The sequence below is a fragment of the uncultured Maribacter sp. genome (genome assembly GCF_947500985.1).
GTDB lineage: Bacteria > Bacteroidota > Bacteroidia > Flavobacteriales > Flavobacteriaceae > Maribacter.
Window position 1 is genome coordinate 173,015 of the sequence record NZ_CANMTX010000006.1, and the last position, 115,343, is coordinate 288,357.

Genomic DNA, 115,343 nt, shown 5'->3' on the forward strand with positions numbered 1-115,343 from the left:
GTTAATAGAGACAGTAGTACCCGATTGCAAACCGCCAACATTTGGGTATACAGCAAAAAATGTTTTACTATTATCAAAAAGTGGAGTCGACTTTAAATAGCTGAATCCCATGATGAACAGTAATATGCCACCAATAACAATAATTCCTGTTTTTAATTCTCTAGATAGTTTCAAGCAATTATATTTTTAGTACTCTCAAAATTATGAATAATATTTACACTTTATGGTGTAAAATTAGAAACCTCGTCAATAGCATCTTGAATCGGAATTCTCTCACCTAATTTATAGGCGACTATATAAGCAGTTGCATACCCTTTTTCTTGAGCTTGAGACTGCATCATTTTAGCCTCTCTATATGACCTTGTTTCACCATACATATAACGATACAAGTTCTTAAAAGGTTCTTGAGAAAGATTCGAAAGACCTTTAAAATTACTAGAACTTAAAGCTACATTTTTACTGCTTGCCATCAATTGAATTTTGAAAACAATAGAATTCGCCACTTCTTTTTCGTTAATTGCTTCTTTTACCTTTACTACAGGTACTTCTGGAACAGTTTCTTTAACCTCTTCAACTTTAGGTGTCGAAATAATTTCTTTTGGCTCATTTACTTCGGCAACTACCTCTTTGATAGGTTCGGCAACAATTTCCTTTTTTTCTTCAACCTTTTCTTCTACTACCTCCTGTACTGGTGGTGCCTTAGGCTCAGTAACTGCAGTAGCTACAGATTTCACTGTTGGTTGAACACCTTCTTTATAATGTAATATTGCCTTAGCAATTGCCTCGCCCATATCATTCTGCCCCTTAGTCGAGTTTAAATAAGCCCCTTCATCTTTATTGGTTAAGAATCCTGTTTCAACTAAAACACTTGGCATAAAAGTTTGATGTAAAACAATAAAACCCGCTTGCTTCACTTTCCTATCTGTTCTTTTTAACTTACTAGAAAAATTCTCTTGAATCATTGTCGCCAAAGCTACACTTTGATCTAAAAATTCTTCTTGCATAATAGTTAGTCCGATAACAGATTCTGGAGAATTAATGTCGTAATCGGCATATCTATTCTCGTAATTATCCTCTAAATAAATTACCGAGTTTTCTTTCTTCGCTATTTCAAAATTTTGCTTGTTGGCATGAAGACCTAATACAAAGGTACCTGCACCATGCGCATCTGAAGTGTGAGAATCGCAATGCACCGATACAAACAAGTCTGCATTTGCTTTATTTGCTACCTCTCCCCTAACGTATAAATCAATAAACGTATCGTCTTTACGAGTGTATATAACTTTAATATCTTTATTCTTAGAAAGTATTTCACCTACTTTCAAAACGATATTTAAGGCTATTTTTTTCTCTAAATAGCCATTTCCTAAATTACCAGGATCATGACCACCGTGCCCTGCATCAAGCACAACAATAAAAGGATCATCAGATTTGATTTCCTCATCAGACACCGTAAAAGACAGAAGTAATAACGCTGTCGATAATACTAAAGAAATACTAAAGAATTTTATTTTCATATGTGTTAGGGATTATATCGCCCTGATAATGGTTAAATTTATTGTAAGACGCTACATAGGGATTAAAAAATATATGTAAGTTTGACATCTTAAATAACGGCTCATTGGACCGCCAAACCTTTACAAAAATAGGATATATAGCCTTGCAATCAAACAAACATTACTTACTTTTCCTATTCCTGGTCTTTGCCAACGCTTTTTACGTTATTGGTCAAGAAGGTAAAATTACGACTCTTAATATCAAAGCAGAAAGAGATTCAATAATCGCGCCATTGTTTCCGCCAACCGCTATAAGAGACTCAATCGCCAATGATTCGTTAGTTGCCGATTCTCTTAATCAAAAACCTCCTTTACTGTTAGATAAAATAACCTACAAAGCAAAAGACTATGTAAAGTTAAGTCAAAAAGAAAATAAAATTTACCTCTATAACGAAGCAGAAATCTATTATCAAGACACCGAACTAAAAGCAGGCGTTATTATAATGGATTATATAAAAAATGAAGTTTATGCCGGCAGAATGTTAGATTCTTTGGGCAACTATACCCAACTACCCTACTTCAAACAAGGTACCAATATTGTAATACCAGATTCTATACGTTTCAACTTTGACACACAAAAAGCACTTATCTGGAATTCGAGAACAGAACAACAAGCGGCAGCAGGTGCTTTAGGTAGTGATGCTATGAAAGTTTATGCTGAAATCACCAAAAAAGAAAATGACTCGGTCTATTTTTTAAGTGAAGGTAAGCTGACCACATCTACAGATACTATAAATCCAGATTATTACATACGTGTAAGAAAAGCAAAATTTGTACCTAAAAAGAAGGTAATTGCTGGTTTTAGTAATTTATATATTGCAGATGTACCAACGCCTATTGCTATGCCTTTTGCATATTTTCCACTTTCACAAGGTAGATCCGCAGGTATTTTAATGCCCTCTTTTGGTAACGACCCAGATACTGGGTATTTTCTTCAAGACATGGGTTATTATGTACCATTAGGTGATTATGCTGATGTTACCCTCTCAGGAGATTTTTACACGAATGGTAGTTACGCTTTTAGAACAGCTTCCATTTACACCAAACGCTATAAATACCGAGGGAATGTAAATTTAAGATTTGAAAACATTGTCAATAGCCAGAAAGGATTTAGCGACTATAGTTTATCTCGTAACTATAACATTCAATTTTCTCATTCACAAGACACAAAAGCTAGTCCGAATTCTAGATTTTCAGCATCTGTAAACCTAGGTAGTAGCGATTATTACCAAAATTCGCTGCAGCAAAGCAACTTGCCAAACACACAAAACAATACCTTATCCTCTTCAATTTCATATTCTAAAACATTCCCTAATTATCCGTCTGTGAATATGAGTGTAACCGCTACGCATTCGCAACTGACGTCAGCTGCAACAGACGATGACGATGATGATGACAACATCAATATGACCTTACCTACATTTCAAGCAAGTGTTGAACGTATTTATCCATTTGTAAAAAAAGATGGCATAAAAAAGGGAATTATTGATAATATTAATTTTCAATATAGTGTCAATGCCCAAAATAGATTAACAACTAACGACGAAGATTTTTTCACCGCAAAAATGTTCGATAATGCAAGAATTGGAGCAAGCCATAGTATACCGGTTGCCACAAACTTTAAAATTGCTAAATTTTTTAGTGTAAGTGTTGGTGGTAATTATGAAGATGTTTGGTCTTTAGAAACTTACAACAGAAGTTATGACAATGAACTAGAAGAGGTCGTAATAGATACCGTAAGCGGATTTGATCGTTACAACACCTATAATTTTAGTGCAAGTATAGGTACCACACTTTATGGTACATATGTTTTTGGTGAGGACAAAAAATTTCAAGCACTTAGACATACTGTAAGACCATCATTAAGCTATGGCTATGCACCATCTTTTGAACAGTTCTATGATGAGTATCTTGGTGAGGACGGAGTTGAAGTCCAGTACAGCCGATTTACAGGTACATTGAATGGAGCACCATCTTTAGGGCAGTCAAATAGTTTAAGTTTCTCTTTAGCCAATACCTTAGAGGCAAAGGTCAGGGATAAAGATTCTACCAAAACCGAACCCAAGAAAATATCACTTTTAAGTAATTTTAATGTTTCTACGGGATATAATTTTGAATCTGATTCTCTACGTCTTAACCCATTAAGTATAAATGGAGGCACAAACATCCTAGACAATAAAATGTCGATTAACTTTTCTGCCGGACTAGACCCTTATGCAATCGACAATAACGGAACTAGAATAGATACTTGGAATATTGATAATGGCGGAAGTCTTTTTAGACTTACAAGAGCAAACGCCAATGTATCGTATTCTATTAGCAGCGAAATGTTCGGTAAAAAAGACAATAAGGATAGAGATGAAGAAGAAGAGTTAGACCCTTTTGATTATGTTGCACAAAGTGGTGGTAGAGAAGATGATTTATTCGGTCGTGCAGATGATTTCAATTCAAACCCCGTAAAGAAAGACGACAAGAATTCTGATGTAGAGAACCCCATATTTGGCACAAAAATACCTTGGAACTTTAGACTTGCCTATTCAGCCAATTATAGCAATTCGGCACGGCAAAATGAATTTAGCAGTCACTCGCTAATGTTCTCTGGAGACATAGAGCTTGCACCACGTTGGTCAGTTGGCGGATCTTCTGGTTACGATTTCAAAAACCAAGGTTTCACTTTAACCCAATTGCGATTTCAGAGAGATTTAAAGAGTTTTACAATGCGCTTTAATTGGACACCTTTCGGAACCTATAAAAGATGGTACTTCTTTATCGGTATAGATTCTTCGATACTTAAAGATCTTAAGTGGGAAAACAGAAGCCAAAACTAACAGCTAAATTTTATTCAACATGAAAAAAATCATCAATACAGTAAATGCTCCTGCACCTATAGGACCATATAACCAAGCAACTTTAAGCAATGGAACTTTATATATTTCTGGTCAAATTCCTTTAGACCCTAAAAGCGGAGAATTGATTTCTGGAGATATCAAATTAGAGACAAAACAGTCTATGGAAAATTTAAAGGCCATTTTAACCGAAGCTGAAATGACCTTTGAAAATGTTGTTAAGTCGTCTATTTTTCTTAGTGACATGAATCAATTCACTGAAGTAAACGAAGTATATGCTTCTTATTTTAATGCTGAAACTGCACCAGCAAGAGAAACAGTAGAAGTTGCAAATTTACCTAAGTTCGTAAATGTTGAAATCTCTATGATTGCCGTAAAATAAAATTTTACATGTTAGATCGGTGAAAATCGACCAAACCTTCAATCGGTCTTTGCCTAATTACACCAACAATTAAATCATTTCTAAGCAATACAGAAGTTAATTCATCTCTTAGGTAATGCGCAATACTACCTACAAAATTGATTGGCACTTTTGTAGCCAATTCAAATTGCATTACATAGTTATTTATAAATTGCTGAAAGCCTTTATCTATAACACCTTTAGCGTATGGATGTTCTTTGTTTTCGATTAAAAAACGAGCAAAGGTCGCTAAGTACGTATTTGGGTTAGGCTGTTTGTATAAGTTCTCTTTTATTACATCGGCATCCAAATCATGAGAAGCAGCAAATTTATGCGCTAAATCAGACGGCATTTTATGAAAATAGTAATCACGAATAAGTTTACGACCAAAGAAATTTCCACTACCATCATCCATAGGTATATACCCCAATGATGTTACTTTTTGAAATAACTGGTTACCATCATAATAACTACAGTTAGAACCTGTACCTAAAATACACACAATACCTTGATGACCTACTTTTGTTGTAGCAAATATGGCAGCATACGTATCTTCTTTTACATCGGCTTTTGCATTAGGAAAAAAGTCTTTAAAAATTGCTTTTAAAAACAACTTCATACGATCGGTACCACAACCCGCACCATAGAAATAAAGGTGTGAAACCTTTTCTCTATTTTTTGAAAGTTCAAAATTATTCGCTAAGCGATCCTCAATAACATCTTTTGTCAGTACCTCAGGACTTAGACCTAAAGTTTGTGTTAAAAAAAGTTGTTCGCCCTTTTCATCCAAAGCAATCCAATCTGACTTGGTTGCGCCACTATCTACTATTAAAATCATATACCGAATGTCTTTAAAAAATAAACCTGAAAATAAGGAAAAACCGCCTCATTTTCAGGATATATCTTTGTTATACTAAAATGATGGTTATAAGGTATTAACGTGCTGCATTAAGTCTACCATTTTATTGGAGAAACCAGCTTCATTATCATACCAAGAAATTAACTTAAAGAAAGTAGAGTTTAATTCGATACAAGCACCTGCATCAAAAATGCTAGTTCTAGGATCGCCAATAAAATCTTGAGAAACAACGCTCTCTTCCGTATAACCTAATACACCTTTTAACTCACCCTCTGAAGCTGCTTTAAAAGCTTTTTTAATCTCTTCCAAAGAAGTTGCTTTTTTAACTTTCACAGTTAAATCTACCACAGAAACATCAGCAGTTGGCACTCTAAAAGCCATTCCAGTAAGTTTCCCTTTCAATGCAGGTATAACTTTAGTTACTGCAACCGCAGCACCTGTAGAAGCAGGTATTATGTTTAACATTGCACTTCTACCACCTCTCCAGTCTTTTCTAGAAGGACCATCAACAGTCATTTGTGTTGCAGTAGTTGCATGAACCGTTGTCATCAATGCTTCTTCAATACCAAAGTTATCATTAACAACTTTAGCTAAAGGAGCTAAACAGTTTGTAGTACAAGATGCGTTAGAAACAATTGTATCAGTTGCTTTAACATCTTTATGGTTTACACCTACTACGAACATTGGAGCATCTTTAGAAGGTGCAGATATAACAACTTTCTTAGCACCACCATCAATATGATATTGAGCAGTTTCCAAAGTTGTAAAAATACCAGTACATTCTGCAACAGTAGCAGCACCTACTTCATCCCACTTACAATTCTTAGGATCTCTTTCTGCAGTAATACGAACAGTTTTACCGTTTACGATTAAGTGACCATCTTTTACATCAACAGTACCATCGAATTTACCGTGAACTGAATCATACTTCAATAAGTAAGCTAAGTGCTCAACATCTAATAAATCATTGATAGCTACTACATCTACATCACCACGCTTAATTGTAGTTCTGAAGACCAATCTACCTATTCTACCAAAACCGTTAATTCCTATTTTCAAATTTGACATTTTCTCTATTTTTAATTTTTAAAATTATGTAGTCATTATTTCTGAAACTCTAATAAGTTCCTTATCAATTTTTGTATGCCCTTTTATAGCCTTGTTGATAGGCGTCAATGTTAATTGGTTATCTTGAATACCTACCATTAGGTTGGTTTTACCCTCTAACAAAGCCTCTACAGCTTTTACTCCCATTCTACTTGCCAATACACGGTCGTAACATGACGGTGACCCTCCTCTTTGCATATGCCCTAAAACAGATACACGCACATCATAAATTGGTAAATGCTCTTCAACATACTCTTTAAGCTCGAATACGTTTTTACCAGATTTATCACCTTCGGCAACAATTACGATACTTGAAGATTTACCAGACTCTTTACTCCTTTTTAAAGATTCAAGTAATCTATCTAAACCTAAATTCTCTTCTGGTATTAAAATTTCTTCAGCACCTGCACCAACACCTGCGTTCAATGCAATATGTCCAACATCTCTACCCATTACTTCTACGAAGAAAAGCCTATTGTGAGAACTTGCGGTATCCCTAATTTTATCAATACATTCTACTACTGTATTTAACGCAGTATCAAAACCTAATGTAAATGTAGTTCCGAAAATATCGTTATCAATAGTACCAGGTATACCTATAACAGGAAAATTGTATTCTCTGTTAAATATCATAGCACCAGTAAAACTACCATCACCTCCAATTACCACAAATGCATCTATTCCCGCTTTCAGTAACTCCTCATGCGCGGTTTTCCTACCTTCTGGAGTTCTAAAATCATCGCACCTAGCAGATTTAAGTATAGTACCACCTTTATTAATAATATTATTTACACTACGGGCGTCCATAGGTTTAAAATCGCCCTCTATCATACCTTGATACCCTCTATAGATTCCAACACAATCTACCTTCAAGTATGCACAAGTACGAACAACTGATCTTATGGCAGCATTCATTCCCGGAGAATCACCTCCTGAAGTCAGTACTGCTATTTTTTTTATTTCTGAAGACATTGAAAAATTTAAGCCAACGAAAGTAAGAAATCTTAGTCGTAATCGGAATAAAAGTCAGTCGCATTTTAAGAAAAAATCAACGAAAAGGATTTCGTTGTAACAGATTAACAGTCAAATTCTTAAAATTTGTTATTTATTCATAAAGGGAGAAGTATTTATATGTTAATTTAATGATTTTGGCTTATCGTAAAAACGGATTAAGCTATCATTACCCATGACAGAAGATGGGCTTTCAATTTCTTTTACAGGTTCTTTCTTTTCAACTGGCTTAGTTGCCAATATTTTTTGAAAGAGTTCTTTAAAATTATTAAAATCTACTTCATAAGATATACCTGCCCCTTGAGTAGAGCCTTGTTGATCAGATAAATACGCCTGTATTTCACTTTGTCTACTAAAGAAATTAGCACTCAAGGTTCCTTCTTCATTCAACAAAACTTGTATTTCAAAATCACCAGCTACCAATGTTTCACTAGAAGCACCTACCGGAACCCCCACTTTACCATTAAATAAAATTCTATCTGAAATTTGTGTAGACACCGTAACACCTATTCTATCATCAGTTTCTATATCTGCCGATCGATCAAGTATACCTTGTTCATATGAAAGACCTAGATTAAACTTGTCATTACCTCCACTTAGAATTGAGTTTAAAATACTAGATGCACTTTGCACCAAGTTACCCGTTATCGCTTGTTGATTAATTCCGCTTTGCGAATTAACAAATGTACCTTGTGCCAATAAGAATATTGCATTCTTTTCTTCTACCGTTGGATCTTGCAAAGTATATTCTAACTCTGACTTAACAATAGAGCTCGTACCTGGAAATTCAATACCAAAATCAATATCAGGGCTCTCTAGTTCCCCTGTTAAACTAATTATAACATCTGTTGGTATTCTACGTGTAAACCCTGCATCTTCAAGTAATGGAGCTGGGTTGGCGTTTAAAGAATATACCGCTTCCATATCAAGAATAGCTTCTAAGGGCTTTTGATCCCAATTTATAGTTCCTCCGGGTTTCACCTTAAATTTTTTATCAATAATACCTCCGAATTTGTAATTAAAATCTCCTGTAACTACAACATAATCACCATACATTTCAAACTTACCATTAGTATTTATCTGTATTAAAATAATACCTACTCCGGTACCTTTTAAAGAACTTCCTGTTTTAGTATCAGTTACAATTTCAACCTCGGCATCTGGTGTTATATCTAAATTGAACTCTAACTCTAACCCTTGGTAATCTTTTAATTGACGTTGACTTTCAATTCTTTGTTTGTCCTTCTTTTCTAAAAAATTAATAAAAGAGTAATCACCTACACTAGCGACATCACTTAAAGGTATTTTTAATGAAGTACCTTTTGCCGTAGACCCGTCAACAGTTATATTCAAAGCAGTTGTTGGTCCGTAAATACGACCTGTACCATTTAAATAACCTGTACCATAGTATAATTCTCCTTCTTTAAATTCTGTATTCAGAATTAAAAATTTGTCTTTCTTGGTATCAACATTTAAATCTAAGACCCAATCCCTAAAGAAACTATGGGTAATAGTACCATCTAAATTTGCCCGTGTGCCTTTTGCTACGTCTTCTAATGCTATATTTTCAAAATCAAAAGTCTGGTCTTTAAGTAGTACTCTTGAACGTGGGGCAAATGTATAATCTACATTCAAATAAGGCACTGCTATACCTGCATTATCTAAAGTCAGCAAACCATTAAAACTCGGGTTATCTACATTACCCTCTATCTTTACCCTACCATCAATATCTCCCCGTATATTATCAATTACCCCCTCACCTAACGGGCTAAATGGCTCTAAACCAAAGTTGTTAAAATTGGCAATTAAGTTTGCTTTTGGTATCTCACCCTTATTTTCTATACTACCTACTACACTAAATTTTTCAACATTATTATCAGATAATTGAGAGTTGACCTGAAACTCAGATAAATCTTTATTCCCAATAATATTAATTGCTAAATCTCCCAAGGGTATATTGTTAATTCCGAATTTTTCTATATTCAAGTTAGATGATGGTAAATAAATACCATCTTTTTGAAGCACGTTTAAAGTACCATTAACTTCTCCTTGCAGCTTTAGGCTATCAATTACCGGTGTTATTTTATCCAAGGATACAATTTTGAACTGAAGCTGAAGATCTTTATATGTAGAATCTGCCAACTGCCCTCTCAGCCGTATTTGTTCTTTTTCTTCATTGTTCATTACAATTTCTTGAATTGTAATACTATCTAAAGCCCTATTTAAAATAACTTTATTCTTTGTATCGCCATCTTTGTTTAAAACCCATTTATTGCCTTTAAAATTGACATCAGAAGTTTTAAGACCAATAACAGATTTATTGTCTTTATTAAACGTGTGGTAAAAATTTAGGTTATAAGAATCGTCAAAATCGCTTCCTCCTTTGAATTCAGACCTAAAGAATAAAGTATCTTTTAAGGTTGTATTAATAAGGTTAAAATCTTTAAAATTATAATACGGCGTATCTAGCTCACCTACAGAAACGAATGTATTAAAGAGCGGATTCTTATTATCAATTCTAACTTCGATATTGTCTGCAGCCGTACCAAACGCCTCAATACTAGGAGATTCAAAATTTAACTTAAAATCACCTTCATCTGCAACTATATTACCTTTAATAAAAGTATTAGGATCGAAGCGAACTTCAGGAAAAAATACATCTACAATCTTATTATAAATTTTAAAATTGAAAGAAAGATTTTGACCGTCAGAAATTTGAAAAGGTCTGTAGTTTGTATAAATACTACCCAAAGAATTTTGCACAAGTTTACCTAATTCTCGTACTTTAAAATTACCCTTCATAAAACCAGTAATAATATCTGGAGAGTTTATATTAATAGTACGCTCACGATCTTCTCCAAAATTAGAGGTCACCGCAAAATCTTCAAAATAATAGGTATCGTTTACATTTTGATAGCTCGTTTGTGTAAAGTTTATATCACCTACAATGTTATCTAAGGTTGTACCCGTAATATCCATACTTACATTTCCTTTAAAAATAGAAACGCTATCATTAATGATATTCAATTTTTTTAGATCTGCATAATCAACAGAGGCTATAAAATTGAAATTATTTCTGGCTTCGGCAACGTTTGCAAGACCCTTAAAGTTAAATTTAAAATTTTCATCATTACTAATTAAAGAACCATCAAATAGTTGATCTTTAATTATACCAGAAACCCGTAAATCTTGATAGTTGTAATTATTAAATTCTATAGAATATATTTGACCTATAACCTCTGTATTCAGTTTCTCCTTAACAAAACCTTTTCCTTCTACATTAAAATCTAAAGTAGTTTTGCCCAAATTTTTATTTTCAGTAAAATCACCTAAATCAAAATCAATTAAAGAGATGAACCCCTTATAGGTCGCATTATCAATATTATTAAAATCACTTAAAACGATATCTGCATAGCTACTACCAACAGCAGTATTTAAGTTCACTTTCGCATCTACCGAAGAATTGGTAATAAAGGCATTACCACGAATAGTAAATTGCCCCAATTTACTAAAAGAGGACGGCAAAGATTTACCAATTAGATTAGGCAACAAAGCATTTAATTGGTAATAACTACTGGTAACATTTTTCATTTCAGCATTTAAACTGAATGGCTTTTGTTTACTGAATAAGTTTTTGAAATTAAAATCGCCACGTATGCCGGTGTCATCAGAAAATAAGAAAAGGTCATCTGTATTCAAGTCATTTAAAACTCCGTTTAAATTGGCATTAAAGGTTACCTCTTTTCCCTTACCAAATTCATTATACAGCAAATTAACCTCGTCAAAAGCGACTTTAGACTCCTTAAATTCTGCAACAACATTTACTTTATTTAAAAAATCTTTGAAATCTTCACGATTATAATTAAATACTAGATTACCATCTAAAGCAGAAAGAGGTGTTTTTATTTTCAAAGAATCGAAACGCATTTGCTGCTTCGTATACTTAAAATTTGTGGCTAACCTTTCTACTTTTAGTCCACGATTACTAAAGAAAGACATTTCTTGAATATCTGTAGAAACCTCTGGACCTAGAATTAAAAAATCCGCTGCACCAATATTAAGGCTATCAAAATTTAAAATAGTAGTGTTATTTAAATTTTCATCAATATACTTGAACCTACTGTTTTCAATATCTACATACGATGAAGAAAGTCTAAAAGATGGTGTACCTGGCGCCCTAGGTTTACCATCATCAAGTTTATCCACAAAAACTTCGAGATTGGTATTCGTTTCTCCGAAATATGTTTTAAGCTTAAAGTTTAACTTATCAACCGAAATATCTCCAAATTCCAAGTTGCCCTGCACCAAATTATTAATACTTAAAATAGAAGTTTTAAGCTCATTGACATAGAATAAAGTGTCTTGTTTGTAGTCTTCAATAAAGATACCTTCCAAACCTGTATTCCAAGAAATTAACGAAACTTTTAAGCGTTCAATATTGATATGTGTACCGTATTGATCGTTAATTTTTTTCGTAGCAAACTGCGCCAATAAGGTCTGTACCACTGGCAATGAAAAAATGATAGTACCCAAAACACATATCAGCAAAAGCACCAATAATGTTCGAACCAATATTTTTCTCAGTTTTTTGATAGGTCTTTATGTTTTACCTTTGTTATTCAAATTTTATTCCAAATATGTCGAAACACGATACAATTTATATACTTGCTATAGAATCTTCTTGTGATGACACTTCTGCGGCAGTTTTAATGAACGATAAAGTGCTCAGTAATGTTGTCGCCACCCAGGCTATTCATAAAGAATATGGAGGGGTTGTACCAGAACTTGCATCAAGAGCACATCAACAAAATATAGTCCCTGTTGTTCATCAAGCCATAGCCAAAGCAAATATCGATAAAAAACAATTATCAGCCATAGCATTTACACGCGGACCTGGACTAATGGGTTCTTTACTTGTAGGCACATCGTTTGCAAAATCTTTATCATTAGGTTTACAAATACCGCTTATTGAAGTTAACCACATGAAAGCCCATATTTTAGCTCATTTTATAGATGACGAAACTATGAAGGCACCATCATTTCCGTTTTTAGCTCTTACGATAAGCGGAGGTCACACCCAGATTGTTCAAGTGAACGATTTCTTTGATATGAAAATTATAGGACAAACTTTAGATGATGCCGTTGGGGAAGCATTTGATAAGAGCGCAAAAATTCTAGGACTTCCCTACCCTGGTGGACCTTTAATTGACAAATATGCAGCAACAGGTGATCCTCATAAATTTGAATTTACCATACCGAATGTAAAAGATTTGGATTTTAGTTTTAGCGGATTAAAAACGAACATACTCTATTTCATTCAGCGACAAACGAAAGAAAATCCAGATTTTATCAAAAATAACCTAGAAGATATCTGCGCATCAATACAGTATACCATTATCACCATATTGATGAAAAAACTAAAAAAAGCTGTAAAGCAAACTGGTATAAAAGAAATTGCCATTGGCGGCGGAGTATCAGCAAACTCGGGTATTCGAAAAGTTTTAACAGAAGCCCAGACAAAATACCAGTGGAAAACCTATATACCCAAATTTGAATACTGCACAGATAATGCTGCTATGATTGGTATTGTAGGATATCAGAAATATAAAGACGAGCAATTTTCTCAACAAGATGTTACGGCTAAAGCTAGATACGTTATATCATAGTCTATAAAATAAACCACATGCAATTATTTTACAATCCTGATATTAAAGACACTGACACTACTTTCATTTTCGACAGCAATGAAAGCAAGCATATCGTTAAGGTTTTAAGAAAGAAAAACGGTGATGAATTATGGATTACCAATGGCAGCGGTTACTTATTTGAGGCTAAAATAAGTAACGACAATATTAAAAAATGCGAGGTTGAGCTTATATCCTCCAAAAAAACGCATCCAAAATCTCATTGGTTACACATAGCTGTAGCCCCAACAAAAATGAATGATCGGTTTGAATGGTTTTTAGAAAAAGCTACTGAAATAGGGGTAGATGAAATAACACCTATAATTTGTAATAGATCAGAACGTAAAGTATTAAAACTTGATCGAATGCAACGCTTGCTAGAGTCTGCAATGAAGCAATCGCTGCAAACATATTTACCAAAATTAAATGAACCTATTAGTATCTCTGAGTTTTTAGAGAAACCTGTATCTGATCTTCAATTTATTGCGCATTGTGAAGACACAGAGCGCCATGAACTAAAAAGAAGAGTTGCGGCAGATAAAGATGTAACCATATTAATTGGTCCTGAAGGTGATTTTTCACCAGAAGAAATAAAAAATGCCATGCAAAAAGGCTTTGCACCAGTTGCCATGGGTAAAACAAGATTAAGAACCGAAACAGCGGCAATTGTAGCCTGCACTATCGTAGCGACGATTAACAATGGGTAATATTATATTGCTGCTTTCACTGCACCCGTAATATCAGCATTATCGTTTTCTACCAACAACATCAAAATAAGCTTTTCATCTTTCTTGACAATCTTAGGAATAGTAATAGAACCTACAACAGAATTTTCCCCAAGCTCTAAGTATTTCTCAGCCACAACTATATTTGAATTTTTCAATGTTCTATGACTATTTTCTCCTCTTTTTACTTCTGTAGTTCTTTCATTCAACAATAGAACGGCACGTATTATTTTACCTTTTGTAGCCCCTTCGATTTTGTAATTAAAATTCACTTTGTCAGCTACTCTATCCAATTGCTGAGACATCAAACGGTTAGGTGAGTCTTTTGCTGCATATTTTTTGATAGCACCTTCTACTTTAGCTCTATTTGAACCTACCAAATGTTCCTTACCATTCACTACTAATTCTGGAGTGTAATTACCTCTATAACCAAGCTTCTTATTATATTTACTTTGTTTGACGGTGAAGTTTTTATTACTAAAAGGATCTGCCCAACCTATATAATCCCAATAATCAACATGATAACTCAATGCAAAAACATTTTCAGGGTACTCATTCTTTGCTTTTTCTAACAATACATCTGCAGGCGGGCAGCTTGAGCAACCTTGAGACGTAAATAGTTCAAGAACCACTACACCATTAACTTTATTTTCTATTGTATTAAAAGAAAAAGCAGCATCAACTTTATTATCTTTACTTGATTCTGACACGTAAAAAGAAGCAAACAAAAGCCCTCCAAATAAAAAGACGCTACCAATGATTTTATTAAAAAGCATATTATTTAATTTTAGATAGTATCTTATTCGAAATAAAATGAAAAAACTTACAATATATTTTGCTTTTACTATGTTGTTCTGCGGATTTCATATGAAATCTCAAGAAATAGCTATTTTAAAATATCAAGGTGGTGGCGATTGGTATGCCAACCCAACGGCATTACCTAACTTAATTAAATACTGCAATAATAATATTGATACAACCATTGACAGCAAACCTGAAACTGTAGAAGTTAGTAGCAGCTCTATTTTTCAGTACCCATTTTTACATATGACGGGGCATGGCAATGTGGTGTTTTCAGATGAAGAAATAGAAAATTTAAGAACCTATCTTTTGTCTGGCGGCTTTTTACATATTGATGACAACTATGGTATGAAACCCTATGTTACACGAGAAATAAAAAGACTTTTCCCTAATAAGGAATTAGAAGAATTGGGATCTGAACATCCTATTTTTTCAAACAAGTATACATTCCCAAAGGGATTACCAAAAATACACGAGCATGATGGGCAGCGACCACAAGCATTTTCCATTTTACACAATAACAGAATTGTCTTGCTATTTACTTCAGAATCAGATTTAGGTGATGGCTGGGAAGACCCTACTGTACATAACGATACCGCAGAGGTTAGAGAAAAAGCACTACAAATGGGTGCAAATATCATAACCTACGTTTTTAAAAATTAATCAATGACCTCAAAAACCATCTCACAAGGCATATTAAGAGCTATAGGTGTATTAATTGGCATCGCACTTTTACTCTATTTTTTATATACGATACAATCCGTAATAGCATATTTAGCAATTGCAGCCGTCACCGCATTAATCGGCAGCCCATTAGTACGCTTTTTTAGATTGCGCCTTAAACTACCAAATATACTTGCGGTAATTATTACCATGCTCTTAATGGTTGGGTTATTGGTAGGTATTATTGCCTTATTTATTCCTTTATTATCAGAGCAAGGCAAAAATCTATCTTTACTTGACATTGATGATTTACAGACAAGTCTAAATACATTATATCATCAAATTACTAATTATTTAGGGCTTTCTTCTCATATAGTTGAAGATGTTATTGACGATGCTGGATTAGAAAAAAATATATTACAAGGTCTAGATATTGGCTTTATACCTGACTTTTTAAATTCTTTTTTAAATGTTTTAAGCACGGCCAGTATCGGCTTATTTTCTGTTCTTTTTATATCCTTTTTCTTCTTAAAGGACAGTAAATTATTCGAGCATGGTTTATTGATATTTATACCAGTAGACAAAAAGAAAGGCACAACAAATTCAATTGGCAAAATCAATGGACTATTATCAAGATACTTTGTTGGTCTTCTACTTCAAATATTCATTCTATTCGTCATTTACACCATAGTTTTACTGATAGTGGGTATTGAAAATGCTGTAGTGATAGCATTTCTTTGCGCCCTATTCAACATTATACCATATATAGGGCCCATAATTGGTGGCGTAATTATGTTGACACTGACTATGACCAGTAACTTAGGTTCTGATTTCAGTGAAGTAATATTACCAAAAACAGGATATGTATTTATCGGCTTATTAATTGGTCAACTGGTAGACAATTTTTTTTCTCAACCTTTTATATTTTCAAATAGTGTAAAATCACATCCATTAGAAATTTTCTTAGTGATTATTATTGCTGGATTATTATTTGGAACCGTAGGTATGATTGTTGCCGTACCAGGCTACACTGCAATTAAGGTTATTTTGAAGGAGTTTCTATCTGACAACCAAATTGTGAAATCTTTGACCCATAATCTCTAGGTATTCGTGAATTCTGAAATACTAGCCAACGATGTACAAGAGTTTATCAATGATAATTTAAACAATGATATTCATAAAATCCTTTTATCTAAATCTAAATTTCCAGAAGTATCATCAAGAGAACTAGTCGAACAAATAGAATCAAAACTAAAAGCAAAATCAAAATTACCTACTTGGTTTAGTACAGATAATATATACTATCCAAATAAATTAAATCTTTCGCAAACATCTTCAGAAATTACAGCTGACTATAAAACCACATTAGTTAATGGTAATATCATAATTGATTTAACTGCCGGGTTCGGTGTAGACTCACTTGCCTTTAGCAAGAAAATGAACCATGTTATTCATATTGATAAAAATGAGGATTTATCAAAAATTGCACAACATAACTTTAAACAACTAGGCGCTGTCAATATAGAATGTATAGCAGCTGATGGATTAGAGTTCATTAAAAAGATCAATAACCCTATTGATTGGATATTCATTGACCCTTCAAGAAGAGATAAGGATAACAAAAAAGTCTATTACTTATCTGACTGCGAACCAAATGTTGTTAGCAATATGGACCTTTTATTAGAAAAATCTACAAACATTCTAATAAAAACCGGACCATTATTAGACCTTAAAAGCGGATTAAAAGAACTGACACATGTAAAAGAAATTCATGTTGTGGCAGTAAATAATGATGTAAAAGAAATTCTTTGGTTAATTGAGAAAAAATACAAAAATGAACCATTGATCAAAACACTTAACTACAAAACAGAAACGGTTCAAGAATTTGAATTTCATTTGAGAGAAGAACAGATTACCGATACGCATTACTCAAAACCACTTGGGTACATCTATGAACCAAATGCAGCGATTTTAAAATCTGGAGCATTTAAAACTATAGCAAAAAAATTCAATCTTTACAAAATACATGCAAATTCACATCTTTATACTAATGATCAATTAATTGATTTTCCTGGTCGTATTTTCAAAGTAGAAAACATACATGACTATTCTAAGAAATCATTCAAAAAATTAGGTATAAAAAAAGCAAATATAACAATAAGAAATTTTCCAGATTCAGTACTAAAAATTAGAAAAAAATTAGACATTAAAGATGGAGGAGAAATCTATCTTTTTTGCACTACGGATATGGAGCAAAATTTGGTCATAATTTCCTGTCTACAGATCTTTCAAGATCATTAGAATATCAAAATTAGGCTCAAATTTTTATATTTTAACATTAGTTTAATTTTTCTTTAAACTAAAAACTACAACGTTGTAAATTACCTTTTAACGTAATTTTTATTTACATATTAAATTGAAAATGTTAAAAATTTAACGTGTTAAATTCCAAATTCAACAAGAGCTAAATTATTGATATCCTAATAATTACGCCTATTAATACAGATTATTACAATAACAATAGTAACAAATGGTATTATGAAGCTCGTAAAAAATCATTAATGAATTATCGGTAATTGAAGTAAAAGTGCTATTATTATACCGGATTTTGATTTTTTTAACATTTAACAACTGCAACTTTAAATTTTAAAAGGTCAAATTCTACACAATTAATTTAAACTAACAAACAACAATGATTATGAGTCAAAAACGTGATTACACGTTGATGAAATCCAGAAAAAGGTCTTCCTTTATTAAGTCTGGAGTTTTATCAATGCTTGTTTGCTTAGGAGCCCAACTGGCCCAAGCAAATGAAGACACAAGTACTTCAAATGAAGTTGAAGTAAAAATACTTCAATCTACTATTACAGGAACCGTTCTAGATGACTCTGGCCAACCACTACCTGGTGCTAATGTCGTAGAAAAAGGTACTACTAATGGTACACAAACAGATTTTGATGGTAACTATAGCTTAAATGTAAATGATGGTGCTACATTAGTATTTAGCTATATAGGATTTAAAAGCACAGAAATTGCCGTAAACGGCCAATCAAGTGTTAACGCAACTTTAGCTGAAGATGCTGCTGCACTTGATGAAGTTGTTGTATTAGGTTACTCAACTCAAACAAGAGGTGATATTACCGGTTCTGTAGCATCTGTAGATGTATCAGAAGCAACAAAAGCACCAGTTGTAAATGCTGCTTCTGCATTACAAGGTCGTGTAAGTGGTGTAACTGTAGTTCAAAATGCTACACCAGGTAGCCCACCAAAAATTAACATTCGTGGTTTTGGTACTAGTAACAATACCAACCCATTGTTTATTATAGATGGTCTACAAACAGATGATCCATTTGTATTAAACAGCATTAACCCTAACGACATTGATCAGATGAATGTTTTAAAAGATGGGGCCGCTGCAATTTATGGAGCTAGAGCATCTAACGGGGTAGTAATTATCACAACTAAAGGTGGTGGTTATAATATGGACAAACCAATTGTATCTGTTGATACATACACTGGGTTTTCATCAATAGCTAACACTCCTGAATTTTTAAATGCACAACAGTTAGGAGATGTATTGTTTCAAAGTTCAGCAAACGATGGAACAGCATTTGATCACCCTCAATATGGTAATGGATCATCTGCAGTTGTTCCTTCATCATTAAATGGTTATACTAGAGTAGTTTCTTATGACCCTATCGTAAGAGGTGATGCTTCTGCTTCTGTAGATCCTAATGGTACAGATTGGATAGATGCTATCACAAGAACTTCAATCATTCAAAGTGTTGCATTCTCTATTGCCAATGGTGAGGAAAACAGTAAGTATTCACTTTCTGCAAATTTCTTGAACAATCCAAGTAACCTTGTAAACACATTTTATAAAATAGGTCAAATTCGATTAAACTCTGAATTTAAACTAGGAGACAAAGTTCGTATTGGTCAACACTTTAGCACAGCCTATTCTAACGGAAACCAAGGTGGTGCCGGAGCTAGATATGAAGAAGCTGTTAGAAGTAGTCCGTTAATACCATTATATGATGATAACGGTAATTTTGCAGGTACTGGTGCTCAAGGCACAGGTAACTCAAGAAGCCCATTAGCTCAATTAAGTAGAGCAAGCGATAACTTTAATAAGACCCTGAGGGTTTTAGGAGATGTTTATGCCTCAGCTGAGATTTGGGAAGGTCTTACTTTTAAAACCAATTTCGGTGGTACAATCAATTCATTCAACACTCGTAGTTTTCAAGCGTTAGATCCTGAACATAGTGAACCATTAGGTACAAATCAACTTACCGAACTAAACCAAGATGGTTATTCATGGACTTTCACAAATACCTTAAACTATAAAAAAAGTTTTGAAAACAGTAAAATTGATGCTTTAGTAGGTATTGAGTCTGTTGAAGATGGTGTTAAAGGAAAACAAGTTAGTAGAACCGGTTTCTTATTTGAAACACCAGACTTTTACTTATTAAACAATGGTAGCGGAACTCCTAACATTGACAATGCATATGACGCAACTACAAGCTTATATTCTTTGTTTGGATCAGCGACATACTCTTATGCTGATAAATATTTTATTACTGGTACTTTACGTAATGATACATCTTCACGTTTTGCTGGAGATAATAAAAGTGACACGTTCCCTTCAATTAGTGGTGCTTGGGTAGTTAGTAAAGAAGATTTTATTTCTTCTGACTCAGCTTTAAGCTGGTTAAAACTAAAAGGATCATGGGGTCAATTAGGTAACCAATCTTTACCGGCTAGTAACCCTACAATCAATATTTCTTCACTAAATGAAAGTTTATCTAACTATGCTATTGACGGTAGCTCTATAGCAACAGGAGCGTTATTATCTGCTGTTGGTAACCCAAATTTAAAATGGGAAACCAGTGAAGCGATTAATGCAGGTATTGAACTTGGGTTTTTCAATGACAAATTGAACTTAGATTTTGAATGGTTCAACATTAAAACCAAAGATTTAATTGTTCAAGATAACAGTTTAATTAGTACAACAGCTATCGATGCAGGCGCACCTTATGTAAATGCAGGTAATGTAACGAATACTGGTTTTGATATCAACCTTCGCTATAAAGATGAAACTACATCTGGATGGAAATATGGTTTCGATGTAAACTTTTCTAAATACAAGAATGAAGTAACTGATTGGATCAGTGACTTCCAAACTGGTGATGACAGCTTCCGTGGTGGTGCTGTTTCCAGAACACAAGTTGGTCAGCCTATTTCTTCTTTCTTTGGTAGAGAAGTAATTGGTTTTACAGATGAAGGTAGATTTGAATACAGAGATGTAAACGGTGACACGGTAATTGACGATGACGACAGAACTTTTATTGGTTCTCCTCACCCAGATTTCACTTATGGATTCAACTTTAACTTAGGGTACAAAGCTTTTGACTTGTCATTGTTCTTACAAGGTTCTCAAGGAAATGACATTTACAATTACACTAAAATATTTACCGATTTCCCAACTTTCGTTGATGGTAATAGAAGTGTAAGAGTTTTGGATTCTTGGACACCAACAAATACGAATGCTACATTACCAGCATTAAGTAATTCTATTCAAAATAGTGAAACACAACCAAATTCATACTTTGTTGAAGACGGTTCTTACTTACGTTTAAAAAATGTTCAATTAGGTTATGCTTTCCCTGATAAAGTAGCTAATAAGATTGGTCTTGACTTATTACGTGTTTACGTACAAGCCACAAATTTACTTACTGTTACGGGTTACGATGGTTTTGACCCAGAGATCATTTCATCGGTTACCGGTAATAACTTAACATTAGGTGTAGATAGTCAGGTTGTACCACAATCTAGAATTCTTACACTTGGATTTAATTTAAAATTGTAAAAAAATGAAAAAGAAATTAATTTATTTATTCTCACTATTCGCTGTTATAAGCGCATGTAGTGATGATTTTACAGAGCAGCCTGCAGTTGGTGCTCTTAGTGACGCTGCAGTACAAAATGAAGATGGTGTTGAACTCCTTTTAATTGGAGCATATTCCACTCTTGATGGTATCCGTAATAACCTTTCTGGAAATGGTTTTGCCGCAAGTGGTGATAACTGGTGGTTTGACGTTGTAGCAGATGACGCACATAAGGGAAGTACAGATGGTGATCAAGCGGATCTTTTTGAAATGGAAGTTTATAACTGGACTACAGGTAACCCTTACGTTTTAGGAAAATGGTCATCAATTTTTGCTGGTGTAAACAGAGCTAATGCAGTAATTGCTTTAATAGCAACTATTGAAGATGCTGATTTAACTGGAAAATTAGCAGAAGCTCGTTTTTTAAGAGGTCATTTTAATTTTGAATTGCAAAGAATTTATGGAAATGTGCCTTACATTTCTGAAGAGAATTACGCAAATACAGAATTTAATCAACCAAATCCTGGTCCTATCTGGGATGAAATTGAAGCAGATTTACAATTCGCTATGGATAATTTACCTGCAACACAAGCACAATCAGGTAGACCAACTTCATGGGCTGCTCAAGCATATTTGGGTAAAGTTCATTTACAACAATCTGAATGGGCTGCTGCTTTTGATTTATTGGAAGATGTAATCAACAATGGTCCTTACAGTTTAAATCCTGAATTTGTAGCTAACTTCGAAAGCACAGGAGAAAATAGTTCTGAAGCAGTTTTTGCAATTCAATTTACTGCTGATGATGGTCAGTCATTTAACGGTAATATTGGCGGGGTATTAAATTTCCCTAATCCAGGACCATTCGGTTCTTGTTGTGGTTTTTACCAACCTTCTCAGGATTTGGTAAATGCTTTTCAAACAGACGATACAACTGGTCTTCCATTGCTGGATACTTTCAACCAGTCTGATGTAACTAATGATTATGGAATTGAAGATGAAGATGCATTTACACCGCACACTGGTCCTTTAGATCCAAGATTAGATTATACCGTTGGTAGAAGAGGTGTTGATTATAACCGTTATGGTACTTTCCCTGGTCACTCTTGGATTCGTGCAACATTTGCTGATATCTCAGGTCCTTATTTACCTGCTAAAAACGTTTATCAAAGTGGAGATACTGACAATCAAGGAACAGGTGCTTGGGGTCAACAACATGCAGGTATCAACTATCACATCATTCGTTTTGCAGATGTTTTATTAATGGGTGCTGAAGCTGCTGTAGAAACCAATGATTTGGCATCAGCCTTAACATGGGTAAACTTAGTACGTAACAGAGCTAAGAATATGACATATGTTCAAAATGAAGCAGGTGATGCAGATGCTGCGAACTATGTAATCGAACCTTACACAAGTTTTGCTGATCAAGCTTTCGCAAGAAAAGCTGTTCGTCATGAACGTCGTTTAGAACTAGGTATGGAAGGTCATCGTTTATTTGACCTATACAGATGGGGTAACGGAGTTGAAGTAATCAATGAGTATATTTCTAATGAAAGCCGTACCATTGCAAACTTCGGCACAAAAGCTAATGCTTTTGATGCCAAGAATGAAGTTTTACCAATTCCATTGACCGCTATAGATTTAAGTGGTGGTATTCTAGAACAGAACCCTGGTTATTAATAACTAGTTTTTAAATTCATAATAAGCGGGACATTTAATTGATGTCCCGCTTTTTTTATACTTATTTTTATTAATTAAATTAATCAATTCTGGTAATACCATAAATAAAAAATCAAAAGTATATCCAAAACTAAATTCTTTATTTTTCTAATCAATATTGATCAAAAAAGTTAAACATCAAAAAAGTAGTTTCAATTGACTCTGAATATTCAATCTAAAACACTATTTTGCTACTAGTAAAAAGGTTGCATTATGGGCATTTTATTTTGATACCAAATACCACAATGAAGTAACATTTTTAATTAAAATAAAATCAGTCTATCTATAAACTGATAATACCATCTTAAACTAACACATATGCGTATTATTTCTGCATTAACAATAATGCTTATTACTTTTAGCATTATTTCTTGTAATGAAAAAAAATCCACCCTATTTCAAGTTGTACCAAGTAACAAATCTGGAATAGATTTTAACAACAAAATTGTTGAAACCGATAGCTTCAATATTTTAACCAGTGAATACATATTTAATGGTGGTGGTGTTGCAATAGGTGATTTCAACAATGACAATATGCCTGATATTTTTTTTAGCGGAAATCAAGTAACTAACAAACTATACTTAAATCAAGGGGATTTTAAATTTATGGATGTCTCTAAAGAATCTGGAATAGAAGCTTTAAACAAATGGAATACCGGTGTTGCCCTTGCAGACATCAACAACGATGGTTTTTTAGACATTTACGTATGCTCGGCCATGTTAAATAGTGATGAAGAAAAGAAAAATATTCTATACATAAATCAAGGTTTAAATAAAAACAACATACCAACCTTTACAGATAAAGCTTCAGAATTTGGAGTAGAAGAATCTGGCAACAGCATGGGAGCTACCTTCTTTGACTACAATAAAGATGGTCTTTTAGATCTATATGTCTTGAATAATGTTGATATACATATTTTACCTTCTAATTTCAGAAAGAAAATTACAGATGGTTCTGCGCTAAGCAACGATAAATTATACAAAAACAATGGGGACGGTACTTTCAAAGATGTCACGTTAGAAGCTGGCATAACTATAGAAGGTTATGGTTTAGGGCTCTCTATTGCCGATTTAAACTACGATGGGTGGCCGGACATCTACGTAAGTAACGATTACCTCTCTAACGACATTCTTTATATCAACAATCAAGATGGTACTTTCTCCAATAAGATAAAAGAGAATATCAAACACCAAAGTAAATTCTCTATGGGTAATGATATCTCTGACTTTAATAACGATGGCTATTTAGATATTATAACCCTAGATATGCTAGGCGAAACTAACCGAAGATTAAAAACTACCCTATCTGGTCATAAGTATACCGAATATATTCTAAATGAACGTTTTGATTATGAATACCAGCACACCAGAAACATGTTACAAAAAGGTAATGGAAACAATGTACCATTTAGTGAAATAGGCTTAATGGCAGGTATAGCTAAAACAGACTGGAGCTGGTCTCCCCTATTTGCAGATATGGATAACGACGGGTATCAAGACTTACTTATTACCAACGGATTCCCAAGAGATATTACCGATTTAGATTTTGGCGATTTTAAGTTCAATGTTAGTAGATACTTAAGTCCTGCACAAATTCTAGACTCTATTCCAAAAATTAAGATTCCTAATTACGCTTTTAAAAATAATAAAAACAATCAGTTTACTGACGCTAGCGAAGATTGGGGAATAGGCATATCTTCTTTCTCCAATGGTGCTGCATTTGCTGATTTAGATAATGACGGAGATTTAGATTATATCGTAAATAACATTAACGATGAAGCCCTACTTTTTAAAAACAATATCGACCCTAAAGATGGCGAGCACAATTTTCTAAGTATTGATTTAATTGACAGCTCTTTTAAATCACTTAAAACAGGTGCAAAAATTGTTTTAAGATTCAATGACGATACTTTTCAATACCATGAACATCATACCTATAGGGGGTATATGTCTACTATTGAAGACATTGCACATTTTGGGCTTGGCAATAAAAAAGAGATTGAATCAGTTGAAATTTTATGGGCTGACGACCAATTTCAAAAATTAAGCGATATCAAAAGCAATCAAAGAATTACTCTTACATACGAAGAAGCCGTGCCCGTTAATGAAGGTGATTTAAGCTTTCCCTTTGTTTCTAAAAAAGAAAAAACAATTTTCAAGGAAGTTTCAAGTGACATAGGAGTTACATATCTTCATGAGGAAAAAGATATGATTGATTACAATATTCAACGAACCATACCTCATAAATTAACACAAAACGGTCCTACTACCGCAGTTGGTGATATCAATGGCGATGGAATAGAAGATTTTATTGTTGGTAGTTCTGCAGGTTTTTCTCCCCAATTATTTTTGCAAGATACAAACGGTAATTTTTCACAACAAGCCCTATTCGAAGATGAAGACAATATAAAATATGAAGAAGAAAGTATAGCACTATTCGATCTTGAAAATGACGGTGATCTAGATATGTATTTGGTTTCAGGCAGTAATGAATTTAACCTTGAAACCATTTATTACACAGATAGACTTTTGCTAAATGATGGCCAGGGAAATTTTACGCTTTCAATAGGAATATTACCCAAAGTTAATGCTAGTGGATCAGTAGTTACCACTTCAGATTTTAACAAAGATGGATTCATAGATCTTTTTATAGGTGGCAGAACGCCATATTCAAAATACCCCAATGCTGAAAAAAGCTTCTTATTAAAAAACGAAAACGGCATATTAAAGGATGTGACAGATACTCTTGCTCCAGAATTAAGAAACTTAGGTATGGTAACCGATGCTATTTGGGCCGACATTGATTTAGACGGTAATGACGATTTGGTAATTATAGGTGAATTCATGCCGATAACCATTTTAAAAAATAATATTACAAGTTTTACAAAATTAAATAACTCAGGAATCGAAAAACATTCTGGTTGGTGGGAAAGTATTACTAAGACCGATATAGATAATGATGGTGATGTTGATTTTATAGTTGGTAATTTAGGAATGAATAATTTTTACCAACCTTCCACAGAAAGACCTGTTACAGTAATTGCTAAAGATTTTGATAATAACGGTACTTTAGATCCTGTAATGTTTGCATACTTTAAGGAGAGTTTTGAAAATCCTATTTACAAATCATTCCCAGTAAACTTCTGGGGAGACTTGAATGGTCAAAGTCCAATATTTAGAGCAAAATTCAACACTTACAAAGCATATTCTATGGCAACTATATCTAGCCTATTTAATGATGAAGAATTAGAAGAATCAACTAAGCTAGTTGGAAACTATGATAAGAGTATAGTTCTAAAGAATAAAGGTGATGGGTCGTTTAACTACGAACCACTTCCTATAGAAGCACAAGTTGCTCCAATTAATGGAATAGCGACATTGGACTATAACAATGATGGCAATGAAGATATATTGCTAATAGGTAATGATTTTGGAAATGAAGTCTTTGTTGGAAGAAATGATGCTTTAAATGGCTTACTTTTAAAAAATGATGGAGAAGGAAACTTTAACACCGTCAATACTTCTGAAAGTGGATTTTTAGTGCCAGGTGATTCTAAAAGTATTATAAAAATTAACAGCAATAAAAAAGATCGTCCTTACTTTATTGTAACTCAAAACAGAGATTCTATTCGAGTATTTCAGAAGAATTAACTAGCATTTTTTCTACTTTAACTCCTGATTTATAAACCAATCATACAAAGCTTCTGTTTCGTAAGCTTTGATCCAAGCGCTATGACCTACATTAGGGTATCTGGTAAATATAACTTCGTACCCCATTTCTTTTAATTTAGCAACCATAGTTTCTGATTCGGAAAAAGGAATAGATTTATCTTTCTCTCCATGAAAAACCCAAATTGGCATTTCGCGATTAATCCATGAAGCATAAGGTAATGGTGCCATGCCACATACTACTGCCATAGCTGCAAAAGTATCAGGATACTGAACTGCTAATTCCCAAGCAGCACCGCCTCCTCGACTTAATCCTGTTAAATAAATTCTACGTTTATCAATTCTATTATTATCTACAATGGAGTCCAGTAATTGTTTTACCGCTCTTGTATTCCACCATTTTTTAGCATTAGGATTCTGCGGAGCTAATATTAAAAACGGAAATTTCTTACCCTGAACTATTAGTTTTGGAGGTCCATTTCTTTTCACCGTAACCAAACTATCGCCCGATTCGCCACCGCCATGTAAAAACAGTAATATCGGAAAATCTTCTTCAGGTTCATCCTCATAGTCCTCTGGATAATATAAGTAATAGGCTAGATTCTCTTTTACATTCGTTTCCATTTCCGAATCTATCAGAATAGGTTTTGCTTGCGATGCGCAACTTTGAAAAATAACCAGTAAAATAATATATAAAATTGACCTCATCTGTAAATGCAAAATTTTCTTTCAAATGTACCTTAAAAACAAGCTTTTATAAAGTTAAAGTAGTTTAAGGTTCATTCGTGTTCAAAATGTTAGACGATAAAGAACTAAAAACTTATTTAAAATTTGATAAAAAAAAGAGGATGCAATGTGCATCCTCTTTTTTAAATCTATGTTCTCTTATTTATCTATATAATGTAAAGTGACCTACATACTTAAGTTCATCACCATTGGCATTTACTACATACCAATAATCACCTGTTGGCACTTCTTTACCTTCATAGGTACCGTCCCAACCACTTACTTCATCTAATACAGCTACTACTCTACCATAACGGTCATAAATTCTAACCTCAACGCCATCAAAAAGGTCTCTATTCTTAGGTGACCAGATATCATTTAAGTTATCTCCATCGGGAGTAAAGAAATTAGGGAATTCTAACATACCTGTAAATTCAAACGGTACACTAAGCTCTAACTCACAACCTCTTGCATCTCTTACACGAACATTAACTATTCCGCTTTCATTGGTTGTAAATGTAGTTTCCTCACCAAAAGACTGTCCGTTGAAAAAGAACTCATATTCACCATATCCGCCAGCTGCAGTCGCAAGAACTTCATTTGGTCCGGTTTTATCTACTACTAGGCTTAAAGGCTCATATCCATCGATACTAAACTCTACCGTATTGGTACAGCCATTTTCATGATAAATATAAACAATGTGATCACCAGCAGGCAAATCTCCCCAAACATACTCATCATTTGCATTTGCAGTAATTGCATCTGTAGGATCAATAGGATCAAGAGCAAACATTAGCTCAGACAATAAATTATTATTCTCTAATTGAATGTTTGTTGTACTCGTTGGGAATATACCTTCACAACCATATTGTACAATTGGCTCTGCAGTAAGATCTACTCCTATTTCAATTGTAAACAACTCTGATACCGCACAAAGATTAACATCTTGAACGTAAATAACATACGACGCTCCACCTTGCAAATCTTCTATAATAGCACCTGTATAAGGAGCAAATACTGCTGTACCTGATTCATCTATTGGATCGACCATTTCAATTTTATACTCAAAATACGGAGTAGGGTTTATTGTAACATCATTGAACGGAGTACCACCGATAACATCAAAAACAACTGAACCATTATTAGCGCCAATACATAACTCAGGTGTGGTATCGATATTTATTATTTGTAATTCATCTGGCTCTTCAACAGTGATAAAATCTTTTTCAAAACAACCGTTGTCATCTTTTATTAAAATCTCATATGTACCTGCTGCAAGCTCATCAAAAGTATATGTGCCAGGATTATCAGAATCGCTAAAGAACTCATTAAAGTTAGGTGCAATTGCAAACTGAATTAAGCCTTCACCACCAGCACTAACAGAAACTGTTATAGTACCATCTTCTTCTCCATTACAAGTTACATTAGTTGGCACAGCATCGAAAATTATAGGATCTGGTCTAACTATTTCAAAAGGACCAGCAATGTCCATACAAGTATCGCCACTAGTTACAGCAATGTAATATTCTGTACCTGCAGGAAGACCTTCAAAAGTACCATTATCTTGAGGACCTCTTATTACTGTTGCAGTCACTGCTGGATTAAAGGCATCTACAGGATCCCCTTCATATAAATAAAATAAATCTGCACCTACACCACCGTTAACAAATGACTCTATTCTACCATCTAACTCAGAAGCACAAGAAATATCATCTGGTAAGTTTGGAAGTAAAGTAATACCCGTAGCATCAGTCATGGTAATTCCATTAGAACGTATTGCCGGACAAACACCTGCCCCATTCACCTTTCTAACGTCAAATTGATATGTAATCCCTTGAACACCTGTAATAGTTACAGAATTACCAGTCATAGGCACATAAGCCCCTATGGTTACTCCGTTTTCAACTCTCAAGTATTCATAGGTAAATAAAGGATCAGGATTCTCAATCGTCATTCGCATCTCTCCATCACCTCCACAACCAGGTACCCTTGTTTGTACTAAAACTGGTTGAACTGGTGGTGGTGGATCAACATAGTAAGCTTCAGTTACAAATGAACATCCAAAACTAGAAGAAACTTCTATTGCATACCAACCTGCACTAATATATCCGCCACTATCACCTATGAAAGTAGGTGTGTTCTGTAATCCACTTTCAGACACAACAGCTGTGTTATCATCACCACTTAGGTATAATAATGTGTAATTGTAACCTGCACCGGCAAAACCTCCGCTTGCACCTGCTGTAGCTGTAATGGCATCACCCGTTGTAGTGTCATAAGCTTCAAGCACCGCATTGTTACCATTAGGGCAATCTAGTGTTTGTGGCTCTCTAATACCTGCAATAATTTGAGGTACTTCTTCTAATTCTATTTCTACTGTATTTGTACATCCTTCAACATCTGTAATTTCTACTTCATAGAATCCGAAAGACAAACCTGTAAATTCATTATTATTAGAGAATGCAGCAATTTCAGTAGTATACGTAGCACCGCCATCTGCACTCATTAATAATCTATATTCATACGGAGTTGTATCCCAGCCACCAGTACCAGTAGCAATTATCTCACCTGTATCATTTGTACAACTAACATTACCTATAGATTCTGCAGTTACTTGAAGTTCCCCATTAGGAGTTCTAATATTCGTTACATTACTTGTACCTGAACAAAAAGGGGTATCAATAGAAACCACATCAACAATTAAGTTTCCACCAATCAAATTATCTACTCTAGCCTCATCTCCATTTACGTCTGGATAATCATTTGTATTAAAGGTTTGAGAAGCTAAAAGCGTAGACCTTGTTATGTCTGTTGCTTCATAAACAAATACTTCATACTCACCTGTGTAATTACCTACAGTTATGAATAACGCACCATCATCGCCTGGCACTGCACAACTAACAGGTTTTGCCTCACTAATTAAAACCGTTGGAATTTCTGGGGTATTCACTGTATGCACTGGCATTGGATATGTACAACCCACTGTATTATCTGTTACTTCGAACAAGTAATCACCAGTGTCAGGTAAGAATATATCAACATAGTTATTACCTGAAGAATTGGTTACTGGAGCTATAGTCGTAACCGATACCGTGTTTACCGTAAAATCATTGGTACCTATAACTTGTATACGTACACGTTCATCATCTCTACAGTTTAAAATATCTACATCAACAATTGTTGGAACAACATCGGTCGGCGGATTGATAGTAGGAACGTCAAATGTAGTCTGACAACCGTTACCGTCTATAGCATATACCGTAATATCTTGTGCGCTACCGTCATCGATAATTTCAAAAGTATTCCCTGGCTGATAGTTTTCAAAGCCGGTGATACTATACTGATATCCCGAACCTACAGTACCTGCATCAACAACTGTTACGGTAATAATAGTTGAGCTATATCTATTAGCGCCTGGCTCGCAAGCGAAATCTGGAGCAGTTGCAGTAATACTAAATGCATCAGGATTATTGATCGTATGTACCGCAGACAACACCTCACAATTACGTGCCGTTACTACCTGAACTTGATAATCACCTGCTGGTAAATTTGAAAAAGCACCAGTATTATTTCTATCATGTTCTAAACTAGTAGTTAGATTATTTAAAATATACGTTATCGGAGTATCTTGAGATGTAAATGGCACCAATCCATTTGCCGGACCAACTACTACCTCTATAGAGCCATCATTTTCATCTCTACAGCTAATATCAATTGCTTCTTCTGAAACGATTACTGGTTGCGCTGCTTGATTTAGAATAATGTTTGTTACCGTAGTTTCACAGAAACCAGCACCATCGTTCACAACACGATCAATTATTCGGACTTCATATGCACCAGGAGTTAATCCTGTAAATATTGGATTATTAGTTTGAGTTATTAAACCTACCGCACTAGAGTTGTAATCTGTACCTGTTAATTCATAGGTAAAATCTCCACTACCACCTGTAGTTGAAATGGTTATTTCTCCATCGGCATCATTACAAGTACTATCTGTTGAAAATCTACCTGTTGCAGATAAGAAGTCATATACCGTAGCAGTACCTTCACTAATACAACCATTAGCATCTACTACATCTACTACATAATCACCAGGACTACTTACAATATATGTATACTCCCAAAAACCACCAACTACGGTTGGTAATTGCTCATCACCACCTAAAGTAAATCTTGGTGTATTTACAGAACTAGGTACTCTTACCGTAATATCAAAGGCAGTTGAAGTAGGATCACATTGATTTACTACTGCAAATGTCGGAACTGGTAAATCTGGATCTAGAGATATAATAGTCGCAATATCAAATGATGTACAACCACTTGCATCTCTTACATATACATCATAGGTACCATCAGCTGCCGAAAACGTTGTATCCGTAGTCCAACCTGAAGGAGCTACACCACTATCCATAAAAGCAAATTCATATGGTCCACCAGAACCACCTCTACCTTGTACGGTTACTTGACCAAAAGCATTACAATTTGCAGGAACTTCTTGTAAGATATCAATATCAGGTAAATTTTGAAGTATCGTAACGGGAGCGGCATCAGTACATGTATCGGTTAAATTTTCAACCAATATCTGATAGCTACCCGGTAATTCTGCATATGTACCAGTATATGGCAATACTGATGTTGTTATCGAATTTTCAAGAATTATACTTGAGCCATCTGAATTATCTATCAATTCAATTCTTAAAGCATCACCAATTGTATAACCTATTATTTCATAAGCTATTTCCCCATTTCTATTTAAATCACATGCCCCAGGAGTTGAAGTTGCCGTAACATCTAAAGTAGAAGGTGCATCTATAGGAGGAATTTCTTGCTCATACGTACAATTTGTAACCACATCTAGAACAACAACAGTATAAGCCACCCCATATTGAATGCCGTCAGCAGTATTACTAAAAGTATGATCATTGACTGCCGGTGTATTATTCAAAGCGTAAAAACTAGGCTGATCTATTAATCTTATTTGATATGAACCAGAACCTCCACTTACGGTTACTGCATAAGTAAATGACGTATCATCACAATCTGCTGGCGCTGGTGGTGGAATTGGTGTAATTACTACTTCATTTGAAGTAATAGAAACCGTATCAATATCTGTACAACCATTTGCATCTATAGTAATTACAGTGTAATCGCCGGTTACTAAAAGTGGGTCTAAGATTTGTATTGGCAAAGAGATAGGGTCTACATCTTCCATTCTTGTAATTTCTACCCCTGTATTATCTTCGATTATAAATGTATAATTAGCAGTACCATCTGTTACGGCGTCAATATTGATACCTCCACTTACAGGACCACTACCACCACACACTGCCTGAACTTCAGAAACAGTAGTTGCTGGTGGTGCTGTATTATCCAATACGATATCAAAGGTATCCGCTATAGTTTCACAACCTCTAGCATCTCTTACCAAGTAAGAATAGGTACCAACGGTTAAGTTTGAGTATACAGTTTCTGAAGCCCATCCCGTTCCATTGAAATTAACTTCATATGGTGGGACACCGCTTGTAGCATCAGGAGTAATCGTAACAGAACCATTATTTGTTGAACTACAACTAACCGGTCTAGCAACATAAGATGCAGCCGCAATATTTTGAGGCGGATTTAAGGTAATTGAAACAGACTCTGCTACACAACCACTACTTGTAGTATTGTTATCTGTAATTCTGAAAACATAATCTCCAGGTGTATTTGTATCATAATCAAAAGTATCCGTTATTAATGGAACCGCAGCACTAAAAGTTGCTCCTCCATCAGAACTTACTTCATATTGTTTTGCACCAGCACCAGAAGTATATCCTCCGTTTACACTTACGTTAATTCTACCATCTGCTCCACCACAAGGTATTTCAGCTTCAATACTAGTATTCACTCTTAATTGAGGAGCAATAGTAATCGGTAAACTATCTGAACAGTCATTACCATCTACTACCTCAATTGTGTAATTACCAGGGGAAAGTCCCGCAAAAGTTGGAATTGGTTGTAACGTACCACCATTAATTCTATATTGATGTGTTCCAATAGCCGCAGTACCTGCAGTAGAAGTTACTGCAACCGTAGCACCAGTACCTGCAACGAAACAGAAATCTGACGACGGACCATCTAATGCTATACTAGGTGCATCGATAGGATTTAAATCGAATGAAAACGTATCTGTACAACCTTCTGCATCTTCAACAGTTAAAGTATATGTTCCCGCTGCAGAAAGGTTACTAAAGGTTCTTCCCGATTTTGGACCAATTTGTGGTCCTACTGGCTGTGTTAGGGTATATCTAAATGTACCCCAACCACCAGTTGCATCTGCTCTTACGGCTCCTAAATTTCCATTTGCACAGCTCATATCGGTAACCGTACTTGTTGCCAAATCTAAAACAGGAGCATCTTGAATATCAAAAGAAGTTGTATCAGTACAACCAGTATCAGCATCAGTAACTGTAATTGTATACGTACCTGCACCTGATAATGGTAAAACTACTTCATTAGTGCTTTGTGGTCCGCCTGTAAACAAGCCTCCGTTAATATCATACGTATAATTATTTGCAAAACCGTCAATAATAAATGTTCCTGTACCATCGGTAGCTCCATTACAAACTCTTAAATCTCCTCCTGATTTTACACGAGCACGAATAGAACTTATAACTACAGGTCTAAAACCTTCAGTATAAGAACAGCCGTTTACATCTGTAATTTGAAAAATATAAGCTTGAGATGTTAGTAAACCTGTAAACGTATCATTATTACCATTATCAAAATAAGCGGGACTAATAATTTCATATCTATTGATTGCAGCGTTGCTTGTTGGAGTCAATTGAACATCAGATGTACCAGCAGCACAACTAATATTACTTTGTGCAAAATCTAAATTTGTTGGAGGATCAACATCTAAAATTTCTATTGATGTAAGGTCTAAACGACAACCACCTGCGTCTCTAATAATAGGCGTATACGTACCAGTTGCTAAATCTGTATATGATGTAGTACCTGAAAAGTTAACACCATCAATACTAAATTCATAACCACTACCTGATCCACCAGAGAATGGACCAACAAAATCAATTTGCCCACCATCAGTACCAGAACTTGTACATGTTACATCAGCTACTTTTGTAGCCGACCCAGTTAAAGACCCTACCGTGTCTACAGTCACTGAGGGTAAAGCAAGCATACATTCGAATCCTCCCTGTTGGTATCTCACTTCAACATCAGCATAAGTACCGGCAGCTACTGAAATTTGTGGTGTATTTACCCAAGGTTCAGAAGCACTTTCTCTATAAGAGATATTATAACCTCTACCGTTATTAATTGTAAACTCTAATTTTGCACCACCATTACTACAAGTACCATCAACACCCACAACAGTTATATCTGGCGGCAATAAATCTTCAACATCAGAAGAAGCATTTATAATACAACCATTACTATCGGTAATTACGAAATCATAAGTTCCTGCAGATGATACCGTATATGTAGTTGTACCAGAATCTGTAGTCGCATCTCCAAATGAAGGTTGAACAGTGCCACCATTAACTGTAAATGTATAAGGTGCTGAACCTCCTGTTGTGTTTAAAGTAATATCTACACTAGAGATATCTGAACAACCGAAACTACTATTAACTTCAGTTGAGGCATCTAAAGCCGAAGCACCTGCCCCAATAGTTAAAGGATTACCGCTGGTATCAACATCCTGTCTTGGAGCGGTAATTCCGTTTAAAGGATCACCTGTACATTGTTGTGTCTCTACCTGAACAGTATATGTACCAAAACCTACCGCAGAAAACGTATAAGGGTTTGTTGCTATAAAAGCAGTAAACTCTTGGGCTACACCACTAGAGTTCAATAGAGTATATTTATAAGGTCCTGGTACGTTAGAGGCAGTAACAGTAATACTACCAGTATCTCCACTACATAATGCATCTGTAAAAGTAGCGGCTATTTGAATTTCCTTTTCTTCTATAACAATAGGTTCATAAGGATATTCACATGTATTAGCTGTATTTCCTAATCTCGCTAAAATATTATAGGTACCTGGTGTTAGGTTAGAAAATATAGCACCTTGCCAAGAAGTACCACCATCAATACTAAACTCATAGGCACTAGATAAATTGGTAATCTGTATTCTACCATCGACTCCACAGATATAATCTTGTTTTACATACGTTTGGGTTATAGTACTTTTCTTTACTTTAAAGTAATAGGGTTGACCATCTACCAATACTCTATATTCAGCACCTGAAGTTGCAGGAACAGAACTAGCGTCTAAATTAAATGTTTGTCCAGAACTAATTGTAGAATAACAAGATGCGGTAGTATTCGGGCATTCTGTATTTACGTTCGCTGAGCAAGAGCCACCCAATACCTGCCATGAAACTGAACTATAAGGACCACCTGTTAGACTTATAATACGATCGTCAAAATCACCACATAAATTAAAACGTGCAATTGTAAATCCGTTATCATTACAAGTCTCCGTAGCATCTGCACCCACAATCAGTGTAGTAAACATTGCTGAAGTAGCTAAGTTAGACTTACGTGCAACTTGATTTTTCTTTTCTAAAGTAGATGTGTTTTTGGTAGAAACCGAAACAGCCTTTTCGATTACATGAGCCACCTCTTCGTATAAAGTAGTTACTTTAGAGTTGGCTAAAGCCGTAGTACCAATTACTGAAATAACAATCAGAAGAAGTACATACAGCGCATACCGCTGTTGTTTTGGAAGCATAGGTTAAGATTCGTTTTTAAGAACAAAGTTGATTTGGGATCTAATTAGTTCTTTGGTGTAATTTTTATACTTATATTTTATCTTATTAAATAATCATGTATTCTCTAATATATTTCTAACGCTTGTATATGAAAAATAGTATCATCTTCAACCTTTTATTCGTTGTATCACTAAATTTTTATTGCGCGCAAAATACTGATAACAAAGCAACTACACCAAAAGAGTCTGTTTTTACAGCTGAGCTGTTCGTCGATGAGGTACAGATTCCATGGGGGTTCACCTTCTTTCCTGACAATAGTATTTTAATCACCGAAAAAGAAGGTAAATTGATTCATTTTAACAATGGAAAAAAAACGATAATCGGCAATTCACCTGAAGTATATAACAGAGGTCAAGGCGGATTATTGGATGTTGCCCTTCATCCGAAGTACAAAGAAAACAGATGGATCTACCTCACTTATTCATCAACAGACGGAAATGAAAAGGGCGGACATACCGCATTAATGAGGGCAAAATTGAAGAATAATTCTTTGACTGAGACTCAAGTGCTTTATAAGGCCGTACCGAATACTACAAAAGGACAACATTTTGGATCTCGAATTGCTTTTGATAATGACGGTTACCTATACTTTTCAATCGGTGAACGTGGGGATAGGGACATCAACCCTCAAGATATCAAAAGAGATGGTGGTAAAATTTATCGTTTACATGATGATGGGCGTATACCGAAAGACAATCCATTTATAAATGAAAAAGGCGCTAAGACTGCAATTTACAGTTACGGACACCGAAATCCGCAAGGGTTAATAAAGCATCCAATAACCGGAGAAATTTGGGATAACGAACATGGACCGAGAGGTGGCGATGAAATAAATATTATTAAAAAAGGAGCTAATTATGGATGGCCTTTAGTTACTTACGGAATCAATTATGGCGGCACTCCCATTACCGATAAAACAGAGATGAGCGGTATGGAGCAACCTATTCATTATTGGGTACCTTCAATAGCACCAAGTGGAATGGAATTTATAACCTCGGATAAGTACAAAAAATGGAAAGGAAGCATCTTGGTTGGGTCTTTAGCTTTTCAATACTTAGAACGTTTGGTCTTAGACGGAAACAAAGTAATTGCAAGAGAAAAATTAATGGATGGTTTAGGCCGGGTACGTGCCGTAAAGCAAGGTCTCGATGGTCTTATTTATGTAGCAGTTGAAGGAAAAGGAATCTATAAACTAATTCCGAAGAAGTAGAATAATAGCAAGTTCACAAAATCAAAAAAGGTCTGTAATCAAATATGTTACAGACCTTTTTTTTATTAACCTAAAATATAGAAGAGCTACTTACCCCCTACCGGCATCAATAGCCAGCTTAACAGAACCATGCTCTTTCAATAATGCTTCAGCTGCGGCGTATTCAATATTCAGTCCTTCCATGATATAGCGAGTTCCACGATCAACCAACTTATCGTTGCTTAATTGCATGTTTACCATCTTATTCCCTTTAACCCTACCTATTTTAATCATTAAAGCAGTAGATATCATATTTAATACCAGTTTTTGAGATGTACCACTTTTCATTCTAGTACTGCCGGTAAGAAATTCTGGACCTACATTTATTTCAATAGGAATATCTGCAATTCTAGCAATCGGTGCACCAGGGTTATTGGTAATTGCAGCCGTTAATATTCCATTTTTCTTAGCATCTTCCAAACCACCAATTACATATGGCGTACTACCAGAGGCAGCAATACCTACAACTACATCGTTCGAATTAATATCATGAGCTTTCAAATCTAACCAAGCCTGTTTAGTTGCATCTTCAGCATTTTCAACAGCCTTTCTAATAGCAGTATCACCACCAGCGATTAAACCAACTACACGCTCATGTGGCATACCAAAAGTTGGCGGAATTTCAGAAGCATCTAAAATTCCCAATCTACCACTGGTACCAGCACCGATGTAAAATAATCTTCCACCTTTATTAAATCTTTCGGTTAAGGCATCTACAAGTTTTGTTACTGGCGGAATCGTTTTTTCTACTGCATCGGCAATCTTCTTATCTTCCTCATTCATTTTTTGAAGAATAGTAGTAGTATCCATCAACTCTAAATTGTCGTGGTTAGACGGAGTCTCGGTAATTTTCTTGTAATCCATATAATTATAAAATTTTTATATCGTGGTTTCTAAAAGCCTTTAACAATGTATCATCAGGCTTTAATTCTGTAATCATCGTATTAATAGAATTAATATCGCACGTTTTATATCTGTGTTGAGAATTCAGTTTTTCTGAAATAGATAAAAGCACTGTTTTCTTTGAAGCTTTAATCACCGCTTTTTTGATTTGTACAATATCCCAATCGAATTCTGTTAATCCGTAGGTAGCATCAACATAACCTGTACCGATAAAGCTATAATCGAATCGTATTTCAGATATATGATGAATGGCATTTGCGCCTATAGCAATCTGTGCTTCCTTAGAAATTTGTCCTCCTATAGAAATTACGTTGATATTGGCTTTATGAGACAATTCCATAGCCACCGGTAAACTGATTGTAAAACAGGTAAGGTTTAGATTTTCAGGTATAATTCTGGCAAGTTCCATACAAGTAGTTCCCCCATCCAAAAAAATAACGGCACCATCTCGTAACATACTAACCGCCTTCAACGCAATTGCCGCTTTATCTTCTATCTTATATATATTGGTGTTTCTAGCACTATTGGTCATGTAACCCATAGAGATTGCACCACCATGAACTTTTCTCAGTTTATTTTCTGCATCAAGCTCTTTTACGTCGCGCCTTATAGTATCAATTGATACGTCTAAAGCCTCGGCTATATCTGTTATTAGTATTCTATTATGTAAGTCAACTTCGCTTAAAATGGTTTGATGACGTTCTTCTTTTAGCATGTAATAGCAACTTTATTACTTATCAATACGTCAAAGATAACGATTTTTACAATATGCCGTTTTATGACGTTAATGTGAAATAAACTTAAACATAAGATTAATTAACGGCACAATACAGCATTATTTCTTGCAAAAAACTGCATTTAATAAAAATAACGCATATATTTGCATGATTTAAAAATCCAAAAATCTACCATTACCTCATGAAAACAACCGTTAAAAGTTCTAAAATAGATATCACCCACAAGCCTATTGGTCAATTTGAAGAAACGCGATTCGAAAAAATACATAATGTCATTTTCGAAGACTCCAATGAAGCTTCAATAGTAGTAGCTCATGAAATTGCTGCTTTAATAAAAAAGAGACAAGGGCAAAAGAGAAATTGCGTTTTAGGTTTAGCAACTGGTTCTTCACCAATAAGAGTTTATGAAGAACTGGTTCGTATGCACAAAGAAGAAGGTTTGAGCTTCAAAAATGTTATCACCTTCAACTTAGATGAATACTTACCGATGGAGCCGAATAATATACAGAGTTATTTCTACTTCATGCATGAACATCTTTTTAATCATGTAGATATACCTGAAAAGAATATTCACATACCTGATGGTACGGTAAGTAATGAAGAGACCACGGCATACTGCTTAAGCTACGATCGCAAAATAAAAGAGCATGGCGGTTTAGACTTTCAATTATTGGGTATTGGTAGAACTGGGCATGTTGGTTTTAATGAGCCAGGATCACATTTTAATTCTGGAACACGGGTAATTACTTTAGATCACATCACAAGAGTAGATGCAGCACCTTCATTCTTAGGAATAGCCAATGTGCCTAGAAAAGCAATTACTATGGGGATAGCCACAGTAAGAAAAGCCAAGAGAATTGTTTTATTAGGTTGGGGTGAAAACAAAGCGGGTATCATTAAAAAAACTATTGAAGGTGATATTTCATCTCATGTACCGGCAACATATCTACAACAACATGACAACTGTACTTTTGTTTTAGATACAGGTGCAGGCAATCAATTAACAAGAAACAAAACGCCGTGGTTGGTCGATGCTTGCGAATGGACAGAAGAGCTAAAAGCAAAAGCAATGGTTTGGCTGTGCGAAAACACAAGCAAGACCATATTAAGTTTGACAGACAAAGATTATAACGATAACGGTATGGCTGATCTTTTAGCCTTAGATGATTCTTATGACCTGAATATTGAAATGTTCAATAAATTACAACATACCATTACGGGTTGGCCAGGCGGAAAGCCAAATGCTGATGATAACCACAGACCAGAACGTGCCACACCGGCTAAAAAACGAGTAATCATATTTAGTCCACACCCAGATGATGATGTTATTTCTATGGGCGGCACTTTTGACAGGTTAGTCGAGCAAGGTCATGATGTACATATTGTGTATCAAACTTCTGGAAACATTGCAGTTTCAGATACCGATGCTAGAAAATATGCAGAAATAGCCATGCAAATTAATCCGTCTGATGAGGCTGAAAATATTATAAAATCTATAGCAGAGAAAAACGAAACACGCATAGATGCTCCAGAGGTTAGAAATCTGAAAGGAAAAATAAGAAGAGGAGAATCATATGCCGCAACCAGGTATATGGGACTTGATGATAAAAACGTACACTTTTTAGATCTTCCGTTTTATGAAACAGGTACGATAAAGAAGAAAAACTTATCTGAAGAAGATATTAAGATAGTAGTAGATATTATCAAACAGATAAAACCTCATCAAATTTATGCAGCTGGCGATTTAGCTGATCCGCATGGTACACACAAGGTTTGTTTAGATGCTGTATTTGCAGCGTGCGAAGAATTAAAATCAGAATCATTTATGAAAGATTGCTGGGTATGGCTATACCGAGGTGCTTGGCATGAGTGGGATATCAATGAAATTGAAATGACAGTACCTATGAGTCCGGGGCAAGTGTTGAAAAAGCGATATGCTATTTTCTGTCACCAATCTCAAAAAGACGGAGTAATGTTTCAAGGAGATGATTCTAGAGAATTCTGGATGCGTGCAGAAGAAAGAAACCGCGATACCGCCAATAAATACAAAGCAATGGGCTTATCATCATACGCTGCTATGGAGGCCTTTGTAAGACATAAATTTAACTAACAACTAAATTGAATTAAAAGGACTATTTTTAGTTTTAAAATGGGCCTTTTTTACATTTATGACAAAACAACTAACACTAATCACCCTACTACTTTTACTTCTTAATTCTTGCGGAGTTTTTCAATCGTACGAAAAACACCCGAAGAGAGAATTCAGAGGTGTATGGATCGCTACGGTCGTCAATATCGATTGGCCAAAAAATGGCAATGATACTTCTGAGAAGCAAAAAGCTGACTATCTTAAAATTTTAGACTTTTACGAAAAAGAAAATTACAATGCAGTAATCGTACAAGTTCGTGCTGCAGGTGATGCTTTTTATGAATCTGATTTCGCACCCTATTCCCGATTTCTGACCGGTAAAGAAGGTAAGGCACCAAAGTGGAACACAGATGTTCTTGAATGGATGATTAACGAAGCTCACCAACGTGGTATGGAGTTCCACGCATGGCTGAATCCGTACAGAGCAACTTTCGATGAAAATTTCGAAGTCCTTTCTGAGAATCATGACTACTGTACTCACCCAGAGTGGATAGTGCATTATGGCAAAAAGAACTACTACAACCCTGGGCTACCAGAGGTACGCAAGCATTTTTCTAATATCATTGCAGAATTAGTTACTACATATGATATAGATGCCATTCATTTCGATGATTATTTTTATCCGTACACCATTAAAGATGAAGTTTTTAATGACTCTTTAACTTTTGAAACTTACGCACAAAAAGATCAGACTATTGATGACTGGCGACGTAGCAATATAGATTCTCTTGTAAGTCAATCTCACAAAACTATAAAATCGATTAAGCCATGGGTACAGTTCGGTATTAGTCCGTTCGGGGTTTGGAAAAACAATTCCACCGACCCAAAAGGATCAGATACTAAAGCAGGGCAAACCACTTACGAAGATTTATACGCAGACCCTTTACTTTGGATGGAAAAAGGATGGATCGATTACCTAGCTCCCCAAGTATATTGGAGTATGGATTTACCTGTAGCCTCTCATACAAAAATTGTAGACTGGTGGTCTAAAAACAATTATGGCACTAACCTATATGTAGGTAACGGTCCGTATAAAATCAGAAACAACAGCGATAAAGCTTGGGATGATATTAAAGAAATACCTAATCAATTAGAACTCGTACGAGAAACTCCACAAATAAAAGGAAACATCATGTTCAGTGCTAAATCTTTAATGAGCAATAATGATGATGTAGTTGAATATATTCATAAGAAATATTACAAGTTACCAGCTTTGAATCCTGTTTCTTCACTGGCAAAAAATCATATTTCAACATCACCTAAACTATTAGATGTTTCATTAGATGGTGATGAGGTCATTCTAGAATATGATGATTTAAGAAGCTATCGTTATGTACTTCTTTACAGGGCTGGTAGAAAGGTAAAAGAAGAATATCCTATTAAAAAATTACTATCTAAAAATTTAGTGGCAGCGAATTCTAATTCCATCCGCATATCAAAATCAGATTACCGTAAATCATTTTACAGCATCAGCTTTATTGATTTTTATAGTGCAGAAACGAAACCAACAGTTATCAACCTAAAGAATAATCTTAAAAATGATTCAAAAAGATAAGGGTGCCTGGGCATGGGTTCCGGTTTTATATTTCACACAAGGATTGCCTTATGTTTTGGTGGTTACCGTTTCGGTAATTATGTACAAAAAACTAGGTGTCAGCAATGAAGACATTGGGTTATATACCAGTTTATTGTATTTACCATGGGTATTGAAACCATTATGGAGTCCGTTTGTGGATTTAAAAAGCACGAAGCGTAAATGGTTTTTAGCCATGCAACTATTAATTGCCATTTCGTTATTGGGCGTTGGTTTGACTTTACCGACCAATATGTTTTTCATATCATCATTAGCCTGTTTTTGGATGGCGGCATTTGCATCGGCAACTAACGACATTGCCTCAGATGGATATTACATGTTGGGTTTAACCGAAAAGAAACAATCTTTCTTCGTAGGTATGCGAAGTACTTTCTATCGACTAGCAATGGTAACTGGCGAAGGATTAATCGTTGTTTTAGCAGGATTTTTAGAAAACAAATATGGTGACAATACAAAAGCTTGGAGCGTAACCATGTCGGCAGCAGCATTTTTAATGTTGATCATGACAGTTGCCAACTTCTTTGTAACTCCAAAATATGAATCTGAAAGCACGGAAGAAAAAGAAAAGCCTGCAGGGTTCTTAGAAGTATTTGCCACTTTTTTCAAAAAACCAGGTATCGGTATTGCGCTGGCGTTTATACTCACCTACCGATTAGGCGAATCCCAATTAGTAAAAATGACATCACCCTTTCTTCTTGATTCTCCCGATAAAGGCGGATTAGGATATTCCACAGAACAGCTAGGAACTATTTTCGGTACAGCAGGTGTTATTTTTCTTTCCATAGGCGGAATTTTAGGAGGTGTTTTAATTTCTAGAGATGGGTTAAAAAAATGGATGCTACCAATGGTGCTTTCATTAAACCTACCGAATATTTTATATGCGATACTGGCGGTGACAAATACCACTAATATATATGCAGTAACGGCAACGGTGATTTTTGAAAAATTTGGCTACGGATTCGGCTTTGCTGCCTTTTTAATGTACCTCATCTACATTGCAGATGGCAAGTCGAAAACTTCGCATTATGCCATAGCTACTGGTTTTATGGCGCTGGGCATGATGCTACCAGGTATGGTAAGCGGCTATATTCAACAATGGCTGGGTTATGATGGCTTCTTTGTTTGGGTAGTAATTGCTGCCTTGCCCGCACTATTCCTTTTAAAATTCATTTCTTATCCGGCAGATTTCGGCAAAAAAACAACACTTCCCAATGAATAATATGATACCTACAAAAGAAGCTATAGAAAAACTCTCTTTGATTGAAAAAGTTGGACAGTTTTTTATGCCTGCAGCTTTTATAAATGACACCGAGGAGGAAATTCAGCAATTGGAAAAACTGATTTCTGAGCACCATGTCGGCGGACTCTGCTTCTTTCACTCCAGAGCGAGTGCTGCGACCAATTTTGAAGCCAAGAAAAAAATAGTTGTCAATGAAAATAGTTTTGACACCTTAAAAAACCTCATCAAGAGATATCAAAAAGCAGCTACTTATCCCCTACTGATTTCTATTGACGCCGAATGGGGATTGGCCATGCGAATAGAAAATACTCCGCAATACCCATATGCTATAACTCTTGGCTCAAATGCTGATAACGAAGCATTAGTTTTTGAAGTTGGCAAGCAGATTGCAAAAGACTGCAAAGCAGCAGGTATTCATTGGAATCTTTCGCCTGTAGTAGATATCAATACGAACCCTAATAACCCTGTAATCGGTTATCGCTCTTTTGGCGATGACAAAAACAATGTAGTTAACATGGCAACTGCATTTGTAAAAGGTACCCAAAGTGAAGGTGTACTTACTAGCATTAAACATTTCCCAGGTCACGGAGATACCGCTACAGATTCGCATTTGGGTTTACCCGTTATTGATAAATCGAAAGAAGAACTTATTGAAAATGAATTGTATCCTTTTCAAAAATTAATAGATGAAGGTGTCGATTCTGTTATGGTAGGGCATTTATCCGTTCCCGCTTTAACTACTACTCCACAATTACCTTCAAGCATTAATAAAGACATTATAACCGGTGTACTAAGAAACGAAATGGGATTTGACGGTGTAGTTATTTCAGATGCGCTAAATATGCACGCGGTGTCAAAACATTACCCTATTAAAGGAGAATTAGAATGGTTGGCTTTTGACGCTGGTAATGACATATTATGTTTTGCTGAACATATAGAAGAAGGTATTCAGCATATCTTAAAAAATGCTACTGAAACTCAAATTAACAAAAGCATTGAACGCATTTGGCAGCTGAAAGAAAAAGTAATTTTAAAAGAAGATTTAACGCTTGAACTGACCGATCCAAGTTCTTTAAATAGAAAAATAGCAGAAAACTCTTTGACTTTACATCATGGTACAGCTGCAGATATTGCAGCATTTAAAACTACAGATTTTTGCACGTTGACCATGAAGCGATTTGGAGCCGACCAAACGAAACAAGATATTTTAGATAATATCTTAGAAATGAAAAAGGAAGTTGAACAAGAAACAGAAATTCTACTACTCCTTACTCCCCCACAAATAAAACCAACCAACAATTTCGGATTCTTTGATGCCGAAATCGATTTTATAAATGAACTGATAGCCTCTAAAAATGTTGTTCTGTATCACTTCGGTAATCCGTATGCATTGAAATTTTTCAATACCCATAAAACAGCGGCAACTGTAATTGCATATCAGAATTTCAAGGAGTTTCAAGATGTTGCAACTGAGCATTTTTTAGACAACCTTGAAGCAAAAGGAAAATTGCCAGTTTTATTAAACTAATTCATTGTATTATAAAACATCCAAATGAAAATATATAAAATTATTGGTCTCATGTCGGGTACATCTTTAGATGGTCTTGATCTAGCTTATTGCCACATTTGGGAGAAAAATGGGGTTTGGGAATTTGATATTAAAGAAACTAAAAGTATTACGTATTCATCAGATATGCTAAATACCCTTAAAGATGCTATTAGTCTATCTGCAGAAAAACTTATAGAACTGCATAACACATACGGTACTTGGCTAGGTGAGCAAACCTCGATATTTATAAACGAGAATAAATTAGATGTAGAATACATAGCAAGTCACGGTCACACCACCCATCACCGACCAGAAATGGGTCTTACGTTTCAAGTAGGTTCAGGGCAACATTTGGCAAACGCTACAGGCATTAAAGTAATTACAGATTTCAGAACAAACGATTTGGCACTTGGCGGACAAGGTGCTCCACTAGTACCTATAGGTGACCGTATGTTTTTCAATGAATATGATTATTGTTTAAATCTTGGCGGTATCAGCAATGTGTCTTTTGAAGTAAAGGACAAGAGAATAGCATATGATATTGGTTTGGCAAATATGATTCTAAACTATATCACCAGAAAAGTTGACTTAGAATACGACGAGGATGGCAAACTAGCACGTTCTGGCAGCATTAACACTAAAATGTTAAAGCAATTAAACAATCTAAAATATTATTTATTACCACACCCGAAATCGATTGGCTATGAATGGTTTTTAGAAGAAGTTGTACCTATAGTTGAAAATACCGATGATACCATAGAAAATCTACTTTATACAAGCATTAACCATATATGCGATAAGGTAACACAACAAATCAATCTCAATTTCAAACACGACAAGCAACAATTATTGGTTACAGGTGGTGGTGCATTGAACGGCTTTTTAATGGATACCTTACAACAAAAGTTAGGTAGCACTACCAAGCTAGTTGTGCCAGAAAAAATAATCATAGAATTTAAAGAAGCATTGGTATTTGCTTTAATGGGTGTTTTAAGAGTAGAACAATTAACAAATGTACTTTCATCCGTTACCGGGGCAAAAAAAGATTCTTCGAGTGGAGTATTGTTCATACCCAATTAAACTTTTTTACCTAATTTACTCGATAATCGAGATTTAAATACAAAGCGATTTACCGCTGTAGCATATTATTTTTTACTTGAAGTTTCCCTCGATGAATTCTTAGGATATTCACTTCATAAAACCAAAAAAGACATGTCAGAAAAACAAAAGAAAGCAACCGCTTACTGGAAAGAAAATGTTAGTTACTTATTCATTTTATTAGCTATATGGTTCGTTGTTTCCTTTGGGGCAGGCATTTTATTTAAAGAAGCTTTAGATACCATTAAAATCGGAGGTTTCAAACTGGGCTTTTGGTTTGCGCAGCAAGGATCCATTTATGTATTTGTAATTCTGATTTTTGTTTATGTAAGGCTCATGAACAAATTGGATAAAAAATACGGCTACAACGAATAACAGCATAACCATCCACCACCAAAAAACCACATTATGAGTGTTCAAACCTGGACGTATATTTTAGTAGGAGCTACCTTCGCCCTTTACATAGGAATCGCGATCTATTCAAGAGCTGGATCCACAAAAGATTTTTATGTTGCCGGTGGCGGAGTTTCACCACTTGCAAACGGAATGGCAACTGCAGCCGATTGGATGTCTGCCGCCTCGTTCATTTCAATGGCAGGTATAATTTCTTTCGCTGGTTATGACGGCTCAGTATACCTAATGGGCTGGACAGGGGGTTATGTATTACTAGCATTACTTTTAGCACCTTATTTACGTAAATTCGGAAAATTCACAGTACCTGATTTTATAGGTGACAGATACTACTCAAAAACAGCACGTATTGTAGCTGTAATTTGCGCACTTATTGTATCATTTACTTATGTCGCAGGGCAAATGCGCGGTGTAGGGGTCGTTTTCTCTAGATTCCTTCAAGTAGATATCGATACAGGTGTTATCATTGGTATGATTATCGTTTTGTTTTATGCCGTTCTAGGCGGAATGAAAGGTATCACTTATACACAAGTAGCTCAGTATTGTGTGTTGATTTTTGCCTTTATGGTTCCTGCAATTTTCATTTCTATTCAAATGACCGGAAACCCGATTCCTCAATTAGGTATGGGATCAACATTAAATGATGGCTCTGGAACATTTTTACTAGATAAGTTAGACGGATTATCAACAGAACTCGGGTTCAATGAATACACCGATGGATCTAAATCAGTAACAGATATTTTTGCTATTACTTTAGCTTTGATGGTAGGTACCGCAGGATTACCTCATGTAATCGTTAGATTCTTTACCGTTAAAAAAGTAAAAGATGCGCGTAAATCTGCCGGGTTGGCACTACTACTAATTGCTATTCTATATACTACGGCACCAGCTGTTTCTGTATTTGCCAAAACCAATCTTATTAACACAGTAAGTAACGAAGAATACTCAAGCATGCCAGTTTGGTTTAAAAACTGGGAAGAAACCGGATTACTTTCTTTTGATGATAAGAATGAAGATGGCAAAATTCAATATGTAGCTGATAAAACCAAAAATGAGTTAACCATAGATAATGACATTATGGTATTGGCGAATCCTGAAATTGCAGATTTACCAGCTTGGGTAATTGCCTTAGTAGCCGCTGGTGGATTAGCTGCAGCGCTTTCAACAGCAGCAGGGTTATTGCTAGTTATTTCGGCATCGGTTTCTCATGATTTAGTGAAGAAAGTATTTAAACCAAATATTTCTGACAAAGCAGAATTATGGGTCGCTAGAGGCGCAGCAACAGTAGCTGTAGTAATTGCCGGTTATTTTGGAATAAATCCGCCTGGATTTGTAGCTGCGGTAGTAGCACTGGCATTTGGTTTGGCAGCGGCATCTTTCTTCCCAGCAATTGTTCTAGGTATATTTTATAAAAAAATGAATAAAGAAGGAGCCATTAGCGGAATGGTAGTCGGTATCATTCTTATGCTGTTCTATATGACTAAGTTTAAATTCGGCTGGTTTGGTGGTGGAACTCCTGAAGATTGGTGGTTTGGTATTTCACCAGAAGGGTTTGGTAGTATCGCTATGATTGCTAACTTTATTGTAGCAATTATTGTTTTACAATTTACCCCAGAGCCACCTGAAGATGTTCAAGAAATTGTAGAAAACATAAGAATACCCAGTGGTGCAGGTGAAGTCACAGGTCATTAATTTTAAACAAATCAACATTCAACAACAACCAAAGGATTTCAACACCCTTTGCATACTAAATTAACGCATACCATGAGTAATTACCACATTAAACATCTGGAGGAGTATTATCAAGTCTATCGAAAATCGGTCCGTAATCCTGAAGCGTTTTGGGAAGAAATTGCCGAAGAACATTTTGTTTGGCGTAAGCGCTGGGACAGTGTTCTTAGTTGGGATTTTAAAAAACCCGAAATAAAATGGTTCGAAGGTGCTAAATTAAACATTACCGAAAACTGTTTAGATCGTCATTTACCTACAAGAGGTGAAAAAACGGCTATCATATTCGAACCTAACAATCCTGATGAAGAAGCAATTCATATTACCTATAGACAATTACATGAACGTGTGTGTCGTATGGCAAATGTGTTATTGGACCATGGCGTAAAGAAAGGGGACCGTGTTTGTATTTATTTACCAATGATTCCAGAACTTTCGGTAGCCCTCTTGGCATGTGCTCGTATTGGAGCAATACACTCTGTAGTGTTCGCAGGCTTCTCTTCACATGCTGTTGCAACGCGTATTAATGATTCTGACTGTAAACTTGTAATCACATCAGATGGATCGTTTCGAGGTAATAAATCAATTGACCTAAAAGGAATCGTTGACAAAGCTTTAGAAGCGTGCCCAGGTGTTGTAAATGTTTTAGTAGTAAAACGTACAGGCTCCAAGATTCACATGGAAGAAAAGCGAGATAAATGGTTACAACCATTGCTAGATGAAGCCTATGCAGATTGTGTTGCAGAAATCATGGATGCTGAGGACCCATTGTTTATTCTATACACTTCAGGATCTACAGGTACCCCTAAAGGAATGGTACATACCACTGCGGGTTATATGGTTTATACAGCCTATACTTTTAAAAACGTATTTCAATACAAAGAACATGATGTGTATTGGTGTACGGCCGATATCGGGTGGATAACCGGTCATTCTTATATCGTTTATGGACCGTTAGCCAACGGAGCAACCACATTGATGTTTGAAGGAGTACCCTCCTATCCAGATTTTGGACGTTTTTGGGAGGTGATTGAAAAACATAAGGTAAATCAGTTTTACACCGCTCCAACAGCTATTAGAGCTTTGGCTAAAGAAAATTTAGAATATGTTGAAAAGCACGACCTATCTAGTCTAAAAGTTTTAGGTTCTGTGGGTGAACCTATTAATGAGGAAGCTTGGCATTGGTACAATAACAACGTAGGCAAAAAGAACAGCCCCATTGTTGATACTTGGTGGCAAACTGAAACTGGCGGTATAATGATTACCCCTATTCCGTATGTAACCCCTACCACTCCGACTTACGCAACCCTACCATTTATTGGTATTCAACCTGCCTTAATGGATGAGAACGCCAAAGAGATAAAAGGAAATCAAGTAGAAGGTCGCTTATGTATTAAATTCCCTTGGCCATCGATAGCAAGAACTATCTGGGGAAATCATGACCGATATAGAGACACTTATTTTTCAGCATATGAAAATATGTACTTTACGGGTGATGGTGCTTTAAGAGATGCCGTAGGATATTACAGAATAACAGGTCGTGTTGATGATGTCATCATTGTATCTGGTCATAATTTAGGTACTGCACCAATTGAAGATGCTATCAATGAACACCCAGCAGTAGCAGAATCTGCGATTGTAGGTTTCCCACATGATGTAAAAGGAAATGCACTCTACGGATATGTTATTTTAAAGGAAACAGGAGAGAGCAGAGATCGCGATAACCTAAGAAAAGAAATCAATCAACAGATTACAGAACATGTAGGCCCCATTGCAAAACTGGATAAGATTCAGTTTGTAAACGGACTTCCTAAAACACGTAGTGGTAAAATTATGCGTAGAATTCTTCGTAAAATAGCTAGTAACGACACTAGTAATTTAGGGGATACAAGTACATTATTGAACCCAGAGGTTGTTCAAGAAATTATGGATAATTCGCTTTAAATTCTATTTAATAAAACCGATATTTAAAAATTCACCAACTCTTATACATCTCGAGCTTGGTGAATGTTTATTTAATACGAGAAGTAGATAATTGAATATCTGCTGTAAACCAACTTTCTGCTCTTTGTCCCTCAATTTTTTTGACCATATTTTGATTATCAAGTTTCTTATAAGCCAGTTTCAAACCATGTAATGCCCATCCATTTTTAGGTAATCTAACCAAATCTTCTTCATAGGTAATGATCGCATCTTTATACAATTCTGCTTCAATTTGAATTGCACCTAGATAATGACGAACAGAAAAAAACCAATCTGGTGGCTCATTATAATTCAAACTATCTTCGAGATTTATAGCTTCTTTCAATAAAAAAATACTTTCTTGGTATTTGAATTCTCTAGCCAAAATTTCAGCTTTCAGAACTCGTTCAGCTATCTGAATTAAAACATCCACAGAATTGATTTCCCAAATAGAGATTTCTTTCAAACTATCATCCATTGCAATTACTTCTAATGAAAGCAATTCTTTTTTAGCATTTTCTACCTGGTTCAACCCCAAAAAAGCCATTCCTCTTGCATAATTTAAAACTGCCGAAGGATATTTCAAAGTTGGTACTTCATTTTGCATTTTCAATATCTCTCTCCATTTACCGAATTTTACATTTACATAATATGGTATTGTATAAAAATGCTGTAACGTACCCCAACCAGACTCTTTCATAAGTATTGTACTAGAATGTTTAGCTACATTTTTTGAAGCTTTTAAAGCCCATTCACTATTACCCTCTAAAGTTGCAGTAGCCGACATGAAATGATAATTATGTGGAAAATATGCAAGAGGATATGCGCCCTGAGCATTACAAGCAGCAACATAACTGCTATCTACAGATATAGCTCGCATATTTGACAATGTTCCTTTATGATAATCACCTGTTCTAATGTATACATGAGATGGCATATGAATGAGATGTCCTGCTCCAGGTACTAAATCATCATCAAAAACTTGAGCACTTTTAAGTGCAACTTCTGGAGTAGGAGAAGCTTCTAACAAATGTATATTTAGGTGGTGTGCGCCTGGATGCTTTGAATCTATTACCAAAGTTTCATTTATGACAGACATTATTTCAGTAGTCCATTCTTTGGGGCTCCCACTTTTATCCCAAAGATCCCATGGATGCATATCCATTATAGATTCTGCAAACATTGTTGCCACATCTGCATCATTTGGATAGTTTTTATAAACCTCGCGCATAGCATTTGAATATTCCAAATCTAGCTCGCTCCTCTCTTCCAATGGAAATTGCACATATCTTTTGGATAGTGCATTAATTAGAGCCTTCTCTTTCTGAGACACATCAGCGTTAGACAATACAAGTGCTTTTTGAATTGCCACATAAGCCCTGTAATAATTGTCCGGTTCCATTCCTGCGTTATAATTAGGTCCCAAGACATATGCAAACCCCCAATATGCCATCGCACAGTTTGGATCCAATTTTGTTGCATAGTAAAAAGATCTTGCCGCCTCTGCATGGTTGAATCCGTACGCCAAAACCATTCCCTGGTTTACATATTTTTGTGCTAGCCTGTTATTGGTAGTTACAGGAAATTCCATAACATCCAACCCTTCGATAAGTGGAGCGATATTATCAGATTGATACCATGTTATATCTGTTTTGATGGGGGCACAAGCTATAAAGGGTCTGTTTGAAATATCGTGTGTATTACCCTTATTCTTACAACCAGTTAATGTAACAAGAGAAATAATTAAGTATAAAAAAATGAATTTCATTTTATATGATTTTTTTTGTAAAATGTTTCCTATTTTGAGCCAGTAAGGGTTCTTAAATCTTGAATTAAACGAAGTATCTCTTCATCTTCAGTACCATTATAAATTCCTCTAATTTGCCGTTTTTTATCCACTAAAATAAAATTGGGGGTATGTATAAAATCCTGTAATCCGCCATCACCTTGTTCTACTACAGCAAAATAACTTTTACGTGCCAATGCGTAAATGTGACTTTTCTTTCCTGTTGTAATATTCCATTTTGAATCTACGGCACCTTTATCATCGGCATATTTTCGAAGTACGGGAATACTATCAATTTCTGGACTTACAGAAAGTGATAGTAACATTACTTCTTTATTTTCGATAAATTCGTTCTGAATTTTAATCATATTATTTGCCATTGCTGGGCAAATACTTGGACACCTTGTAAAAAAGAAATCAACCACATATACCTTATCCTCATAATCTTCTTGGGTTACTAGTTCACCATTTTGATTCAATAACTCAAAATCTGAAACGGTGTGGTTCGTTTCCGTATTCCTTAAACTAACATCTACCAAGTTCTCATTAAAATCTTTGGGTTGATAAATAGGTAAATCACCCTTCATTTTATTAGCACATGAATATAATAAGATTGAAATTATACCCGCAAAAAAGTATATACGCATCATAATAAAACCTTTTTACCCAAAAATTCTTTTGCTTGAAGGATTTCTTTTCTTTCGCTATTACTATTCGCCGTAGAATTCAATAGCTCCTTGTAATAAAAAATAGCTTTATCCATATCACCCAACTGTTGGGCAGAAGAAGCTGCACCAAATAACCCGTTAAATCTATTGGGTCTTCTTTTTAAATTCAGTTCATAAACATCTAAAGCTTCTTTAGGTCTTTTTGCAAGTAATAACATATCTGCCAACAACTCATCTGCTGGTAAAATCTCGCCAGGAGTTACCGGATGTTTTGCTGTTAGGCTTTCTAGTTGAGTAGCATTCTCCATTAACTCTAAAGCCAGATCAACATTCCCCCTTTTAAATTGTAACCATGCTTTAATAGTTTCTATCTGGATTTCAACCTGATTAGCTTTGTAAGGATCATTAGCGACAATCAACTCCTCTTTAAAAGAATTTAGCATAGCAAGTTCTTTTTCGGTTTCCTTGAGATTATCTGTATGTATCGTACCTAAAGCCTTTGCAAAATGAAGTAGGGATTGTTGCCATGGAAATTTTTCCCAATCCAGTTCTGGTAATTGTGGCAATGTAAGATTAGATGCCTCCTGCCAGTTTTTATTTTCTACTGCTATACGAGCCGGTATAGCTGCTGCTGTATATGCAATTTTAAAATTTGGTGGAAATATTTTCTTGAACGATTTAAGATATTCATATTGTTCATTTGCTTTTTCGTTTTCTCCTTGTTGCAAATAAGTATATACCAAATAGCCCATTGCATGCACTTCTTCGTCCCAATGTTCCCCAGGCGCTATAATTTCCGCATAACATATTGCCGATGATGCAGAATTTAAGTTGGTAGCGACACTTTCCTTCCAAAGGCCTAACCTCGTAAAAATATGAGAAGGCATATGTTGTGCATGCGCTGAATTTGGTGCAATATTCGCATACCGCCGTGCGGTGCTTAAACCAAGATCTGCCAATTCTGGATAATCGTAAGAATGAATTATATAATGGGCAATTCCTGGATGATTAGGTTCTTTAACAAATAACGCATCCAATATTTTGCCAGCCTCCCGTTGTTTGGCATAACTTTTATCTGTTGGTATCGCTGATGCCCTTAGTGCTAATGCATAAAAAATAGCCACTTCGGCATCATCCTTATACGTTGTATACATACTATACATTGCATTGGCATAATTTTCTTTCCTTAATTGGTTGTCCAAGGTATCCCAATCCTTATAAAAAGTACCAATGGCATTTAAGTAATCTTCTGCTTTTTTAGACTTAGGTAATTTTTCTGCAATATCGAGTAGTTTCATTCCTTTTTTTAATACAATAGTTTCTGGTGGCGCCCATAAACCATGATAAATACTCATAGCTACACCCCAATAAGCCATAGCACAATTGGGATCTGCATCAAGCACCTGTGCAAAAGCCTTTTCGGCTTCTCCGTATTCAAAAGAATGCAATAATGAAATGGCTAAATTAAAAGTCTTTCGCGTCTCATAACTACAGGATTCTGAAAAATTGACATCACCAAACTGCCCATTTCCACACAATTTCAAATCACCTCTTAAAAGATTTAAAGATGCTATCTCTGCATTCGACACCTGTTGTTTACAACCATAAAAAAGAAGTGCTACAAAAATCCCAAATACTATTCTTAACTCTTGCCGAAATTTCAAACAAAATTAATTTTAAACTTTAAAGAACATTTTCTAAAGTTCAAATTAATGGTATAACATTTAAAATCAAAACATTATAGTGTATTCTGTAATATAGCATGTATAAATTGCAATGGATAAATTTAAAATTGTCCTAATAAAGGAAAAGACATTTTATAATAAAAAATTGCCCATCTAAGTCTAGGTGGTAAATGCACGATTGCTAGCAAAAAGAGGTCGCGTTTTAAAGGTCATAAATAGTGCGACAGATATGAGTCCGCATACACCTAAGCCTGCAAAAAGTGCCCAGACAGAATCTTCGATAAAACTACCTACAAAAATTGATATCGGTATAGAAAGAATGGTAGAGATGAATCCGGTAATCGCAGCACCAATACCTGCAATATGACCAATAGGCTCCATTGCAATAGATCGCATATTACCCCAAATAAATCCTAAACACAAAAACTGTAGCGAAAGAAATATCAATAAGATAGTAATGCTAGGGTCCTTAGACCCAAAAAATAACACACTATATAACAAGGCTATAAAAGTAAAAGCCACTAAAGCTACAAAAGATAAATTTCGCATACCAAAACGCAATACCAAGGTTCCGTTCATTAAAGTTGAAAAACCAACCGATAGTGCCAAACCTGCAAATACATAAGGGAATGTTTCCGTCAACCCATAAAGCTCCTCAAAAACATGTTGAGCAGAACTTAAATACACCAAAAAAGAACCAGTAATAAATCCTGATATCATGGTGCATGAAACCGTTTCTTTATGTCTAATAATTTCTTTAGTTCCTCTAACAAATACGTGAAAAGAGAAAGGTACTTTGTATTCTGGATGTAATGTTTCTGCCTGTCTTTTATAAAACCAAATCCCCACTAACAAAGCAAAAAATAGCTGCAAATAAAAGATACCTTGCCAACCTGTAATACCCATTACGGCTTTACCAATTGCAGGCGCCACAACAGGAACTAAAATAAAAAAGGCAGTTACAAAAGACATAATTTTTGCCATATAATCCCCACGATACGTATCACGTATGATAGAAATACTTATAGTTCTTGGTGCTGATAAACCAATACCCTGTAACACACGCCCTACAAGCATAATTTCAAGATTTGGCGCTAACAAACAAATGATACTAGCTATCAAAAAAACAGTAAACCCTATATAAACAATTGGTTTTCTACCAAGACTATCTGAAAGCGGACCAAAGAACAACTGCCCCACCCCCAAACCTAAAAAAATCATGGTTACCAGCAATTGATTCTGTGTAGGATCAAGACTATTGATAGATATACCAATATCTGCCATTGCCGGTAAAATTGCGTCAATAGTTAACGCAACAATTGACATTAAAGAAGCCATTAACGCGACAAACTCAAAATTCGGTTTTACCTGTTCATTCTGCATCCTGCAAAAATAAGGCTTAACAATTCATGCAATGTTATTAAAAGTTGATTTTTGAGTTTATGCATTTTTGAAATTCAAATATGTACTTTTGCATTAAATTACAATGTATGCTGATTATAGGTATTGCCGGTGGAACAGGTTGTGGAAAAACCACAGTAGTAAATCAAATTATAAATGAATTACCTAATGAAGAAGTTGGGGTAATTTCACAAGATTCGTACTATAACGACCTATCTCATTTATCTCTTGAAGAGAGACGCAAAACTAACTTTGACCACCCTAGTTCTATAGATTTTGCACTACTTGAGCAGCATTTAATTGCTTTAAAAAACGGAGAATCTATCGAACAACCTGTATACTCATTTTTAGAATGTAACAGAACGGCAAAGACTATACTTACGCACCCTACAAAGGTTATTATCGTAGAAGGTATTTTAATTATGACCAATTCTGCTATTCGCAAAATGTTCGATATTAAAATATTCGTGCATGCTGACACAGATGAAAGATTGATTAGAAGATTAAAAAGAGATGTCAATGAAAGAGGTTGGGATTTAGATGAAACTATAGAAAAATACCAATCTGTAATTAAGCCAATGCATGAGCAGTTCATTGAGCCAACAAAAGAATATGCAGATATTATTATTCCGAATAATAAATATAATACTGTTGCCGTTGAAATAGTTAAGAGTATTATTAATGAAAAAATAATGCAAGAGTAATGGCATTCAAAGATTTAAAACAAAAAAAATGGTTTAAAGTCATGACTAATATGTATGTATTAGTATTGTCCGTTTTTCTTGTTTGGATGCTTTTTTTTGACACAAATTCACTTCTAATTCATTTAGAATTGAGAAAGGAAATAAAAAAACTAGAAAAAACCCAAGATTTCTTGAAAGATGAAATTGCTCGGGATAAAAAAATTATCGAAAAATTATCTGACGAAGATGAGCTTGAGCGCTTTGCTCGAGAAGAGTATTATTTGAAGAAAAAAAATGAAGAAATCTATCTTATTGAATACGAGGATAGTTTAAAAATCAAGGATAAAGAATAGTTTTTGATATCCTTTTAATAAGTTTTAGTCTTTCTACATACTACACAATAATCAGCGGCTTAACCATTTCATAATTAAAAGTTTAACGCTTTATTAAAGAAAAGTAAGTGCTTATTCACTTAGTGTTAACAAAAAGCTTTCATTAGCCCCATAAATAATTGTATTTTTACCACCTAACTTACTTTGAACATGGGCAAGATTATTGCTATAGCCAATCAAAAAGGAGGCGTAGGTAAAACTACCACCACAGTTAACTTAGCTGCCTCTCTTGGTGTAATGGAAAAAAAGGTTTTATTAATTGATGCTGACCCCCAAGCAAATGCAACTTCTGGGTTAGGTATTGATGTAGATGGTGTTGAACTAGGTTCATACCAGCTAATGGAACATACCAAAACTGCGAGAGAAACTATTATCCCTACAACCTCCCCTAATGTAGACCTTATTCCTGCACACATCGATCTAGTCGCCATTGAAATAGAATTGGTTGACAAAGAAGAGCGTGAGTACATGATGAAAAAGGCTATTACAGACCTTAAAAACGATTACGATTATATCTTAATTGATTGTGCGCCATCATTAGGGTTACTAACCTTGAATGCATTAACCGCAGCAGATTCTGTAATAATACCTATTCAATGCGAATATTTTGCTTTAGAAGGGCTAGGTAAATTATTGAATACTATAAAAAGTGTTCAAAAATTACATAATCCAGATTTAGATATCGAGGGTATGTTGTTGACCATGTACGATTCTAGGTTACGTTTATCTAACCAAGTAGTAGATGAAGTAAGAAAGCATTTCGGCGATATGGTTTTCGAAACTGTAATTCAACGTAATGTTAGATTAAGTGAAGCTCCTAGTTATGGAGAAAGTATAATCAAATATGATGCTGCCAGTAAAGGAGCAACAAATTATTTGAACATGGCTAACGAGATAGTCAAAAAAAATAAGCAGACGGTTTAAGTATGGCAAAAGCGACAAAAAAACAAGCTTTAGGTAGAGGACTTTCGGCTCTTTTAAAAGATCCGGAGAATGATATAAATACAGCATCAGATAAGAATGCAGATAAAGTTGTAGGTAATATTATCGAGCTAGATTTAGAACATATTGAAGTAAACCCATTTCAACCACGTTCTAATTTCAATGATGAATCTATAAAAGAATTAGCAGCTTCTATTAAAGAATTAGGGGTAATTCAGCCAATTACGGTTAGAAAATTAGGTTTCAACGAGTACCAACTTGTATCTGGAGAACGCAGGTATCGTGCTTCTAAACTTTTAGGCTTAGACACCATACCAGCTTATATACGAATCGCTAACGACCAAGAGTCTTTAGAGATGGCGTTGGTTGAAAATATACAACGTCAAGATTTAGACCCAATAGAAATAGCACTTTCTTACCAACGCCTTATAGACGAAATTAATCTTACTCAAGAAAGATTAAGCGAGCGCGTGGGTAAAAAACGTTCTACTATTGCCAACTATTTGCGCCTTTTAAAATTAGACCCAATCATACAAACAGGTATGCGAGATGGCTTTTTAACTATGGGTCACGGTAGAGCGTTAGTCAATATTGACAAAAAGCAGGATCAGATATCACTTTACGAAAAAATTATTTTTGACAACCTGTCTGTTAGAGAAACCGAAAGTGCCGTTAAAGCTTATCATTCGGATGATGTGCCTACTGACGATGTAGTAAAAACAGTAAAAAAAGAAGCTTCTGTTTTTGTACGAAAGGGTATTAAAGAGCTTACAGATGCCTTATCGGTAAAAGTGGATATAAAATCTACTGATAACGAAAGAGGAAAAATAACCATACCATTTAAGTCTCAAGAGGAATTTGACCGTATCAAAAAATTGATAACAGGTGCGTAGCTATCTTTCATTATTAAGTACATTATTGTTATTCATTAATTTTTCCTTTTCTCAAGAAGAGCAGGATTCTATTCCTAAAACTGAAATAGATAGCGTACAATCTAACCTTGCAAAAAATGGCATTGTTATAAAAGATTCTGTATCGCTCAAGAAAACTAAAAAAGAATTTAATCCATTAGCACCAAGTAAAGCCGCATTTTACTCCGCAGTTCTACCAGGAATGGGACAAATTTACAATAAGCGGTATTGGAAAGCCCCTATTGTCTGGGGTGCTATTGGTGGTAGTGCTTACATGTATGCATGGAACAATAATCAATATCAAAGATTTAGAACCGCTTTTATAAGAAGACAAGCCGGGTTTACGGATGACGAGTATTATGATATAAATGGTGATAATGCCGTTGGTGATGATCCCGATTTAGATACAGATGACCTTGAATCTCAACAAGAACGTTTTCAAAGTGATCGTGATCTTTGGCTGGTTGCAGCTATAGGATTATATGCTCTTAATATAGTTGACGCCAATGTTGACGCACATTTAAAACAGTTTAATATTGACGATGACCTAAGTATAGACTTTGAGCCATATCTTGATTTTAATCAAGTAACCAATAGTCCGAATTACGGAATGGCATTAATTATAAAATTTTAAGAATGAGAATCGCACTTTTCGGATACGGAAAAATGGGTCAAATGATTGAGCAAATTGCATTAAATCGTGGTCATGAAATTGTAGCCAAAATTGATAATAATACGCAAGATATTGACTTCAACTCAATGGATGTTGCTATTGATTTTAGTATGCCCGAAGCAGCTTTCGGGAATATAACAAAATGCTTAAGTAACAATATCCCTATTATATCTGGCACAACTGGTTGGTTAGATAAATATGAAGATGCAACTACCTTATGCCAAGAAAAGAAAGGTGCATTTATTTACGCCTCTAATTTTAGTTTAGGAGTGAATATTTTTTTCGAGTTAAATAATTACTTGGCAAAAATGATGCAAAATCTTCCTGAGTATAGCGTTGAATTAGAAGAAATACATCACACTCAAAAACTAGACGCCCCCAGCGGAACAGCAATTACTTTAGCTGAAGGTGTTATCGCAAACTCTAATTACAAGCAATGGAAGTTAGACAGTGCATCTAAAGAAACTTTGAAAATCACATCTAAAAGAATAGGTTCGGTACCCGGTACACATACCGTTGCCTACGATAGTATTGTTGACAGTATTGAGATTAAACATACTGCTCACAACAGAGAAGGTTTTGCCCTAGGTGCAGTAACCGCAGCAGAATGGATTATTGGTAAAACAGGTGTTTTCTCTATGCGAGATGTGTTAAACCTAGGTTAAAAACGTAACAAAAAACAATCTCAAAGACTTATGAATTATTGATGACATATTAGCATCAAAAGAATTCATCCTATTTCAATAAAAATTAAAGAATATGAACGGCACTCAATGGATTATTTTTATTCTCATTGTACAAGTAATACATTTTTTAGGTACTTGGAAACTTTACGTAAAAGCAGGAAGAAAAGCTTGGGAAGCAGCAATACCTGTTTACAACGCTATAGTTTTAATGCAAATTATCAATAGACCAAAATGGTGGGTAATATTATTATTTATCCCTATAATCAATCTATTGATGTTCCCGGTTATATGGGTAGAAACCATAAGAAGCTTTGGCAGAAACAGTAAATTAGAAACATGGATCGTTGTATTAACACTTGGTCTGTACATTTACTACGTAAACTACACACTAGATGTTAAATACGTTGAAGACCGATCTCTACACCCAACAACTGCGGCTGGAGAATGGGTAAGTTCCATTTTATTCGCAGTGGTAGCAGCAACATTAGTTCACACCTATTTTATTCAACCTTATGTGATACCAACAGGATCATTAGAGCGTACATTAAGAGTAGGAGATTTTCTTTTCGTAAGTAAGTTTCACTATGGCGCCAGAACGCCGATGACAACCGTTGCAGCACCAATGGTGCATGATACGTTACCAGGCTTAGGAATTCCTTCTTATTTAAAGAAACCACAACTACCCTATTTTAGATTACCTGGTTTCTCAAAAGTAGAGCGAAATGACATTGTAGTATTTAGCTGGCCAGCAGATACCGTTCGTGTATTTTTCAAGAAAGAAAAAGGCGTTGACAAGCCCATAGATAAAAAATCAAATTATGTTAAGCGTTGTGTTGGTGTACCTGGCGATTCGTTAGAGGTCCGCGATGGTTATGTATTTATTAATGGAAAACAATTAGAATTACCAAAAAGCGCCAAACCACAATTCGATTACGACATCTATAGCTCTAAAGGCGTATCGTCTAGAACTCTTGATAATTTAGGTATTACAGATTTTACTAGAAAATACCAATCAAATCCGCTGAACCAAGATCAAGTAAATGGATTGAGGTCTTATATAATGGGCTTTAATCAAACCGAAAACGGACAACTAGAACTTTACACAAAGGCATCTGGTATTCCTGCGAATGTGATATCTAAATATAGATTAGCATTAAAAGAAGTTACCGATCGTAAACGTACAGTACCTTTAACTGCAGACATGGTAAGTTCGTTAAGAAATGACTCAAATATAGATTCTGTAGTTCAAAAAGTTACAGCAAAAGGAAGAAGAGGCATCAACTTATTTCCTCAAAGTCCTGATTATCCTTGGAACTATAGTCAATTAGGACCTATTTACATTCCTCAAAAAGGGGCAACGGTAGAATTGAATTTAAAAGTACTTCCACTTTACAAAAAGATTATTAAGGAGTACGAAAAGAATGAAATTTCTGTATCTGGAAATCAAATTAGCATTAATGGATCGCCAGCCACTACATATACTTTCAAACAAGATTATTTTTGGATGATGGGTGACAACAGAGATCACTCTGAAGACAGTAGAGCTTGGGGTTATGTTCCAGATAATCATATTGTTGGAACACCAATTTTCATCTGGATGAGTTTTGATAATTTCACAGAAGGTATTAGCAACTGGAGACCAAGATGGGATCGTATATTCACTACAGTGAATGGGGATGGAGAACCACAATCTTATTTCAAATATTTCTTAATATTACTAGTAGCTTATTTCGTTGGAAATTGGTTCTGGAAACGTAAAAAGGATAAAAAGTGAAATTAATTCATCCCTCTTATTTTCCGAATATAGTAACGTTCAGCTATATTATGCACCACCCAATTTGCTGGGAGGTAAATGATAATTACCAAAAACAGACGTTTAGAAATAGAACATATATTTCTAATGACCGAGGCAAGCATATATTGAGCATACCAATAATTCATGCTGGTAGAGCAAATGGCAGACAAAAATATAAGGATGTTTTAATAGACAATTCTTATCCGTGGCAACGGCAACATTGGCGCACCTTAGAAACAGCCTATAGAACATCTCCATTCTTTGAGTTTTACGAAGATGATATTAGACCACTTTACCATCAAACTTATGAAAGCCTTCTTGACTTTAATTTAAAGACTATAGAGACGATATTTGAATGTCTTCAACTAGAAATGCCTACAGAAAAAACTCTTGCATATGAGACCACCCCTGAAGGTAAAATAGATCTGAGATTTTTAATAAGTGCTAAGTTTACCCCTCAATTGAATATAGAACCCTATACGCAAGTATTTGGTGATAGACATGGGTTTACTCCTAATTTAAGCATATTGGATCTCTTGTTCAACCTAGGTCCCAATAGTATACAGTATCTAAAACACGATTTCATAGCCACTAATAATGATTAGATTCATAGCACATTATGGAATACATTTTATTGTACCCATTATAATTGCTATTTATTTCTATAAAGAAAACAAGCTCTGGTCTGCGGTTATATTATTATCTGCAATTGTAATTGATGTTGATCACCTTTTGGCTACACCAATGTTTGATCCATATCGATGCAGTATAAACTTTCACCCTTTACATACCTATTGGGCAATCGGCGTATACACGCTGTTATTTGCATATAAGAAGACACGAATTATCGGCTTGGCTTTGCTTATACATATTTTAGCCGATACCGTAGACTGTTACTTTATTCGCCAGACAATTTAAAAGTTGCCATTATAGGTTCATGATCAGAAATATCGATTTTGTAATTTTTATGAGATAAGAAAGTAAAACTTGGATCTCCCAAAATCATATCTATTCTAAATGGGAATTTCCAAAACTTAATGGTTTTCCCATATCCGTGTCCCGATTCTAAGAAGCTATCCTTTAAATCTCCTTTAACATTAAAATACACTTTAGAAAATTGTGTATTATTAAAATCGCCTCCCACAATAACAGGATAGGCACTTGTTTTAATATGCTCTCTTACAATATCAGATTGTCTTTCTTGTTTATCAAAAGAATCTCTTAGCCTAACAAACAGTTTATCTGAACGTTCTCTTTTAAAGTAATTAGGTCTTATACTTAAAGATTCCAGGTGCAAATTATAAAAACGAATAGTATCCTTTTTAAATACAATATCAGCAAATACCCCACCATTAAAAGTATTAGGAAAATCTAATTCTCCATTATTAATAATCTGAAACTTTGAAAATATGGCTAGATTTTTACTTGACTCCCCATCTTTTATCTGAAACTTATTCGCTTTAAATGGGTAGCTCTTGAGCATATCACCCTTTACATAATGAGGTTCAAACTCTTGAAAATAAATAATATCAGGATTCTCACCTTCAACGAATTCTACGACTTCTGGACTAGTGATGTTTTCCCAATCCCCATGATACTTACTATGAAAACCCAATGCGTTATAAGTTAACAGAGAAATAGTATCAGAATCAGCAATAGTTTTTGACTTACCATTAAAAGCAATAAAAGAACCAAGTGTGAAGTATCCAAAAACTAAAATGGAAAGAGATAGCATCATATAAATTTTCTTGCCAAATAACCAGTATAGAAAAAACAACATGTTTATTATAACCAATGCAGGCACCGTTAAACTAATAAATGCCAAACTAGCTATAGATGTATACGGTACTATGCAAGCCAAAACCAAACAAATCGACGCAATCACATTTAAAAACAACATGAACTTTTTAAAGAAAGACATTCTTTTCATGCTTAATTTTCTTTACCAGCTTTAAACAAAAAGTCTTTTTCTGCCTTTGAAAGGCTTTCATAACCAGACTTGCTTATTTTATCTAGAATAGCATCAATCTTTTTTTGATGTGTTTTCTTATCGTAATCTACCGCAGAATTGCTGTTACTACGGGTTGCGCTTTTATTCTTATAAACTGTTTTCATTGGAGCCTTCTTCTCTGAACCTTTGAACAAATTGGCAATACTATCCATAAACCTAGAAAAGCCAGAACCAATATCATTGCCTTTCGTTAATTGACTAGCATATAAGTACCCTAAAAAGGCACCTCCTAAATGCGCTAAATGTCCGCCAGAGTTACTTATAGGTAGTTGAATTAAATCACTTAAAACCAGTACAGCACCAACCATCCAAAGCTTTACGTTGAAAAATATGATTCTAACTTCTTGATTAGGCAGATAGGTGCAAATAAATATTAAAACGGCACTAGCACCCGCTGAGGCTCCTATTAAAGAAGCATTCGTGTCAAAAAATGCAGGAAAGATATTATATCCTAAAACAAAGAATAGTCCGCCTAAAATAACTCCGAGTAAATAAACATTTAAAAATCGTTTTGCATCAAAGAGATTTAAAAATATTCTACCCACAAAATAAATCATCAACATGTTCCAAAACAAGTGTCCAATACCACCATGAAAAAATGAATAGGTAACTATAGACCAAGGTTGAAAAGCGATATCGACAATATCATTTGGCAGCTCAAACCATTGAACAATGGTATCTTTTTGTAAACCAAGTAAGAATGGTATTAAAGCATTTACAATAAAAACCACTACATTGACTGCAATGAGCTTCTCTGCAATATTTAATCTACTAAATTGATATTTTAAATCTGGTTGAGCCATAGCTTAGTTCCACCTTTTATCATTAAACTGATTTTTTTTCCAATACCACATCATTAAGAAACCAAATAAAGCTCCACCAACGTGTGCAAAATGGGCAATACCTTGACCAAACAAACTGTAACCCGTAACGCCAGAGAACAAATCCAAGCCAATTAAAACAGGAATAAAGAATTTTGCTTTTATAGGAACAGGTAGAAAAATAAGAAACAACTCGCTATTAGGATAAGACATTCCAAATGCTACCAAAATACCATAAATAGCCCCAGATGCACCAACTACTGGAGTATTAAAAGCACCTAAAAAGTTATCGATAGTTGCTTTCCCTGCAATGCTATACCACTCCGTATTATACTGCCCACTATTAATAATCTCTAGAATACTACTTTCAGAAATTCCTGAATCTATCAGAGCACTCATGCCGGCATTATAGTAGTAATAGTTAACACCTATATGAATTAAAGCTGCACCTAAACCCGCTGAGATATAGAAAAACAAAAACTTATTTCTGCCCCACATACGCTCTAAAGGTGTACCGAAAGCCCATAATGCATACATATTAAAAAGTATATGCATAAAGCCACCATGCATGAACATATGTGTTATAATCTGCCATAGTTCAAAGTGTTCATTCTTTGGGAAATATAACGAGAACCACTCGTACATTTGCTCGCCATACATTTGTGTAGCGATAAAAAACAGAACATTGATAATCAGTAAATGTTTTATAGTATCTGTAATTCTTCCCATTTATATAAATTTTCGTTCAATATCATTCTCTGTAACTGTAATGTAAACTTTTTTGTTAAACGGACTCAAAGTGGTTTCCTTACAAGCGAATAGATCATTAACCAATTTCACTTGAGACAACTCGTCTAAAGTTTCCCCTGTTTTAACCGAGAGAGTTTTTGCTAATGTTTTCGCCAACATATCACTTTGAGAAAAACTATCGCCAGGTACTTCTTGTTGGAAATCTGAAATCAATTGCTCCATTATCATTTGCACTTCGCTTTCTACTACTAAAACAGGCACACCAGAAATCTCTACTCCATCTTCAGTTATTTCTCCGAATACAAAACCGACAGTACATAAATTCTCTTTTATCTCTTTTAAGATATTTATTTCACTAGTAGAAAAAGATAAAGTCAATGGAAAAAGCAATTGTTGACTTACAGCTTCTTTTATAGTAATGTTCTTTAAGAAATTCTCGTATAGCACGCGTTGGTGCGCCCTACTTTGATTAATTACTACCATACCAGATTTTATGGTCGTAATAATATACTTTTTACGCATTTGAAAAGTAGTGGTCGTATAATCAAGTACTTCTCTTTCATCATCAAAAATACTACTAATTACAACCTCTGACTCAAATTCTAAATGGCTTGCTCCATTATCAACTGTATTCTCTAAACCCACATATAAATTCTCCCAACCGTCAACTTTTGGTTTTGAATAGCTACCACCTCCAGAATTTCCTTTAGACGGTTGCACAGTTTCAAAAGGGTTAAAAGAAGAATCTACCACCACTTGAGGTATACCCACCTGTTTATTTTTATAGGAATACGGAGTATCTAAATTTTGATCTTGCTCAAAGTCTAGCGCAGGCACAACATTAAATTGACCTAGACTATGCTTTACCGTAGATTTGAGCATTGCATACAATGTATGCTCGTCGTCAAACTTCACTTCCGTTTTCGTTGGGTGTATGTTTATATCAATAGTACCTGGATCAACCTCTAAATTCAAAAAATAACCCGGATGTGTACCCGGACGAATTAATCCTTCAAAAGCACCCAATATGGCATGATGCAAATACGGACTCTTAATAAACCTATTATTGGCAAAGAAAAATTGCTCTCCCCTACTCTTTTTAGCGAACTCAGGTTTTTGAATATACCCTGAAATTTTTACTACATGAGTTTCCTCTTCAACGGGTACAAGCTTCTCATCGGTCTTTCTACCAAAAATATGTACAATACGTTTTCTAAAATCGGTATCTGGTAACTGAAATACATCGCTACCGTTATTATAAAAGTTAAATGCTACTTGCGGATGCGCTAATGAGATCCTATGAAACTCATCTGCTATATGTCGATATTCGACTTGATCAGATTTTAAAAAATTACGTCTAGCAGGAATATTAAAAAACAGATTCTTTACTAACATTGAAGTTCCCTTGGGGGCAACAACAACTTCTTGGGTTACTATTTTACTGCCTTCAATTTTAATTTTAGTACCAATCTCGTCATCTTCAGTTTTGGTAAGCATTTCTACATGTGCAATTGCAGCAATAGATGCTAGTGCCTCTCCCCTAAAACCTTTGGTATTTAAATTGAACAAATCTTCTGCCTTTTGAATTTTAGATGTGGCATGCCGCTCAAAGCTTAAACGAGCATCTGTACCGCTCATGCCCTTACCGTTGTCAACTACTTGAATTAGTGTTTTACCACCATCTTTTATGATAAGTTGAATTTCGGTAGCACCCGCATCAATGGCATTCTCCATTAATTCTTTTACCACAGAAGATGGGCGTTGCACCACTTCACCAGCAGCTATTTGGTTTGCTACATGGTCAGGTAATAATCTAATAATATCTGCCATTATGAAGTAAAGAAAATTGTGAGGTCAAAATCGATTATGTAAAGAAAAATAAGAAGCAATACCGCAATAATAATTACCATTCTAATTTTTAAATTGCGATCTCCTTGTCTTTTGGTATCTTCTATAGCACTATTAATCTTTCTTTTTAATCCTCGAGATGTATTTAACGTACTACGAAATTGGTCGAATTTAGGTTCCATTTTAAACGGATTCCCTTTTCCTTTGCCATCATAATACCTAGGATTGTATTCAAATGACCTATTTTTTCGTAACCGCGTTATTTTGCTCAACATCCCCATAACCTCAAAGTTACTTAAAATAGAAAAATAGGGCATGTTACCAATGCCAAAATTTGTTAACATCTTACGATACTAACCTAATACACTAAACTTATAAGAAAATAGAGCTATAAAAAAGACTACTAACTACCTAAAATTGCCATTTTAATAGCAGCAATAGCGGCTTCAGTACCTTTATTACCATGCTTACCACCACTGCGATCTATGGCTTGTTGCATGTTATTATCTGTAAGAACACAAAATATAACAGGCACATTTGTAGTGATATTCAAGTCTTTAATACCTTGAGCCGTAGCATCACAAACAAAATCAAAATGTTTGGTCTCGCCTTGTATTACACTACCAATAGCAATTACGGCATCAACCTTATGGCTATTAATCATTTTTTTTGAACCAAAAGTAAGTTCAAAACTACCAGGAACGTTCCATCTTATAATATCAGATTCGTCCGCTCCACAATCAATTAATGCTTCAATTGCTCCTGAATACAAACCCTCTGTTATTTCTGAATTCCATTCAGAAACAACAATCCCAAACCGAAGTCCGTTCGCGTTTGGGATTGTTGCCTTATCGTAAATCGATAAATTTCTATTTACTGTAGCCATTACTCACCACTTTTAGCCATACCTATAAAAGCATCTATAGAATTGGCGTTTTCTGATTTTGGAAACTCGTCTTTTATTTTCTGAAAAAAGCCTAAAGCTTTATCCTTATCTCCCATTTCTAAAGCAGTAACACCTGCTTTATATAAAAATTTAGGAGCAGTATATTCGTTACCACTATGCTTTACAGCAGCTTCATAATAACCTAAAGCATCTGAAGCTTGGTCTAATTGCATAAAAGCATCACCCAAACCACCTTTTGCCAAAGCACCTAAAACAGCATCATCAGAGCTAAAATCCTCTAAATAGGTAATGGCTTCTTGGTATTTGTTCATATTCAAATATGCCATACCTGCGCTATAATTTGCAAGGTTAGCAGCTTTGGTACCATTGTATTCTTCAATAATATCTAAAAAACCATATTTACCTTCAGCGCCTTCTAATGCCAACGTAAACAATGAATCTTTTGCAGTTGTAGCAACCAATGCTTGGTCGAAATATTGTTGTGGGTAGTACATCTCATTCGCTGCACTAGCCTCTTTCGGTTTCTCTACGAATTGGTCATAAGCTAAATAGCCTAAAACACTGATAGCAATAACACCAATGACACCTAATATGATATTCTGATTTTTAGAAACCCACTCTTCTGATCTAGAAGCGCCTTCATCTAAAGAACTAAAAACCTCAGCCGTTGTGCTTTCCTGTTCGTCAAACTCTTGCTGTTCAGCTTTCGTTTCAGGTTTATATCCTCTTTTCTTATATGTTGCCATCTTTAAATTTATTGGTCGCGCAAAAATAATGGTTTTATTGAAATCGCAAAGTGTATTTATTCGTTATTTTTGGATATTTTAAGTGAGTATACATTCTTCCAAATTTAAAATCCGATTTTATTAATGCTTCTGAGACAATTATCATTGATTAATTACAAAAATTTTGAGTCAAAAGAACTGACTTTCGATGCTAAAATAAATTGTATTGTAGGTGATAACGGAATTGGAAAAACAAACATTCTTGACGCTATCTATCATTTGTCATTTGGCAAGAGTTATTTTAACCCGGTATCATCTCAAAACATTCGTCACGGATCAGATTTTTTTGTGATTGACGGTACTTTTGAAAAAGAAGGTAGAGAAGAAAAAATTGTTTGTAGTCTTAAAAAGAATAACAAGAAGATTATTAAACGTAACGGAAAAGCATATGACCGCTTTGCCGACCATATAGGTCTTCTACCCTTGGTAATAATTTCCCCAGCAGATAGAGACCTTATTATAGAAGGTAGTGATACCCGTAGAAAATTCATTGATGGTGTTATCTCTCAATCAGACAAAAGCTATTTACAAAACCTTATCAACTATAATAAGGTAGTTTCTCAGAGAAATGCACTTTTAAAGTATTTCGCAGCCAACAGAACATTTAATAAAGACACTTTAGCGGTCTATAACGAACAGATGAACACCTATGGCACCGAAATATTTAAAAAGAGAACATCATTCTTAGAAGCTTTTATTCCTATTTTTCAAGAACAATATAAATCTATCACAGGCAACACAGAAGATGTTTCCCTTTCTTACGATAGCAAATTGAAAGATTATGACCTGAGTACGCTTTTAAATAAAAATTTAGATAAAGACCGCGCGCTACAATATACCAGCGTTGGTGTTCATAAAGATGACCTTAGCTTTGAAATTAGCAATTACCCTATAAAGAAATTTGGTAGTCAGGGGCAGCAAAAATCTTTTTTGATAGCCTTAAAATTCGCTCAATTTCATTTTATGAAATCGCAAAGTGGCACTACGCCAATATTAATTTTAGATGATATTTTTGATAAGTTGGATGAGCATCGTGTATCTCATATTATAACTCTGGTAAATGATGAGAATTTCGGACAAATTTTTATTAGTGACACACATGCAGATAGAACTGAAAGTGTTGTTAAAAAAATTCATCAATCATATAAAATCTTTAAATTGTAGTGATGAAAAAATTACTTATTATTTGCTTCCTAATTCTTGCTTCATGTAGTTCTAAAGTTGATAAAAATCAATTACACCTATTAAATGGCTATTGGGAAATAAAAGAAGTTACCTTTAAATACGGAGCAAAAAAAGAGTATTCCATAAATAGTACGGTAGACTATATAAAACTAGATTCTTTAACAGGATTTCGAAAAAAAGTAGTCCCAAAATTCAATGGTACATTTGAAACGTCTAATGATGCAGAACCTTTTCATATTAGCATATCTAACGATTCTATTTTTATGAGTTACACCAATAATTCTAATACTTGGGAAGAAGTCTTGACCAAACTAACAGAGGATAGTTTCTCGGTAAAAAACAAAGAAGGACTTACCTATGAATATAACAGATTTGAACCTATAAACATAACCCCATAATGGCAAGCAGAGGCAACGATAATACTTCAATGAAAGATGCACTTTCTGCATTTATTCAGAAAAATAAATTAGAAAAAGGAATAGATAAAGTAGATGCAAGAACTGCATGGGCTAAACTTATGGGTAACGGTGTTAATAATTACACTACAGAAATTGAATTAAAATTCGGTACGCTTTACGTAGCATTAAGCTCTTCTGTATTACGCGATGAATTAAGCATGGGCAAATCGAAAATAATTCGCATGCTCAATGAAGAAATTGGAAAAGAAGTCGTAAAAAAATTAGTACTTAGATAGCCGTTAGTTGTTGGAAAATACTATATAAAAAAAGCCAGTTCTTTCGAACTGGCTTTTTTAAATTCTATAATTTGTCTTAGTAAATTTCTCTACCAGAAAAATGGAATGAACCTTCAATAGCTGCATTCTCATCACTATCAGAACCATGTACTGCATTCTCACCAATACTAGTAGCAAACATTTTACGAATAGTACCTTCAGCTGCATCTGCAGGGTTAGTAGCACCGATCAATGCTCTAAAATCTTCAACAGCATTTTCTTTTTCTAAGATAGCTGCTACAATTGTACCGCTTGTCATGAATTCAACTAATTCACCAAAGAAAGGACGCTCTCTATGTACACCATAAAATTCTTGTGCATCTCTTAAGCTCAATTGTGTATATTTCATTGCTACGATTTTAAAACCAGCAGCAGTAATTTTTTCTAAAATAGCCCCAATATGTCCGTTTTTAACAGCATCTGGTTTAATCATTGTAAACGTTCTATTCGTACTCATATCTTAATTTTTGCGCAAAAATACGTTTTTCCACATATCTCACAACTATTCGTAGACTTGTTCTAATTTCTCTAACACTATTCCGTTATCTCCAACTATTTTAAAATCAACCTTTTTGGCGTCAAAATCAAACTCTAAAATTCCGAAACTTTCTGTAAAAACAACTTCCCCTACTCTATATTTATTAGGCTCACCGGTAAATCCTCTATAAGCATGTGTTAGTCCGCTACTCGTAAAATCTATTAACGGATAGTTCATACCATTAATTTCTCTCTTTGAAAATTCAGAAATATGTCGATCACCAGATAATACAATTACTCCCGCCGCATTAGAATCTGCAATTACCTTCGCCAATTTATCAACCTCATGCGGGAAATTACCCCAAGCTTCAAATCCGTGTTCATCAGACAGGTATTGAACACTACTTACAATAATATTAAAATCAGATTTTGATGTATTCAGTTCATTTTCTAACCATGCCCACTGCACGTCACCTAACATAGTACCGTCGCCATATGCATTTGGTTTAACTCTTTTAGAGGTTTCAGTATCAGGCGTCAATTTTGTTCTAAAATAACGTGTATCAAGTATGATAAAATTAATAGAATGACCATTTACTTCATATTTCTTAGAATTATAAACCCCTTTACGTTTTCTTAGCGGACTATCATCTGGAACATTCATAAAATTCAAAAACTCTTGCTGACTGGCATCTTTGGCTTCAAATTCTACTCCGCCATCATTTAGACCATAATCATGATCATCCCAAGTACCTAAAATATCAGTGGTTTCTACTAGCTTTTTATATTTAGATTGCTCATTCTGCTTATTATACATGGCTCTTAAAGCAACCATATCATCAGTATCCGCATAAATATTATCGCCGCCCCACACCCATACATCTGGCTTGGTATTTAAAATATCATCCCACAAAAGATTGGGTAAATCAATTCTATTGCAAGAACCAAAAGCTAAAACAAAATCGCTGTTTGTAGCTTTATTATCAACTTGTTTTTTGCTCGACGAACATGACGCTAAAAGAAGCGCGCAAATAAAAAAGTATGTAATTTTCATATGAGATAGTTAAGTCTGGGTAAAATTAAGGCTTTCGCTTTAAAGCCTATATTATTAAATTGTATCTTTGCCGCCATGAATTTAGAGCACCTAAACGAGCTTAAAAAGCTACTTTCTTCACCAAAGAAAATAGCCATTATCCCACATAAGAATCCTGATGGAGATGCCATTGGATCAACATTGGCACTTTGGCATTATTTAGTTAATACCGGTCATACAGCTAGTATTGTTGCACCAAACGACTATCCGAAGTTTTTAAAATGGATGCCAGGCTCAGATAAAATTTTGAATTTTGAAAAAGAAAATTTACAATCCAAATCATGCATTAATAAGGCAGATATTATATTCACTTTAGACTTTAACCACCTTGGGCGTGTTGGTCAAATGAGCGATATACTAGAATCTGCAAAGGCAACCTTTGTAATGGTAGACCATCACCAAGAGCCATCAGATTATGCTAAAATCATGTACTCAGATGTAAAAATGAGTTCTACTTGCGAAATGGTATATGTACTGATCAATCAATTAGGTGATGAGAACAGTATTACTCCAGAAATGGCTAATTGCATATATACCGGTATTATGACAGACACCGGTTCTTTTAAATTTGCAGCTACTACAAGTAATACGCATAGAGTTATTGCCGAACTTATGGATAAAGGTGCTGAAGGAACAGAAATTCATCACCGCATTTATGACACTAATTCTCCTAGTAGATTACATTTATTAGGTTGCGCATTAAAGAATATGGTCATATTAGAAGAATATTCTACGGCATATATTACAATGAGTCAAGACGAATTAGACACCTATAACTATCAAAAAGGAGACACCGAAGGTTTTGTAAACTACGGCTTAACTTTAGATGGTATTAAATTTGCAGTCATATTCATAGAAAATAAAGAAGAAGGTATTTATAAAATATCTTTTAGATCAGTCGGAGAGTTTTCGGTAAATGATTTCGCAAGAAAACATTTTAGCGGCGGCGGACATACAAATGCTGCAGGCGGAAAAAGTGATGATAATTTAGAAGAAACCATTTCAAAATTTACTTCGCTTCTACCTTTATATAAGAATCAATTACAATCATGAGATTAGTTTCATTTCTATTTTTAGTCATATTGGTAATAGCCTGTGATGGACCTGAACCCAGAAAACCGATCCAAACAAAAAGCGGTAGTTTCTTTAAGGCGTCTATAGAGCGAAGCCGAAAACTACTTGAAGCCGAAGAAAATAAAATTCAAGAAATTATCAAGTTAGATTCTTTAAAACACTACTCGCACAGTAATTCTGGATCATGGTATCATTATTTAACAGTTAATGAAGAAGGTGACTATAAACCTAAAACAGGCGATTTAGTAGCATTCAGCTATGATATATTAACTCTGGACAACGACACAATCTACTCAAAAGAAGAAATTGGTGTTGTTACCTACAAAGTTGATAAGCAAGAGTTATTCTTAGGTCTTAGGGATGCTGTTAAAATGTTAAAGGAAAATGAGCGCGCTACATTTCTTTTTCCATCATCAATTGCCTTTGGTTACCATGGCGATGAAAATAAAATAGGAAGCAATGTGCCTATAAAATCTACAATTACAATTTTACAAATAGAAAAACAACAAGACAACACAGTAAATTAAAATGACCATTATGATTAAAAAAATGTACTTGCTTGCAGTTATAACCTTAGTTTTAGCCAGCTGCAAAACCGGCAAAAGAGCTGATTTAGGAGACGGTTTGTTTGCCGACATCAAAACATCTAAAGGCGATATTATAGTTCGTCTAGAACAAGATAAAACTCCTGTTACAGTTGCTAACTTTATTTCTTTAGCAGAAGGAACAAATACTTTTGTTAGCGAAGAATACAAAGGCAAAAAATATTATGACGGACTAACATTTCACAGAATTATGAAAGATTTCATGATTCAAGGTGGTGATCCATTAGGTCAAGGAACAGGAAACCCAGGTTATAAGTTCATGGATGAATTCAATGATTCATTAGTTCATGACAAAAAGGGTATTCTTTCAATGGCCAATTCTGGTCCAACAACTAACGGTAGCCAGTTTTTCATCACACATAAAGAGACACCTTGGTTAAATAACAAGCACACCGTTTTCGGTGAGGTTGTAGAAGGTATGGATGTTGTTGATTCTATTGCAAATATTGCAGTAGGTGCTGGCAATAAGCCGGTAGAACCAGTTTTAATGAATACTGTAGAAATCATTAGAAACGGAAAAGAAGCACGTAAGTTCGATGCTGTTCAAATTATGACAGATTATTTTGATGGTGAAGAAGATAGACTTGCTGCCATTGAAAAAGAAAAAGCTGAAAAATTAGCTGAAGTTCAAAAAATAAAAGCTGAGTTTGCTTCTACTACCGAAGCTCAAAAAGCAAAAGCTCAGACTTTACCTTCTGGTCTTAAAGTTTTAACCTTAGAAAGCGGTAGTGGTGAAAAACCAAAGGTTGGTCAGAAAGTTAATGTGATGTACGCTGGTTATTTAATGGACGGTACATTGTTCGATAGTAACTACGAAGAAATTGCTCAAAAATATGGTATGTTCGATATTAAAAGACAGCAAGGTGGTGGTTATATGCCAGTACCAATGGACTATTCTCCTGAATCTCGTTTAATTGCAGGATTTAGAGAAGGACTTTTAACAATGAAAGTTGGCGATAAAGTTCGTTTGTTCATCCCTTCTCATTTAGGATATGGACCACAAGGTGGCGGTCCAATTCCACCAGATGCAGATTTAGTATTTGATTTAGAAATTACGGGAATAACCCAATAAAAATAACAAATAAAAAAGCCCTTTAGTTTTCACTAAAGGGCTTTTTTTATACCTATAATTCTAATTAGTATTCTTCAAAACTTCTAGAAGCAAACTCCAGAATTTCTGAACAGATGAAATACTTACACGCTCATCTGGTGAGTGTGCCCCTAAAATTGTTGGTCCGAAACTTACCATATCCACATCAGGATAATTCTGTCCTAATATACCACATTCCAAACCTGCATGACAAGCAACAACCCTTGGCTCTTCTTTAAACAGATTTACATAAGCATTCTTTGCAATCGTTAAAATCTCAGAATTCGGATTCGGATTCCAACCTGGGTAAGAGCCACTAAGCTCTACATTAAAACCACTGATCTCAAAAGCAGAACGTAAAGAATTTGCTAAATCTAATTTTGCAGTATCTACTGATGACCGTGTCAAACAGCCAATAGTTATTTCTCCCTTTTCAACTTTTACAATTGCTATGTTATTTGAAGTTTCTACCAAATCATCGATAGCACCACTCATGGCATAAACTCCGTTATGAGCAGCATAAACAGCCTTAACCAATTTTTCTTGAGCACCTAAACCCATTACTTTTTTAGCAGGCTTAATTTCAGGTAATTCAATTTGTAAATTAGGCTCTTGAACACTCAACTCTGCTTTAATAGCTTCAGAAAGCTTATTTACTTTCTTTAAGAATTTATCAACGTGTTTTTCACCTACATTTATTTTACAAACACTTTCCCTAGGTATCGCATTTCTTAAACTGCCACCGTTCAAAGAACTAATACGAACATTAAAATCAAGTCCTAAATAAAGTAATCTATTCATAATCTTATTGGCATTACCCAAACCTTTATGAATATCCATACCACTATGACCACCTTTTAAACCTTTAACCGTTATCTCTATACCAGCATCACCATGGGTATCATCTTTTTCATTGTAGGTTCTAGTTGCAGTAACATCAATACCACCTGCACAACCTATATCAATTTCGTCATCTTCCTCCGTATCTAGATTCAAAAGAATTTCACCTTGCAAAACTCCTGCTTTCAATTCAAAAGCTCCAGTCATTCCAGTTTCTTCATCAATTGTAAATAAAGCTTCAAGAGCAGGATGCTGTATATCTGTACTTTCTAAAAGCGCCATAATTGCAGCTACTCCCATACCATTATCAGCCCCTAATGTTGTTCCGTTTGCCTTTACCCAATCTTCGTCGACATACATTTCTATACCTTGGGTATCAAAATCAAATACAGTATCTGCATTTTTTTGATGTACCATATCTAAATGACTCTGCAGCGTTATCATCTTTTTATCTTCCATGCCTTTTGTGGCAGGCTTTCTTATAATAACATTACCTATTTCATCAGAGAAAGTTTCTAGACCAAGAGCATTGCCAAACTCCAACATAAAGCTAATGACCCTTTCCTCTTTTTTAGAAGGTCTGGGCACCGCATTCAATCTAGAAAAATTGTTCCAAACTGAGATTGGCTCTAATTTATTTATATCCATACTATTATTTTCATGGTTAGTGCCTGCAAAAATACTGATAGAAAAAGGATTTCGCTATTTTTGAGATAATGAAGATATCTTTAAAGAATGCCATTGTAATTTCATTGATTCCCCAAATCATTATTGTAAAATGGCTAGGTACGCGGTCAAACTTAGTTGACAAATACTTTAGTAACGGATTATATCCTATAATTTCTAAATTCTTTAGACTCCTATTTGGATGGATACCCTTTTCAGTAGGTGATATCATTTACTTCGTGTTAATAGTACTTGCAATCCTTTACCTAATTAAAAACAGAAAATACATTTGGCGAAATAAACTAAAATTTTTACAGAATGTAGCCATGGTACTATCCGTCGCTTATTTCACATTTCATGTCATGTGGGGCATGAATTATTATAGAGAACCATTAGCTAAAAAATTAGAATTAGTACCAAATAAAGATTATCAAGACCTACTTGAATTTACAGAACGGTTAATTCAAAAAACGAACGAAACACAAGTAACTATCACAAATGACTCAAGTTTAGCAGTCAAAATTCCATATTCTCAAAAGGAGATTTTCAATAAAACAATTCAAGGTTACGACCATTTAAAAACGATACATCCATTTTTAGCTTACGATAGACCAAGTATAAAAACATCCTTATTTAGTACAGGCTTAACATATATGGGCTACGCCGGATATTTAAACCCATTTACGAACGAAGCTCAGGTAAATGACCTACTGCCCAACTTTAGATTCCCTTTTGTTGCCGGTCATGAAATTGGTCACCAGTTGGGGTATTCTGCAGAAAACGAAACAAACTTTATAGGTTATCTGGTTACTTCTAATAACGAAGATGAATATTTTAAATATGCAGCTTATGCCTATGGTTTAGGGTATTGCTTAAATGATATTAGACGATCGGATAAAGAAGATTTCGACAGATTAATGCTTCAACTAAACGCTGGGGTTAAAAGTAATTTTCAAGAAATGGCAATTTTCTGGAACTCTTATGAAAATCCTATGGAACCCGTATTTAAATCTATTTTTGATACGTTCTTAAAAGCTAATAACCAAAAAGAAGGGATTAAAAGTTATAGTGCTGTAGTACTCTTTTTAGTCGCTTATCACAAAGATCATCAACTTTAAAATAGGATTAGAACTTCGCGATCCTAAAGCAATATATTAGTCTTTCCATTAATATTTTAAGAAAATAATGGCTATTCTCAATTACTGCCTATTCAACTGTTAAAGAAAAGTGAAACAGACCGAATTTACTGTAGAATCCGAGTATTTTTAAAACACTAATTCAAACCAAACGTAATGAAAAAACTATTCTTTGCGCTATGCCTACTCGGGTATGGCTCATTTTTAACTGCACAAGATTATTTCCCAGAAAATGCTGGGGTAAAAGTCAACAATAACAACTACACGGCTTTTACAAATGCAAAAATCTTCGTAACCCCTACACAAGTAATTGAAAAGGGAACATTATTAATTCAACACGGCAAAGTCGTAAGTGCTTCAAACTCTGTTAGCATTCCAAAAAATGCTGTTGTAATTGATGTAGAAGGCAAATCTATTTATCCTTCCTTCATTGACGTGTATTCCAAATTTGGCGTAGAACAGGCAAAGAAAAAACCAGGTAGAGGCAGATCTACCCAATATGAACCATCAAGAGAAGGGTATTACTGGAACGATCATATAATGCCAGAAAACAAAGCAATTGAAAAATTCACTTATGATGACAAGGAAGCCAAAATACTTCGTGAAGCTGGTTTCGGTGTCGTTAACTCTCACATTCAAGATGGTATTGCCAGAGGTACTGGTGTTCTTATTGCTTTAAACGGAAACGGAACTAATGCGAATAGAATTTTAGATGACCGTTCTGCGCAATATTTTTCTTTAAGCAGAAGTATTGCCAAAGGGCAATCTTACCCAGGTTCATTAATGGGAACATTGGCGCTGTTGAGACAAATGTATAGTGATGCCGACTGGTACGGTAAAGGCAATGCCTCTACTACAGATTTATCATTAGAAGCATTGAACAATAATAAGAACTTAGTTCAAATTTTCGAAGCTAAAGATAAGTCTCATGATTTACGTGCCGATAAAATTGGAGATGCTAACGGAATACAGTACACCATACTAGGTGGTGGTAATGAGTTTGAACGTATTGAAGAAATAAAGGCTACGAATGCCAAATACATTCTACCGCTAAATTTTCCAGATGTGTATGATGTTTCTAATCCGTATGCTGTTGGTTATGTTTCTTTACAAGATATGCGTTATTGGAACCAGGCTCCATCAAATCCTAAAGTTTTGGCTGATAACGGAATTCAATTCTCTCTTACTACACATGACCTAAAATCAGCTGCAAACTTCAAAGAAAAGCTAATGAAAGCCATTGAATACGGTCTTTCATCTACAAAGGCTTTAGAAGCATTGACTACAGTACCTGCTCAGATTTTGGGAAAATCAAATAAAATTGGTTCTTTAAAAACAGGAACTCTTGCCAACTTCTTAATCACATCAGGTGATGTTTTTGATAAATCTACCACACTTTACGAAAACTGGGTTCAGGGTACAAAAAGTGTTGTTAATTCAATGGACTCAAAAGATATTCGTGGAGATTACAACTTAACCGTTCAAAGAAAATCTTATGATGTTTCTATAACTGGAGAAATCTCTAAACCTAAAATTGAGGTAAAACAAGACACTTCAAAATTGTCTTCTAAAATTGCCTATAAAGACAATTGGGTAACTATTTCATTTGCTACAGATAAAGGTGAAAAAACATATAGAATGATTGGTGCTATAACCACAGCATCAGACAATTTATCAGGTCGTTTGGTTTTACCAGATGGTACTGAATCTCAATTCACGGCAACTAAATCTAAATCTTTCACAGAAAAAGAAGCAGAGAAAAGCAAAACCGCAGAAGCGATAAAAGTAATGCCAGTAACTTTCCCTAATGTAGGATATGGATTCGCATCAAAACCAAAAGCACAAAACACATTGTTCAAAAATGCTACGGTATGGACAAGTGAAGATGCTGGTGTTTTAGAAAATACCGATGTTCTAATTAAGAATGGAAAAATTGTTAAAATAGGAAATGACTTAAGCGCTGGTGGCGCAACAGTAATCGATGCTACTGGTAAACACTTAACAGCCGGTATTATTGACGAACATAGTCATATTGCAGCTTTAGCAGTTAACGAAGCTGGTCAAAATAGCTCCGCAGAGGTAAAAATGGAAGACGTTGTTGACCCAGAACACATGGGTATTTATAGATCTCTTGCAGGTGGGGTAACTTCATTACAATTACTGCACGGTTCCGCAAACCCAATCGGTGGTCGATCTGCCATATTGAAATTAAAATGGGGCGAAGAAGCAGACGGACTAATTTATGATAACTCGCCAAAGTTTATCAAATTCGCCCTTGGTGAAAATGTAAAACAAAGTAACTGGGGAAGCGTCTCTCGTTTTCCACAAACACGTATGGGTGTTGAACAGATGTACATGAACTATTTCCAAAGAGCTAAAGAATATGACACCAAAAAGAAAAATGGTGAGTCATATAGATATGATGAAGAAATGGAAGTTTTGGCAGAAATTATAAACGGAGAACGTTTTATTTCTTGTCACTCTTATGTTCAGAGCGAGATAAATATGATGATGAAAGTTGCCGAGCATTTCGGATTCAGAATTAATACGTTCACTCATATCTTAGAAGGTTATAAAGTAGCCGATAAAATGGCAGAACATGGGGCTGGTGCTGGCACCTTCAGTGACTGGTGGGCATACAAGTTTGAAGTAAACGATGCTATACCTTTCAATGCTGCAATAATGCAAAAACAAGGTGTTGTTACAGCTATTAATAGTGATGACCGTGAAATGATCAGAAGGTTAAACCAAGAAGCTGCCAAAACTATTAAGTATGGTGGCATGACAGAATTAGAAGCTTGGAAAATGGTAACTATCAACCCTGCGAAATTATTACACTTAGATGATCGTGTAGGTAGTATTAAAGAAGGCAAAGATGCCGATTTGGTATTATGGTCAGGTAGTCCGTTATCAATTTATTCTAAAGCCGAAAAAACCATGATTGAAGGTGTTACTTATTTTGATTTAGAAACCGACAAGAAGAACCGCGAAACTATTAAGAAGGAAAGAAACGAGTTGGTCACTATGATGCTTAAAGAAAAAAGTGGCGGTAAAAAGACGCAAGGTCCAAAACAAAGTGTAAAAAGAGATTTTACTTGCGAAAGCCTTTAATTCACCAAGCTATAGTTCAAAAAATAAAAAACATACAAATGAAAAAATTTATAACCTTAATCATAGCCTTAGGTCTGGTCATACCAACTATGGCACAACAAACGCCCGGTTCTAAACAAACCGAAGCCATTACCATTGAAGGCGCTACTGCCCACTTGGGAAACGGTGAAGTAATTGAAAGTTCTTTGATTATGTTCGAAGACGGAAAAATAACTTTCGTAGGCGATTCTAAAATGAAAATTGCCAGAAAAGGAAAAGTAATCGATGCTACAGGCAAACACGTCTACCCAGGCTTCATTGCACCTGCCAAAACACTAGGTTTAGTAGAAATAGACGCGGTTAGAGCATCTAAAGATGAAGATGAAATAGGAGATTTCATATCGCATGTTAGAAGCTTGATTGCCTATAACGCTGAATCTAAAGTAGTAGAGAGCATGCGCCCAAACGGAGTTTTGATTGGACAAATTGCTCCATCTGGAGGTCGTATTTCAGGTACATCAAGTATTGTACAATTTGACGCCTGGAATTGGGAAGATGCCGCTATAAAAGTAGATGACGGAATTCATTTAAACTGGCCAACTACCTTTAAGCAAGGTCGCTGGTGGGCTGGTGAAGACCCAGGATATCACCCAAACAAAGATTATGCTAAACAAGCGGAAGAAGTCGTTACATTTTTCAAAAATGCTGAAGCTTATGGTCAATCAACTCCGAAAGAAGTAAATCCTGCCTATGCTGCCATGCAAGGTGTATTTGATGGTAGTCAAAAACTATATGTTCATGCAGATGATGAAAAGCAAATCATAGATGCAATCAACACTTTAAAGTCTAATGGCGCCAAAGAAGTCGTATTAATTGGTGGTTATCATGCCTATAAAATTCCTGAGTTTTTAAAGAGCAATAACATTCCTGTTTTGGTTCAGTACACACACAACCTACCTGTATTTGATGATGATGATTATGATCTACCTTATAAATTACCTAAGTTGTTAGTAGATGCGGGTTTATTAGTAGGAATTCAAAATTCAGATGCGGTGAACTTTCAAACTAGAAACTTACCTTTCTATGCGGGTCAAGCAGCACAACAAGGTTTGAACAAAGAAGTAGCCGTTCAATTATTAACAGGTAATACTGCCAAGATTTTAGGCATAGATGATCTTTACGGAACATTAGAGAATGGCAAAAGTGCCACACTTTTCATATCGGAAGGTGATGCTTTAGAAATGGCCGGAAATCAATTAACACATGTTTTTATTGATGGTAGAACAGTTTCATTAGAAACACACCAAACTGAGCTTTGGAAACGCTATATGGGCAAGTACGAAGGAGAATAGTGATTTTAATAAGTTGATATATCAAAAGAGGCTGTCTACAATTGTAGACAGCCTCTTTTGATTTAAAATAAATTAGCTATTTTTTTTAGCAAGCATATATCCTAGATATCCCATAGGCATATAAGCTACTATAATATCTAAGGCAGTAAACCACATTGGTCCGCCGAGCATTGCAATATTTGCTGTTCCACCAATTAAGAAAAACAAACCAACAAGTAATGCCATAGTCATTTTTCTTGTAGCTGCGATTTTCGTTGCTATAACTGCACCCACCAACGTTCCTAAGGCATGGGCAAGAAACGGAAAAATAAAATGTTTAGGTTCAAATAAGTGCATAGAAGCCTTTAGCCCTTCCATAGTTGTAATATCCCCGCCTTCTGGTGGCGGAATAATAGAACCACTGACCATAATAATTCCCATATTAACAATGCTACCAACAACAATTCCGGCTACGACTGCCAAAATATTCTTTAGAACAGGATTCATATATAAAAATTTAATTGGTTACTATCTGGTCTTTACAAAAGGTACTACCTCACCTACTACATATATCTCATCTCTTGGTTCTAAATTAATAAACCCGTCAGCTTTTGCCAAACTGGTTAAATCTCCTGAACCATTTTCAACAACAGGTGTTGCACAAAATATACCGTCTTTTGATTCTGTATTAACTTGAATAAATCGGGTTAGCGGCTGTGTTAGTTTAATTGCCGCACTTAGCTTAATATACGAATTTTCTAATGGAAGCCCCCAAGAGGTCTGTAACCATGGTAAAAAATAGAGGTGATAATTGGCAAATGTAGAAACTGGGTTTCCTGGAAAAGAAAAAATAACCGTTTTCAATTTTGGGTGAATACCGAACCAAAATGGTTTTCCTGGTCTTTGTAACACTCTATGAAACACTTTTTGAACTCCCAAAGACTCCATTACCTCAGGAATAAAATCGAACTTACCTTTAGACACTCCACCACTTAGTAAAAGCACATCGTTTTCAGTTAAAGCTTTCTTCAACTCCTTTTTTATTATCTCTTTCTCATCTAATAAATGAAGAGAACTGGCTTCAATTTTAGAATTCAATAATGCCGCTTCAATAGTCAACATATTAGATTTTCTAATTTGATATGGCTTGGGAATGTCCTTTACCTCTACCAATTCATTACCTGTAGCAATAGTGCAAATTTTAGGATTACCCATAACCTTTACTGTAGCTTTCCCGACCGTAGCCATTATTCCGATTTCCGCTGGAGTAATTTTTTTTCCTTTTGATAAAAGAAGAGCACCCGCTTTTTCATCGCTACCTTGATAATGTATATTCTGACCTTTTTTGACCTTCTCGTTAATTGTAACCTTGCTATCTACAATAGTGATGTGTTCATACATAACAACAGTATCGCAATTCGTTGGTACTACAGCACCCGTCATCACTTCCAAACAATTACTTTTATCTTTTAAAACTTGTTGAACTTCACCAGCGGCAGCTACTCCTTCAACTACAAAAGACTGACCATTATTTACAAAATCTGAGAACTGAATTGCTATACCATCTTTGGTTGCACGATCAAACGGAGGAAAATCTCTATCGGCATAAATATCTTCTGCCAATACTCTATTCAAGCTACCCATAAGTGAAACAGCCTCAACACCTAAGTCTAGAGGATGGTCTAATACTTTTTGAAATGCTTCTTTAAATGTTATCATAGAGTTAAAGATAAAACGATTATAATATTTACTCTTGAAGATTTACTGCAATATTAATTTGAGCTTTTAAAACAAGTCAAGCCCATTGACCAATAATACTCTAACACCCACTACAAATACAAGTAATGCTGTTACTCTTTTTATGCCATTTGCCGATAGTTTTTTGAGACTGATACGAATACCTAACTGTCCGCCAAGTAAAACTGCTATAACCAAGCAAATGGTTTCTCGCCATGGCAGTGATAGCGAATCACTAGTAATCAATCCGAATAAACCGGATATCGAATTAACCAAAATAAAGAAACTTGCTAAGGCTGCTATTTTTATGGCTTTGTTCCATCGTAAATGATTTAGAACCGGAGCTAAAAATATACCTCCACCGATGCCTACTAATCCTGATAGGAATCCAATTCCTGCTCCTAACGCATAACTTAAATAGTTAGGGTAATCTTCCACTTCCTTTTTTGATTTGTTAATCTCAAAAGTCTGAACAGCCAAGAACAGGGCGGAAAGAATAAGTGAGCATCCTAAAATTATAAAAAAGACGCTTTCTTTTAATCGGAATGTTGCACCTATATATGCTAACGCAATACTCGCCAAAACAAAAGGAAGAAAATCTTTTAGTCTTGCATGACCATTTTTAAAATACAGATACGTGCTACCTGAAACTACCACCAAATTACAAACCAATGCAATAGAGCGGATGGCAAAAAAACTAGTTAAAAAAAGTGTCAATATAGCCAAATAACTAGAGCCACCGCCAAAACCTACAGAAGAATACAAGGTGGCTATGATAAAAAACCCGATGCATAAAAACACCAATTGCTCAATAGGTATCAACATAATTTTTTATCTGGTTCATACCACCGGTAACATTGACAAAATCTTTACCTGGGAATAATTCTTGTAACTGAACAATCGCCTTTTTACTTCGTACACCAGACTGACAAATAACATAAACGGTAGTTTCTAGATCAACCTCAGCTACTCTATCTGTTAATTCACCTAAAGGAATATGTTTGGCTTCTTTTAAATGTTGTCTTTGAAATTCTTTTACCGTGCGCACATCAATTAGTTCAACAGTCTGTTCAACTAGAATAGTACTAAATTCCTCAGCTTCTACTGATTTTAATGGAAGTTCACAATCAAACTCATAACTAGTTGCGAGTGTTTTAATTTCGTTGTTACCTGGTTGTAACTTAAACTTCATTCGTTGTGTTCGTTGAGTAAGCGTATCAAAAAGCAATAGAACACCTGATAACACATCTCCTATTTCTGCAAGTAATTTTACTGCTTCTAAAGCTTGTAAATTACCAACAATACCAGGCAAAATACCCAACACGCCATTTTCGTTACAATTAGGCACCGCATCTGCTGCAGGCATAGTCGGGAACAAACAACGATATGTTGGTCCGCCTTTATAATTAAAAACACTTACCTGACCTTCAAAAGAATGTAACGCACCATAAACAAAAGGTTTATTTGCAATTACACAGGCATCATTAATTAAATATCTAGCGGGGAAATTATCGGTAGCATCAATAACGATATCATAATTTATAATAATATCAAGTGCGTTAGCGACCGATAAAAAAGTTTGATACGTATGTATTTGTGTACTAGAATTCTGTGCAGCCAATTGATTTTTAGCAGCAATCACTTTCGGAATGCCCACCATATCTTCGGTAAACAAAACCTGACGATGAAGGTTAGATAATGAAACTACATCAGCATCAACAATACCTAAAGTACCCACGCCCATGGCATTTAAATAGGTTAGAACCGGAACTCCTAGTCCGCCAGCACCAACCACAAGCACTTTTGCCTGACTTAATTTCTGTTGACCTTCAGTTCCAAATCCGTCTAAAGTAATTTGTCTTTGGTAACGATTTTGGTTCATGGTGCTATTTTAAGTAGCGCTTCTTCATATTCTGCTTTTGAATTGGCGTTTAGCAATACTTCTTTCTGTTTTGGAAAAACCAAATTGACATCTGCATTAATTAAGAATTTTCTTGGGCAAGATCCGTTACCTGCTTTCAAGTATTCAACAGATTGTTTTAAAGCTTCTGGTTCCCAAATAGCGCAAAGCGGCTCTGGTAAAGGATCATCAGCATCGGCATAGGCACTTGCTAACTTATCTGAGTTTCTTGCAGCAATTAATTCTTGAAGTGCCTTTTTATCCATTAACGGTAAATCGCACGCCAAAACTAACCAAGCAGCTTCTGGATATGCTTTATGAGCTGACAATAGTCCGTTGTAAGGACCACGAAACTCATCGTTATCTAGTATAGTTTTAAATGAATTTGAAATATCTTTCTCTTGATCTTTACGGATACTCAGAAATGTTTGATTACAGACTTCATTTAATAAATGGTATAAATGTTCACGTTGCGGAAGGTTATGATATTTAATCAAACCCTTATCCTCTCCCATTCTAGTGCTTTTACCACCTGAAAGCACCAATCCGTATAACTTAGCGTTGGAAATCATTCTTCCCTCCTGTTTTTTGTTCTAATTGAATAGCACCAATCACTATATCTTGTGAAAGTGCCTTACACATATCGTAAATAGTTAGTGCTGCAATTGAAACTCCTGTTAAGGCTTCCATTTCAACACCTGTTTTTTCATTGCATTTAACAGTACAAGTAATCTGAAATGAATCTAATGTCGGTTCAATTTCAACATTGATTTTAGACAGATTTATTTGATGGCACAAGGGTATCAACTCCGCCGTTTTCTTTACACCTTGTATACCTGCAATAACCGCCGTTTGCACTATACTTCCTTTTTTACCAACAAAATCTTGATCAGATAGCGATTTAAATACTTCTGATGGAAATTTTATAGTTCCACTAGCAATTGCGGTACGTACTGAAGCTGTTTTTTGAGAAACGTCTACCATAGTAGCATTCCCAGATTCATCTATATGCGATAATTTCTTCTGCATTATCCTCCTATTGAAGTCATTGAATTACTAAATACATCTTTATATTTTTCTTGTGCTTCAAAACCTGTTTTAGCACGATTGCCTACAGCCTTTAAAATTTCTTTTTTAATATTTTCTTCCACATCATCAGCTCTCATTATATCTCTTAGATTCTCACTTGCTTTAGCATACAAACATGTAATAACATCACCTGTTGCGGAAATTCTTAATCTATTACAACTTCCACAGAAAGTTCTACTGAAAGAAGGAATTACTCCGAAAGTCCCTTTGAAACCAGGAATTTTATAATTAATGGAAGTCGATGTTTTTGGAGATTCTAATTTGTAATAATCTGGATGCTCACTTCGAATATGTTCAAGAATAGTCTTAAAATCCCATTTTATGGTTTGAAATTCTTTTGACCCACCATTAAAAGGCATTTCTTCCAAATAACGAACCGATACATTGTAGTGCTTTGTCAGTTCTAACATTGGCAGAATATCATCGGTATTCTGACCTTCCAAAGCAATGAAATTAATACGAACATTAAACCCTTCGGTTATTAAACGAATCATATTATTATACACCACATCATAATGATCCCGACGCGTAATACGTTCAAAAGTCTCACGATTAATGGCATCCATACTCACATTAATATTGTTAATGCCCAATTCTTTCAACTCATCTATATGCGGACCAATCAAAGTTGCATTCGTAGTCACAGAAATATCGTTTAATCCGTCTAATTTTGACAAGCTACGTAATAGCACCATTAAGTCTTTACGAACAAAAGGTTCGCCACCGGTAATACGTATTTTGTCTATACCTTGAGAAACCACAATCTCACTTAATTTCACCAGTTCATCTATGGTAAACAATTTGTCATTTTTAGCAAAATTGATTCCTTCCTCTGGCATGCAATAATTACAACGCAGATTGCAACGATCTGTAACCGCTAATCTCAAGTAATTTATTGCTCTATTATGGTTGTCTACTAACATACTTTAAGTACAAATTCAAAAAAAAAACAAGCTCAAGTTCAAACTCAAAAAACAAATACAAATTAAAGTTCAAATATCAAGTTCAAATTCTCTAACTTCTCTTCTCTATTTGCTATTTTCTTTACTCTTTTATCTCTTTTCTATATTCTATTCTCTCTCTTCTAACTTCTCTTTTCCAAAAAATCAAGGATGGGCGGAAACCCAAATCGTCTTATTCTTGAACTTCTCTTTTTTCCAAATAGGAACTGTTTCTTTTAAAGTATCTATTAAAAACCTGCATGCTTCAAAACAATCATCTCTATGAGCAGATGATGCACCTACAATCACAACGGGTTCTTCAACACCTTTTTCACCAACCGCATGTCTCATGACCACTTTATTCAATGACCATTTTTGCATTGCGGCATCGGCAATCTTCTCCATTTCCTTTAACGCCATTGCCTTATACGTTTCAAACTCTAGAGCAACTACTTCTTCATTGTTCGTAAACTCACGTACAGCACCTACAAAAACACAGATTCCGCCACTATTGGCATCGCTTAATTCAGCATACACCTTAGCAGTATCAATTTCATCAACTATCTCAATTACTTTCTTCATTAGCCTCCGCTTACTGGTGGTATAATAGCAATTTCTTCATTGCCGTTCAATGGTAAATCATCATTAGCATATTCACTATTTACAGCTACTGCCAAAGAATTTAGTTTTAAAAATTCAGGATATGATTTAATAAGTTGTTTTTTTAGTTCGGCAACATTTACAGGTTTAAATTCATCAGAAAAATTGATTTCAGAACTACCTACAATATCTTTTGTAATGCCAAAAAAAAGTACATTCATATCGCTTTAAAGTTAGATAAATTCCAAGTTAGGTATAAAAAATAAGGTGCCATAAAAATGGCACCTATTTTAAAAAAAATATATGATTTTGAAAAAAGCCTTACTCCACAATTACTGCATTCTCAGGTTTTGAATAAAAATCTTTTGACTTAGCTTCTGTAGATAAAGTAGCATTTTCAAACTTTACAGTTTTAGCTGCTTCTTTAACTTCACCTTCTTCAACTTTATGCCATGTAATAGATTTTGGCAATAAAATGGCATCAACCTTTACCCAATCAGCATAATTTATCCAATTTATTTTAGTAGAAGGCTCACCACTAAAATAAGTCATTGTATAACCCAACCATCTCATTTCAAAGGTTTTTGCATCATAATGAATATAATACTCATCAGTAGAAGAAGCTCCTACTCCGCTATTATATGAAATTTTGTACCCGGGGTATGAAACTCCGTCATACACCAAAGCATCAACTTCTTCATATTTAATACCGTCATCTGACAATACAAATGGCATCGCATAGAAATAGAACATTAAATTATGATAGAATTTTGGCTTGCCTTCATAATTACCGGTGTTGTCTAAAAGCCAAACTTCTCCATTATAACCAAGCGTGTAATCTGGTGTAGAAATTTTATCGAACCTTTTTTGAAGATCAATGGTTTGAATTTCGTTAAATTTCTCATTAGGCATTTCAAAACTTAATGTTTTGTATCCTTTCCAAGCATTTAATCCGCCATGAGCTTCAAATACTTTATTTAACTCCGCAGGATATTTATCTAAATTTACTTTTGCAGCCACTTCTTCAACAGCATCGGTAATCATTTCTTTCTTAGGTGCTTCTTTACATGAAAATATAGCTAAGGCTAAAACTAAAAGGTAAAATTTACTCATCATCTCAATTGGTTATTTATTGTTTTTTGAGCTCGCTTAGTCGAGAAACTATAGAAGACTTACTAAATTGAACTATTTTTGTATTTCATGCAAGCAACAAAACACATTAGCAGCGCTCAAAACCCACTAATAAAGAAGATCTTACTCTTAAAAGAAAAATCTAGGGAGCGCAAAAAAACAGGACTTTTTATTTTAGAAGGGCTGCTTGAATTACAGCTATCAATTGGCGCGCAGTATGAGATAGAAACGGTGTTATATTGTGAAGACATTTTAGAAAATTCTGAAAGTAGCGGTATTTTAAAATCATTTCATTCATATCAACTTATTTCGGTAACCACAGAAATCTATAAGAAATTAGCCTACAGAGACACTACCGAGGGAGTAATAGCCATTGCTAAAAGCAAAGACCATCAACTTTCAACATTGAAATTCGAGACTAAAAATCCGTTGGTACTTATTGCTGAAACACCCGAGAAACCTGGTAATATTGGCGCATTATTAAGAACGGCAGATGCAGCAAATTTAGATGCTGTTTTAATTGCCAACCCAAAAACAGATTTATACAATCCGAATATCATTAGATCAAGTGTTGGTTGTGTGTTCTCTAGAAATGTAAAAATGGGCAACACTACTGAAATTATATCTTTTTTGAAGAACGAAGGATTTCAAATATTCTGTGCAGCTCTTTCAGCATCTAAAGATTATACGACAGTTGACTTTAAAGAACCTACAGCAATAGTTGTAGGCACCGAACATTCTGGTCTTAGTGATGAATGGTTAGAAAACAGTACTCAGAACATCATTATACCAATGGAAGGTCAAATAGATTCTATGAACGTATCTGTATCTGCAGCAATACTTATCTTTGAAGCGAAACGTCAACGAAAAATAAACAAGTAACATTTATACTTTTTATAGTACCGTATTCGTTTGGAACAACACTATATGGATAATACACTTGTCTTTTACTGCATACTTTTCATTCTGATTGCAGAATTCATACTTGCAACAGTTATGAATTATTTGAATGCAAAACGTTTTAAAGACCCTATTCCAGAAGATTTAAATGACGTTTACAATGCTGAAGAATATGAAAAATCACAAGCATATAAATTAACCAATTACAAGTTCGGTGTTTTTACCTCTGTTTTTTCGTTAGTATTAATCTTAGCCTTTTTATTTTTCGGCGGATTTGCTTGGGTAGATAATGTTGCTCAAAATATCAGCGAAAACATTATTGCACAAGCATTAGTTTTCTTCGGTATTATTATGATCGGAAGCGATATTCTCAACATTCCGTTTGCATACTACCAAATATTTGTAATCGAAGAAAAATTCGGATTCAACAAAACCACAAAAGCTACATTTTTAGTTGATAAGTTAAAACAATGGGCAATGACCATTATTTTTGGTGGCGCAATTCTATCGCTAGTAATATGGTTCTTTCAATGGGCAGGCACTAACTTTTGGATATATACCTGGGCATTTGTAGCGATTTTTACCTTGTTCATGAATTTATTCTACAGTAAATTAATTGTGCCATTGTTTAATAAACAAGAGCCTTTAGAAGCCGGTAGCTTAAAAGAGAAAATTGAAAATTACGCAGCTCAAGTTGGTTTCGATCTACAAAACATATTTGTCATTAATGGATCTAAACGCTCTACAAAAGCAAATGCCTATTTCTCAGGATTTGGAAAAGAGAAGCGCGTAACCCTATATGACACCCTAATCAACGATTTAGAAGAAGAAGAAATTGTCGCTGTTTTAGCCCATGAAATAGGGCATTATAAAAGAAAACACATCATATTTAATCTAGCCACATCAATAGTCCTTACAGGAGTAATGCTATTTATACTTTCAATATTCATTAACAACCCTGAAGTTTCATTGGCAATAGGTGTAGCCAGACCAAGTTTTCATGCAGCATTGATTGGATTCGGGATTTTATATAGTCCCATCTCAGAAATCACAGGCTTGCTAATGAATCATTTTTCAAGAAAATTTGAATATCAGGCAGATGACTATGCAAAGAACACTTACGCAGCCTTGCCTTTAGTGACTTCTTTAAAAAAACTGTCAAAAAACAGTCTTAGCAACTTAACTCCCCATCCTGCATATGTTTTTATGCATTATTCACATCCACCACTTATTGATCGCATACGTAATTTAAAGGCATAATTTTTGTTGCCCATCATATAAGATTATCTTATTTTTAATCTAGTATGACACAGGTAGAAATAGAAGAGGAAAATAAGCTTATAGCTCACGAGTATAAAGAATTACTACGTATTAGTTATCAAACCTTAACAGATGAGGATAAAAAACTAATACGAAGTGCTTTTGAGATAGCTGTTGATGCGCACAAAACTCAACGAAGAAAATCGGGCGAAGCCTATATTTTTCACCCTATAGCTGTAGCCAAAATTGTGGCATCAGAAATTGGTCTAGATGCTGTATCTATTGCTTCTGCCCTACTACATGATGTTGTTGAAGATACCGAATACACACTTGATGATATTGACCGCATGTTTGGTGAAACCGTGGCACGTATTGTTGACGGACTCACAAAAATATCGCATTTAAAGAAAGACATGAACATCTCTCAACAGGCAGAGAATTTCAGAAAAATGCTCTTGACTTTAAATGATGATGTAAGGGTTATTATTATCAAAATTGCCGATCGTTATCACAATATGCTCACTATGGATTCTATGCCAGAGCATAAGCAAGTGAAAATTGCTTCTGAAACCTTATACATATATGCACCTTTAGCACATAGAATAGGGCTTTACAATATTAAAACAGAATTAGAAGACTTAAGTTTAAAGTACACTGAACCTGAGGTCTATAAGTCTATTAAAGATAAAATAGAAGATAGCAAGGAAGATCAGCAAGCGTATATCGATGCCTTTTCGGACACTATTGACAATTCCCTTAAAAAAGAAGGACTCAACTATATTATAAAAGGGAGGATGAAGTCTATCTTCTCTATGCGTAAAAAAATGATTGCTCAGAATGTAACTTTTGAGGAAATCTATGACAAATTCGCCATTAGAATCATTTACAAATCCGACGCACAGAACGAAAAATTTCTTGCCTGGAAAATTTACTCCATAGTTACCGATCACTTCACTCCTAACCCGGTTAGATTAAGAGATTGGATATCCTCGCCAAAATCTACAGGTTATGAAGCCTTACACATTACCGTAATGGGACCTAAAGGCAAATGGGTAGAAGTACAGATTAGAAGTGAGCGCATGCATGAAATAGCTGAAAAAGGCTATGCAGCCCATTATAAATATAAACACGGAAATCAAAAAGAGCAGGGTATAGAAGTTTGGTTAAATAAACTTCAAGAAGCTTTAGAAAATGCCAATACCAATGCTGTTGATTTTGTAGAAGAGTTTAAACTAAACTTATACTCAAAAGAGATTTTTGTATTCACCCCAAAAGGGGAATTAAAGTCATTACCAAAAGGCGCTACTCCATTAGATTTTGCTTTTAACATACATACCGAAGTCGGTATGCGAACCAGAGGAGCCAAAGTCAACGGTAAGTTAGTTCCGCTAAACACCACATTATCAAGCGGTGACCAAGTTGAAATCGTTACCTCTGATCAAGCAAAACCAAATCAAAACTGGTTAGATTATGCTACAACAGCAAGGGCTCGAGCAAAAATCAAATCTGTTTTAAGGGAAGAGAAAAAATCTGTTGCCGAAGACGGAAAAGAGATTTTACGTCGTAAGTTAAAATCACAAAAAATTACATTGAATGAAGATTCCATCAACAAAATGGTCTCCTTCTTTAAACTTAAAACAAGTCTAGATTTATTTTATAGAATTGGTATTGGCTCTATTGACAATGCCATGATCAAAGATTTTGCTTCGTCTTACAGCAATGCGTTCATAAGTTTCTTTAAAAACAGAATCCGTAAAACACCTATACCAGAAGACATCAACAAAGATGAGATCACATCTAAGTACGATATGTTGGTTTTTGGTAAGGAAGAAGAAAAATTAGAATATAAACTTTCGCAATGTTGTAACCCAATACCTGGTGACGAAGTATTTGGTTTTGTAAGTGTATCTGAAGGAATTAAGGTTCATAAAAAGAATTGTCCTAATGCCATTTCATTACAATCTAATTATGCATACCGTATAATTAGTGCAAAATGGATAGATTCTTCGCAACAAGAATACCAAGCAGATATTGTTATGACTGGTATTGATAACCTTGGACTTGTAAGTGATATTACAGAAGTTATATCTGATATCATGCACGTAAATATGCGTAATTTAAATTTTAGCACCGATGGCGGCACCTTTAAAGGTAAGATTACAGTAGTGGTTAAAAATAAGGCAGTATTAAAAAAGCTGACCGATAATCTTATGAACATCAACGGTATTGATAAAGTTACACGTATTTAGAAAAAGGAAATTAAAATTTAACTGTACCTTTGTGTATTAATGTAGCATATATGTCTTCTGATAAAAATCAAGAAATTGTAAAAAACGTCTTCACAACCTTTTTGGAGGACAAAGGACATAGAAAAACCCCTGAACGTTACGCTATTCTTCAAGAAATTTACGAAAGTGAAGAGCATTTTGATATAGAATCACTCTATATTAAAATGAAGAATAAAAATTATCGCGTTAGTAGGGCTACCTTATACAACACTATAGAACTTCTTTTAGATTGTAAGTTGGTACGTAAGCACCAGTTCGGAAAAAATCAGGCACAATACGAAAAGTCATATTTTGACCGTCAGCATGATCATGTTATTCTTACTGATACAGGTGAAGTAATGGAATTCTGTGATCCTAGAATTCAATCTATAAAGAAAACGATAGAAGAAGTTTTTGACATTACAATAAATACACATTCCCTTTATTTTTATGGGACTAAAAATACTCCTGTAAAAGATGCAGGCAAAAAAGAAATTAAATAGAACTAACCAAGTATATAATATTTAGATGGCAGTAGATTTATTGTTAGGCCTACAATGGGGTGACGAAGGAAAAGGAAAAATTGTTGATGTATTAACTAGAGATTACGACATTATTGCGCGTTTTCAAGGTGGTCCAAATGCTGGTCATACCTTAGAATTTGACGGTATTAAACACGTACTTAGAACTATTCCTTCAGGAATTTTTCATAAAAAAGCAATGAATGTTATTGGTAACGGTGTTGTTATCGATCCAGTTGTTTTTGTAAAAGAACTAGAAGGTTTAGACCAGTTTAATATAGACTACAAGGCAAAACTTATTATTTCTAGAAAGGCACATTTAATATTACCAACACACCGTTTGTTAGACGCAGCTTCTGAAGCATCTAAAGGAAAAGCAAAAATTGGCTCTACGTTGAAAGGTATTGGTCCTACTTATATGGACAAGACCGGTAGAAACGGTATGCGTATTGGAGATTTAGAATTAGAATCTTGGAAAGAAAAATACCGTCATTTAGCAGATAAGCATGAAACAATGATTAGTTTCTACAATGTAGATGTGCAATATGATTTGGACGAAATGGAAGTAGAATTCTTTGAAGCCGTAGAGCGTTTAAAAGAATTAACTTTTATTGATAGTGAAGAGTATTTAAACCAAGCTATTAAAGCAGGTAAGACTATTTTAGCAGAAGGTGCTCAAGGATCTTTATTAGATATCGATTTTGGTACATATCCATTTGTCACATCATCTAATACAACAGCAGCAGGTGCTTGTACAGGTTTAGGTATTGCACCTAATAAAGTAAAAGAAGTATATGGTATTTTCAAAGCATATACTACACGTGTAGGTTCTGGTCCTTTCCCAACAGAATTGTTCGATGAAATTGGTGCAGAAATGGCTAAAGTAGGTCACGAATTTGGTGCAGTAACAGGTAGACCTCGTCGTTGTGGTTGGTTAGACCTTGTAGCATTAAAATATGCTTGTCAAGTAAATGGTGTTACACAATTAAATATGATGAAGGGCGATGTACTTTCTGGTTTTGATAGCCTTCAAGTATGTACTGCTTATAAATATAAAGGTGAAACTATAACTCATTTCCCTTATAATATAGAACCAGAAAATGTAACTCCTATTTACACTGAGTTCGCTTGTTGGAAAGAAGATTTAACAAAAATGACTTCAGCAGACCAACTGCCGAAAGAACTTAACGAGTATATTGACTTTCTTGAAAAAGAATTAGAAGTGCCAATTAAGATTGTTTCTGTTGGTCCAGATAGAACTCAAACAATTTCAAGATAGACATCTAACGACCAAGAGAGGTTGTTCAACTTACAGGAATGGCGATATAGGGAAATACCTTTATCGCCATTCTTTTTTTTTGTAATTTCAATATCGTGTAAAATGTAAATTTTACAACTTTCAACTACAACTCGATATATGAAAAAAACCACCTTCTCTATCCTATTTATATTTGTTGCTTTAGCCCTTTCTTGTAAAACAGAAAAAAAACAAACAACCGAAGAGCAAACTACAACTGAAGAGTCATCTAAAGGAGAATGGATTACCTTGTTCGATGGTACCACCACCAAAGGTTGGCGCGCTTATAACGGCAAAGAACTACCACCAGGATGGATTGCAAAAGATGGAGAATTACAATTCGATACTGAATTAGGAAAAGAACAAGACTACACCGGTGGGACTGATATTATATACGGTGCAGAAGAGTTTGATAATTTTGTACTATATGTTGAATGGAAGTTACCTAAAGGAGGAAACAGCGGTATCTTTTATCACTTAAAAGAAGGCTATAATAGTCCGCCAGAAGTTTCACCAGAGTATCAATTAATCGATGATAAAAATTACGCTAGCATTCACGACTTAACAGATTACAACTTAAGTTTAGGGTATACAGACAAACCAGAAGAACTGAAACCGCTTCAACAAACGGCTTCTGACTATGCCATGCATGCGGCTAATCCAGAAGGAAAAATCCTAAATCCGGTTGGAGAATGGAACACTACCAAAATCATTTTCACTACTGAGCAAGTTGAGCATTGGCTGAACGGTAAAAAAGTAGTATCATTTGTACCTTGGGATGAAGCTTGGTATGCAAAAAAGAATTCAGACAAATGGAAGAACAGTGAAGATTATGGTAAGTTTAAAACTGGCTATATAGGCTTCCAAGATCATTCTAGCCCCATCTGGTTTAGAAATATAAAAATCAAAAAACTTTAACGACCACACCAATGAACAAAAGAGACTTTATTAAAAACGCAGCTGCACTTTCTACATTTGTATTATTACCATCAGGACTTTGGTCTTGCAAAAAGGAAGAAAAGAATCTAACAAGATTACGTACTGCGCACATTGGTGTCGGTAATATGGGAGCTGAAGACTTAAAAGCGATTTCTTCGCATAGTAAAGTTGATGTAACCGTATTGTGCGATGTTGACGCAAATAACTTAGCAGAAGCAAAAAAACTGCATCCAAATGCAAAAACATACAGCGACTACAGAGTAATGCTGAAAGAAATGGGTGATGAAATTGATGCTGTTGTAGTTTCAACTCCAGATCACACACATGCTCCCGCTTCAATGATGGCAATGGAGATGGATAAACCTGTTTACTGTCAAAAACCATTGACTCATTATGTGTCTGAAGCTAGAGCAATGAATAAACTAGCGGCAGAAAAGGGGCTGGTAACCCAAATGGGAATTCAAGTACATTCCTTTTACGATTATAAATTAGCAACCTTATTAATACAATCTGGTATTATTGGAAAAGTACATACAGTACGTGCTTGGTCACCAAAAGATTGGGGTTATGACGGAACCGAACCAACAGGTTCTGACCCAATACCACAATCATTAGATTGGAATTTATGGTTAGGGACTTCAGCTGAGAGACCGTATAAAGAAGGATTCTATCACCCAGGCAATTGGAGAAAATTAGTCGATTATGGTTGTGGTACTTTAGGTGATATGGGCGTTCATATTTTTGATACTCCATATAATGCTTTAGACCTACAAGTTCCTATGACCATTAAAAATGAATGTAGAGAACCAAACGGATTTGGATTTCCTCAAAACAATGTTGTGACTTACGAGTTTCCCCAGACGGCTTATACAGCAGAAACCTTAAAATGGGTTTGGTATGATGGTCCGGGTGCACCGCACGATCATGAAGATTTAATACTTCCTGGAGCTAAGAAAGTGAAAGGTTTAGAAGAAACTGCGGAAGATACTATGGAAGACAAAATGTCTTTAGAAACAAAAACCGCAGGTGAAGGTACCTTACCTGATCAAGGTGCTATGTTCATTGGCGAAAAAGGAAGACTATTACTACCGCATTTTATGCAACTACCAAAGAAGATAGTAAATGGTGAATACGTAGATATTACTGCAGAAATAGAAGCTGTAGAAAAAGCGAATAGTATGGGTAAACCAATTCGCGATTATGATTTGGAAGGACCTAAACATTATCACCAATTCGTAGATGCTTGTTTAGGTACAGATAAGACTACCGCACCATTTTCATATGCGTCAAGGCTTACAGAAACCATATTACTTGGTGTAATTGCCGGCAGGTTCCCAAATCAGGTTTTACATTGGGACAGTGACAATGCAAAATTCGCAGAAGATGAGGCAAATGCTTATTTAGAAGGGGATTATAGAAAATTCTAAAACATATTTAAAATAGCAAAAACCACTTTCGAGTGGTTTTTTTATGCCGTATTTCACTGTATTGACAAAAACACATTTAAAAATAATAGTAATTTTTCTAATCCAATTACCCATAAACAAATAAAATAAACAATAGTACTTTTCGCATTAATCTCCCAAAAGTATCTTAAGCATGACAAGGCTCTTTTAAAATGTTCTATTTTTGGAAAAATTTTTAGGTTGAAAAAGATTTATTCAGTTTTTCTTATATTCTTTGCATGTACTCTTTTTGGTTATGCCCAACAAGATGCCGCAGAAGAAGAATCCAAACAAATTAATATTGTCTATGGTGCCAACTTCACAAAAAATGAAGCTAAATACCCCGGCGCCTCAATTTTCAGTAAAGATGACCGACAAGTACAATTTGAACACCAAGGCGCTGACCTATGGTGCGACGTTGCCATTTACTACCAGTTAGAGAATCGCTTAGAAGCCATTGGCAATGTTATACTAAAACAAGGCGATTCGGTTGAAATGACCAGTAAAAAAATCAACTATTTAGGTGATGTAAAATTAGCGAAGGCCTGGGGAAATGTTGTTTTGACAAATTCAGACATGACCTTAAGAACAGACACCTTGCGTTTAGATCGCGAAAAACAAGAAGCTTTTTATCAAGATAATGGTACCGTAATAGATTCTGCAAATACATTGACCAGTAAAATTGGCAAGTATTTCATGGAGCTTAAAAAGTATCAATTTTTAGATAGTGTTCATATAAAGAACCCTAAATACACAGTAGATTCTGAGCAATTAGACTATTATCAAACATCTAAAAATGCTTACATGTACGGTCCGTCCACCATTAATGGAGACACCTATAAGATATATTGCGAAAGAGGGTTTTATGACACCAAAGTAGAAACTGGCTACGGAATTAAAAACACGCGTATAGATTATAACAACAGAATTATTGAAGGTGATAGCGTGTACTTTAATAAGGCAAAAGAATTTGCATCTGCGACCAACAACATTACTGTAACAGATACTATCAATAACGGTATAATTAGAGCACATTACGCCGAAGTTTACAAGGCAAAAGATTCTGTTTTTGCCACGCGCAGAGCGGTTTCTATCTCGGTACAAGAAAGAGATTCACTTTACGTACATGGCGATACCTTAATGGTAACCGGTAAACCAGAAGATAGAATTCTACGAGCTTTTAGAAATGCCAAATTTTACAAAACCGATTTAAGCGGAAAATGTGATAGTATACACTCTGCACAAAAGACAGGTATTACTCAGTTAATTAAAAATCCGATTATTTGGAACGGCGCTAACCAAATGACAGGTGATAGTATTCACCTAAAATCTAATTTAGAAACTGAAAAATTAGATTCTTTAAAAGTATTGAACAATGCTTTTATTATCTCTCTAGACAGTGTTAGCATGACAGGCTACAACCAAGCCAAAGGGATTAATTTGTATGGGAAGTTTATTGAAAACGAATTAAAACTCATAGACTTAGTTCAGAATACTGAAGTAGTTTACTATATGTATAATGATGATGATGAACTTATAGGGATAGATAAAACCGTTTGCAGTAAAATTAGAATTACTATGGCGGAAAATGATATAGAAGATCTTACATTTTACACAGATCCTGATGGAGATATATTTCCGGAAAAAGATTTACCTAAAAATAGCAGAATATTAAAAGGCTTCGTTTGGCGTGGCGATGAGCGTATACTCACCAAAGATGATATTTTTGACGAAGATGATAACAACTTAGAACTTGTGGTTATTAACGGTATTGACAACCCCATTGATATTGATGCCGAAGAGCAACAAAGAAGTAAAAACGATACCGACCCAATCAACAATATTTCGGGTCAAGACAAAGCAACAGATCCTAAAAAATCTGTGAAGCCAAAAAAGATAAAATAGGTCTTTGAAATGAATAAAGACTTTCTACAATATCAAGCACAAACTTCCCCCAATCCTTTAGGTATGGAAGTATCTCACGCCAAAGGCAGTTATATTTATGATACCGATGGCAATGCGCATTTAGACTTTGTTGCAGGTGTTTCAGCTTGTACACTTGGTCATTGCCACCCAGAGATTGTTGAAGCAATTAAAAATCAGGTAGAAAAGTACATGCATGTAATGGTGTATGGCGAATATTCCCAATCACCAGCGACTACGTATACCAAATTATTGGCAGATAATTTACCTGCACCTTTAGAGGTTACCTATTTGGTGAATTCTGGAACAGAAGCTATAGAAGGTGCTTTAAAATTAGCACGTAGATATACAGGTCGTTCTGAAATTATTTCAGCTAAATCTGCCTATCATGGTAATACCATGGGTAGTTTAAGCCTTATGGATTTCGAAGAGCGTAAAAGTGTATTTAGACCCTTGTTGCCAGATATTTATCATATCGAATTCAACAACGATAAAGATTTAGAGAAAATAACCACCAAAACTGCATGTGTAATATTGGAGACAATTCAAGGTGGTGCTGGTTTTATACTTCCAAAAAATGGCTATCTAAAAAAAGTAAAAGAGCGTTGTACAGAAATGGGTGCATTACTTATACTAGATGAAATACAGCCAGGTTTCGGCAGAACAGGAAAGCTATTCGCATTTGAACATTTCAATTGCGTTCCCGATATTTTAGTTATCGGCAAGGGCATGGCATCAGGTTTACCTGTTGGTGCATTTACAGCCAGTAAAGATATTATGCATACGTTAAGTGAGAATCCGAAAATGGGTCATATTACTACGTTTGGCGGTAATCCTGTAATCGCAGCATCAAGTTTAGCAACTCTGAATGTATTATTAAACTCGAATTTGATAACTGAAACGCTAAAGAAAGAGACACTTTTTAAATCGCTATTAAAGCATTCTAAGATAAAAGAAATTAGAGGTAGAGGTTTAATGCTTGCCCTAATAATGGATACGCCAGAAACAGCTAATGAACTAGTATTGCAAGCCAAGGAAAAGAACCTAATTCTCTTCTGGTTATTATTCGAAAATAGAGCTGTAAGAATTTCTCCGCCATTAACTATTTCAGAAAAAGAAATTAAAGAAGGTTGTGCAATAATTTTAGAACTTCTTAACTCTATGTAAATCAACGTTGTTAACTAATTTGTTAATAATATCGATTCGTACAGTGGCTGAAACCCCGCACAATCACTTACTTTTAAAATATCTTGTAAAACCAAAAAGTTCCTATGGCGTTAGAATCTAACGAGAGACCGGACAAGCCAATTACAAAATTCGAATCAATGTTGAAGACAGACGATGTCTATTTCTTTGATGCTGAGGATTTTGAAGATATTGTGCACCACTACCTAAACCATGGGAAGGTTTCTTTGGCTAAAAAAGGAATTAAAATTGGTCTACAGCAACATCCAGCTTCAATAGAATTAAAATTACTTCACGTAGAAGTCATGGTTTTTGAAAACCAGATGGAAAAAGCTGAGGCACTTTTAGATGAGCTACAAAGACTAGATAATTACAACGATGAAATTTATATTCAACGTGCAAATATATTTTCGAAGCGAGATGATCACGAAGGTGCTATAGAATTACTACAAAAGGCATTAAGCTTTACCAATAATAGTTTTGACATCTATAGTCTTTTGGGTATGGAATATTTGTTCATGGACAATTTCGATAATGCCAAAGAGAGCTTTATGAAATGTGTGGAATTTGACGAACAAGATTATTCTTCGCTTTATAATGTGGTGTATTGTTTTGAGTTTCTTGAAGATTATGATGGCGCCATTATTTACTTGAATAATTATTTAGAAAAGAACCCATATTGCGAAGTAGCATGGCATCAATTGGGTAAACAATACTATTACAAAGAAATGTTTACAGAGGCCTTGGGCGCTTTTGATTTTGCTGTTATTTCAGATGACACTTTTATAGGTGCATATTTCGAAAAAGCCAAAGTACTTGAAAAATTAGGCCGACATAAAGAGGCCATCGAAAATTACGAGACTACCATTGCTATTGAAGATCCTACATCTCATGCATTTTTAAGAATAGGAAAATGTTATGAACAACTGAAGGATACCGAAATGGCCAAATACTATTTCTACCAAACGGTTCATGAAGATCCATTGTTAGACAAAGGTTGGTTAGCTATTACAAATCTATATTTTAATACTAGAGATTTTGAAAAAGCCATCTTTTACATCAATAAGGCCTTGAATATTGATGGTGAGAATCCTCAATACTGGAAAAAATGTGCACATATTAATATGGCATTAAAGAATTATGACCAAGCTGATTTTGCATTTAAACAAGCAGTAGAATTAGGTAATTATGAATTGGACACTTGGTTGAATTGGGCGGAAGTAGTTCATATAAACGGAGATGAATCATCTGCTGTAGAAATTCTATCTCAAGGAAGAGAGTTTTATCCTGAAAGTTTAAAACTTTTATATAGGTCTGTAGGTTATCTGTTGCTTGCTGAAGACCCAATTAATGCACGTATTATGTTTATGGATGCATTAAAAATTGATAAAAAGCAGAAAAAACTACATTTGTTCACTGAAAATTTTCCGGAATACGGCAAGTCTGAATGGACACAAGAAATTGTAAGAAAATACAATAAAACCTCATAGAATAGGTTCTACATTTCATGGACAATAGAAAACTAAAAGATTATACATTCATATCTCTAAAAGGTATGGCAATGGGTATTGCAGAATTAGTACCAGGCGTTTCTGGTGGCACAATAGCTTTTGTAACAGGCATCTACGAAGAATTCATTACTTCGATCAATAACGTTAACCTAACTACTTTAAAAGTTTTAAAAGAAGAAGGTTTTAAAAAGTTCTGGGAGAAATTAAATGGCAACTTCCTGTTGGCATTGGCAATTGGTATGATGATTAGTATTTTAACATTATCTAAAGCGATTGCCTGGTTATTAGAAGAGCACACTATAGTTACATGGGCATTTTTTTTCGGTTTGGTATTAGCAAGTGTCATTTTCGTAGCCAAATCGATTAAAAAGTGGAATGTGTTAGCGATTGTATTGTTCATAATAGGTACTGCAAGTGCTTTCTATATTACTACCCTACCCCCTTCCACTAGTTCTGGTAGTCTGCCTTACATTTTTTTATCAGGAGCTGTAGCCATTTGTGCAATGGTAATGCCCGGGATTTCAGGAGCATTCATTTTAGTTCTAATGGGATCATTCAAAACTGTTTTAGGGGCTTTAAATGAAAAAGATTTTGGTATTCTAATAACTTTCATTTTCGGAATAGTTTTTGGAATTCTAAGCTTTGCTCGAGTTTTAAAGTGGATGTTTACCAATTATAAAGATGCAACACTTGCTATTTTAACAGGGTTTATCTTAGGATCATTGAATAAAATATGGCCTTGGAAGAATATTATCGAGATTATTCAGATTGGTAAAAAAGAAATTATAATCGACGAAAATATCTCGCCTTTCGCTTTTCAAGGTGATAATCAATTAACTTTTGCTATTGTAGCCGCTGTAATAGGTTTTTCTCTTATTTTTATATTAGAAAAATCAGCTTTTAAGAAGTAAAGCGAAAACCTACATGAGCGAACCCCGATCCTTTACCGATAAATTTTTCTTGGTCGTAAAGGGACTTTGTATGGGTGCTGCCAATAAAGTACCAGGTGTATCTGGCGGTATTGTTGCATTTGTGGGTGGTTTTTACGAAGAATTTATTTATTCACTTCAAAAGGTAAATGGCAAAGCCTTTAAACTTCTTGTCAACGGAAGACTTAAAAGCTTCTACAGGTATATTAACGGTTCTTTTCTAACACTACTGATTTTTGGTATGCTAGTAAGCTATTTTAGCATTTCAAAAATTTTAGACTATTTTTTAGTAAAGCAAGAGCTGTATGTGTGGTCTGCATTTTTCGGTATGATCTTAGGTTCTATCTACTACATAGGTAAAGATTTCGATTATTGGAAAAAGAAAACATTTACCGCTGCCATTATAGGTTTAAGTGTTGGTGTAGCCATTAGTTTTCTTAGTCCGGCGAAAGAAAATGACAACTTACTGTTCATCTTTTTATGTGGTATGATCAGTGTATCGGGAATGACATTACCCGGACTTTCGGGTTCCTTCATATTAATACTTTTAGGTAATTATGTGTTGTTACTGGTAGACTCTGTAAACGCATTATATGATACGTTCTCAGAATTACTAGTAGGTGATTTTAGTTTTACTTCTAATACAGAAAGATTACACACCCTTAAAATCTTAGCCGTATTTACCTTAGGTTCGGCAACAGGTCTAGTTACCCTTTCGCATGTATTGACCTTCGTATTAAAACACTACAAGCATGTTACTACCGCAACCATATTGGGGTTTATAACAGGGTCGCTGGGCGTTGTTTGGCCATGGAAAAAGACAATTTTTAAAACGGGAATAGATGGTGAAGGCATTTTAGATTCTAACGGAAAACAAATAATAATGAACTACGAACGGTTTCTGCCAGATATGACCACCGTAGAAAATTGGATAGCTATTATCTGTATTATATTTGGTATTAGTATTTTGCTACTTTTAGATTGGTATGGAAAAAACAGAAAAACAGAAAGCTAATTACGGCTTAATAGGTAAAGATATTTCTTATTCATTTTCAAGAGGATATTTCAAAAAAAAATTCGAAGATATGGGCTTGGACAATTGTTCGTATCAAAACTTTGATCTGCAAGCTATTTCAGAATTTCCGACCATCTTCAAAAACACTGAAAATGTACAAGGGCTGAATATTACTATTCCGTATAAAGAAGAAGTAATGGCTTTCTTAGACGATATAGATATTGCGGCCAAAAAGATAGGTGCCGTAAATACCATAAAATTTACTAAGAATGGTTTAATTGGCTTCAATACTGATGCCTACGGATTTCAAAAATCACTGGAACCACATTTAAAAGAACACCATAGAAAAGCACTAATATTAGGTACTGGCGGAGCGTCAAAAGCTGTAGCATTTGTACTTGAAGAGCTAGGCATAGCATTTTCTTTTGTTTCAAGAAGTGGTAAAAATAATGGTTATACCTATAATGAGCTGACCGATGATATTATAGCCGAACATACCTTAATCATAAACTGCTCTCCAGTAGGCACTTTTCCTAAAATTGAAGAAAAACCTGCAATTCCGTATTCAAAAATCGGCAAAGAACATCTTCTTTTTGATCTAATATATAATCCCGAAGAAACTGCATTTTTATCTGCAGGCAAAGCTAATGAAGCTACTATTTGTAACGGACATAGAATGCTAGAGTTCCAAGCAGAAAAATCTTGGGAAATCTGGAACCGTTAACCGCCTATCCTTTAAATTATTTATTAACAAGACATTGTAAATTATAGGTTTCTACCAGATTACTCTTTTACCTTTTAACTAAAAAGACGAATCAATACTTTGCCAGTCGTAGTGTTGTCACTATCTTGTAAGCATATAATTTAGGAATATGTCTGAGGATAAAGAACAACAATTACCAGAGAATTCAATAGAGGAAAATACTGTAATAGAATCTGCTGAAAATATAGCAGAAGAAACAGTTAATACTACTGAAGAATCAACAGAATTACCAGCAGAACCTTCAACTGATGCTAAAGAAGCTAAAGAAGAAACTGATGTAATCAATGAGATTGACGATTCTAATGCTGAAGACGCAGAAGATACCGATACCGAAAAAAGACATGAAATACCTATGCCAGATTACCATGAAATGAGCATGGAAAATTTGGTAGGTGAATTACAACGCTTGGTGAAGAACGAAAAAGTTCAAGCGATAAGAAAACATGTTGACACTATTAAAGACGAATTCAATCAGAAATTTGATGAGTTTTTAGAAGAAAAGAAAGAAGAATTTATTGCTAACGGTGGTAATGAAATTGATTTCAGATATAATTCTGTAGATAAACAACAATTCAACGAAGTATACTCAGAATACAGAGACAAGCGTAACCAACATTATAAAAGTTTAGAAAAAAGTCATAAAGAAAATCTTGCCTATAGATTAGATCTTATTGAACAGCTAAAAGCCTTGGTTAATGTTGAAGAAGATATAAATACTACGTATAACAATTTCAAAGACATACAAGCTAAATGGCGCCATGCAGGGGCTATACCACGTGCAGATTATAACAATGTTTGGAAAACATACCACCACCACATAGAAATCTTTTATGATTTTTTAAATATCAATAGAGACTTAAGAGATTTAGATTTTAAGCATAACCTTGAGGAAAAAGGTAAAATAGTTGCTAGAGCCGAAGAACTTTCAAAAGAACCAGATTTAAATAGAGCCTTTAGAGAATTACAGGTTTTACACAAAATTTGGAAAGAAGATTTGGGTCCGGTTAGTAAAGATCATAGAGAAGAAATCTGGGACCGTTTTAGTGCGGCTACAAAAATCATTCATGAAAGAAGACAAGATTATTTTAAGAATCTTGATAAAATTAAAGAAGAAAATTTAGAACGTAAACATGCAATTATTGCCGAAATAAGTGCACTCAGTGAAAATGTATCTAGCAATCATGGTACGCTACAGCAACAGATAAAAAAATTAGAGGAACTTAGAGAAGCCTTTTTCAAAGCAGGTCAAGTACCACAAAAAGTAAATTCTAAAACTTGGAACAGTTTTAAGGGTGCAGTACGTGTGTTCAATCAAAATAAAAATGCCTTTTACAAGAACCTTAAAAAAGACCAACAAGAGAATTTAGACAAAAAAAGAGCTTTACTAGAAATTGCAGTTTCAATAAAGGATAGTGACGATTTTGATGCCACTACTGCAGAAATGAAGCGTATACAAGGTCAGTGGAAAAAAATTGGGCATGTTCCTAGAAAGTATTCCGACAAATTATGGAAAGATTTTAAAACTACCTGCAATCACTACTTTGACAGATTAAATGCGCTTAAAAATGATGCATTTAAAGAAGAGGAAGCTAATTTTAAACTAAAAGATGAATTCCTTAACCGTCTTAAGGCATTTGAGTTAAGCGGCGACAAAGCTAAAGATCTAGAGGCAATCGAGAAATTTTCTGAAGAATGGAAAACTTATGGAAGAGTTCCTTTCAAAAAGAAAAACATCAATCAGAAGTTCGATAAAATTATAGATGCGCTTTATCAAAAATGTGGTGTTAGCAAACAAGAATCTGAACTGTTGAAATATGGTAACAAGATTCAACAACTTAGCAATAACGACAATCAAGAACGTGCTATACAGAATGAACGTGCATTTATCAGAAAAAAGATAGATGAAAGCAACGACGAAATTAGACAGTTAGAAAATAACTTACAGTTTTTCTCTAACGCCTCTGAAACTAATCCGTTAGTACAAGATGTTATCAAAAGAGTCAACCAACACAAAGAATCATTGGCTGCTTGGAAAGCTAAATTGAAAAAATTAAACATTTTAAAAAATACACTTCTTAAAGAAGACGAAGATGTTGAAGAATCTGAAGAAACTAAAACGGAAGAATAGTTTTAGCATCACAATACAGTTTTAAAACTATATCGATTTGTTGAAAATAATTTGATGTAATTGAAAATAGGAACATATATACCAATCAGGTAATTTGCACGTTTTATACGTACAAAAATACCTACTTAAAAAAGGGTTTTAGTTATCGATTCTATATGGTTAAACCAGAAATACCAGCAAACGAACAACAACGTCTAAAAGCTTTGAAGAGCTTTAACGTTCTTGACACGTTAGAAGAAAAAGAATACGATGCCATAACCCGTATTGCAGCAGATATTTGCGATACGCCTATGGCATTAGTTTCTTTAATAGATGAAGGCAGGCAATGGTTTAAATCGCATTATGGTATAGATGCTACAGAAACTCCCCGAGATTTTGCATTTTGTGCTCACGCCATAAACACACCAGATTCTTTATTCGTTGTCAACGATGCAAATAAAGATGAACGTTTTATTGACAACCCATTAGTAACCGGAAGTCCATCAGTGCAGTTTTATGCAGGTGCCCCTTTAAACACCAAAGATGGTGAATCTATAGGTACGTTATGTGTGATAGACACCAAACCACGAAATGAATTTACCGAAAGACAAAAAGCTTCATTAAAGGATCTTGCCGATCAAGTGATGGCTCAACTAGAGCTTAGAAGGCAGAATATTAAGGAAAAGATTGTAAATGAAGAATTACGAATAAAGAATAATCAACTAAAACAGTTATCATATCGAATGGCACATGATATGAAAACCCCATTATTAGGTATTAGTTCTGTTGTTGGGTTTATTAAAGAAGATTACGCCGAATTCGTTAAGGATACTGAAATACCGAATTACTTAGGTATTATAGACAATAGAGTTGAATATATGGAATCTTTAATTAATGGGATTATCAATTACAACGCTATAACCAATGCAGATATAAGAGTTGAAAATTTTAATGTTTCAAAAGAATTACAGCATGTGTTCAACACACAATCTGGTCACGATACAGTACAATTACATTTAGAAAATTGCGATCACAACATAAAACATTCTTTAAATAGTTTTGACCAAATATTTAGAGATTTAATATCTAACAGTATCAAGTTTACTGATAAATCAGATATTAAAATAAACGTATCATTCAGTGAATATCAAAACTTTTATTCTTTCACTTTTGAAGATAACGGTCCAGGAATACCTGAAAAATACTGGGAAAAGGTTTTCGTCTTATTTGAAAAGCTAGGTACAGAAGACACTAAAGATACCGGTATTGGATTGACAACAATAAAAGAGCTCATAGAAAAACTTGGAGGCAGCATTACTATAGGCAAACGTAAAGACAATAAAGAAGGCGTACATTTTAGTTTTACGGTTTCCAAAAACCTTTCCTAAATGTTAGTTAGTATATGAAATCAGTAATTTGGATTGTTTTAGTAATTACCAATTTCATTTCTCAACCATCTATTAACGAACAACAAGTACTAGAACCTCAAACTAATACGACAAAACAAAGCGCTTATTTAGTGTTGCATACAAAATGTAATTTTTGTCATTCCGTAAAAAAGAACAGAACCATCTTTTCATTACAAAATATGGATGGCTTAGCTAAAGCAATAGAATATCAAGTTTTTATAAAGAAGAAGATGCCAAAAGGCAGAAAGAACAACTTATCAAGTTTAGAAGAAGAAAAGTTATTAAAATGGATTAATTCTCTGGATAAAACATAAAAAAAGCCTCTATAAATAGAGGCTTTAATTTAATACTATAAACTAAAATTACTTTGCTACATTGACAGCTCTTGTCTCACGTATTACAGTAACTTTCACCTGACCAGGATAAGTCATATCTGTCTGTATTTTCTGAGAAATCTCAAAAGATAATTGAGCAGCTCTATCATCATTAACCTTCTCGCTCTCAACGATTACACGAAGCTCTCTACCCGCTTGAATCGCGTAAGCCTTCTGTACACCACTAAAACCGAATGCAACCTCTTCAAGGTCTTTTAAACGCTGAATATAAGAATCTAATACCTGTCTTCTTGCTCCTGGTCTTGCACCACTAATGGCATCACAAACCTGTACTATTGGTGCTATTAAAGTTTTCATTTCAATTTCATCGTGGTGAGCACCGATGGCATTACATACCTCTGGTTTTTCACCAAACTTCTCGGCCCACTGCATACCTAAAATAGCGTGTGGCGTTTCAATTTCATTTTCAGTATTCGGCACTTTACCAATATCATGTAAAAGTCCGGCACGTTTAGCGATTTTAGGATTCAATCCTAATTCAGAAGCCATAACACCACAAAGTTTTGCTACTTCTCTTGAGTGTTGCAACAAGTTTTGACCGTAAGATGACCTGTACTTCATTCTACCAACTGCACGTATTAATTCAGGGTGCAAACCATGAATACCTAAGTCAATAACAGTACGTTTACCTATTTCTACGATTTCTGCCTCTATTTGTTTTTCGGTCTTCTTAACAATCTCTTCTATTCTTGCAGGGTGAATTCTACCATCTGTTACTAACTTATGAAGCGAAAGTCTTGCAACCTCTCTTCTAACAGAATCAAAACAAGAAAGTATAATTGCTTCTGGTGTATCATCAACAATAATCTCAACGCCTGTAGCAGCTTCTAAAGCTCTAATGTTTCTACCTTCTCTACCAATAATTCTACCTTTAACATCATCAGACTCAATATTAAATACAGAAACACAGTTCTCTACTGCTTCTTCTGTACCAATTCTCTGTATTGTGTTAATTATAATTTTACGTGCTTCTTGTTGTGCTGTAAGTTTAGATTCTTCAACAGTAGATTGAATGTAAGCCATGGCATCAGTCTTAGCCGTTTCTTTCAAACTTTGTACTAATTGATTTTTAGCTTCATCTGCAGAAAGACCAGAGATAACTTCTAATTGTTGAATTTGGCTTTTATGCATTTTATCCAACTCCTCATGACGTTTGTCAAAAAGTTCTTTTTTCTGCTCTACGTCTTTCAGTTTATTATCTAACTGAGAGTTCATGTTCTTGTTTTTGGCAAGTTCACTACTCACTTGAGACTCCTTATCTCTAGTACGCTTCTCTGCTTCGTTTATCTTTCTGTCTTTACTATTAATAACCTTCTCATGCTCAGCTTTTAATTCTAAAAACTTCTCTTTCGCTTGTAAAATCTTTTCTTTCTTGACACTCTCTCCCTCTGCATTTGCATCTTTTAATATGCGTTCAGCGTCTTTTTTTGCGTTTATTATGGTTTTAGAGGCTTTCCCTTTTTCCAAAAACTTTGCTATTGCAAAACCGATTGCCAGCCCAACTATTGCGGCAATAATTATCATTGTACTATCCATAGTGTAATTTATTAATAAAAAAAAAGCCCACATTGGAGAAGTTTTGATCAAACTCCGGTAAACAGGTTTAGGGCTAACAGACTGATCAAGGATCCCTATACAAGTAGGGCTTGCTTTTACAATCTAAACTCACCCTTTTTAAAAAAAATAAATGTTGAGTTTGTCAAAAGGTATTACCAATGTGGGCAGTAACTTAATGTATTTAAAAGAACGTTTTTATTTCAAAGCTAATTTAGATGTTACCAAATCTTCTAGCGCTTGTAAACGCTCTTCAGCTTCTTTGGTACCTTCTGTTTGCTCTATGCCATTTTGTTCAATTTTAGACGCAAATTGTAAGGCACACATAGCCAAAACATCTTGTTTGTCTCTAACTGCATAATTCTTCTCAAATTTTTTAGCCAACTGTTCTATATTCTTAGCCGCTTTACGCAAGCCTTCTTCCTGAGCAGGGTCAATAGTCAATGGGTAGACCCTATCAGCAATAGAAAGTTTTATTTTGAGCTTTTCTGACATATTATTATAAACATTACTCCGACAATTGAGCTATACAATGGTCCAACTCTCGTATTAATGTATTTATTTTAAGCTTAGCTTCTGTTTTATTTGTATTACTGCCAAGCATTGAATTTGCAAGTTTGAGTGAATTATATTTGTCTTCCCATTCAGACACCGTTTTACTGGCATTTTCTTGTGAAGATTTTATATTCATTAATTCTTTTTCCAATTCAATATTAGCATTGTTTAAAACCTCAAGTTTATGCAACAATTTGCTAATTTTATTTTCTAAAGAATCAACAATTTTAATTAACTCGCCCATACATTACAATCAATGCGATTTACACAAAGTTAACATACATTACATGACTTAGCAATAGTTTTATGAAATATTCGTAAAACTGTCGTTCTAAATTTCAGAATACATTACAATAAACTCTTTATAATAATTTTAGCGTCCTCAACTTCACCGAATTGTTATTGATTAATTATTTTCGCACTATTGCTATCTACCTATGAAAAAAATATCCCTTGGTCTTTTATTATTATTTTGTTTTAGTCTATTCGCTCAAGAAAATTATCCGAAAGATGCTTTTGGACCACCAATGGACATCCCCATTATTTTAGCGGGTACTTTTGGCGAGCTACGTTCAAACCACTTTCATTCTGGTGTTGATATCAAAACACAGCAGCGAGAAGGTATTCCAATAAATGCTATTGGCGATGGCACCATTACCCGTATTAAGGTTTCTCTTTGGGGCTACGGTAAAGTTCTTTACATAGCTCACCCAAATGGCTATACTTCGGTTTATGGCCATCTTCAGAAGTTCTCACCTACTATTGAAGCGTATATCAAAAAATTACAATACAATAAAAAGTCGTTTGAAGTAGAGGTTTTTCCTGATTACGGAGAATTGAAGGTATCAAAAGGTGAATTAATTGCATATAGCGGTAATACTGGTGGTTCTGCTGGTCCGCATTTACATTTTGAAATTAGAAGTAGTATTTCTGAAAAACCGACCAACCCTTTAATGTATGGTTTAGATGTTGCCGATGCTACAAATCCTATCCTAGAAAAATTATTTGTTTATCCTTTGACAGATAAATCTCATGTCAATAATAATTACGAAAGAACACAAATAAATTTCAGTAAACAGACTGATGGTTCATTTTTAGCGGATAAAGTTACCGCGCTAGGTGATATTGGAGTCGGTTTTATTGGTTTTGATAGGCTAGATATGGCCGCTAATAAAAACGGAGTATATAGTGTTGAACTTAGTGTCAATGGAAAAATATATTCCTTGTACGATTTTGAGTCATTTTCTTTTGGTGAGACTAGATATATAAATACGCTCGTTGACTATGATTATTATGGTAGAAATAGACAAAAAATTCAGAAAAGTTTTAAATCACCGGGCAATAACCTGAGTATTTATAAAGATTTATATAATGACGGTAAAATAAAAATAAACGAAGGTTTAAGTTATACTGCCAAATTATTGATCAAAGATTACGCTGGTAATAAGGTAGAGCTTCATATACCCGTTGAAGGCGTAAAGAATTTATTGGGTAACAAAAAAGTAATAGCGAAAACCGACAATTACGTGATTGCAAAAAAACCTAATAATTTTGATTTAGGTGGTGCGAAAGTTTATTTTCCAACTAATACTTTTTATGAAGATTTTTACATCGATTTAAAGAAGGGAAAAGACACCGTAACCATTCATCGTAACACAGTACCGGCACATAGAAATTTTACAATAACTTTTGATGTTTCTAAATATACAAAAGAAGAACAAAAACAATTATTCATAGCTAGGTTAGATTCTAAACTTAGACCAAACCATGCGAACACCTATAAACGTGGCAATGAATTTACAACGCGAACACGTAATTTAGGTACATACACTTTAGCTAAAGATTCTGTTGCACCCACTATTAGAACTAAGAATTTTAAAGACAAGCAATGGTTAAACAATTATAAATATCTGAGTGTACAGATAGCTGATGACTTAAGTGGTGTCGATAAATATTCTGCTACATTAAATGGCGAATGGATTTTGATGGAATACGAGCCTAAACGCAATACCTTGACCTATAATTTTGATGATAAGATTGCAGACCAAACGCAATGTGTTCTTGAAGTTACCGTTACAGATAATGTAGGGAATACCAACACCCTAACCACCTCTTTTTATAGAAAATAATACATTTGAAACTACCTAACGTTCTAAGCCTGATACTACTGCTGTGCAGCGCCATTGGTTTTGCACAGAACGCTACTATTTCAGGTGTAGTACTAGGAGAAGGTAATGAGCCCTTACCAAATGTAAATATTACGAGTAAAGGCTTAGGTACCACAACAAATTCTGACGGTTTTTACATTTTAGAGATTACCTCAGATGAAGAGAACACTATAGTTTTCTCTCATATTGCTTATTTAGATGTTGTTTTGGAAAATATCATATTAAACACGAATGAAACATTTGAGTTCAATCCTGTTTTAAAAAGTAATGTTACCCAGATAGACGGAGTTACCGTTTCTGCCACTGGCGAAAAAGAAGTCAGCAATATTTTAAACATATCTCCAGAAAAAATCAGAAAGATACCAGGTGCAAATTCCGGAGTAGAAACGATATTGAAGCTATTACCCGGTGTATCTTCTAACAACGAATTAAGTACACAATATGCTGTACGTGGTGGCAATTACGATGAAAATTTGGTATATGTAAACGAAATAGAAGTGTACAGACCATTTTTAATTCGTTCAGCACAACAAGAAGGTTTGAGCTTTGTAAATAGCGACCTAGTACAGAATGTCAAGTTTTCAGCCGGTGGTTTTCAAGCGAAGTATGGCGATAAGTTAGCTTCCGTATTAGATATTAAATATAAGACCCCTACCCTATTTTCTCTTAGGGCAGATGCAAGTTTTCTTGGCG

The 115,343-nt window shown here is 34.8% G+C and carries 93 protein-coding genes and 1 other RNA gene (2 of these 94 running past the window's edge); 55 read left to right on the forward strand and 39 right to left on the reverse strand.

The features are described 5' to 3' along the window. Positions 1-174 carry the start of an MlaD family protein gene (locus tag Q0871_RS14320; protein ID WP_299325095.1) on the reverse strand. Its footprint begins 792 nt before the window's first position, so only the first 174 of its 966 coding nucleotides appear in the window; the start codon lies at positions 172-174; the stop codon falls past the left edge of the window. 47 nt (positions 175-221) lie between these two features. Further along, the gene (locus Q0871_RS14325) at positions 222-1,517 is read right to left on the reverse strand and encodes an N-acetylmuramoyl-L-alanine amidase (protein WP_299325097.1); all 1,296 of its coding nucleotides are present in this window, start codon (positions 1,515-1,517) and stop codon (positions 222-224) included. Between the two features lie 104 nt (positions 1,518-1,621). On the opposite strand from Q0871_RS14325, the gene Q0871_RS14330 reads away from it, so the two are divergent. Both Q0871_RS14330 and Q0871_RS14335 read left to right on the forward strand, forming a co-directional pair. After that, positions 1,622-4,384, forward strand: coding sequence for a putative LPS assembly protein LptD (locus Q0871_RS14330; protein WP_299325099.1), 2,763 nt, complete (start codon positions 1,622-1,624; stop codon positions 4,382-4,384). A 19-nt stretch (positions 4,385-4,403) separates the two neighbouring features. Continuing rightward, a complete protein-coding gene (locus Q0871_RS14335; RefSeq protein ID WP_299325101.1) occupies positions 4,404-4,784 on the forward strand; it encodes a RidA family protein in 381 nt (126 codons plus the stop codon). Between the two features lie 4 nt (positions 4,785-4,788). Here Q0871_RS14335 and Q0871_RS14340 read toward each other — a convergent pair whose 3' ends face one another. The 4 genes from Q0871_RS14340 to Q0871_RS14355 form a co-directional block, all read right to left on the reverse strand. After that, positions 4,789-5,640: an N-acetylglucosamine kinase gene (locus Q0871_RS14340; RefSeq protein ID WP_299325104.1), complete on the reverse strand. Its 852-nt coding sequence runs from the start codon at positions 5,638-5,640 to the stop codon at positions 4,789-4,791. 87 nt (positions 5,641-5,727) lie between these two features. After that, positions 5,728-6,729, reverse strand: a complete 1,002-nt coding sequence (gap, locus tag Q0871_RS14345) for a type I glyceraldehyde-3-phosphate dehydrogenase (RefSeq protein ID WP_073246243.1) — start codon at positions 6,727-6,729, stop codon at positions 5,728-5,730. Between the two features lie 24 nt (positions 6,730-6,753). After that, positions 6,754-7,740: a 6-phosphofructokinase gene (gene pfkA, locus Q0871_RS14350; protein ID WP_073246241.1), complete on the reverse strand. Its 987-nt coding sequence runs from the start codon at positions 7,738-7,740 to the stop codon at positions 6,754-6,756. 162 nt (positions 7,741-7,902) lie between these two features. Next, positions 7,903-12,312: a translocation/assembly module TamB domain-containing protein gene (locus Q0871_RS14355; protein ID WP_299325113.1), complete on the reverse strand. Its 4,410-nt coding sequence runs from the start codon at positions 12,310-12,312 to the stop codon at positions 7,903-7,905. 104 nt (positions 12,313-12,416) lie between these two features. Between Q0871_RS14355 and tsaD the strand changes: the two genes are divergently transcribed. Continuing rightward, a complete protein-coding gene (tsaD, locus tag Q0871_RS14360; protein ID WP_299325116.1) occupies positions 12,417-13,445 on the forward strand; it encodes a tRNA (adenosine(37)-N6)-threonylcarbamoyltransferase complex transferase subunit TsaD in 1,029 nt (342 codons plus the stop codon). Between the two features lie 17 nt (positions 13,446-13,462). Continuing rightward, the gene (locus Q0871_RS14365) at positions 13,463-14,170 is read left to right on the forward strand and encodes a 16S rRNA (uracil(1498)-N(3))-methyltransferase (RefSeq protein ID WP_299325118.1); all 708 of its coding nucleotides are present in this window, start codon (positions 13,463-13,465) and stop codon (positions 14,168-14,170) included. Between the two features lie 2 nt (positions 14,171-14,172). Here Q0871_RS14365 and Q0871_RS14370 read toward each other — a convergent pair whose 3' ends face one another. Then, entirely contained in the window at positions 14,173-14,964 is a 792-nt protein-coding gene (locus tag Q0871_RS14370) for a thioredoxin family protein (RefSeq protein WP_299325119.1), read from the reverse strand. Positions 14,965-15,001: 37 nt separating this feature from the next. Between Q0871_RS14370 and Q0871_RS14375 the strand changes: the two genes are divergently transcribed. From Q0871_RS14375 to Q0871_RS14400, 6 genes are all read left to right on the forward strand, one after another. Then, positions 15,002-15,652 (forward strand): DUF4159 domain-containing protein, encoded by a 651-nt coding sequence (locus tag Q0871_RS14375; protein ID WP_299325120.1) that lies wholly within the window; start codon positions 15,002-15,004, stop codon positions 15,650-15,652. A 3-nt stretch (positions 15,653-15,655) separates the two neighbouring features. Next, the gene (locus Q0871_RS14380) at positions 15,656-16,756 is read left to right on the forward strand and encodes an AI-2E family transporter (RefSeq protein ID WP_299325121.1); all 1,101 of its coding nucleotides are present in this window, start codon (positions 15,656-15,658) and stop codon (positions 16,754-16,756) included. 6 nt (positions 16,757-16,762) lie between these two features. Further along, positions 16,763-17,953 carry a class I SAM-dependent methyltransferase gene (locus Q0871_RS14385; RefSeq protein WP_299325122.1) on the forward strand — a complete coding sequence of 397 codons (1,191 nt, stop codon included), beginning with the start codon at positions 16,763-16,765 and terminating at the stop codon, positions 17,951-17,953. Positions 17,954-18,350: 397 nt separating this feature from the next. Then, positions 18,351-21,521: a TonB-dependent receptor gene (locus Q0871_RS14390; protein ID WP_299325123.1), complete on the forward strand. Its 3,171-nt coding sequence runs from the start codon at positions 18,351-18,353 to the stop codon at positions 21,519-21,521. A gap of 4 nt (positions 21,522-21,525) precedes the next feature. Beyond that, entirely contained in the window at positions 21,526-23,217 is a 1,692-nt protein-coding gene (locus Q0871_RS14395; RefSeq protein WP_299325124.1) for a RagB/SusD family nutrient uptake outer membrane protein, read from the forward strand. Positions 23,218-23,574: 357 nt separating this feature from the next. After that, the gene (locus Q0871_RS14400) at positions 23,575-26,907 is read left to right on the forward strand and encodes a VCBS repeat-containing protein (protein WP_299325125.1); all 3,333 of its coding nucleotides are present in this window, start codon (positions 23,575-23,577) and stop codon (positions 26,905-26,907) included. A 12-nt stretch (positions 26,908-26,919) separates the two neighbouring features. Here Q0871_RS14400 and Q0871_RS14405 read toward each other — a convergent pair whose 3' ends face one another. Both Q0871_RS14405 and Q0871_RS14410 read right to left on the reverse strand, forming a co-directional pair. After that, entirely contained in the window at positions 26,920-27,549 is a 630-nt protein-coding gene (locus Q0871_RS14405) for a PHB depolymerase family esterase (protein WP_299325126.1), read from the reverse strand. 265 nt (positions 27,550-27,814) lie between these two features. After that, a complete protein-coding gene (locus Q0871_RS14410; RefSeq protein ID WP_299325127.1) occupies positions 27,815-36,385 on the reverse strand; it encodes a T9SS type B sorting domain-containing protein in 8,571 nt (2,856 codons plus the stop codon). 128 nt (positions 36,386-36,513) lie between these two features. Here Q0871_RS14410 and Q0871_RS14415 point away from each other — a divergent pair, with 128 nt between their 5' ends. Beyond that, the gene (locus tag Q0871_RS14415) at positions 36,514-37,635 is read left to right on the forward strand and encodes a PQQ-dependent sugar dehydrogenase (RefSeq protein ID WP_299325128.1); all 1,122 of its coding nucleotides are present in this window, start codon (positions 36,514-36,516) and stop codon (positions 37,633-37,635) included. 90 nt (positions 37,636-37,725) lie between these two features. On the opposite strand, the gene murQ is transcribed toward Q0871_RS14415, so the two are convergent. Both murQ and Q0871_RS14425 read right to left on the reverse strand, forming a co-directional pair. Further along, complete coding sequence (murQ, locus tag Q0871_RS14420; protein ID WP_299325129.1) at positions 37,726-38,538, reverse strand: N-acetylmuramic acid 6-phosphate etherase; 813 nt, start codon at positions 38,536-38,538, stop codon at positions 37,726-37,728. 4 nt (positions 38,539-38,542) lie between these two features. Further along, complete coding sequence (locus Q0871_RS14425) at positions 38,543-39,292, reverse strand: DeoR/GlpR family DNA-binding transcription regulator (RefSeq protein WP_299325130.1); 750 nt, start codon at positions 39,290-39,292, stop codon at positions 38,543-38,545. A 203-nt stretch (positions 39,293-39,495) separates the two neighbouring features. On the opposite strand from Q0871_RS14425, the gene nagB reads away from it, so the two are divergent. The 8 genes from nagB (at position 39,496) to acs (ending at position 51,027) form a co-directional block, all read left to right on the forward strand. Next, the gene (gene nagB, locus Q0871_RS14430) at positions 39,496-41,424 is read left to right on the forward strand and encodes a glucosamine-6-phosphate deaminase (protein ID WP_299325131.1); all 1,929 of its coding nucleotides are present in this window, start codon (positions 39,496-39,498) and stop codon (positions 41,422-41,424) included. A 58-nt stretch (positions 41,425-41,482) separates the two neighbouring features. After that, positions 41,483-43,018, forward strand: coding sequence for a family 10 glycosylhydrolase (locus tag Q0871_RS14435; protein WP_299325132.1), 1,536 nt, complete (start codon positions 41,483-41,485; stop codon positions 43,016-43,018). Further along, entirely contained in the window at positions 43,002-44,276 is a 1,275-nt protein-coding gene (locus Q0871_RS14440) for an MFS transporter (RefSeq protein WP_299325133.1), read from the forward strand. Before Q0871_RS14435 ends, Q0871_RS14440 begins: the two co-directional genes overlap by 17 nt. Then, complete coding sequence (locus Q0871_RS14445) at positions 44,269-45,825, forward strand: glycoside hydrolase family 3 N-terminal domain-containing protein (RefSeq protein WP_299325134.1); 1,557 nt, start codon at positions 44,269-44,271, stop codon at positions 45,823-45,825. The genes Q0871_RS14440 and Q0871_RS14445 overlap by 8 nt, the downstream gene beginning before the upstream one ends. A gap of 24 nt (positions 45,826-45,849) precedes the next feature. Beyond that, entirely contained in the window at positions 45,850-46,926 is a 1,077-nt protein-coding gene (locus Q0871_RS14450) for an anhydro-N-acetylmuramic acid kinase (protein WP_299325135.1), read from the forward strand. 132 nt (positions 46,927-47,058) lie between these two features. Next, entirely contained in the window at positions 47,059-47,319 is a 261-nt protein-coding gene (locus Q0871_RS14455) for a DUF4212 domain-containing protein (protein WP_299325136.1), read from the forward strand. A gap of 33 nt (positions 47,320-47,352) precedes the next feature. Next, positions 47,353-49,047 carry a sodium:solute symporter family protein gene (locus Q0871_RS14460; protein ID WP_299325137.1) on the forward strand — a complete coding sequence of 565 codons (1,695 nt, stop codon included), beginning with the start codon at positions 47,353-47,355 and terminating at the stop codon, positions 49,045-49,047. A gap of 72 nt (positions 49,048-49,119) precedes the next feature. Beyond that, complete coding sequence (gene acs, locus Q0871_RS14465; RefSeq protein WP_299325138.1) at positions 49,120-51,027, forward strand: acetate--CoA ligase; 1,908 nt, start codon at positions 49,120-49,122, stop codon at positions 51,025-51,027. A gap of 67 nt (positions 51,028-51,094) precedes the next feature. On the opposite strand, the gene Q0871_RS14470 is transcribed toward acs, so the two are convergent. The 4 genes from Q0871_RS14470 to Q0871_RS14485 form a co-directional block, all read right to left on the reverse strand. After that, positions 51,095-52,813: a hypothetical protein gene (locus Q0871_RS14470; RefSeq protein ID WP_299325139.1), complete on the reverse strand. Its 1,719-nt coding sequence runs from the start codon at positions 52,811-52,813 to the stop codon at positions 51,095-51,097. 29 nt (positions 52,814-52,842) lie between these two features. Then, on the reverse strand, positions 52,843-53,481 hold the full coding sequence (locus tag Q0871_RS14475) for an SCO family protein (protein WP_367275152.1): 639 nt from the start codon (positions 53,479-53,481) through the stop codon (positions 52,843-52,845). After that, complete coding sequence (locus Q0871_RS14480; protein ID WP_299325140.1) at positions 53,478-55,163, reverse strand: tetratricopeptide repeat protein; 1,686 nt, start codon at positions 55,161-55,163, stop codon at positions 53,478-53,480. The genes Q0871_RS14475 and Q0871_RS14480 overlap by 4 nt, the downstream gene beginning before the upstream one ends. Before the next feature lie 180 nt (positions 55,164-55,343). Then, the gene (locus tag Q0871_RS14485; RefSeq protein ID WP_299325141.1) at positions 55,344-56,567 is read right to left on the reverse strand and encodes a multidrug effflux MFS transporter; all 1,224 of its coding nucleotides are present in this window, start codon (positions 56,565-56,567) and stop codon (positions 55,344-55,346) included. A 107-nt stretch (positions 56,568-56,674) separates the two neighbouring features. Here Q0871_RS14485 and udk point away from each other — a divergent pair, with 107 nt between their 5' ends. The 9 genes from udk (at position 56,675) to Q0871_RS14530 (ending at position 63,585) form a co-directional block, all read left to right on the forward strand. Beyond that, complete coding sequence (gene udk, locus Q0871_RS14490; RefSeq protein ID WP_299325142.1) at positions 56,675-57,289, forward strand: uridine kinase; 615 nt, start codon at positions 56,675-56,677, stop codon at positions 57,287-57,289. Beyond that, positions 57,289-57,621, forward strand: coding sequence for a septum formation initiator family protein (locus Q0871_RS14495; RefSeq protein ID WP_299325143.1), 333 nt, complete (start codon positions 57,289-57,291; stop codon positions 57,619-57,621). The genes udk and Q0871_RS14495 overlap by 1 nt, the downstream gene beginning before the upstream one ends. Before the next feature lie 189 nt (positions 57,622-57,810). After that, positions 57,811-58,584 (forward strand): ParA family protein, encoded by a 774-nt coding sequence (locus tag Q0871_RS14500; protein ID WP_299325144.1) that lies wholly within the window; start codon positions 57,811-57,813, stop codon positions 58,582-58,584. Between the two features lie 2 nt (positions 58,585-58,586). Continuing rightward, a complete protein-coding gene (locus Q0871_RS14505; protein WP_299325145.1) occupies positions 58,587-59,495 on the forward strand; it encodes a ParB/RepB/Spo0J family partition protein in 909 nt (302 codons plus the stop codon). Then, entirely contained in the window at positions 59,488-60,147 is a 660-nt protein-coding gene (locus tag Q0871_RS14510; RefSeq protein ID WP_299325146.1) for a DUF5683 domain-containing protein, read from the forward strand. Before Q0871_RS14505 ends, Q0871_RS14510 begins: the two co-directional genes overlap by 8 nt. A gap of 2 nt (positions 60,148-60,149) precedes the next feature. After that, positions 60,150-60,851: a 4-hydroxy-tetrahydrodipicolinate reductase gene (dapB, locus tag Q0871_RS14515; protein WP_299325147.1), complete on the forward strand. Its 702-nt coding sequence runs from the start codon at positions 60,150-60,152 to the stop codon at positions 60,849-60,851. Positions 60,852-60,945: 94 nt separating this feature from the next. Continuing rightward, complete coding sequence (lepB, locus tag Q0871_RS14520; protein WP_299325148.1) at positions 60,946-62,646, forward strand: signal peptidase I; 1,701 nt, start codon at positions 60,946-60,948, stop codon at positions 62,644-62,646. Further along, positions 62,643-63,272 carry a WbqC family protein gene (locus tag Q0871_RS14525; protein ID WP_299325149.1) on the forward strand — a complete coding sequence of 210 codons (630 nt, stop codon included), beginning with the start codon at positions 62,643-62,645 and terminating at the stop codon, positions 63,270-63,272. Before lepB ends, Q0871_RS14525 begins: the two co-directional genes overlap by 4 nt. Next, positions 63,265-63,585, forward strand: a complete 321-nt coding sequence (locus Q0871_RS14530) for a DUF6122 family protein (protein ID WP_299325150.1) — start codon at positions 63,265-63,267, stop codon at positions 63,583-63,585. The genes Q0871_RS14525 and Q0871_RS14530 overlap by 8 nt, the downstream gene beginning before the upstream one ends. On the opposite strand, the gene Q0871_RS14535 is transcribed toward Q0871_RS14530, so the two are convergent. Genes Q0871_RS14535 through Q0871_RS14565 form a run of 7 tightly spaced genes read right to left on the reverse strand, consistent with a single transcriptional unit; the run spans position 63,566 to position 69,750 of the window. Further along, entirely contained in the window at positions 63,566-64,597 is a 1,032-nt protein-coding gene (locus Q0871_RS14535; protein WP_299325151.1) for an endonuclease/exonuclease/phosphatase family protein, read from the reverse strand. The two genes, Q0871_RS14530 and Q0871_RS14535, sit on opposite strands and share 20 nt — an antisense overlap. A 2-nt stretch (positions 64,598-64,599) precedes the next feature. After that, entirely contained in the window at positions 64,600-65,481 is an 882-nt protein-coding gene (locus Q0871_RS14540; protein WP_299325152.1) for a rhomboid family intramembrane serine protease, read from the reverse strand. A 3-nt stretch (positions 65,482-65,484) separates the two neighbouring features. Beyond that, entirely contained in the window at positions 65,485-66,228 is a 744-nt protein-coding gene (locus tag Q0871_RS14545) for a rhomboid family intramembrane serine protease (protein ID WP_299325153.1), read from the reverse strand. Next, positions 66,229-68,079 (reverse strand): DNA mismatch repair endonuclease MutL, encoded by a 1,851-nt coding sequence (gene mutL, locus Q0871_RS14550; RefSeq protein WP_299325154.1) that lies wholly within the window; start codon positions 68,077-68,079, stop codon positions 66,229-66,231. After that, positions 68,079-68,441 carry a riboflavin synthase subunit beta gene (locus Q0871_RS14555; protein ID WP_363323191.1) on the reverse strand — a complete coding sequence of 121 codons (363 nt, stop codon included), beginning with the start codon at positions 68,439-68,441 and terminating at the stop codon, positions 68,079-68,081. Before Q0871_RS14555 ends, mutL begins: the two co-directional genes overlap by 1 nt. 59 nt (positions 68,442-68,500) lie before the next feature. After that, the gene (gene ribH / locus Q0871_RS14560) at positions 68,501-68,983 is read right to left on the reverse strand and encodes a 6,7-dimethyl-8-ribityllumazine synthase (protein WP_299325155.1); all 483 of its coding nucleotides are present in this window, start codon (positions 68,981-68,983) and stop codon (positions 68,501-68,503) included. Beyond that, entirely contained in the window at positions 68,983-69,750 is a 768-nt protein-coding gene (locus tag Q0871_RS14565) for a tetratricopeptide repeat protein (protein ID WP_299325156.1), read from the reverse strand. The genes ribH and Q0871_RS14565 overlap by 1 nt, the downstream gene beginning before the upstream one ends. 123 nt (positions 69,751-69,873) lie before the next feature. Between Q0871_RS14565 and Q0871_RS14570 the strand changes: the two genes are divergently transcribed. The 3 genes from Q0871_RS14570 to Q0871_RS14580 are packed head-to-tail and all read left to right on the forward strand — an operon-like array spanning position 69,874 to position 71,668. Further along, positions 69,874-70,953, forward strand: a complete 1,080-nt coding sequence (locus Q0871_RS14570; protein ID WP_299325157.1) for a DNA replication/repair protein RecF — start codon at positions 69,874-69,876, stop codon at positions 70,951-70,953. 2 nt (positions 70,954-70,955) lie between these two features. Continuing rightward, the gene (locus tag Q0871_RS14575; protein ID WP_299325158.1) at positions 70,956-71,372 is read left to right on the forward strand and encodes a hypothetical protein; all 417 of its coding nucleotides are present in this window, start codon (positions 70,956-70,958) and stop codon (positions 71,370-71,372) included. Further along, a complete protein-coding gene (locus tag Q0871_RS14580) occupies positions 71,372-71,668 on the forward strand; it encodes a DUF721 domain-containing protein (RefSeq protein ID WP_299325159.1) in 297 nt (98 codons plus the stop codon). Before Q0871_RS14575 ends, Q0871_RS14580 begins: the two co-directional genes overlap by 1 nt. Positions 71,669-71,744: 76 nt before the next feature. Here the strand turns inward: Q0871_RS14580 and Q0871_RS14585 are convergent, their stop codons facing one another. Both Q0871_RS14585 and Q0871_RS14590 read right to left on the reverse strand, forming a co-directional pair. Next, a complete protein-coding gene (locus tag Q0871_RS14585) occupies positions 71,745-72,164 on the reverse strand; it encodes a nucleoside-diphosphate kinase (RefSeq protein WP_036153417.1) in 420 nt (139 codons plus the stop codon). Between the two features lie 45 nt (positions 72,165-72,209). Next, entirely contained in the window at positions 72,210-73,238 is a 1,029-nt protein-coding gene (locus tag Q0871_RS14590) for an alkaline phosphatase D family protein (RefSeq protein ID WP_299325160.1), read from the reverse strand. 75 nt (positions 73,239-73,313) lie between these two features. On the opposite strand from Q0871_RS14590, the gene Q0871_RS14595 reads away from it, so the two are divergent. The 3 genes from Q0871_RS14595 to Q0871_RS14605 are packed head-to-tail and all read left to right on the forward strand — an operon-like array spanning position 73,314 to position 76,028. Next, positions 73,314-74,330 carry a bifunctional oligoribonuclease/PAP phosphatase NrnA gene (locus tag Q0871_RS14595; RefSeq protein WP_299325161.1) on the forward strand — a complete coding sequence of 339 codons (1,017 nt, stop codon included), beginning with the start codon at positions 73,314-73,316 and terminating at the stop codon, positions 74,328-74,330. Next, positions 74,327-74,878: a gliding motility-associated peptidyl-prolyl isomerase GldI gene (gene gldI, locus Q0871_RS14600; protein ID WP_299325162.1), complete on the forward strand. Its 552-nt coding sequence runs from the start codon at positions 74,327-74,329 to the stop codon at positions 74,876-74,878. Before Q0871_RS14595 ends, gldI begins: the two co-directional genes overlap by 4 nt. Positions 74,879-74,888: 10 nt before the next feature. Beyond that, positions 74,889-76,028: a peptidylprolyl isomerase gene (locus Q0871_RS14605; protein WP_299325163.1), complete on the forward strand. Its 1,140-nt coding sequence runs from the start codon at positions 74,889-74,891 to the stop codon at positions 76,026-76,028. Positions 76,029-76,088: 60 nt separating this feature from the next. Here the strand turns inward: Q0871_RS14605 and Q0871_RS14610 are convergent, their stop codons facing one another. Then, a complete protein-coding gene (locus Q0871_RS14610; protein ID WP_299325164.1) occupies positions 76,089-77,534 on the reverse strand; it encodes an aminoacyl-histidine dipeptidase in 1,446 nt (481 codons plus the stop codon). 68 nt (positions 77,535-77,602) lie between these two features. On the opposite strand from Q0871_RS14610, the gene Q0871_RS14615 reads away from it, so the two are divergent. From Q0871_RS14615 to Q0871_RS14625, 3 genes are all read left to right on the forward strand, one after another. Then, positions 77,603-78,670 carry a DUF3810 domain-containing protein gene (locus Q0871_RS14615; protein ID WP_299325165.1) on the forward strand — a complete coding sequence of 356 codons (1,068 nt, stop codon included), beginning with the start codon at positions 77,603-77,605 and terminating at the stop codon, positions 78,668-78,670. A 174-nt stretch (positions 78,671-78,844) separates the two neighbouring features. After that, positions 78,845-81,799, forward strand: coding sequence for an amidohydrolase family protein (locus Q0871_RS14620; protein WP_299325166.1), 2,955 nt, complete (start codon positions 78,845-78,847; stop codon positions 81,797-81,799). 38 nt (positions 81,800-81,837) lie between these two features. Next, on the forward strand, positions 81,838-83,130 hold the full coding sequence (locus Q0871_RS14625; protein ID WP_299325167.1) for an amidohydrolase family protein: 1,293 nt from the start codon (positions 81,838-81,840) through the stop codon (positions 83,128-83,130). 72 nt (positions 83,131-83,202) lie between these two features. On the opposite strand, the gene Q0871_RS14630 is transcribed toward Q0871_RS14625, so the two are convergent. The 10 genes from Q0871_RS14630 to Q0871_RS14675 all read right to left on the reverse strand — a co-directional run bounded on the left by Q0871_RS14630 (position 83,203) and on the right by Q0871_RS14675 (position 90,489). Continuing rightward, positions 83,203-83,616, reverse strand: a complete 414-nt coding sequence (locus Q0871_RS14630) for a hypothetical protein (RefSeq protein WP_299325168.1) — start codon at positions 83,614-83,616, stop codon at positions 83,203-83,205. A gap of 21 nt (positions 83,617-83,637) precedes the next feature. After that, complete coding sequence (locus Q0871_RS14635) at positions 83,638-84,828, reverse strand: molybdopterin molybdotransferase MoeA (protein WP_299325169.1); 1,191 nt, start codon at positions 84,826-84,828, stop codon at positions 83,638-83,640. A gap of 66 nt (positions 84,829-84,894) precedes the next feature. Then, the gene (locus Q0871_RS14640; RefSeq protein ID WP_299325170.1) at positions 84,895-85,671 is read right to left on the reverse strand and encodes a sulfite exporter TauE/SafE family protein; all 777 of its coding nucleotides are present in this window, start codon (positions 85,669-85,671) and stop codon (positions 84,895-84,897) included. After that, positions 85,655-86,728: a HesA/MoeB/ThiF family protein gene (gene moeB / locus Q0871_RS14645; RefSeq protein WP_299325171.1), complete on the reverse strand. Its 1,074-nt coding sequence runs from the start codon at positions 86,726-86,728 to the stop codon at positions 85,655-85,657. The genes Q0871_RS14640 and moeB overlap by 17 nt, the downstream gene beginning before the upstream one ends. Further along, positions 86,725-87,318, reverse strand: coding sequence for an NTP transferase domain-containing protein (locus tag Q0871_RS14650; protein WP_299325172.1), 594 nt, complete (start codon positions 87,316-87,318; stop codon positions 86,725-86,727). Before Q0871_RS14650 ends, moeB begins: the two co-directional genes overlap by 4 nt. Beyond that, positions 87,302-87,775: a cyclic pyranopterin monophosphate synthase MoaC gene (gene moaC / locus Q0871_RS14655; RefSeq protein ID WP_299325173.1), complete on the reverse strand. Its 474-nt coding sequence runs from the start codon at positions 87,773-87,775 to the stop codon at positions 87,302-87,304. The genes Q0871_RS14650 and moaC overlap by 17 nt, the downstream gene beginning before the upstream one ends. Further along, on the reverse strand, positions 87,775-88,758 hold the full coding sequence (gene moaA, locus Q0871_RS14660; protein WP_299325174.1) for a GTP 3',8-cyclase MoaA: 984 nt from the start codon (positions 88,756-88,758) through the stop codon (positions 87,775-87,777). Before moaA ends, moaC begins: the two co-directional genes overlap by 1 nt. Before the next feature lie 183 nt (positions 88,759-88,941). Next, on the reverse strand, positions 88,942-89,358 hold the full coding sequence (locus Q0871_RS14665) for a molybdenum cofactor biosynthesis protein MoaE (protein WP_299325175.1): 417 nt from the start codon (positions 89,356-89,358) through the stop codon (positions 88,942-88,944). Further along, positions 89,358-89,597 carry a MoaD/ThiS family protein gene (locus tag Q0871_RS14670; RefSeq protein ID WP_299325176.1) on the reverse strand — a complete coding sequence of 80 codons (240 nt, stop codon included), beginning with the start codon at positions 89,595-89,597 and terminating at the stop codon, positions 89,358-89,360. The genes Q0871_RS14665 and Q0871_RS14670 overlap by 1 nt, the downstream gene beginning before the upstream one ends. A gap of 100 nt (positions 89,598-89,697) precedes the next feature. Further along, positions 89,698-90,489 (reverse strand): DUF6503 family protein, encoded by a 792-nt coding sequence (locus Q0871_RS14675; protein WP_299325177.1) that lies wholly within the window; start codon positions 90,487-90,489, stop codon positions 89,698-89,700. Between the two features lie 87 nt (positions 90,490-90,576). Here Q0871_RS14675 and Q0871_RS14680 point away from each other — a divergent pair, with 87 nt between their 5' ends. The 16 genes from Q0871_RS14680 to Q0871_RS14755 all read left to right on the forward strand — a co-directional run bounded on the left by Q0871_RS14680 (position 90,577) and on the right by Q0871_RS14755 (position 110,292). Next, entirely contained in the window at positions 90,577-91,389 is an 813-nt protein-coding gene (locus Q0871_RS14680; protein ID WP_299325178.1) for an RNA methyltransferase, read from the forward strand. Positions 91,390-91,434: 45 nt separating this feature from the next. Next, positions 91,435-92,667, forward strand: a complete 1,233-nt coding sequence (locus Q0871_RS14685; RefSeq protein WP_299325179.1) for a M48 family metallopeptidase — start codon at positions 91,435-91,437, stop codon at positions 92,665-92,667. A 44-nt stretch (positions 92,668-92,711) separates the two neighbouring features. Further along, positions 92,712-94,916 (forward strand): RelA/SpoT family protein, encoded by a 2,205-nt coding sequence (locus Q0871_RS14690; RefSeq protein ID WP_299325180.1) that lies wholly within the window; start codon positions 92,712-92,714, stop codon positions 94,914-94,916. Between the two features lie 50 nt (positions 94,917-94,966). After that, positions 94,967-95,437 (forward strand): Fur family transcriptional regulator, encoded by a 471-nt coding sequence (locus Q0871_RS14695; protein WP_299325181.1) that lies wholly within the window; start codon positions 94,967-94,969, stop codon positions 95,435-95,437. A gap of 25 nt (positions 95,438-95,462) precedes the next feature. Then, positions 95,463-96,734 carry an adenylosuccinate synthase gene (locus Q0871_RS14700; protein WP_299325182.1) on the forward strand — a complete coding sequence of 424 codons (1,272 nt, stop codon included), beginning with the start codon at positions 95,463-95,465 and terminating at the stop codon, positions 96,732-96,734. Between the two features lie 138 nt (positions 96,735-96,872). Then, positions 96,873-97,670 carry a DUF1080 domain-containing protein gene (locus Q0871_RS14705; protein WP_299325183.1) on the forward strand — a complete coding sequence of 266 codons (798 nt, stop codon included), beginning with the start codon at positions 96,873-96,875 and terminating at the stop codon, positions 97,668-97,670. 11 nt (positions 97,671-97,681) lie between these two features. Further along, complete coding sequence (locus Q0871_RS14710; protein WP_299325184.1) at positions 97,682-99,118, forward strand: Gfo/Idh/MocA family oxidoreductase; 1,437 nt, start codon at positions 97,682-97,684, stop codon at positions 99,116-99,118. Positions 99,119-99,364: 246 nt separating this feature from the next. Continuing rightward, positions 99,365-101,041, forward strand: coding sequence for an OstA-like protein (locus Q0871_RS14715; RefSeq protein WP_299325219.1), 1,677 nt, complete (start codon positions 99,365-99,367; stop codon positions 101,039-101,041). Between the two features lie 9 nt (positions 101,042-101,050). Further along, positions 101,051-102,226, forward strand: a complete 1,176-nt coding sequence (locus tag Q0871_RS14720) for an aspartate aminotransferase family protein (protein WP_299325185.1) — start codon at positions 101,051-101,053, stop codon at positions 102,224-102,226. 104 nt (positions 102,227-102,330) lie between these two features. After that, positions 102,331-103,734 carry a tetratricopeptide repeat protein gene (locus tag Q0871_RS14725; protein ID WP_299325186.1) on the forward strand — a complete coding sequence of 468 codons (1,404 nt, stop codon included), beginning with the start codon at positions 102,331-102,333 and terminating at the stop codon, positions 103,732-103,734. A gap of 17 nt (positions 103,735-103,751) precedes the next feature. Beyond that, positions 103,752-104,666, forward strand: a complete 915-nt coding sequence (locus tag Q0871_RS14730) for a DUF368 domain-containing protein (protein WP_299325187.1) — start codon at positions 103,752-103,754, stop codon at positions 104,664-104,666. Between the two features lie 13 nt (positions 104,667-104,679). Then, positions 104,680-105,699 carry a DUF368 domain-containing protein gene (locus Q0871_RS14735; RefSeq protein ID WP_299325188.1) on the forward strand — a complete coding sequence of 340 codons (1,020 nt, stop codon included), beginning with the start codon at positions 104,680-104,682 and terminating at the stop codon, positions 105,697-105,699. Further along, complete coding sequence (locus tag Q0871_RS14740; RefSeq protein WP_299325189.1) at positions 105,671-106,423, forward strand: shikimate dehydrogenase; 753 nt, start codon at positions 105,671-105,673, stop codon at positions 106,421-106,423. The genes Q0871_RS14735 and Q0871_RS14740 overlap by 29 nt, the downstream gene beginning before the upstream one ends. Before the next feature lie 148 nt (positions 106,424-106,571). Further along, a complete protein-coding gene (locus Q0871_RS14745; RefSeq protein WP_299325190.1) occupies positions 106,572-108,590 on the forward strand; it encodes a DUF349 domain-containing protein in 2,019 nt (672 codons plus the stop codon). A 155-nt stretch (positions 108,591-108,745) separates the two neighbouring features. Next, complete coding sequence (locus Q0871_RS14750; protein WP_299325191.1) at positions 108,746-109,957, forward strand: GAF domain-containing sensor histidine kinase; 1,212 nt, start codon at positions 108,746-108,748, stop codon at positions 109,955-109,957. Positions 109,958-109,971: 14 nt separating this feature from the next. Beyond that, positions 109,972-110,292 (forward strand): hypothetical protein, encoded by a 321-nt coding sequence (locus tag Q0871_RS14755; protein WP_299325192.1) that lies wholly within the window; start codon positions 109,972-109,974, stop codon positions 110,290-110,292. Positions 110,293-110,340: 48 nt separating this feature from the next. On the opposite strand, the gene rny is transcribed toward Q0871_RS14755, so the two are convergent. The 4 genes from rny to Q0871_RS14775 form a co-directional block, all read right to left on the reverse strand. Then, positions 110,341-111,909, reverse strand: coding sequence for a ribonuclease Y (gene rny, locus Q0871_RS14760; protein ID WP_299325193.1), 1,569 nt, complete (start codon positions 111,907-111,909; stop codon positions 110,341-110,343). Positions 111,910-111,958: 49 nt separating this feature from the next. Next, a non-coding RNA gene (ssrS, locus tag Q0871_RS14765) (6S RNA) lies at positions 111,959-112,069 on the reverse strand. 56 nt (positions 112,070-112,125) lie between these two features. Then, complete coding sequence (locus tag Q0871_RS14770) at positions 112,126-112,422, reverse strand: cell division protein ZapA (protein WP_299325194.1); 297 nt, start codon at positions 112,420-112,422, stop codon at positions 112,126-112,128. Positions 112,423-112,435: 13 nt separating this feature from the next. Next, positions 112,436-112,726 (reverse strand): hypothetical protein, encoded by a 291-nt coding sequence (locus Q0871_RS14775; protein ID WP_299325195.1) that lies wholly within the window; start codon positions 112,724-112,726, stop codon positions 112,436-112,438. A gap of 193 nt (positions 112,727-112,919) precedes the next feature. Between Q0871_RS14775 and Q0871_RS14780 the strand changes: the two genes are divergently transcribed. Both Q0871_RS14780 and Q0871_RS14785 read left to right on the forward strand, forming a co-directional pair. Next, on the forward strand, positions 112,920-114,611 hold the full coding sequence (locus Q0871_RS14780) for a M23 family metallopeptidase (protein WP_299325196.1): 1,692 nt from the start codon (positions 112,920-112,922) through the stop codon (positions 114,609-114,611). A 5-nt stretch (positions 114,612-114,616) separates the two neighbouring features. Continuing rightward, positions 114,617-115,343: the start of a carboxypeptidase-like regulatory domain-containing protein gene (locus tag Q0871_RS14785; RefSeq protein ID WP_299325197.1), read on the forward strand. 1,739 nt of this gene lie beyond the right edge of the window; 727 of the gene's 2,466 nt are visible here — the first part of the coding sequence; the start codon lies at positions 114,617-114,619; its stop codon lies off the right edge, out of view.

What these genes read in the sequence shown, in the direction of transcription:
- Q0871_RS14370 (WP_299325119.1), bottom strand. Translation starts at nt 14,964, where the DNA reads ATGCTTTTTAATAAAATCATTGGTAGCGTCTTTTTATTTGGAGGGCTT.
- Q0871_RS14445 (WP_299325134.1), top strand. Translation starts at nt 44,269, where the DNA reads ATGAATAATATGATACCTACAAAAGAAGCTATAGAAAAACTCTCTTTG.
- Q0871_RS14740 (WP_299325189.1), top strand. Translation starts at nt 105,671, where the DNA reads ATGGAAAAAACAGAAAAACAGAAAGCTAATTACGGCTTAATAGGTAAA.
- Q0871_RS14500 (WP_299325144.1), top strand. Translation starts at nt 57,811, where the DNA reads ATGGGCAAGATTATTGCTATAGCCAATCAAAAAGGAGGCGTAGGTAAA.
- Q0871_RS14620 (WP_299325166.1), top strand. Translation starts at nt 78,845, where the DNA reads ATGAAAAAACTATTCTTTGCGCTATGCCTACTCGGGTATGGCTCATTT.
- murQ (WP_299325129.1), bottom strand. Translation starts at nt 38,538, where the DNA reads ATGGATTACAAGAAAATTACCGAGACTCCGTCTAACCACGACAATTTA.
- Q0871_RS14405 (WP_299325126.1), bottom strand. Translation starts at nt 27,549, where the DNA reads ATGGAAACGAATGTAAAAGAGAATCTAGCCTATTACTTATATTATCCA.
- gap (WP_073246243.1), bottom strand. Translation starts at nt 6,729, where the DNA reads ATGTCAAATTTGAAAATAGGAATTAACGGTTTTGGTAGAATAGGTAGA.
- Q0871_RS14380 (WP_299325121.1), top strand. Translation starts at nt 15,656, where the DNA reads ATGACCTCAAAAACCATCTCACAAGGCATATTAAGAGCTATAGGTGTA.
- Q0871_RS14450 (WP_299325135.1), top strand. Translation starts at nt 45,850, where the DNA reads ATGAAAATATATAAAATTATTGGTCTCATGTCGGGTACATCTTTAGAT.
- Q0871_RS14725 (WP_299325186.1), top strand. Translation starts at nt 102,331, where the DNA reads ATGGCGTTAGAATCTAACGAGAGACCGGACAAGCCAATTACAAAATTC.
- moeB (WP_299325171.1), bottom strand. Translation starts at nt 86,728, where the DNA reads ATGAACCAAAATCGTTACCAAAGACAAATTACTTTAGACGGATTTGGA.
- Q0871_RS14485 (WP_299325141.1), bottom strand. Translation starts at nt 56,567, where the DNA reads ATGCAGAATGAACAGGTAAAACCGAATTTTGAGTTTGTCGCGTTAATG.
- Q0871_RS14625 (WP_299325167.1), top strand. Translation starts at nt 81,838, where the DNA reads ATGAAAAAATTTATAACCTTAATCATAGCCTTAGGTCTGGTCATACCA.
- Q0871_RS14555 (WP_363323191.1), bottom strand. Translation starts at nt 68,441, where the DNA reads ATGTTAACAAATTTTGGCATTGGTAACATGCCCTATTTTTCTATTTTA.
- Q0871_RS14565 (WP_299325156.1), bottom strand. Translation starts at nt 69,750, where the DNA reads ATGGCAACATATAAGAAAAGAGGATATAAACCTGAAACGAAAGCTGAA.
- Q0871_RS14375 (WP_299325120.1), top strand. Translation starts at nt 15,002, where the DNA reads ATGAAAAAACTTACAATATATTTTGCTTTTACTATGTTGTTCTGCGGA.
- Q0871_RS14745 (WP_299325190.1), top strand. Translation starts at nt 106,572, where the DNA reads ATGTCTGAGGATAAAGAACAACAATTACCAGAGAATTCAATAGAGGAA.
- Q0871_RS14340 (WP_299325104.1), bottom strand. Translation starts at nt 5,640, where the DNA reads ATGATTTTAATAGTAGATAGTGGCGCAACCAAGTCAGATTGGATTGCT.
- Q0871_RS14685 (WP_299325179.1), top strand. Translation starts at nt 91,435, where the DNA reads ATGGATAATACACTTGTCTTTTACTGCATACTTTTCATTCTGATTGCA.
- mutL (WP_299325154.1), bottom strand. Translation starts at nt 68,079, where the DNA reads ATGGCAGATATTATTAGATTATTACCTGACCATGTAGCAAACCAAATA.
- Q0871_RS14595 (WP_299325161.1), top strand. Translation starts at nt 73,314, where the DNA reads ATGAATTTAGAGCACCTAAACGAGCTTAAAAAGCTACTTTCTTCACCA.
- Q0871_RS14545 (WP_299325153.1), bottom strand. Translation starts at nt 66,228, where the DNA reads ATGGGAAGAATTACAGATACTATAAAACATTTACTGATTATCAATGTT.
- Q0871_RS14775 (WP_299325195.1), bottom strand. Translation starts at nt 112,726, where the DNA reads ATGGGCGAGTTAATTAAAATTGTTGATTCTTTAGAAAATAAAATTAGC.
- Q0871_RS14750 (WP_299325191.1), top strand. Translation starts at nt 108,746, where the DNA reads ATGGTTAAACCAGAAATACCAGCAAACGAACAACAACGTCTAAAAGCT.
- nagB (WP_299325131.1), top strand. Translation starts at nt 39,496, where the DNA reads ATGAAAACAACCGTTAAAAGTTCTAAAATAGATATCACCCACAAGCCT.
- acs (WP_299325138.1), top strand. Translation starts at nt 49,120, where the DNA reads ATGAGTAATTACCACATTAAACATCTGGAGGAGTATTATCAAGTCTAT.
- Q0871_RS14755 (WP_299325192.1), top strand. Translation starts at nt 109,972, where the DNA reads ATGAAATCAGTAATTTGGATTGTTTTAGTAATTACCAATTTCATTTCT.
- Q0871_RS14680 (WP_299325178.1), top strand. Translation starts at nt 90,577, where the DNA reads ATGCAAGCAACAAAACACATTAGCAGCGCTCAAAACCCACTAATAAAG.
- Q0871_RS14695 (WP_299325181.1), top strand. Translation starts at nt 94,967, where the DNA reads ATGTCTTCTGATAAAAATCAAGAAATTGTAAAAAACGTCTTCACAACC.
- Q0871_RS14710 (WP_299325184.1), top strand. Translation starts at nt 97,682, where the DNA reads ATGAACAAAAGAGACTTTATTAAAAACGCAGCTGCACTTTCTACATTT.
- Q0871_RS14630 (WP_299325168.1), bottom strand. Translation starts at nt 83,616, where the DNA reads ATGAATCCTGTTCTAAAGAATATTTTGGCAGTCGTAGCCGGAATTGTT.
- Q0871_RS14425 (WP_299325130.1), bottom strand. Translation starts at nt 39,292, where the DNA reads ATGCTAAAAGAAGAACGTCATCAAACCATTTTAAGCGAAGTTGACTTA.
- Q0871_RS14730 (WP_299325187.1), top strand. Translation starts at nt 103,752, where the DNA reads ATGGACAATAGAAAACTAAAAGATTATACATTCATATCTCTAAAAGGT.
- Q0871_RS14590 (WP_299325160.1), bottom strand. Translation starts at nt 73,238, where the DNA reads ATGAAAATTACATACTTTTTTATTTGCGCGCTTCTTTTAGCGTCATGT.
- Q0871_RS14690 (WP_299325180.1), top strand. Translation starts at nt 92,712, where the DNA reads ATGACACAGGTAGAAATAGAAGAGGAAAATAAGCTTATAGCTCACGAG.
- moaC (WP_299325173.1), bottom strand. Translation starts at nt 87,775, where the DNA reads ATGCAGAAGAAATTATCGCATATAGATGAATCTGGGAATGCTACTATG.
- udk (WP_299325142.1), top strand. Translation starts at nt 56,675, where the DNA reads ATGCTGATTATAGGTATTGCCGGTGGAACAGGTTGTGGAAAAACCACA.
- Q0871_RS14530 (WP_299325150.1), top strand. Translation starts at nt 63,265, where the DNA reads ATGATTAGATTCATAGCACATTATGGAATACATTTTATTGTACCCATT.
- tsaD (WP_299325116.1), top strand. Translation starts at nt 12,417, where the DNA reads ATGTCGAAACACGATACAATTTATATACTTGCTATAGAATCTTCTTGT.
- Q0871_RS14780 (WP_299325196.1), top strand. Translation starts at nt 112,920, where the DNA reads ATGAAAAAAATATCCCTTGGTCTTTTATTATTATTTTGTTTTAGTCTA.
- Q0871_RS14675 (WP_299325177.1), bottom strand. Translation starts at nt 90,489, where the DNA reads ATGAGTAAATTTTACCTTTTAGTTTTAGCCTTAGCTATATTTTCATGT.
- Q0871_RS14610 (WP_299325164.1), bottom strand. Translation starts at nt 77,534, where the DNA reads ATGGATATAAATAAATTAGAGCCAATCTCAGTTTGGAACAATTTTTCT.
- Q0871_RS14400 (WP_299325125.1), top strand. Translation starts at nt 23,575, where the DNA reads ATGCGTATTATTTCTGCATTAACAATAATGCTTATTACTTTTAGCATT.
- Q0871_RS14470 (WP_299325139.1), bottom strand. Translation starts at nt 52,813, where the DNA reads ATGAAATTCATTTTTTTATACTTAATTATTTCTCTTGTTACATTAACT.
- Q0871_RS14605 (WP_299325163.1), top strand. Translation starts at nt 74,889, where the DNA reads ATGATTAAAAAAATGTACTTGCTTGCAGTTATAACCTTAGTTTTAGCC.
- Q0871_RS14700 (WP_299325182.1), top strand. Translation starts at nt 95,463, where the DNA reads ATGGCAGTAGATTTATTGTTAGGCCTACAATGGGGTGACGAAGGAAAA.
- Q0871_RS14770 (WP_299325194.1), bottom strand. Translation starts at nt 112,422, where the DNA reads ATGTCAGAAAAGCTCAAAATAAAACTTTCTATTGCTGATAGGGTCTAC.
- Q0871_RS14460 (WP_299325137.1), top strand. Translation starts at nt 47,353, where the DNA reads ATGAGTGTTCAAACCTGGACGTATATTTTAGTAGGAGCTACCTTCGCC.
- lepB (WP_299325148.1), top strand. Translation starts at nt 60,946, where the DNA reads ATGAACGGCACTCAATGGATTATTTTTATTCTCATTGTACAAGTAATA.
- ribH (WP_299325155.1), bottom strand. Translation starts at nt 68,983, where the DNA reads ATGGCTACAGTAAATAGAAATTTATCGATTTACGATAAGGCAACAATC.
- Q0871_RS14505 (WP_299325145.1), top strand. Translation starts at nt 58,587, where the DNA reads ATGGCAAAAGCGACAAAAAAACAAGCTTTAGGTAGAGGACTTTCGGCT.
- Q0871_RS14535 (WP_299325151.1), bottom strand. Translation starts at nt 64,597, where the DNA reads ATGAAAAGAATGTCTTTCTTTAAAAAGTTCATGTTGTTTTTAAATGTG.
- Q0871_RS14570 (WP_299325157.1), top strand. Translation starts at nt 69,874, where the DNA reads ATGCTTCTGAGACAATTATCATTGATTAATTACAAAAATTTTGAGTCA.
- pfkA (WP_073246241.1), bottom strand. Translation starts at nt 7,740, where the DNA reads ATGTCTTCAGAAATAAAAAAAATAGCAGTACTGACTTCAGGAGGTGAT.
- Q0871_RS14665 (WP_299325175.1), bottom strand. Translation starts at nt 89,358, where the DNA reads ATGAAGAAAGTAATTGAGATAGTTGATGAAATTGATACTGCTAAGGTG.
- Q0871_RS14435 (WP_299325132.1), top strand. Translation starts at nt 41,483, where the DNA reads ATGACAAAACAACTAACACTAATCACCCTACTACTTTTACTTCTTAAT.
- Q0871_RS14585 (WP_036153417.1), bottom strand. Translation starts at nt 72,164, where the DNA reads ATGAGTACGAATAGAACGTTTACAATGATTAAACCAGATGCTGTTAAA.
- rny (WP_299325193.1), bottom strand. Translation starts at nt 111,909, where the DNA reads ATGGATAGTACAATGATAATTATTGCCGCAATAGTTGGGCTGGCAATC.
- gldI (WP_299325162.1), top strand. Translation starts at nt 74,327, where the DNA reads ATGAGATTAGTTTCATTTCTATTTTTAGTCATATTGGTAATAGCCTGT.
- Q0871_RS14410 (WP_299325127.1), bottom strand. Translation starts at nt 36,385, where the DNA reads ATGCTTCCAAAACAACAGCGGTATGCGCTGTATGTACTTCTTCTGATT.
- Q0871_RS14395 (WP_299325124.1), top strand. Translation starts at nt 21,526, where the DNA reads ATGAAAAAGAAATTAATTTATTTATTCTCACTATTCGCTGTTATAAGC.
- Q0871_RS14640 (WP_299325170.1), bottom strand. Translation starts at nt 85,671, where the DNA reads ATGTTGATACCTATTGAGCAATTGGTGTTTTTATGCATCGGGTTTTTT.
- Q0871_RS14495 (WP_299325143.1), top strand. Translation starts at nt 57,289, where the DNA reads ATGGCATTCAAAGATTTAAAACAAAAAAAATGGTTTAAAGTCATGACT.
- Q0871_RS14705 (WP_299325183.1), top strand. Translation starts at nt 96,873, where the DNA reads ATGAAAAAAACCACCTTCTCTATCCTATTTATATTTGTTGCTTTAGCC.
- dapB (WP_299325147.1), top strand. Translation starts at nt 60,150, where the DNA reads ATGAGAATCGCACTTTTCGGATACGGAAAAATGGGTCAAATGATTGAG.
- Q0871_RS14670 (WP_299325176.1), bottom strand. Translation starts at nt 89,597, where the DNA reads ATGAATGTACTTTTTTTTGGCATTACAAAAGATATTGTAGGTAGTTCT.
- Q0871_RS14390 (WP_299325123.1), top strand. Translation starts at nt 18,351, where the DNA reads ATGAGTCAAAAACGTGATTACACGTTGATGAAATCCAGAAAAAGGTCT.
- Q0871_RS14735 (WP_299325188.1), top strand. Translation starts at nt 104,680, where the DNA reads ATGAGCGAACCCCGATCCTTTACCGATAAATTTTTCTTGGTCGTAAAG.
- Q0871_RS14635 (WP_299325169.1), bottom strand. Translation starts at nt 84,828, where the DNA reads ATGATAACATTTAAAGAAGCATTTCAAAAAGTATTAGACCATCCTCTA.
- Q0871_RS14335 (WP_299325101.1), top strand. Translation starts at nt 4,404, where the DNA reads ATGAAAAAAATCATCAATACAGTAAATGCTCCTGCACCTATAGGACCA.
- Q0871_RS14540 (WP_299325152.1), bottom strand. Translation starts at nt 65,481, where the DNA reads ATGGCTCAACCAGATTTAAAATATCAATTTAGTAGATTAAATATTGCA.
- Q0871_RS14475 (WP_367275152.1), bottom strand. Translation starts at nt 53,481, where the DNA reads ATGATGCGTATATACTTTTTTGCGGGTATAATTTCAATCTTATTATAT.
- Q0871_RS14720 (WP_299325185.1), top strand. Translation starts at nt 101,051, where the DNA reads ATGAATAAAGACTTTCTACAATATCAAGCACAAACTTCCCCCAATCCT.
- Q0871_RS14415 (WP_299325128.1), top strand. Translation starts at nt 36,514, where the DNA reads ATGAAAAATAGTATCATCTTCAACCTTTTATTCGTTGTATCACTAAAT.
- Q0871_RS14580 (WP_299325159.1), top strand. Translation starts at nt 71,372, where the DNA reads ATGGCAAGCAGAGGCAACGATAATACTTCAATGAAAGATGCACTTTCT.
- moaA (WP_299325174.1), bottom strand. Translation starts at nt 88,758, where the DNA reads ATGTTAGTAGACAACCATAATAGAGCAATAAATTACTTGAGATTAGCG.
- Q0871_RS14455 (WP_299325136.1), top strand. Translation starts at nt 47,059, where the DNA reads ATGTCAGAAAAACAAAAGAAAGCAACCGCTTACTGGAAAGAAAATGTT.
- Q0871_RS14650 (WP_299325172.1), bottom strand. Translation starts at nt 87,318, where the DNA reads ATGATTTCCAACGCTAAGTTATACGGATTGGTGCTTTCAGGTGGTAAA.
- Q0871_RS14615 (WP_299325165.1), top strand. Translation starts at nt 77,603, where the DNA reads ATGAAGATATCTTTAAAGAATGCCATTGTAATTTCATTGATTCCCCAA.
- Q0871_RS14325 (WP_299325097.1), bottom strand. Translation starts at nt 1,517, where the DNA reads ATGAAAATAAAATTCTTTAGTATTTCTTTAGTATTATCGACAGCGTTA.
- Q0871_RS14365 (WP_299325118.1), top strand. Translation starts at nt 13,463, where the DNA reads ATGCAATTATTTTACAATCCTGATATTAAAGACACTGACACTACTTTC.
- Q0871_RS14440 (WP_299325133.1), top strand. Translation starts at nt 43,002, where the DNA reads ATGATTCAAAAAGATAAGGGTGCCTGGGCATGGGTTCCGGTTTTATAT.
- Q0871_RS14575 (WP_299325158.1), top strand. Translation starts at nt 70,956, where the DNA reads ATGAAAAAATTACTTATTATTTGCTTCCTAATTCTTGCTTCATGTAGT.